This window comes from Frigoribacterium sp. CFBP 8751, assembly GCF_014841545.1.
Classification (GTDB): domain Bacteria; phylum Actinomycetota; class Actinomycetes; order Actinomycetales; family Microbacteriaceae; genus Frigoribacterium.
Genome location: NZ_JACYUB010000001.1, coordinates 1,129,344 through 1,219,736, shown reverse-complemented (window position 1 = coordinate 1,219,736; position 90,393 = coordinate 1,129,344). Strand labels below are relative to the sequence as shown.

Annotated in this window: 77 protein-coding genes, 2 tRNA genes and 1 pseudogene (1 of these 80 cut by a window edge); 27 read left to right on the top strand and 53 right to left on the bottom strand. The window is 71.7% G+C overall.

The window, feature by feature from the left end; all coding sequences use genetic code 11:
- Window positions 1-305 precede the first annotated feature (305 nt).
- Complete coding sequence (locus tag IFT88_RS05815) at window positions 306-566, top strand: hypothetical protein (RefSeq protein ID WP_043594205.1); 261 nt, start codon at window positions 306-308, stop codon at window positions 564-566.
- Between the two features lie 15 nt (window positions 567-581).
- Here IFT88_RS05815 and IFT88_RS05810 read toward each other — a convergent pair whose 3' ends face one another.
- Entirely contained in the window at window positions 582-947 is a 366-nt protein-coding gene (locus IFT88_RS05810) for an ASCH domain-containing protein (protein ID WP_192119342.1), read from the bottom strand.
- A gap of 33 nt (window positions 948-980) precedes the next feature.
- Window positions 981-1,940 carry an NAD-dependent epimerase/dehydratase family protein gene (locus IFT88_RS05805; protein ID WP_192119340.1) on the bottom strand — a complete coding sequence of 320 codons (960 nt, stop codon included), beginning with the start codon at window positions 1,938-1,940 and terminating at the stop codon, window positions 981-983.
- 303 nt (window positions 1,941-2,243) lie between these two features.
- On the opposite strand from IFT88_RS05805, the gene IFT88_RS05800 reads away from it, so the two are divergent.
- The 4 genes from IFT88_RS05800 (at window position 2,244) to treZ (ending at window position 10,443) form a co-directional block, all read left to right on the top strand.
- The gene (locus tag IFT88_RS05800; protein WP_192119339.1) at window positions 2,244-3,812 is read left to right on the top strand and encodes a S8 family serine peptidase; all 1,569 of its coding nucleotides are present in this window, start codon (window positions 2,244-2,246) and stop codon (window positions 3,810-3,812) included.
- A 117-nt stretch (window positions 3,813-3,929) separates the two neighbouring features.
- The gene (glgX, locus tag IFT88_RS05795) at window positions 3,930-6,128 is read left to right on the top strand and encodes a glycogen debranching protein GlgX (RefSeq protein ID WP_192119336.1); all 2,199 of its coding nucleotides are present in this window, start codon (window positions 3,930-3,932) and stop codon (window positions 6,126-6,128) included.
- Between the two features lie 17 nt (window positions 6,129-6,145).
- Window positions 6,146-8,521, top strand: a complete 2,376-nt coding sequence (treY, locus tag IFT88_RS05790) for a malto-oligosyltrehalose synthase (protein ID WP_192119486.1) — start codon at window positions 6,146-6,148, stop codon at window positions 8,519-8,521.
- A gap of 149 nt (window positions 8,522-8,670) precedes the next feature.
- On the top strand, window positions 8,671-10,443 hold the full coding sequence (treZ, locus tag IFT88_RS05785; RefSeq protein WP_056229375.1) for a malto-oligosyltrehalose trehalohydrolase: 1,773 nt from the start codon (window positions 8,671-8,673) through the stop codon (window positions 10,441-10,443).
- 78 nt (window positions 10,444-10,521) lie between these two features.
- On the opposite strand, the gene IFT88_RS05780 is transcribed toward treZ, so the two are convergent.
- The 8 genes from IFT88_RS05780 to IFT88_RS05745 form a co-directional block, all read right to left on the bottom strand.
- Window positions 10,522-11,328, bottom strand: coding sequence for a polyprenol monophosphomannose synthase (locus IFT88_RS05780; RefSeq protein ID WP_056229372.1), 807 nt, complete (start codon window positions 11,326-11,328; stop codon window positions 10,522-10,524).
- Window positions 11,329-11,459: 131 nt separating this feature from the next.
- Window positions 11,460-12,143 carry a class F sortase gene (locus IFT88_RS05775; protein ID WP_192119334.1) on the bottom strand — a complete coding sequence of 228 codons (684 nt, stop codon included), beginning with the start codon at window positions 12,141-12,143 and terminating at the stop codon, window positions 11,460-11,462.
- Window positions 12,140-13,315, bottom strand: coding sequence for a glycosyl hydrolase family 8 (locus IFT88_RS05770; protein WP_192119332.1), 1,176 nt, complete (start codon window positions 13,313-13,315; stop codon window positions 12,140-12,142). The genes IFT88_RS05775 and IFT88_RS05770 overlap by 4 nt, the downstream gene beginning before the upstream one ends.
- 133 nt (window positions 13,316-13,448) lie before the next feature.
- Complete coding sequence (locus IFT88_RS05765; RefSeq protein ID WP_192119331.1) at window positions 13,449-14,321, bottom strand: DUF4397 domain-containing protein; 873 nt, start codon at window positions 14,319-14,321, stop codon at window positions 13,449-13,451.
- A 97-nt stretch (window positions 14,322-14,418) separates the two neighbouring features.
- The gene (locus tag IFT88_RS05760; protein ID WP_137847686.1) at window positions 14,419-16,425 is read right to left on the bottom strand and encodes an ArnT family glycosyltransferase; all 2,007 of its coding nucleotides are present in this window, start codon (window positions 16,423-16,425) and stop codon (window positions 14,419-14,421) included.
- On the bottom strand, window positions 16,422-17,912 hold the full coding sequence (locus IFT88_RS05755; protein ID WP_231567053.1) for a glycosyltransferase: 1,491 nt from the start codon (window positions 17,910-17,912) through the stop codon (window positions 16,422-16,424). The genes IFT88_RS05760 and IFT88_RS05755 overlap by 4 nt, the downstream gene beginning before the upstream one ends.
- Before the next feature lie 15 nt (window positions 17,913-17,927).
- Window positions 17,928-18,539: a GtrA family protein gene (locus IFT88_RS05750; protein ID WP_192119329.1), complete on the bottom strand. Its 612-nt coding sequence runs from the start codon at window positions 18,537-18,539 to the stop codon at window positions 17,928-17,930.
- Between the two features lie 85 nt (window positions 18,540-18,624).
- Window positions 18,625-20,067: a glycosyltransferase gene (locus IFT88_RS05745; protein ID WP_192119327.1), complete on the bottom strand. Its 1,443-nt coding sequence runs from the start codon at window positions 20,065-20,067 to the stop codon at window positions 18,625-18,627.
- Window positions 20,068-20,249: 182 nt separating this feature from the next.
- On the opposite strand from IFT88_RS05745, the gene IFT88_RS05740 reads away from it, so the two are divergent.
- Both IFT88_RS05740 and IFT88_RS05735 read left to right on the top strand, forming a co-directional pair.
- Window positions 20,250-21,254 (top strand): aldo/keto reductase family protein, encoded by a 1,005-nt coding sequence (locus tag IFT88_RS05740; RefSeq protein WP_043594192.1) that lies wholly within the window; start codon window positions 20,250-20,252, stop codon window positions 21,252-21,254.
- Window positions 21,255-21,419: 165 nt separating this feature from the next.
- Window positions 21,420-21,971, top strand: a complete 552-nt coding sequence (locus IFT88_RS05735) for a YceI family protein (RefSeq protein WP_054144994.1) — start codon at window positions 21,420-21,422, stop codon at window positions 21,969-21,971.
- 54 nt (window positions 21,972-22,025) lie between these two features.
- On the opposite strand, the gene yidC is transcribed toward IFT88_RS05735, so the two are convergent.
- Window positions 22,026-22,769: a membrane protein insertase YidC gene (gene yidC, locus IFT88_RS05730; RefSeq protein ID WP_192119325.1), complete on the bottom strand. Its 744-nt coding sequence runs from the start codon at window positions 22,767-22,769 to the stop codon at window positions 22,026-22,028.
- 94 nt (window positions 22,770-22,863) lie between these two features.
- Window positions 22,864-23,160: a DUF6412 domain-containing protein gene (locus IFT88_RS05725; protein ID WP_192119323.1), complete on the bottom strand. Its 297-nt coding sequence runs from the start codon at window positions 23,158-23,160 to the stop codon at window positions 22,864-22,866.
- A gap of 111 nt (window positions 23,161-23,271) precedes the next feature.
- On the opposite strand from IFT88_RS05725, the gene IFT88_RS05720 reads away from it, so the two are divergent.
- Both IFT88_RS05720 and IFT88_RS05715 read left to right on the top strand, forming a co-directional pair.
- Window positions 23,272-23,829 carry a TIGR03086 family metal-binding protein gene (locus IFT88_RS05720; protein WP_043594186.1) on the top strand — a complete coding sequence of 186 codons (558 nt, stop codon included), beginning with the start codon at window positions 23,272-23,274 and terminating at the stop codon, window positions 23,827-23,829.
- Window positions 23,830-23,935: 106 nt separating this feature from the next.
- Window positions 23,936-25,630 (top strand): long-chain-fatty-acid--CoA ligase, encoded by a 1,695-nt coding sequence (locus IFT88_RS05715; RefSeq protein WP_043594185.1) that lies wholly within the window; start codon window positions 23,936-23,938, stop codon window positions 25,628-25,630.
- A 78-nt stretch (window positions 25,631-25,708) separates the two neighbouring features.
- Here the strand turns inward: IFT88_RS05715 and lepB are convergent, their stop codons facing one another.
- From lepB to IFT88_RS05700, 3 genes are all read right to left on the bottom strand, one after another.
- Complete coding sequence (lepB, locus tag IFT88_RS05710) at window positions 25,709-26,350, bottom strand: signal peptidase I (RefSeq protein ID WP_043594183.1); 642 nt, start codon at window positions 26,348-26,350, stop codon at window positions 25,709-25,711.
- Window positions 26,351-26,460: 110 nt separating this feature from the next.
- On the bottom strand, window positions 26,461-27,378 hold the full coding sequence (locus IFT88_RS05705) for an oxygenase MpaB family protein (protein WP_043594181.1): 918 nt from the start codon (window positions 27,376-27,378) through the stop codon (window positions 26,461-26,463).
- A 130-nt stretch (window positions 27,379-27,508) separates the two neighbouring features.
- Entirely contained in the window at window positions 27,509-28,327 is an 819-nt protein-coding gene (locus tag IFT88_RS05700; RefSeq protein WP_200925478.1) for an SDR family oxidoreductase, read from the bottom strand.
- A gap of 123 nt (window positions 28,328-28,450) precedes the next feature.
- Between IFT88_RS05700 and IFT88_RS05695 the strand changes: the two genes are divergently transcribed.
- Window positions 28,451-30,133 (top strand): long-chain-fatty-acid--CoA ligase, encoded by a 1,683-nt coding sequence (locus IFT88_RS05695; protein WP_192119321.1) that lies wholly within the window; start codon window positions 28,451-28,453, stop codon window positions 30,131-30,133.
- A 97-nt stretch (window positions 30,134-30,230) separates the two neighbouring features.
- Here IFT88_RS05695 and IFT88_RS05690 read toward each other — a convergent pair whose 3' ends face one another.
- The 5 genes from IFT88_RS05690 to IFT88_RS05670 form a co-directional block, all read right to left on the bottom strand.
- On the bottom strand, window positions 30,231-30,686 hold the full coding sequence (locus IFT88_RS05690; RefSeq protein WP_192119319.1) for an SRPBCC family protein: 456 nt from the start codon (window positions 30,684-30,686) through the stop codon (window positions 30,231-30,233).
- A 109-nt stretch (window positions 30,687-30,795) separates the two neighbouring features.
- Complete coding sequence (locus IFT88_RS05685) at window positions 30,796-32,259, bottom strand: phytoene desaturase family protein (RefSeq protein WP_192119317.1); 1,464 nt, start codon at window positions 32,257-32,259, stop codon at window positions 30,796-30,798.
- The gene (locus IFT88_RS05680) at window positions 32,256-33,266 is read right to left on the bottom strand and encodes an SDR family oxidoreductase (protein WP_043594173.1); all 1,011 of its coding nucleotides are present in this window, start codon (window positions 33,264-33,266) and stop codon (window positions 32,256-32,258) included. Before IFT88_RS05680 ends, IFT88_RS05685 begins: the two co-directional genes overlap by 4 nt.
- 90 nt (window positions 33,267-33,356) lie before the next feature.
- Window positions 33,357-34,241: a hypothetical protein gene (locus IFT88_RS05675; RefSeq protein ID WP_342212075.1), complete on the bottom strand. Its 885-nt coding sequence runs from the start codon at window positions 34,239-34,241 to the stop codon at window positions 33,357-33,359.
- Window positions 34,242-34,284: 43 nt separating this feature from the next.
- Window positions 34,285-35,001, bottom strand: a complete 717-nt coding sequence (locus tag IFT88_RS05670) for a DedA family protein (RefSeq protein ID WP_192119315.1) — start codon at window positions 34,999-35,001, stop codon at window positions 34,285-34,287.
- A 191-nt stretch (window positions 35,002-35,192) separates the two neighbouring features.
- On the opposite strand from IFT88_RS05670, the gene IFT88_RS05665 reads away from it, so the two are divergent.
- Entirely contained in the window at window positions 35,193-35,519 is a 327-nt protein-coding gene (locus IFT88_RS05665; RefSeq protein WP_043594170.1) for a DUF7882 family protein, read from the top strand.
- A 24-nt stretch (window positions 35,520-35,543) separates the two neighbouring features.
- Here the strand turns inward: IFT88_RS05665 and IFT88_RS05660 are convergent, their stop codons facing one another.
- The 10 genes from IFT88_RS05660 to mnmA all read right to left on the bottom strand — a co-directional run bounded on the left by IFT88_RS05660 (window position 35,544) and on the right by mnmA (window position 47,226).
- Window positions 35,544-35,960, bottom strand: a complete 417-nt coding sequence (locus IFT88_RS05660) for a DUF3054 domain-containing protein (protein ID WP_192119313.1) — start codon at window positions 35,958-35,960, stop codon at window positions 35,544-35,546.
- A gap of 52 nt (window positions 35,961-36,012) precedes the next feature.
- Window positions 36,013-36,867: a spermidine/putrescine ABC transporter substrate-binding protein gene (locus tag IFT88_RS05655; RefSeq protein ID WP_192119311.1), complete on the bottom strand. Its 855-nt coding sequence runs from the start codon at window positions 36,865-36,867 to the stop codon at window positions 36,013-36,015.
- A gap of 101 nt (window positions 36,868-36,968) precedes the next feature.
- Complete coding sequence (locus tag IFT88_RS05650) at window positions 36,969-37,805, bottom strand: DUF3097 family protein (protein ID WP_192119309.1); 837 nt, start codon at window positions 37,803-37,805, stop codon at window positions 36,969-36,971.
- Complete coding sequence (locus tag IFT88_RS05645; protein ID WP_192119307.1) at window positions 37,798-38,595, bottom strand: hypothetical protein; 798 nt, start codon at window positions 38,593-38,595, stop codon at window positions 37,798-37,800. Before IFT88_RS05645 ends, IFT88_RS05650 begins: the two co-directional genes overlap by 8 nt.
- 37 nt (window positions 38,596-38,632) lie before the next feature.
- On the bottom strand, window positions 38,633-40,132 hold the full coding sequence (gene gatB, locus IFT88_RS05640; RefSeq protein ID WP_192119305.1) for an Asp-tRNA(Asn)/Glu-tRNA(Gln) amidotransferase subunit GatB: 1,500 nt from the start codon (window positions 40,130-40,132) through the stop codon (window positions 38,633-38,635).
- Window positions 40,132-41,682 (bottom strand): Asp-tRNA(Asn)/Glu-tRNA(Gln) amidotransferase subunit GatA, encoded by a 1,551-nt coding sequence (gene gatA / locus IFT88_RS05635; RefSeq protein WP_137847147.1) that lies wholly within the window; start codon window positions 41,680-41,682, stop codon window positions 40,132-40,134. The genes gatB and gatA overlap by 1 nt, the downstream gene beginning before the upstream one ends.
- A 2-nt stretch (window positions 41,683-41,684) precedes the next feature.
- Window positions 41,685-41,984: an Asp-tRNA(Asn)/Glu-tRNA(Gln) amidotransferase subunit GatC gene (gene gatC, locus IFT88_RS05630; RefSeq protein WP_056229330.1), complete on the bottom strand. Its 300-nt coding sequence runs from the start codon at window positions 41,982-41,984 to the stop codon at window positions 41,685-41,687.
- A 189-nt stretch (window positions 41,985-42,173) separates the two neighbouring features.
- Entirely contained in the window at window positions 42,174-43,562 is a 1,389-nt protein-coding gene (locus tag IFT88_RS17600; RefSeq protein ID WP_192119303.1) for an alpha/beta hydrolase, read from the bottom strand.
- A 173-nt stretch (window positions 43,563-43,735) separates the two neighbouring features.
- Entirely contained in the window at window positions 43,736-46,084 is a 2,349-nt protein-coding gene (gene ligA, locus IFT88_RS05620) for an NAD-dependent DNA ligase LigA (protein WP_192119301.1), read from the bottom strand.
- Window positions 46,085-46,095: 11 nt separating this feature from the next.
- Complete coding sequence (gene mnmA / locus IFT88_RS05615; RefSeq protein ID WP_192119299.1) at window positions 46,096-47,226, bottom strand: tRNA 2-thiouridine(34) synthase MnmA; 1,131 nt, start codon at window positions 47,224-47,226, stop codon at window positions 46,096-46,098.
- Window positions 47,227-47,265: 39 nt separating this feature from the next.
- Between mnmA and IFT88_RS05610 the strand changes: the two genes are divergently transcribed.
- The 3 genes from IFT88_RS05610 (at window position 47,266) to IFT88_RS05600 (ending at window position 49,413) form a co-directional block, all read left to right on the top strand.
- Window positions 47,266-48,516, top strand: a complete 1,251-nt coding sequence (locus IFT88_RS05610) for an MFS transporter (RefSeq protein WP_192119291.1) — start codon at window positions 47,266-47,268, stop codon at window positions 48,514-48,516.
- Between the two features lie 55 nt (window positions 48,517-48,571).
- Window positions 48,572-48,653: transfer RNA gene (locus IFT88_RS05605), tRNA-Leu, on the top strand.
- Window positions 48,654-48,705: 52 nt separating this feature from the next.
- Window positions 48,706-49,413, top strand: coding sequence for a DedA family protein (locus IFT88_RS05600; RefSeq protein ID WP_043595409.1), 708 nt, complete (start codon window positions 48,706-48,708; stop codon window positions 49,411-49,413).
- 57 nt (window positions 49,414-49,470) lie between these two features.
- Here the strand turns inward: IFT88_RS05600 and IFT88_RS05595 are convergent, their stop codons facing one another.
- The 3 genes from IFT88_RS05595 to murI all read right to left on the bottom strand — a co-directional run bounded on the left by IFT88_RS05595 (window position 49,471) and on the right by murI (window position 51,766).
- Complete coding sequence (locus IFT88_RS05595) at window positions 49,471-50,097, bottom strand: non-canonical purine NTP pyrophosphatase (RefSeq protein ID WP_192119288.1); 627 nt, start codon at window positions 50,095-50,097, stop codon at window positions 49,471-49,473.
- Entirely contained in the window at window positions 50,094-50,840 is a 747-nt protein-coding gene (gene rph / locus IFT88_RS05590; RefSeq protein ID WP_043595412.1) for a ribonuclease PH, read from the bottom strand. Before rph ends, IFT88_RS05595 begins: the two co-directional genes overlap by 4 nt.
- A 71-nt stretch (window positions 50,841-50,911) precedes the next feature.
- On the bottom strand, window positions 50,912-51,766 hold the full coding sequence (gene murI / locus IFT88_RS05585) for a glutamate racemase (RefSeq protein ID WP_056229732.1): 855 nt from the start codon (window positions 51,764-51,766) through the stop codon (window positions 50,912-50,914).
- 105 nt (window positions 51,767-51,871) lie between these two features.
- Between murI and IFT88_RS05580 the strand changes: the two genes are divergently transcribed.
- Window positions 51,872-53,122, top strand: a complete 1,251-nt coding sequence (locus IFT88_RS05580; RefSeq protein ID WP_056229730.1) for a nicotinate phosphoribosyltransferase — start codon at window positions 51,872-51,874, stop codon at window positions 53,120-53,122.
- A 13-nt stretch (window positions 53,123-53,135) separates the two neighbouring features.
- Here the strand turns inward: IFT88_RS05580 and IFT88_RS05575 are convergent, their stop codons facing one another.
- The 3 genes from IFT88_RS05575 to IFT88_RS17050 are packed head-to-tail and all read right to left on the bottom strand — an operon-like array spanning window position 53,136 to window position 56,381.
- Entirely contained in the window at window positions 53,136-53,396 is a 261-nt protein-coding gene (locus tag IFT88_RS05575) for a DUF3039 domain-containing protein (protein ID WP_043595414.1), read from the bottom strand.
- Window positions 53,397-53,421: 25 nt separating this feature from the next.
- Entirely contained in the window at window positions 53,422-54,987 is a 1,566-nt protein-coding gene (locus IFT88_RS05570) for an ABC transporter permease (protein ID WP_192119286.1), read from the bottom strand.
- Window positions 54,963-56,381 (bottom strand): ABC transporter ATP-binding protein, encoded by a 1,419-nt coding sequence (locus IFT88_RS17050; RefSeq protein ID WP_249408747.1) that lies wholly within the window; start codon window positions 56,379-56,381, stop codon window positions 54,963-54,965. Before IFT88_RS17050 ends, IFT88_RS05570 begins: the two co-directional genes overlap by 25 nt.
- Before the next feature lie 264 nt (window positions 56,382-56,645).
- Between IFT88_RS17050 and IFT88_RS05560 the strand changes: the two genes are divergently transcribed.
- From IFT88_RS05560 to IFT88_RS05540, 5 genes are all read left to right on the top strand, one after another.
- The gene (locus tag IFT88_RS05560) at window positions 56,646-57,359 is read left to right on the top strand and encodes a phosphocholine cytidylyltransferase family protein (RefSeq protein WP_043595417.1); all 714 of its coding nucleotides are present in this window, start codon (window positions 56,646-56,648) and stop codon (window positions 57,357-57,359) included.
- 61 nt (window positions 57,360-57,420) lie between these two features.
- Complete coding sequence (locus IFT88_RS05555; protein WP_192119284.1) at window positions 57,421-58,218, top strand: ABC transporter permease; 798 nt, start codon at window positions 57,421-57,423, stop codon at window positions 58,216-58,218.
- Window positions 58,218-58,979: an ABC transporter ATP-binding protein gene (locus tag IFT88_RS05550; RefSeq protein ID WP_056229320.1), complete on the top strand. Its 762-nt coding sequence runs from the start codon at window positions 58,218-58,220 to the stop codon at window positions 58,977-58,979. Before IFT88_RS05555 ends, IFT88_RS05550 begins: the two co-directional genes overlap by 1 nt.
- Before the next feature lie 9 nt (window positions 58,980-58,988).
- Window positions 58,989-59,792, top strand: a complete 804-nt coding sequence (locus IFT88_RS05545) for an EcsC family protein (protein WP_231567101.1) — start codon at window positions 58,989-58,991, stop codon at window positions 59,790-59,792.
- A 120-nt stretch (window positions 59,793-59,912) separates the two neighbouring features.
- Window positions 59,913-60,194 carry a hypothetical protein gene (locus IFT88_RS05540; protein WP_052505283.1) on the top strand — a complete coding sequence of 94 codons (282 nt, stop codon included), beginning with the start codon at window positions 59,913-59,915 and terminating at the stop codon, window positions 60,192-60,194.
- A 39-nt stretch (window positions 60,195-60,233) separates the two neighbouring features.
- Here the strand turns inward: IFT88_RS05540 and IFT88_RS05535 are convergent, their stop codons facing one another.
- From IFT88_RS05535 to IFT88_RS05510, 6 genes are all read right to left on the bottom strand, one after another.
- Window positions 60,234-60,539 carry a helix-turn-helix domain-containing protein gene (locus tag IFT88_RS05535; RefSeq protein ID WP_043595421.1) on the bottom strand — a complete coding sequence of 102 codons (306 nt, stop codon included), beginning with the start codon at window positions 60,537-60,539 and terminating at the stop codon, window positions 60,234-60,236.
- A gap of 100 nt (window positions 60,540-60,639) precedes the next feature.
- Window positions 60,640-61,944, bottom strand: a complete 1,305-nt coding sequence (locus IFT88_RS05530) for a CDP-glycerol glycerophosphotransferase family protein (protein ID WP_192119282.1) — start codon at window positions 61,942-61,944, stop codon at window positions 60,640-60,642.
- Window positions 61,945-61,997: 53 nt separating this feature from the next.
- Window positions 61,998-62,885 (bottom strand): glycosyltransferase family 2 protein, encoded by an 888-nt coding sequence (locus tag IFT88_RS05525; RefSeq protein ID WP_043595423.1) that lies wholly within the window; start codon window positions 62,883-62,885, stop codon window positions 61,998-62,000.
- Window positions 62,882-63,688: a CDP-alcohol phosphatidyltransferase family protein gene (locus IFT88_RS05520; RefSeq protein WP_192119280.1), complete on the bottom strand. Its 807-nt coding sequence runs from the start codon at window positions 63,686-63,688 to the stop codon at window positions 62,882-62,884. Before IFT88_RS05520 ends, IFT88_RS05525 begins: the two co-directional genes overlap by 4 nt.
- 6 nt (window positions 63,689-63,694) lie before the next feature.
- Window positions 63,695-64,738: a glycosyltransferase family 2 protein gene (locus IFT88_RS05515; protein ID WP_043595427.1), complete on the bottom strand. Its 1,044-nt coding sequence runs from the start codon at window positions 64,736-64,738 to the stop codon at window positions 63,695-63,697.
- Window positions 64,739-64,886: 148 nt separating this feature from the next.
- Complete coding sequence (locus IFT88_RS05510; protein ID WP_192119278.1) at window positions 64,887-66,578, bottom strand: S1C family serine protease; 1,692 nt, start codon at window positions 66,576-66,578, stop codon at window positions 64,887-64,889.
- Between the two features lie 144 nt (window positions 66,579-66,722).
- Between IFT88_RS05510 and IFT88_RS05505 the strand changes: the two genes are divergently transcribed.
- A complete protein-coding gene (locus IFT88_RS05505) occupies window positions 66,723-67,922 on the top strand; it encodes an aminotransferase class I/II-fold pyridoxal phosphate-dependent enzyme (RefSeq protein WP_192119276.1) in 1,200 nt (399 codons plus the stop codon).
- Here IFT88_RS05505 and IFT88_RS05500 read toward each other — a convergent pair.
- The 5 genes from IFT88_RS05500 to IFT88_RS05480 all read right to left on the bottom strand — a co-directional run bounded on the left by IFT88_RS05500 (window position 67,908) and on the right by IFT88_RS05480 (window position 74,389).
- Window positions 67,908-68,828, bottom strand: a complete 921-nt coding sequence (locus IFT88_RS05500) for a carbon-nitrogen hydrolase family protein (RefSeq protein ID WP_192119274.1) — start codon at window positions 68,826-68,828, stop codon at window positions 67,908-67,910. The two genes, IFT88_RS05505 and IFT88_RS05500, sit on opposite strands and share 15 nt — an antisense overlap.
- On the bottom strand, window positions 68,825-69,919 hold the full coding sequence (locus IFT88_RS05495) for a glycerate kinase (protein ID WP_043595430.1): 1,095 nt from the start codon (window positions 69,917-69,919) through the stop codon (window positions 68,825-68,827). Before IFT88_RS05495 ends, IFT88_RS05500 begins: the two co-directional genes overlap by 4 nt.
- 101 nt (window positions 69,920-70,020) lie before the next feature.
- Window positions 70,021-70,094, bottom strand: a tRNA-Met gene (locus tag IFT88_RS05490).
- A gap of 139 nt (window positions 70,095-70,233) precedes the next feature.
- Window positions 70,234-73,176, bottom strand: coding sequence for a UPF0182 family membrane protein (locus IFT88_RS05485; protein WP_192119272.1), 2,943 nt, complete (start codon window positions 73,174-73,176; stop codon window positions 70,234-70,236).
- Between the two features lie 100 nt (window positions 73,177-73,276).
- The gene (locus IFT88_RS05480) at window positions 73,277-74,389 is read right to left on the bottom strand and encodes a S16 family serine protease (protein ID WP_192119270.1); all 1,113 of its coding nucleotides are present in this window, start codon (window positions 74,387-74,389) and stop codon (window positions 73,277-73,279) included.
- A gap of 122 nt (window positions 74,390-74,511) precedes the next feature.
- On the opposite strand from IFT88_RS05480, the gene IFT88_RS05475 reads away from it, so the two are divergent.
- Both IFT88_RS05475 and IFT88_RS17045 read left to right on the top strand, forming a co-directional pair.
- Window positions 74,512-75,906, top strand: a complete 1,395-nt coding sequence (locus tag IFT88_RS05475) for a zinc-dependent metalloprotease (protein ID WP_043595433.1) — start codon at window positions 74,512-74,514, stop codon at window positions 75,904-75,906.
- Window positions 75,907-75,982: 76 nt separating this feature from the next.
- A pseudogene (locus IFT88_RS17045) lies at window positions 75,983-76,735 on the top strand (hypothetical protein); the annotation flags it as partial.
- Here IFT88_RS17045 and IFT88_RS05470 read toward each other — a convergent pair.
- Together IFT88_RS05470 and nudC are read right to left on the bottom strand one after the other, a co-directional pair.
- Window positions 76,719-78,431, bottom strand: coding sequence for a UvrD-helicase domain-containing protein (locus IFT88_RS05470; protein WP_192119269.1), 1,713 nt, complete (start codon window positions 78,429-78,431; stop codon window positions 76,719-76,721). The pseudogene IFT88_RS17045 and the gene IFT88_RS05470 overlap by 17 nt on opposite strands.
- Window positions 78,428-79,360 (bottom strand): NAD(+) diphosphatase, encoded by a 933-nt coding sequence (gene nudC, locus IFT88_RS05465; protein WP_192119267.1) that lies wholly within the window; start codon window positions 79,358-79,360, stop codon window positions 78,428-78,430. Before nudC ends, IFT88_RS05470 begins: the two co-directional genes overlap by 4 nt.
- A gap of 74 nt (window positions 79,361-79,434) precedes the next feature.
- Here nudC and IFT88_RS05460 point away from each other — a divergent pair, with 74 nt between their 5' ends.
- Window positions 79,435-80,436 carry a phosphotransferase gene (locus IFT88_RS05460; protein ID WP_043595438.1) on the top strand — a complete coding sequence of 334 codons (1,002 nt, stop codon included), beginning with the start codon at window positions 79,435-79,437 and terminating at the stop codon, window positions 80,434-80,436.
- Here IFT88_RS05460 and IFT88_RS05455 read toward each other — a convergent pair.
- Window positions 80,427-83,708: an ATP-dependent DNA helicase gene (locus IFT88_RS05455; RefSeq protein ID WP_342212074.1), complete on the bottom strand. Its 3,282-nt coding sequence runs from the start codon at window positions 83,706-83,708 to the stop codon at window positions 80,427-80,429. The two genes, IFT88_RS05460 and IFT88_RS05455, sit on opposite strands and share 10 nt — an antisense overlap.
- 59 nt (window positions 83,709-83,767) lie before the next feature.
- Window positions 83,768-86,959, bottom strand: coding sequence for an ATP-dependent helicase (locus tag IFT88_RS16780; RefSeq protein ID WP_199858882.1), 3,192 nt, complete (start codon window positions 86,957-86,959; stop codon window positions 83,768-83,770).
- Window positions 86,960-87,090: 131 nt separating this feature from the next.
- Here IFT88_RS16780 and IFT88_RS17040 point away from each other — a divergent pair, with 131 nt between their 5' ends.
- Window positions 87,091-87,315, top strand: a complete 225-nt coding sequence (locus IFT88_RS17040) for a DUF3107 domain-containing protein (protein ID WP_043595511.1) — start codon at window positions 87,091-87,093, stop codon at window positions 87,313-87,315.
- A 2-nt stretch (window positions 87,316-87,317) separates the two neighbouring features.
- Window positions 87,318-87,614: a hypothetical protein gene (locus tag IFT88_RS05445; RefSeq protein ID WP_056229288.1), complete on the top strand. Its 297-nt coding sequence runs from the start codon at window positions 87,318-87,320 to the stop codon at window positions 87,612-87,614.
- Between the two features lie 103 nt (window positions 87,615-87,717).
- Here the strand turns inward: IFT88_RS05445 and IFT88_RS05440 are convergent, their stop codons facing one another.
- Window positions 87,718-88,437, bottom strand: coding sequence for a ferritin-like fold-containing protein (locus IFT88_RS05440; RefSeq protein ID WP_235472309.1), 720 nt, complete (start codon window positions 88,435-88,437; stop codon window positions 87,718-87,720).
- 84 nt (window positions 88,438-88,521) lie between these two features.
- Between IFT88_RS05440 and IFT88_RS05435 the strand changes: the two genes are divergently transcribed.
- The gene (locus IFT88_RS05435) at window positions 88,522-89,973 is read left to right on the top strand and encodes a DEAD/DEAH box helicase (protein ID WP_043595514.1); all 1,452 of its coding nucleotides are present in this window, start codon (window positions 88,522-88,524) and stop codon (window positions 89,971-89,973) included.
- A gap of 96 nt (window positions 89,974-90,069) precedes the next feature.
- Here the strand turns inward: IFT88_RS05435 and IFT88_RS05430 are convergent, their stop codons facing one another.
- Window positions 90,070-90,393, bottom strand: partial view of a PHP domain-containing protein gene (locus IFT88_RS05430; protein ID WP_192119263.1) — the final stretch only. The gene runs 531 nt beyond the window's last position; only the last 324 of its 855 coding nucleotides appear in the window; its start codon lies beyond the right edge, outside the window — the gene reads right to left on this strand; its stop codon occupies window positions 90,070-90,072.

Genomic DNA, 90,393 nt, shown 5'->3' with positions numbered 1-90,393 from the left:
AAGACCGACGCCGTCCAGGACGAGATGCTCGTCGGCGTCGCGAAGATCACCGCCGCCACGGAGTAACACCCGTCTGGCCGGCTACCCGCCGGCCCGGCCCCAGGGTCGCACCCCGCCTGGCGAGGTGCGGCCCGGAACCCGGGTCGTCTCCGTGACGACGCATCGGCCCTCGCACGTCGAGGGCCGGTCATCCCGGTGGTCCCCCTTCCGCCTCCGGGCGGGAGGGGGTTTCCTCTGCCCTTGCCCAGCCGCCGACCGACGAACGGAACCCCGTGGTGCACCCCGCCTCAGCTCCGACTCCCCCGATGCTCCTCGGGCGTCTCCCGACCCATGCCGGAGCAGCGCCGGTCGAGGTGCGCCTGCCACGCTCACGATTCCCCGTCGCGATCAGCTTCGAGTCGTCGGACACCTGGTCGATCGCCGAGCGCTTCGGCGAGCAACTCGTCAGCCACGGGCGGCTCGCCTACCGGGCCGGCGCGTTCGTCGTCCGTACCGCGGCCGGCACGACCCGCTACGGCCCCTCGTGGCAGGCCGCCGTCACGGCCCACCTCCTCCGCCGCGGCTGACGACGACCGGTCCGGTCATCTTCGGTCTCGACGACCCGGCTGAAGGGATGGCGTCTCAACGACGAGTTCGGCGACCTCGACGATCGCGTCGTCCGGCATGTCGGGGTAGTAGTTCTCCCGCAGCTGCTCCCCGAAGCGCATCATGTCCGTGCCTTCGGGCTGCCGAGCCTGTCGTGCGGTGAGTTCGTCGAGTCGGTGCCTCCGCACGGCGGTGACGTGCCCCGCGAGGGGAACGGCCGTGGGATGGCCGTCGAACACGAACGTGGACGGGCCGACCCGCATCGACTCGCCCCACCGGACCGTGGTCACCTTCTCACCACGGACCATCGCGTCGTGGTGCTTCCGGTGGAAATGCACGAGCTGTCGAGCGTCATCAGTCACTCGACCAGCCTGCCCGAGCCACGCGCACCCGGGTCAACCCAGCGTCAGCTGCCCGTCGGCCTCGAGCCACTCGAGGCCCTCGACGACGGCCTGCACCGAGGTGTACCGCGGAGCGTAGCCGAGCAGTCGGCGGGCCTTCTCGATGCTCATCGAGTGGCTGCGCGAGGCGTGCTGCCACGACGCGTCGCCGTGCTCGTCGGACGTCTGGTCTCGGAACTCGGCCCACGAGACGAACCGCAGCCGCGCCTCCTGACCGTGGTGCCGCGCGATCGCCTCGGCGAGCCCGCGCAGCGTGATCGCCCGCTCGCTGACGACGTGGAACGCCTCGCCGACCACCTGCGAGTGCCGCTCGGCCGCGAGCTGGAAGGCCTGTGCGACGTCGTCGGCGTGCACGTGGTGGACGGTCTCGAGTCCGAGGCCCGGCATGGCGATCTCGCGTCCGGCGGCCAGGGCCTCCCAGACGGAGAGGTCGAGGTTGCCCACCGCGTTGATCATCGGCCAGCCCGGACCCGTGATGTGCCCGGGGTGCAGCACGATGCTCTGCACTCCGCCAGGGCGCCGCGACTCGCGGAGCAGCAGCTCTTCGATCGCGGCCTTCTGCGTGCCGTACTCGCCGAACGGGGTGCGCTCGGCCTCTTCGGTGATCGGCACCTCACGCGACGGGCCGTGCACCCACACCGTGCCGCAGTGCACCAGCACGGTGCCCGTCCCCTGCAACGCGTCGACCATCTGACGCGCCGACGCGACCGTGAAGCAGATCATGTCGATCACGACGTCGGCCCCGAGCCCGGCGATCGCGCCCGCGAAGGTGCCGTCGGCGTCGCCCGCCTCGCGGTCGAGCAGGAGGCGCGTCACGCGTGACCACGCCGCGTGCGGCCGGTACGGCTCGGAGGCCCCGCGGCTGACGGCGACCACCTCGTGGCCGGCCTCGACGAGTCGCGGGACGAGGAAACCGCCCACGTGGCCGGTGGACCCGATGACGACGATCTTCACGACGCCACCCCCGACACGATCGAGAGTGCCCGGAGCGGAGGGCGGGGGCGAGGAGTGGCGGCGCTGCGCACGGCATCGGAGGACATGGCCCGACGCTACCCGGCGCCCCCGACACCCCCGACACCGGTGTACCCCGCCTGGGGGTCATGCAGCGTCCCCTCAAGTGCCCACTGCGCCGTGGCCACGGATTCTTCAGACTTCCCATGAGGAGCACGGCGGCTCGTCGGATCACCGGGCACGGCCCGCGACGAGCCTCCCGCTCCGCGCGTCCCATCCGGCACGCGCGACCCGACGAGGAGAACCATGACCTTCACCGACCCCCGCACCCGCGGCATCCGCCGCCGCGTGACGACCGCCTGCCTCGCGGCGTCCCTGACCCTGGGACTCGTCGCCGTGGGCTCCGGAGCCGCGGTCGCCGCGCCTCCCACGTCCGCACCCGGTGCCCCCGCGGCCCCGGGCAAGCCCGGCCCCGCCCCGACCCTGCCGGTCGTCGAGGGCCCGGTGATGAACTACGTCGTGAACGCGACGAAGGCGAACCCGGGCGCGACCAAGCAGGTCGAGCGGGCGGTCGCCGCGGCCGGCGGCAGCGTCATCGCCGCGTACGCCGAGCTCGGCGTGGTCGTCGCGCAGTCGAGCAACACGAACTTCGCCGCGTCGGTGCGCGGTGACAAGGCCGTGACGTCGGCCGGTGCCACCCGCACGGCCGCGGTCGCCGAGACCGACCCGACGTTCGGCGTCGGCACGACAACCCCGGGCCCGGGGAAGCCGGTCAAGCCGGGCAAGCCCGGTGGCCCCGGACACCCCGGCAAGCCGAAGGCCGCGACCTCGCCCGAGCAGCGACTCGAAGAGGCCACGACCGTCGTCGCCGACCCCCTCGAGGCCCAGCAGTGGGATCTCACGGCCATCGGGGCCGACCGGGCGCACCAGGTCACCGACGGCAGCCGCGACGTGCTCGTCGCCGTGCTTGACTCGGGCATCGAGGGCGACCACCCCGACCTGCAGCCGAACATCGACGTGGCCGCCTCGGCGAGCTGCCTGACCGGGACGCCCGATGCGAGCTACGACGCCTGGCAGCCCACGACGAGCGACCACGGCACCCACGTGGCCGGCACGATCGCGGCGGCCCGCAACGGCGTCGGCATCGTGGGCGTCGCCCCGGGCGTGACGATGTCGGCCGTCAAGGTCGTCAGCGACGACGGCTTCATCTACCCCGAGGCCGCGATCTGCGGCTTCATGCAGGCCGCCGCGACCGGTGCCGACATCACGAACAACAGCTACTACGTCGACCCGTGGCAGTTCTGGTGCGGCTCGGACGTCGACCAGGCGGCCGTGTTGACCGCCGTCGACCGCGCGGTGCAGTTCACGCAGAAGAAGGGCATCGTCAACGTGGCGGCGGCCGGCAACTCGTCGATCGACCTCGCGAACAAGACGGTCGACACCGCCAGCCCCAACGACACCACCCCGGTCTCCCGACCGATCGACTCGCGTTGCCTCGACATCCCGACCGAGCTCGACGGCGTGGTCACCGTGTCGTCGACCACCTCGGCGGGGGCGAAGTCGAGCTTCTCGAACTACGGCGACGGGGTCGTCGACGTCGCGGCCCCCGGTTCGGCGATCCTGTCGACCGTGACCGGAGGCGGCTACGGCACCAAGTCGGGCACGTCGATGGCCTCGCCCCACGTCGCGGGCGTGCTGGCCCTGCTGAAGTCGACCCACCCGCGTCTGAAGGGTGCGGCCCTGACCGGACTGCTCGAGCAGCAGGCGACCGACACCCCCTGCCCGTCCGCCACCACGACGTGCACGGGCACGCCGGCGGACAACGGGTGGTTCGGCGAGGGGATCGTCGACGCCCTGGCGGCCGTCACGAAGTAGCTGTCGTCGCCCCGACGGGGCGCCCACCCGGCCCGAGCGGCCCGGCGGGCGCCCCGTCCTCGCGCGGACGGGGCGCTCGTTCGCCCCTAGGCTGAGCGAGTCCCAATCGGAGGTTCGATGCACACCTGGCCCGGCAACCCCTACCCCCTCGGCGCGACCTACGACGGCAGCGGCACCAACTTCGCGATCTTCAGCGAAGCCGCCAGCAAGGTCGAGTTGTGTCTGTTCGACGACGACGGCACCGAGACGAGGGTCGAGTTCACCGAGGTCGACGCCTACGTCTGGCACGCCTACCTGCCCACGGTGCAGCCCGGCCAACGCTACGGCTACCGCGTGCACGGCGAGTACGACCCCTCGAACGGCTCGCGTGCCAACCCGAACAAGCTGCTCCTCGACCCGTACGCCAAGGCCACCTGCGGCGAGATCGACTGGGACGAGGCGCTGTTCGCCTACACGTTCGGCGACCCCGACTCGCGCAACGACAAAGACTCCGGCCCGCACATGATGCTGGGCGTCGTCATCAACCCGTTCTTCGACTGGCAGGGCGACCGCGCACCGAAGTACAGCTACGACGAGACCGTCATCTACGAGGCGCACGTCAAGGGCCTGACCGAGACGCACCCCGACATCCCCGAGGAAGAACGCGGCACCTACGCCGGCGTCGCGAACCCGGCGATCATCGACCACCTGAAGAAGCTCGGCATCACCACGCTCGAGCTGATGCCCGTGCACCAGTTCGTGCAGGACAACACGCTGCTCGAGAAGGGCCTCAGCAACTACTGGGGCTACAACACCATCGGGTTCTTCGCCCCGCACGCCGCCTACTCGGCCACCGGCGACATCGGCCAGCAGGTGCAGGAGTTCAAGACGATGGTGAGGGTGCTGCACGACGCCGGCATCGAGGTCATCATCGACGTCGTCTACAACCATACGGCCGAAGGCAACCACCTGGGTCCGACGCTGTCCTTCAAGGGCATCGACAACGCCGCGTACTACCGGCTGATGGACGGCGACCAACAGCACTACATGGACTACACGGGCACCGGCAACAGCCTGAACGTCCGTCACCCGCACTCGCTGCAGCTCATCATGGACAGCCTGCGCTACTGGGTCACCGAGATGCACGTCGACGGCTTCCGGTTCGACCTCGCGGCGTCGCTCGCCCGGGAGTTCTACGAGGTCGACCGCCTCTCGACCTTCTTCGAGCTCGTGCAGCAGGACCCCATCGTCTCGCAGGTCAAGCTGATCGCCGAGCCCTGGGACGTCGGCCCCGGCGGCTACCAGGTGGGCAACTTCCCGCCCCAGTGGACCGAGTGGAACGGCAAGTACCGCGACACCGTCCGCGACTTCTGGCGCGGTGAGCCCTCGACGCTCGGCGAGTTCGCCAGCCGGATCACCGGCTCGGCCGACCTGTACGAACGCGACGGACGCCGCCCGGTCGCGAGCATCAACTTCGTCACCGCGCACGACGGCTTCACGATGCGCGACCTCGTCAGCTACAACGACAAGCGCAACGACGCCAACGGCGAGGACGGCAACGACGGCGAGAGCCACAACCGTTCGTGGAACTCCGGCGTCGAGGGCGAGACCGAGGACGGCGAGATCCGCGCCCTGCGCGAGCAACGACAGCGCAGCTTCCTGGCGACGCTGCTGCTCAGCCAGGGCGTGCCCATGCTGCTGCACGGCGACGAGCTCGGCCGCACCCAGGGCGGAAACAACAACACGTACGCACAGGACAACCAGATCAGCTGGATCGACTGGCCGAACGCCGACCGCGAGCTGATCGAGTTCGTCGCCGAGGTCATCAAGCTGCGCCACGACCACCCGACCTTCCGCCGACAGCGTTACTTCAACGGCCGTCCCGTCACCCGCGGCGAGGGCGAACCCCTGCCCGACATCGTCTGGTTGACGACCGAGGGCGACGCCATGCAAGAGGGCGAGTGGAACGAGTCCTACGCCAAGGCGATCGGCATGTTCCTCAACGGCAACGGCATCCGTGGCCGTGACGCCCGCGGCGGTCGCATCACCGACGTCAACTTCGTCCTGTACTTCAACGCCAGCGCCGAGACGGTCACCTTCGTCCTCCCGCCCGACGAGTACGCCCAGGGCTGGGAGGTCGTCGTCGACAGCACCGTGACGGCGCCCCCGCCCCCGGCGAGCGCCGCTCCCCGCACCCCGACGGCCACCCGCGCCGCCACCACCACCCAACCGCCCTCGACCCCGCAGGCCCCCGCGGCCCTGCGGGCCGGCGACCGACTCCCCGTGGCGGGTCGCTCGCTCGTCGTCCTGCGTGCCACGGCCGAGGAAGAACTGTGACCCGACACGAACCGACCATGCACCCGCGCTCGACGTACCGCCTGCAGGTGCGCGCCTCCTTCGACCTCGACGCGGCCGCCGACCTGGTGCCGTACCTGCGGGACCTCGGTGCCGACTGGGTCTACCTGTCGCCGATCCTCGCCGCCGAGCCGGGCAGCGACCACGGCTACGACGTCGTCGACCACAGCCAGGTCGACCCCGAGCGCGGTGGTGCCGAGGGTCTCGACGAGCTCTCGACGCGCGCGCACGCCGAGGGCCTCGGCGTGCTGGTCGACATCGTGCCGAACCACGTCGGCGTGGCGACCCCGAAGGCGAGCGTCTGGTGGTGGGACCTCCTGACCCACGGCCGCGCGTCCCGCTACGCCGACGCGTTCGACGTCGACTGGGCCGCGGGCGATGACAAGGTGCTGCTGCCCGTGCTCGGCGAGCCCGCCTCGGCGGACGGCGCGATCGAGGGCCTCACGGTCGAGGGCGACGAGCTGCACTACTACGACAACGTCTACCCGATCGCCCCGGGCACGAGCTCGCCCGGCGACGACGCCGCCACCGTGCACTCGCGTCAGCACTACGAGCTGGTTCACTGGAAGAAAGCCGACACCGACCTCAACTACCGTCGCTTCTTCGCGGTCAACACCCTCGCGGGCATCCGCGTCGAAGACCCGGGTGTCTTCGCCGAGTCGCACGCCGAGATCGGCCGCTGGTTCTCGGAGGGTCTCGTCGACGGCCTGCGGGTCGACCACCCGGACGGCCTCGCCGATCCCAAGGGCTACCTCGACCTGCTCGCCGCCCTGACCGGCGACGCGCACGTGCTCGTCGAGAAGATCCTCGAGGGGGACGAGCGCCTGCCCGAGGACTGGGCGACGGCCGGCACGACGGGTTACGACGCCCTGGCCGACCTCGACCGCCTCTTCGTCGACCCGAGCGGAGCACCCGCCCTCGACGCCCTCGACGCGCGCCTGCGCCGGGCCCGCGGGGTCGACGCCGACGAGCAGGCCGCCGGGGCCGACGAGACGACCGGTGACGCGCCCGTCGACTGGCACGAGATGATCCTCGGCACGAAGCGCGGCATCGCCGACGGCATCCTGGGCAGCGAGATCAACCGTCTCGCCCGCCTGATCGCCGAGGGCAGCGCCGTCGACCCGTCCGTGGTGGACGCGCTGGCCGAGCTGGCCGCGGCCTTCCCCGTGTACCGCAGCTACCTGCCGCAGGGCGCCGAGTGGCTGACCGAGGCCGCCGAGGTCGCCACGAGCCACCGTCCCGACCTCGCCGACGCCGTCGGACGCGTCGTCGCCGTGCTGCGCGACGAGTCGCACCCCGCCTCCGTGCGCTTCCAGCAGACGACCGGCATGGTCATGGCCAAGGGCGTGGAGGACACCGCCTTCTACCGCTACAGCCGCCTGGCGACGCTGACCGAGGTGGGTGCCGACCCGAGCGAGTTCTCGCTGACGCCCGACGAGTTCCACGCGCGTCAGCAGGTGCGCCTGGCCGAGCGTCCGTTCGGCATGACGACGCTGTCCACGCACGACACGAAGCGCAGTGCCGACGTGCGCGCCCGCGTCTCGGTGCTGGCCGAGGTCGCCACCGAGTGGGCGGCGACCCTCGAGCGCCTGCGCGAGCTCGCCCCGGTCGGCGACGGACCGTTCGAGAACATCCTCTGGCAGACGATCGTCGGCTCCTGGCCCGCGTCGCGCGAGCGCCTGCACGCCTACGCCGAGAAGGCCTCCCGCGAGGCGAGCACGTCGACCACGTGGACCGACCGCACCGACGAGGCCGAGGCCTTCGAGGGGCGGATGCACGCCGCGGTCGACGCCGCCTTCGACGACGACGAGGTGCGTCACGAGGTCGAGCGCATCGTCGACGTCCTCCGCGCACCCGGCTACAGCAACTCGCTGGGCGTGGCGCTGATGCAGCTCACCGGCCCCGGCAGTCCCGACGTGTACCAGGGCGGCGAGCTGTGGGACTTCTCGCTCGTCGACCCCGACAACCGACGCGAGGTCGACTTCGGGCTGCGCCGGCGCCTCCTGGACGAGATCCGCGGCGGGGCGACGCCGGCGATCGACGACACCGGTGCCGCCAAGCTCGTCGTGACGCACCACGCCCTGACGCTGCGCCGTGACCGACCCGACCTGTTCACGCGCTACGCCGCGTTGCCCGTCTTCGGTGAGCAGGCCGCGTCGGCCGTCGCCGTCGACCGCGGCGGGGCGCTCGCGATCGCGACCCGCCTGCCCGTCGCACTCGAGCAGGCCGGCGGCTGGGACGACACCGTGGTCCTGACCGCAGGAGGCGCGTACCGCGACGTGCTCACCGGCCGTCGGCACGAGGGCGGTCGCCTCCGCCTGGCCGACGTGCTCGACACGTACCCCGTCGCCCTGCTGATCCCCGCAGAGGACTGACCCCGTCGGGTCGCGCCGCGTCGCGCCCGACTACCGTCGCCCCCGGGCGACACGTCACGACATGCCGCTCACCTCCGGTGGTGAGCGGCATGTCGTGCCTTCTCGACCTCCCCTCCCCTCCCCCGACCCTTCCGAACCCGAGGAGACCGATGAGCGTCTACGACGTCTGGGCCCCGAAAGCGACCACCGTGCACCTGCACCTCGACGGCGATCTGCTGCCGCTGACGGCCGAGGCCGACACCGGCTGGTGGCGCGCCCCCGCCGACCTCGACCGGGGCCCGGGCCACCGCTACGGCTTCGTGCTCGACGGCGGCGACTCCCCCGAGGGCGGGACGCCGCTGCCCGACCCGCGGTCGCGTCGCCAACCCGACGGCGTGCACGGCCTGAGCGAGACCTACGACCCGGGTGCCTTCTCCTGGACGGACGACGCGTGGACCGGCCGCCAGCTGGCCGGCTCGGTCGTCTACGAGCTGCACGTCGGCACCTTCACGCCCGGGGGCACGCTCGACTCGGCGATCGAGAAGCTGCCGTACCTCGTCGACCTCGGCGTCGACCTGGTGGAACTGCTGCCGGTCAACGGCGTCAACGGCCGCTGGAACTGGGGCTACGACGGCGTCGACTGGTTCACGGTGACCGACAACTACGGCGGCCCCGAGGCGTACCAGCGCTTCGTCGACGCCGCGCACGCGGCTGGCCTCGGCGTCGTGCAGGACGTCGTCTACAACCACCTCGGCCCCTCGGGCAACTACCTGCCGCTGTTCGGGCCGTACCTGTCGAGCAAGCACGCCAACACCTGGGGCGACAACGTCAACCTCGACGACGACGGAGCCCACGAGGTGCGCGAGTTCATCCTCGACAACACGGCGATGTGGCTCGACGACTACCACGTCGACGGTCTGCGCCTCGACGCCGTGCACGCCCTCAAGGACGACAGCGAGGTCCACCTGCTGCAGGAGCTCGCCGAGCGGACCGCCGCCCTCAGCAGCCATCTGCGCCGACCGCTCTCGCTGATCGCCGAGAGCGACCTGAACGACCCGCGCCTGGTCACCCCGCGCGACGGCGGCGGCTTCGGCCCCGACCACCGCCAGGGCTACGGCCTCGACGCGCAGTGGAGCGACGACTTCCACCACGCGGTGCACGTCGCGCTGACCGGCGAGACGACGGGTTACTACGCCGACTTCGAGCCGCTCGGCGCCCTCGCGAAGGTGCTGACCAAGGGCTTCTTCCACGACGGCACCTGGTCGTCGTTCCGCGAGGCGACGCACGGGCACCCGGTCGACACCGAGCACATGCCGACCTGGCGCCTCGTCGTGGCCAACCAGAACCACGACCAGATCGGCAACCGGGCGATCGGCGACCGCCTGGCGGCGACCCTCGACGACGGGCAGCTGATCATCGCCGCGACGCTGACCCTGGCCGGCCCCTACACGCCGATGCTCTTCATGGGCGAGGAGTGGGGCGCCTCGACCCCGTGGCAGTTCTTCACCTCGCATCCCGAACACGACCTCGGCGAGGCGACGGCGAAGGGCCGCATCGAGGAGTTCGCGAAGATGGGCTGGGACGAGTCGTCCGTGCCCGACCCGCAGGAGCCCTCGACCTTCGAGAACAGCAAGCTCGACTGGTCCGAACTCGAGACCGGCCGCCACGCGGTGCTGCTCGACGCGTACCGCCGCCTCGGCGCCCTGCGCCGCAGCGAGCCCGCGCTCACCGACCCCCGCTTCGGCGAGACCGGCGTCGAGTACGACGGCGACGCCCGCTGGCTCGTGCTGACCCGTGGCGACCTGAAGATCGCGGTCAACTTCGCCGACCAGGAGGCACGGGTCGCGGTGAGCGCCGAGACCGTCCTGTTCGCCAGCGACGGGTCGATCGTCCCGGGTGCGAGCCTGCTGCTCCCGGCGCACTCGGTCGCGATCGTCCGCTGACCCCGGCGCGGACCAGGCGGTCACGAACGACGGGCGCCCGGGGCTGACCACCCCGGGCGCCCGCGTGTCGCGTCGCGGCTAGCGCGTCGACACGCCGCCGCGCACGGGTCCGACCCGGTGCGAGGTGGCGCGGACGCTCGGCAGCCGACGGTGTCGCACGACCAGCTCGACGACGGCGCGGGACCGTCGCCGCAGACCCCAGAGGGTCACCTTGGTCAGCGACTCCCGGACGATCGAACCGCTCATCTTCGAGGCACCGTGGATGCGCTCGGTGAACGTGATCGGAGTCTCGACGACCCGCAGACCCGCCTGGAGCGCGCGCCACAGCAGGTCGACCTGGAAGCAGTAGCCGCGCGACTCGACCCGGTCGAGGTCGATCCGGCGCAGCGCCGACGAGCGGAACACCCGGAACCCTCCGGTCGTGTCGGCCACGCGGATGCCCAGGGCACCCCGGGTGTACCAGCTGCCGCCGCGGCTGAGCAGCTCGCGACGCAGCGGCCAGTTCTCGACGGCGCCGCCGGGCACCCAGCGCGAACCGAGCACGAGGTCGTTCTCGCGCAGCAGCTCGAGCATGCCGGGCAGGTACTCGGGGTGGTGCGAACCGTCGGCGTCCATCTCGACGAGGGCGTCGTACCCGCGCTCGAGCCCCCAGGCGAAGCCGGCGAGGTAGGCGGCACCGAGGCCGGCCTTCTCGGTGCGGTGCATCACGTGCACGCGGGGGTCGCGGTCGGCGTAGGCGTCGGCCAGCTCGCCGGTGCCGTCGGGCGAGCCGTCGTCGACGACGAGCACGTCGACCGAGGCACCGGAGGCGAGGGTGCGCCCCACGATCCAGTCGAGGTTCTCGCGCTCGTTGAAGGTCGGGATGATGACGAGGGCGTCGTTCATGGTGGGTCCTTTCCCGTCGGGTGGGAGTCGGAGGTGTCGGGTGTCGGGTGTCGGGTGTCGGGTGTCGGGTGTCGGGTGTCGGGGGCCCGGGGCTCAGGAGGCGCGGCGCCGGCCGACCGGGTGGCCTCCGGTCACGAGGTCACGAGGTCGGCGAACACGATGAGGTTGTCCACGTAGTGACCGGTGGACCGGTCGAACGTGCCGTCGCAGGTGATGAGCCGGAGGCCGGGGGTCGGACTGGCCCCGTAGACGTCGCTCGTCGGGAACGTCGCCTTCGGGGTGCGCTCGCTGCCCGTGACGCGGAAGGTCTCGACCGAGCCGGTCGAGAGCGTCACCTGCACCTCGTCGCCGGGCACGAGCTTCGCGAGGTCGACGAAGACCGCGGGGGCGTCACCCGAGTCGACGTGTCCGGCGATCACGGCCGGGCCGACCGCGCCGGGCACGACGCCGTCCTCGTACCACCCGGCCGACAGCCACTCCTTCGGCGGGTCGAGCTCGCCCTGGGCGCCGAGGCCGAGGTCTTCGAGGCCGGAGTCGACCCCGATCGAGGGGATCTGCAGGCGGACCGGCGTCGCGTCGGCCGGGGGCGGGGTGTACGACGGGGCCGCCGGGTCCTGGAAGGCGCCGGCCGCTCCGCTCGCCGCATCCGGCGTCGCACCGGTGGTGGCGGAGGCCGTGGCGACGGAGCCGGGTGCGTCCGCGTCGGACCGGGCGGCGACGGCGGCCACCGTCACGCCGCCGGCCACGAGCACGACGACGGCGGCCGCGGCGAGGACCGCCGCGCGGTGACCGGCGACGAAGGTCGAGAGGCTCATCGGGCCACCGCCAGGGGCGAGCAGGCGCCGAGGCTCGTGCCCTCGAGCTGCAGGGCGGCGAGAGCCGCCCAGGCGCTGCCGTAGTAGGTCGGAGTCGACTGTGACAGCGAGTCGGCGGTCCGCAGGTCGGCCGTCGCCCGGTCGTGCTGGCCGTCGCTGGCCTCGGCGGCCGCGCGGGCGGCGTAGGCGAGCGGGCTCTGGTCCGAACCGACCGACTGCCCGCCGAGGTCGAGCTGCATGGGCAGCTCGTCGTAGCGCTGCAGCACGGAGGCCATCGACGCCGAGACCGCCACGTCCTCGGGCTGGCACGACTCGGCGTAGCGCAGGGCGAGCCGACCGGCGTCGTAGCTGTACTGCACGGTGCCCGACGACCCGTCGGCGCTCGGCAGAGGGACCGTCGTGCCGTCCTGCCGCACCTGGGCCCAGTCGCTCGGGAGGGCCGTCGAGGCGAGGATGTTCGTGGTCACGGCTCGCGAGCCGGTCTCGAGCTCGGCCCATCGGGGGTCGCCGCTGGCCTCGCCGAGCTGCGCGAAGGTGGCGGGCGACGCGTACGAGGGGTTGTACGACCACGGGCCGGAGCCCATCGCCCACGGTCCGGGCAAGAGGATGCGGCCGACGTCGGTCGAGACCGTCATCTCGTCGAGCACGTCGGTGCCGAGGTCGACGCCCGCGGTGGTGAGGTCGGGTCGGTCGAAGGTCGAACCGGCGAGCACCAGGGCCCGGGCGGCGTCCACGTCGGCGTCGCTGGCGGGCATGTCGTCGACGACCGCGCCGTCCTTCCACTGCCAGGCGAGCAGCCCGTCGGGTCGGACGAGTTCGTCCTCGGTCCAGCGCCAGATGGCGTCGAACCGCTTCTCGTCGCCCACGGCGACCGCGACGAGCAGCCCGTAGGCCTGCCCCTCGCTGACGCTGTCGTCGCCCTGGTCGCGCCGGACGACGCGGCCGTCGTCGTCGACGTAGTCCGCGAGGAAGTCCTCGCCGATCTCGGTGGCCGTCCGGGGCTGGGGGGTCGCGGTGCCCGCGCCGGGGGTGCCGGTCGCGCCCGCGCCGCCGCCTGCCTGGTCCGTCGACGGGCCGCCGGCCCCTCCGACGACGAGGGAGGCGATGCCGGCGGTGATGGCGAGGGCCACCACGACGGCCGCTGCGAGCAGCGCCTTCGTCTTCTTCGTCATGTCGTCCTCTTCTCCTGCCCGGTGGTGCCGGGCGTCGGTCGTGCGGTGGGGCAGGGAGCCGGGGAGGCGCGGTGCGGTGTGTCGCTCACCGCGCCTCCTCGTCCTGCCGGGCCGTGCTCGCCGGGCCGGGTCGTCAGACCCCGAACCAGCCGAGCACGGTGGCCCAGAGGCCCTTCGACTCGCTCTTCTGCGGGTGCTCGGCGAGGTAGCCGCCACCGGTCTGGACGCCACCGACGGGCGCCTGCGCCGTGGCCGCACTGTCGACGACCGGGACGACGGTCAGACCGCCGGTCGAGTTGTCGAGCACGAACAGCGTGTTGATGCTGCCCGCCGCGAGGTCGACGTCGCTCGTGCCGGTCACCTTCTTGCCGGTCAGGTCGAGGGTCCAGGGGCCGGCCGCGACCTGCGCGTAGCCGCTGGCGCTGCCGAAGGGCGCGTCCTCGGCGATGGTGGTGCCCGTGCTGGTCGCGACGGTGACGGTCTTGCTGACGTTCGCGGCCTGCACGAGGCGGACCTTGGCCTGGCCGTCGGCCGGGGCCGTGAGGTCGTCCTTGAAGACCTGGGTCTTGAGGGCGTCGTTCGGACCGTAGGCGACGGCCGTGATCGGCTGGCCGCTGTCGACCGTGATGTTGGCCGTGATGACGGGTTTCGCGCTGGTGGGGGCATCGGCTGCGGTCATCGCGACCACGTACGTGCCGGCGGCCAGCGCCTGGTACGGGCTGACCTGGCCGTAGGTGACGTCGTCGAGGTCCATGACGACCTGCCCGCCCTTGAGCGAGGTCAGCGTGACGTCGACGGCCTTCGTGTCGGGCGAGAGGTGGCCGACGCGCACCCACCCGTCGCCGTCGGCGGCGTGGGCGGGCGACGTGCCCACGAGGGCGCCGGCGAGGGCGACCCCGGTGGCGGCGGTGAGGGCGAGCACCGTCAGGAGACGGCGGCGCCGGGTCGGGACGGCGGTGACGGCGGCGGGGGCGGGGGCGCCGATGGTGCGTGAGAGGGAAGCCACGGGGGCTGGTCCTTTCCGGTCGGGTGTCCCACCCGGGACGGGTGGGACGCGGTGAGGAGGTGCCGGTGCCGCCCGAGGACGGGCACCGGCGTGGCGATCAGTTCGAGAGGACGCCGGTCGGGGCGACGGCCGAGAAGGTGACGCGCAGTCCGTCACCCGAGGGGACGACGGACTCGGGGACGTAGACGCTGCCCAGGCCCTCGAGCGTCGTCCGCACCTCGTCGACCGACTGGCCGCCCTGCGGGGTGACGTCGAACTGCCGGAACAGGGCGTCCTGTTCGCCGGGAAGGGCCTCGGGATCGGCGACCGAGATCGGACCCAGGGCGGCGAGTTGGCCGAGCACGATGATGGCGCGCGGGTCGACGCGGCCGTCCGAGAGCGCGGTCGACAGCGTCGACGAGATCTGCAGGTTCGGGTTCTGGGCCAGCTCGGCACCGGCCTGCGCGCGGGCCGACGCGGCGTCGTCCGCCTCGGTCTGCGCCTGTGCGGCGCCCTGGCTGTCGATCTGCCGGACGTTGACCTGCTGGTCGCCGTCGCCGAACGAGGCGATGACGGTCGAGTTCGCGAGGGCCTCGCGGATCTCGGGTGAGGTGGGGCCCGAGGTGCGGACGGACTCGGTCTCGAACAGGTAGTCCGAGTCGCGCCAGCCGTTCGGCGACTGCGCCTGGACGGCACCGTCGGTGTCGATCTTGTAGAACCAGATCACGTTGTCGCGGGCGAAGCCGGCCTTGACCAGGTCGACCCACACGGCGTCGTCCACCAGCAGGCGGCTGTCCTTCGGCACGTTGGTCTCGACCCAGCTCTCGGCGTTGCGCATGGGCGCGTCGAGGTCGCTGTCCAGGAAGCCGCGCAGCTGCACGGCCCAGAGCGGGACGATCGCCACGACGGCCGCGAGGGTCAGGGCGAGCCAGGCGACCGAGCCGGTGCGGGACGCCGCGGTCGAGAGCGCGCCGGCCCGGCGGGCACGGAACGCCCGGACCGCGTGGTCGGTGACGGCCGCGACGAGCAGCGCCGCGAACGGCAGCAGCATGATCACGTAGGGCACCGGCAGGTAGCCGCCGGGGCGGAACATGAAGGCGATCAGGAACACCATCATCACGCCGAGCGGACGCAGCTTCTTGACGAAGACCGCGACGACCGAGGCCAGCGTGCCGAGCACGATGAGCACCTGGTCGAGCTGCCACCACTGCGACACGGTCGCGAAGAACAGGCTGCCGGTGTCGAACACCGAACCGCTGGCCTCACGGGTCGCGAGCTGGAACTGGATGCCCTCGAGCAGGCTCACCCGGCCGGCGCCGGGCAGCAGTTCGCCCTTGACGGCGGCGAGCGCGACGTAGCCGAGGCCGACGAGCACGAGCAGGCTGCCCGCGATCGACAACGTGTAGCGACGGGTCGACTTGTCGGCGCCGCGCCACATCATCCAGGCCAGGAACGGCAGCGCCAGCAGGTAGGTCTCCTTCGAGAGCACCGCGATGCCGAACGACAGGGACGCCGCGGCGAAGCCGGCGAGCTGGTACCGCTTGCTCAGGGCGAAGACGAACGCGGCGAGCAGCCACGGGGTGGCGACGTTGTCGAGGTAGACCGTGCGGTGGAACTGCAGGGCCAGCGGCGAGACGGCGAACACGAGGCCCGCCACGGCGGCCGCGGGACGGCTGAGGCCGAGCTTGCGGCCGAGCAGCCAGACGAGGGCGACCGAGACGACCGTGAAGAACAGCATGGCTTCCCGCGCGGCGAGCACGGCGACGTCGTAGCGCGAGAAGGCACCGGTCACGGCCGTGTAGGCCGAGATCTGCAGCCAGCCGACGGGCGGGTGGTCGTACCAGTAGGTGTAGTGGGTGATCTCGCCGAGGTTCTGGATCGCCCAGGCCTGGGCGGCGTAGGTGCCCTCGTCGTCGATGCGCTGCGGTGAGCCGTCCATGTTGAACGCCATGACGACGGCGGCGATCGCGAGGACGGGCAACAGCCAGGCGAGGCTCGCGCCGTGCCGACGCAACCACGAGGCGGGCTCGGAGCGCCGCGGGTCCTTGGTGGGGACCACGGGGGTGCCCGGGCCGTTCGACACGGTGGTGTCGGCGGCGCGGGGGCGGTTCAGCGTGCTGGTCATCGGTCACCTCCGGTCATGGCCAGGGCGGGCTCCGGCTGGGAGGCGCGGGGCGCCTCCTGCGGTTCGGTCGCGACCTCGTCGCGGTGGGCTCCGGTGTGCTCGGTCTTCTCCCACGCGTTGAGGCCCTTCAGCTGGCGGAAGACCGCCCGGACCGCGGCCAGCGCGAGGAAGATCTGGTAGGGCAGCAGTCCCCAGACGAGACGGAAGTAGTCCCGGGCGCGGACCTTCTGCCCGTAGACGCGGCCGAACTCGCGCAGGCCGGTGAACTCGACGGCCAGCAGCACGAGCGTCGGTGCCAGGGGCACGAACGAGACGAGCGCGATGGCGGTCGGCACCTTGGTGGTCAGGATCAGGATGATCGAGACCGGGATCAGCAGACCGGTGGCGGCCTGGATGAACGGCATGGTCAGCAGGTAGCGGGCCATCAGGCGCTGGCGCAGACGGGGCAGCTTCTTCCACTCGCCCTTGCCGTAGACCTGCATGAAGCCCTGGTTCCAGCGGGTGCGCTGCTTGAGCAGCGAGACGAAGGTGCCGGGGGTCTCCTCCCGGGTGACGACCTCGGGGCTGTAGGCCACGACGACCTTGGCACCGGCGCTCGAGAGGCGGACCCCGAGCTCGCAGTCCTCGGCGAGGCACTCGGCGTCCCAGCCCTCGGACCAGTCGAGCCAGTCCTTGCGCACGAAGACGGTGTTGCCGCCGAGCGGGATGAACTTCTCCTTGGCGTGGAAGTGCAGGCGCGACCGGAACCAGAAGTAGTACTCGAGCACGTTGCGGAGGCTCCACCAGCTGCTCTGGAAGTTCATCAGCTGGACGCCGCCCTGCACCACGTCGGCGTCGGTCTCGGTGAACCGCGAGTCGACGAGCGTCAGGAGGCGAGGGTGCACCTCGTCCTCGGCGTCGAACACGCCGACGATCTCGCCGCGCGACGACTGCAGCGCCAGGTTCAACGCCTTGGGCTTGTTCTTCGGCACGCTCGAGTCGACGACCACGCGGATCAGCTCGGGGTGGCGGGCCGCGGCCTCACGGGCGACCCGCTCGGTGCCGGGGTCGTCGTGGCCCACGATGGCGATGATCTCGAAGTCGGGGTGGTCCTGCTGGGCGAGACGGTCGAGGGTCTGGCCCATGACCTCCTCCTCGTGCCGGCCGGGCACGAGCAGCGTGAACGAGTGGGCGGCCTCGAGCGGGTTCTCGCTGAACTGGCTGTCGTCGAGGTTGTCCTTCGACCGCCAGGCGTGCAGCATCCACCAGAGGGTCGACACGGCGACCGCGGTCAGCAGGATGGTGACGACGATCAGGGACGAGTAGCCGATCCACTCGAGCGGCGACCAGTCGGGCAACTGGAAGCCGATCATCGACTCGGTGGCACCGGTCGAGCCACGGTTCGGGACGAACTGCGACGGGTCGGCGGGGGCTTGCGGGGTGAGCAGCGGGGCGGGTTCGCCCGCTGCGAGACGTGATGTCGGGATCTGGGTCGGGTCAGTCGACACAGGATCACTCTCCAGTCAGTGGGTCGGGTGCAGGTGGGGCTGCGCGGTGTTCTGTCGGGTGGGGTCGTCGGTCGGCCCGGGGCCGATGACGGTGGCGAGCGCGGCCGACGCGTCGGGGGTGTCGACCGTGGTGGGGACCGCGGACGAGCCGCGGAAGACGACGTGGCGATAGGACACGTACCGGAAGGCCGTCCCGAGCACGAGGCCGACGCCGTTGGCCGCGACGTTGTCGGCGAGCTGACTCGTGAAGCCCAGCAGGTAGTGCGACACGAACAGGCAGGCCGAGGCGATGAGCAGGCCGCCCACGTTGACGAGGCCGAAGGTGACGGCCTCGCGGACGACGGCCTGGTTGCGGCCCTGCCGGAAGGTCAGGTAACGGTTGCCGAGCCAGGCGACGGCCGTCGCGACGATCACCGAGATGACCTTGGCGCCGATCGGCTTGTCGTCGAGGACGGTCGAACGGAGCAGGTTGTACACGCCGACGTCGACGACGAAGGCGATCCCGCCCACGGCGCCGAACGTCGCGAGCTCCTTCACCCGGGCGACGAGGCGCAGGGGTGGCGTCGGGTTCGTCGTGGCGGCACGGTCGGGACGTGCCCCCTGGACGGGGGACTCTGGTTCGGGCATGACACCGGTTCGGGGGACGTCGCCGGATCGGTTTGGTCGGGGTACGCAGATCTGGGCCAACTGCCAGACAGGCGACATCTGCCGTTCATCCGGTGGCGGGTTCGTCGACCCCGACGGGTCGTCCGGCGCGGATCGGGTCGCTCGACGCGGACGGACCCTCGATCCTCGACCGCACGGTCGCGAGCTCCGCCCCGACCGCCGCCGCGACGGCGACGAGGGTGACCAGCCGGTCGGGCACCGAACCGACGACGACCAGGAGGCGCTCCCGACCCGTCGCCCGGCGCCCCTGTTCCGCGGCCGCCTCCGTCGCGCCCCCGACGTCCAGGAGCTGCGAGAGCAGCCAGGGCAGCACCGGCACCGCCGCGAGTGCGATCACGAGGCCGGGCGCGCCGACGAGGACCGTCGACACGAGCGCCGCGGCCGTCACGATGGTGACGCCGGCGTCCAGCAGTGGCTCGGTGAGCACACCGAGGGCACGGCGCCGTGCCCCCGGCCGGAGCCGACGCCAGTCCCCGTGGCCGAGCACCTGCAGGCACCCCCGGACCCAGGACGACCGGGCGCGGGCCAGGTCGCGCAGCCCGCCCGGCGAACGCTCGACGGTGGTCGTCTCGGGTGAGGTGGCGATGACGACGCGAGCCCCGGCCACCGTCATGCGGACCCCGAGGTCCAGGCCCGCCTCGGCACAGCTCGCATCCCAGCCGCCCGACCAGGCGAGCCACGAATGACGGACGAAGAGCGTGCCGTCCGACAGCGGCACGAAGCCGGCCCGGCCGTGGGAGCGGACCACCGACCGGGACCACCACCACCGGTCGAGGGCCGTTCGGGGCGCCCACCAGGGAGCCGCCTCGAGTGCCGGCCGACTCGCGTGCTGGACGGCGTCGGCGTCCGTGCGGGTCAGGACCGAGTCGACGAGGGCGAAGAGCCGCGGGTGGGGACGGTCGCCCGCCGCGAAGATCCCGACCACGCCGTCGCCGACCTCGGCGAGCGCGTCGACGAGCGACGCGGCGACCGCGGACGGACGCCCGGCGGAGGACCCGGCTCGGACGACCCGGACGCGACCGGGGTGACGCCGCGCGGCGGAGGTCGCGACGTCGAGCGTCAGGGTGTCGACCGGGTCCACGGCGACGAGGACGCGCACGTCGGGGTGCTGCTGCCTCGCCAGCAGGTCGAGGGTGACGGCCAGGCCGGCCGGACCACGCGCCGGCACCAGCGCGGTGAAGACGTGAGCCGGGGGCAGCACCGGGCCGTCGAGGTCGCGGTGGCCCAGCTCCTCCTGCTCGCGGACCAGGTGGAGCCTGTGCACGATGCGACGGATCGAGACCAGCAGGACCAGGGCGACGACCACGGCGAGGAGCAGGAAGCCGGCCCACTGCAGGCTCGACCAGTCGGCCCACGGCAGGGCGGCCGCGGCGTTCTCCACCGGGCCGGTGGGCAGGCCGTCACGGTTCGGCGCGAACGGCGTGGGCGTCGCGGGCAGCGTCGGGGTGAGGACGGGGCCGGGCGCCGCGAGGGGCGGTGCGGAGGTCACGGTGGTGCTCCAGTCGGGTCGGGTCAGCAGGAGCCTCGGACGCCCGCCCCGGGTGGGACCGCGGTGTCCGACGGATCGTGTCCCCCAGGTGGGGGACACGATCTGATGAATCGTCACTGTACGCCTTCCGAGTCGGCCGCACACCCCTTCGCCCCGTCCGTCGCGACGCGTAGCGTGGGGTCATGGAATTCAGACACCTCGGCGACAGCGGACTCAAGATCTCGGAGATCACCTACGGCAACTGGCTGACGCACGCGTCCCAGGTCGAGAACGACGTGGCGACGCAGTGCGTCCGCGCGGCCCTCGATGCCGGCATCTCGACCTTCGACACCGCGGACGCCTACGCGAACACCGCGGCCGAACAGGTCCTCGGCGACGCCCTCAAGGGCGAGCGTCGCGAGAGCCTCGAGATCTTCACGAAGGTCTACTGGCCCACCGGCCCCCGCGGGCACAACGACGTCGGCCTCAGCCGCAAGCACGTGCTCGAGTCGATCGACGGGTCGCTCCGCCGCCTCGGCACGGACTACGTCGACCTCTACCAGGCCCACCGCTACGACCACGAGACCCCGCTCGAAGAGACCATGCAGGCCTTCGCCGACGTGGTCCGAGCCGGCAAGGCGCTCTACATCGGCGTCAGCGAGTGGACCGCCGAGCAGATCCGCGCGGGCCACGAGCTCGCCGTGAAGCACGGCGTGCAGCTGATCTCGAACCAGCCGCAGTACTCGATGCTCTGGCGCGTCATCGAGTCCGACGTCGTGCCGGCGAGCAAGCAGCACGGCCTCGGCCAGATCGTCTGGTCGCCCGTCGCCCAGGGCGTCCTGACCGGCAAGTACAAGCCGGGCGCCGAGCTGCCCGCGGGCAGCCGCGCGACGGACGACAAGGGAGGCGCGGACACGATCAAGCGCTTCCTCACCGACGAGGTGCTCACCGGTGTCGCGAAGCTCGAGCCGATCGCCGCCGACCTCGGCCTCTCGATGGCCCAGCTGGCCATCGCGTGGGTGCTGCAGAACGACAACGTGGCGTCCGCGATCATCGGGGCCTCGCGCCCCGAGCAGGTCGCCGACAACGTCAAGGCGGCGGGTGTGGTGCTTCCCGCCGACGTCATGGCCCGCATCGACGAGGCGCTCGGCGACCTCGCCGAGAAGGACCCCGCCAAGACGGTCTCGCCCGAGCGTCGCCCCGCCTGACCCGCCCGACCCGAGGCCGGCCCGACCCGGGCCGGCCCGTCGGACACCCCCTCGACATCTTCCGGACACCCCGGGAATGTTGTCCGGCTGGATGCGCTTGCATATACTCGTACCAGCTTCGATGACACGTCATCGACCTCGACCTCACAGATTCAGGAGAACACCATGACCATCACCGCAGAGAAGATCCCCGCCGGCACCTGGAACCTCGACCCCACGCACAGCGAGGTCTCGTTCAGCGTCCGCCACCTGGCCATCAGCAAGGTCAAGGGCTCGTTCGAGTCCTTCGACGCCTCGCTCGTCACGGCCGAGGACCACACCGCCTCGAAGGTCACCGCCTCGATCGACGTGGCCTCGGTCAACACCAACCAGAAGGACCGCGACGGTCACCTGCAGACCGGCGACTTCTTCCTCGCCGAAGAGCACCCCAAGATGACCTTCGTGTCGACCAGCATCGAGGAGAAGGGCGACGACGCGTTCCTCGTGCACGGCGACCTCACCCTCCGCGGCGTCACCAAGCCCGTCACCCTGAAGAGCGAGTTCGGCGGCCTCGTCGTCGACGGCTACGGCCAGACCAAGCTCGGCTTCTCGGCGACCACCAAGATCGACCGCACCGAGTTCGGCGTCACCTGGAACGCCGCCCTCGAGGCCGGCGGCTTCACGCTCGGCAACGACGTCACCGTCACGCTCGAGATCCAGTTCACGCTCGCCGCGTAGGCAGCAGCACACCGAAGGGCCCGCTCTCGCACGGCGAGGGCGGGCCCTTCCGCGTCACCGGGCGAGCACCCGGCGCAGCACCGCGCGCTCCCCCAGCGTCCAGGCCGCGCTCGTCACGAGGTAGAGAGCGGCGGCGAGCGGCGCGAACGCCGCGAACAGCACGCTGACGAACGGCAACCACCGCAGCACGCCCGCCGTGCCGGGGAGCGCCTCCTGCCCGGGCCCCGCCGTCGCGACGGTCGCCGGTCCGGTGAAACGCAGCGTGGCGCGCCGGCTCAGCTCGACGACGATCGCCAGCAGCACGAGCAGCACCAGATAGGGCCAGACCGCGGCGAACCCGGTCCCGAGCGTGACGACGAGGTTCGCCCCGAGCGCCGCACCGCCGAGCGTGTGCGTCAACAGGGTGCTGGCGTGACCGGCGATCTCGGCATGCGCGAACAGCGAGTAGACGGCGGTGAGCACGGGGGCCTGCGCGAGCGTCGGCAGGCAGCCGGCCAGCGGAGACACCTTCTCGGAGGCGTACAGCGCCATCAGTGCCTTGCTCCGGGCCTCGGGGTCGGTGATCCGGCGGGTGAGGTCGGCGATCGCCGGGGCGAGTCGACGGCGGGCGATCTCGGCGCGCACCTGGGACACACCCACCGGCACGAGCACGAGGCGGACGAGCAGCGTGAACAGCACGACGCCGAGGGCGGCGGCGGACGCCCCGGCGACCGGTTCGACGAGCACGCCGAGGGTGGTGACGAGCGACTGCAGACCGCCGAGGACGACGGCGATCGGGGGAAAGGTGGACAGGTCCATGAGGACTCCTCGGTCAGAGAGACGGTGGGTGTCTTCTGGCCGCCGAGGGTCGTCGGATCGACGCGACGTCGGATCGACGCGGGCGCGGGTGCGCTCAGGCGGCCGGGACGGCCCGCCCGGGAGCCCGGGACCGCACGTGCCCGCGGGCGTCGGGGTCGCGTCGCCAGACGAGGAGGCGCGTGCCGGCTTCTTCACGGAGCGTCACCTCGGGCACCGCCCCCGCCAGCCCGCAGAGCGTAGGCACGACCCGGGCCACGCCGAGCGCGACCACCGCGGTGGCGGCGCCGAGCAGGCCGACGAGCACGACCGCGGACAGCGGCGCCCCGCCGGACGAGAGCACGGCCTCGACGAACGCCGCGAGGGGCGCCAGCATCGAGAGGCCGAGGGTCATGCCGACGACCCTAGCCGACGGTCCTACCATCGGGGCAGTGTTCTCGGGAACACCAAGCTGTCCCGGGCGGTTGACGCCGAGAGCCACCGCCCCACCCCGAGAGGACTCCCGATGACCGTCGACTGGATCACCCTGCAGAAGACCGCCCACGACGAGTTCGCCCGCCGCGTCGAGGCCGTGGCCGACTGGGACGCCCCGACGCCCGACACCGAGTGGAAGGTGCGCGACCTCGTGCGACACGTCACGCGCGAGCAGCAGTGGGTGCCGCTCCTGCTCGAGGGCGGCGACCCCGCCGAGGCCGAGAACTCGATCGAGCCGCTCGGCGACGACCTCGTCGAGGCCTGGCACCGGTGGTCGAGCGCGGCCACCGCCGCCTGGAGCGAGGCCGACCCCCACGCCGAGGTGCGGCTGAGCGCCGATGTCGTGCCCGTGCACGAGTACCTCGCCGAGCAGGTCGCCGACGTCACGATCCACACCTGGGACCTCGCCCGCGCCGTGGGCACCGACGAAGAACTCGACGACGCGCTGGTCGAGGCCGTCTGGGGCGTGTTCGCACCGCAGAAGGACGCCCTCGAGGCCTCGGGCCTGTTCGCTTCGCCGGTACCGGTCGACGACGACGCCCCGCTGCGCATCCGCCTGCTCGCCCTCACCGGGCGCGACGCCCGCTGAGGCGGCGCGGGCCCGGCGTCCCCGCGCGGGCCCGACCGGGGGCGTCCTCGGCGAGGCGACCCGCGCCTCCCGGGGGTTCATCACCCGGCCCTGCCAAGGTGGTGGCATGACCGCCCCGTTCGACCGCCCGTGGCTGCACAGCTACGCCCCCGACGTCCCCGACGACATCGAGCCCGTGACGGGCAGCCTCGTCGACCTCATCGACGACGCCGTGTCGACGTACCGGCACAAACCGGCCCTCGAGTTCTTCGGCCGTGAGACCAGCTACCGCGACCTCGGCGACCAGGTCGCGCGCGCGGCCGAGGGCCTCAGGAGGCTCGGCGTGGGTCGCGGCGACCGGGTCGCGTTGATCCTGCCGAACAGCCCGCAGCACGTGGTGGCGTTCTACGCCGTGCTGCGCCTGGGCGCCGTCGTGGTCGAGCACAACCCGCTCTACACCGACCGCGAGCTGCGGCACCTCTTCGAGGACCACGGCGCCACGATCGCCGTCGCGTGGGACAAGCTGGTCGACCGGCTGCGCGCCCTGCCCGCCGACATCGGCTTCTCGACCGTCGTCTCGGTCGACGTGACGAAGGGCATGCCGCTCGGCACGCGCCTCGCCCTCAAGCTGCCGGTGCCCGCCGCCAAGAAGAGCCGGGCGGCCCTGACCGACGGGGCCGAGGGCGACGTCACCTGGCAGGGCCTGCTGGCGAACCGTCCGCTGCGGAAGAAGCACCCCCGCCCCGACGTCGACGACATCGCCCTGCTGCAGTACACCAGCGGCACCACGGGGTCGCCGAAGGGCGCGATCCTGACGCACCGCAACCTCCGCAGCAACGCCGCGCAGGGCCGCGCCTGGGTGCCCGGCCTGGTCGACGGCGACGAGACGGTCTACGGCGTGCTGCCGTTCTTCCACGCCTACGGCCTCACGCTCTGCCTCACCTTCGCGATGAGCATCGGGGCACGCCTCGTCCTGTTCCCGAAGTTCGACGTCGACCTCGTGCTCAAGGCCGCGAAGAAGCACCCGCCGACCTTCCTGCCGGCCGTTCCCCCGATCTACCAGCGTCTGGCCGACGCGGCCCGCGAGCGCGGCGTCGACCTGTCGTCGGCTCGCTTCGCCATCTCGGGCGCCATGAACCTGCCGACCGCGGTCGTCCAGGCCTGGGAGGGCGTCACGGGCGGCATGCTCGTCGAGGGCTTCGGCCTGACCGAGACCTCGCCCGTCGCGCTCGGCAACCCGATCGGACCGACCCGCCGCGTCGGCACCGTCGGCGTGCCGTTCCCGTCGACCGAGGCGATGGTCGTCGACCGTGACGACCCCGACCCGAGCCGTCCGGTCGTGGCCGGGGCCGCGGGTGAACTGCTGCTGCGCGGGCCGCAGGTCTTCCGCGGTTACTGGAACCGCCCCGACGAGACCGCCGAGGCGTTCCTCGAGGGCGGTTGGTTCCGCACCGGCGACATCGTGACCATGAGTGCCGACGGGTACGTCACGATCGTCGACCGCATCAAGGAGCTCATCGTCACGGGCGGCTTCAACGTCGCCCCCTCCGAGGTCGAGGAGGCCGTGCGCAACGCGCCCGGCGTGGCCGAGGTCGCCGTGGTCGGCCTGCCCCGGTCGGGCGGCGGCGAGGACGTCGTGGCGGCCGTCGTGCTCGAGCCCGGCGCCTCGTTCGACGCCGAGGCCATCCGCGACGCCTCACGCGGCCAACTGGCGGCCTACAAGGTGCCGCGCCGGGTCGTGCAGCTCGACGAGTTGCCGAAGTCGCTGATCGGCAAGGTGCTCCGGCGCGAGGTGCGCGACCGGCTCATCGCCGCGGGCTGAGCGCCGAGGCAGGGTGGCGGGCGGGTCACGGCCGGCCGAACCGGCCGGCCGGGATGTCGGCAGGCCCGGTCGCCGAGATCAGAGCCGCTGCCACCGGTCCGTCGGCCAGCTGATCACGAAGACCCGCCCGATCACGTCGTCGACGGGCACGAAGCCCGCGTAGGGCCCGGTCTGGTGGGCGCGCGAGTCCGCCGAGCGATCGCGGTTGTCGCCGAGCACCCAGAGCGCCCCCTCGGGCACGGTCACGTCGAAGTCGGTGGCCGAGGCCCGGGGGCCGCCGTCGGCGAGCGTGAGGTACGGCTCGTCCAGGGGCCGGCCGTTGACGAGCACGTGGCCGTCCGCGTCGCAACAGCTGACGTGGTCCCCCGGCAGCCCGATGACGCGCTTGACGAGATCCTGCCCGGCGTCGTCACCGTAGCCGAGCCACCCGCCCGGGTCCTCGAAGACGACGATGTCGCCCCGGTGCAGCGGCATCACGCGGGGGGCGAGTTCGTTCACCATGATGCGGTCGCCGATCATGAGCGTCTGCTCCATCGACCCCGACGGGATCGAGAAGCTGCGCACGAGGAACGTCCTGACGCCCCACGACAGCACCAGCCCGACCAGCACGATGGCCAGCAACTCGAGCAGCCACCGTCCCGTCGGGCCCCGCCGAGTCGAGGAGGCGCGGGTCGCCCCGGCCTCGTCGGTCGCGTCGGCGAGGGGGCTGGTGTCGGTCACCGGCTCATCCTGTCAGCGGACGCCCGGCCCCGCCCTCCCCGGTCAGGGGGCCGTCCGGTCGCGGGCGCACGGCTTCGGGCGGACGATCGCGCTGCGCGTCAGGCGCCGCGTCAGGCCGCCGTCCACCCGATGCGGTCGAGACGCGCGAGGGCGTGTTCCTCGGCGACGGGTCGCTTGCCGAGCACTCCCCCGACGCCGGCGAGCATGGCCTGGGCCGGTGCCCGGGTCGGCAGGTCGATCGGCCCGACGTGCGGCGCGCGCAGCCCGAGCAGCTCGCGGAAACGCGGCTGCAGCGTGCCGACCGCACCGTTGAAGAGCACGGGGTAGCCGACCTTCAGTGCGGGGAAGAGCGGCGGCCGCTTGATGAACTTCACGACGTCGTCGGTCCGGGCCGTCCGTTCGAGCACGCCCCGACGGTCGAAGTCCATCAGCTGCTGCTGCATCTCGGCGACGCTGCGCGGCGGGTTCGGCACGCCCATCAGCTCGCCGGCCGTGGCCCACTCGCGGACGTAGGCATCGGGCCCACCCGGGACCGGCTCGCGACCCCATTCGAGGTAGGCGGCGAGGAACGAGTCGGCGAAGGCCATGTGCACCCAGCTGAGCAGGTCGGGGTCGTTGGCGGCGTAGTCGTGGGTGACGCCGTTCCGGTCGTCGTACGTGCCGACGACCTTCGTGTGCAGGCGTGACACCCAGTTCGACGCGTGCGTCGCGGCCTCGCGGCTCCCGTACGAGACCGTGTAGATCCAGCGGATGGTCCCGGCCAGGCGACCGAGCGGGTCCTCGCGGAAGCGCGAGTGGTCGTGCACGCCGGCGAGCGCTCCCGGGTGAAGCGCCTGGACGAGCAGGGCCCGCACGCCGGCCGGGATGGTCGACATGGCACCGTGCACGGCCCACACCGCCGAGCCCGGCAGGAAGAACCCCTCGTCGTCGCCCTTCTCGAGGTCGGTGACCCACTCGGGCGTGCCCGTGTACTGCCCGTTGAAGGTGTACTGCAGGCGGGCGCGGAGCGGTTCGGTCAGTGCGGGCATGCCTCGATCATGCGCCGCGGTGGCTGGACGCTCACGGCGGACGTCGTTCGCGGTCCCGGCGGACGTGCGCCGCGCCTCCTGCGTCCCGGGGAGGAGAGCAGGAGGCGCGGCGGGCGGGACGGCGCAGGCGTCAGTTCCCGTGCGCCTCGACCGAGACGGGCTGCCACTCGTTCCACGTCTTCAGACGCGACTCGTAGTCCTTCGTGGCGATCTCGAGCGGTGCCTTGCCGAAGAAGATGCGCAGCGGCGGCTCGTCGGCGTCGACGACGGTGAGGATCGCCGAGCGGGTGGCCGTGGGGTCGCCGGGGTCGGCGGCCGAGGGACGCTTCGACGCGGCCTCGCGCACCTCGGCGTAGGCCTCGAGCTCGTCGCTGCGCGAGGCGGACGGACCGGACCAGTCGGTCGAGAAGCCGCCGGGCTCGACGAGGGTGACCTTGATGCCGAAGCCCGCGACCTCCTGGGCCAGCGACTGGCTGAAGCCCTCGAGTGCCCACTTCGAGGCGTGGTAGATGCCGACGGTCGGGAAGGCACTGATGCCGCCGATGCTCGACACCTGGACGATGTGCCCGGAGCCCTGCTCGCGCATGATCGGCAGCGCGGCCTGCGACACCCAGAGGGCACCGAACAGGTTGGTCTCGAGCTGGGCGCGGGCCTCGTCTTCGGTGATCTCCTCGATCATGCCGAAGTGGCCGAAGCCGGCGTTGTTCACGACGACGTCCAGGCGGCCGAAGTGCTCGGCGGCCTTCTTCACCGCAGCGACGTCGGCCGCACGGTCGTTCACGTCGAGCTGGATGGGCAGGAAGGAGTCGCCGTACGCGTCCACGAGGGGCGCGACGTCGTCGATCCTGCGTGCGGTGCCCGCGACCTGGTCGCCGCGTTCGAGGGCCGCCTCGGCCCACTCGCGGCCGAAGCCCTTGGATGCACCGGTGATGAACCAGACCTTGCTCACGATGTGTCGTTCCTCTCTTCGTGATGTCATGGACCATGCTGCGCCGCGCCTCCTCGTCCGCGGTCAGGTTGCCAGGCGGCCCGGAGCCGACGGGGTACGCCCGGCGGTCGATAGAGTGGCCCGGTGACCACCGACAGCGCTCGTCCCTGGCTCGACTCCTACGCACCCGGCGTGCCGCACGACCTCGAACCGGTCGACGGCTCGCTGCTCGACCTCGTCGAGGCCTCCGCCGCGCGGTACCCGAGGGCGGTGGCGCTCGAGTTCTTCGGGGCGACGACCACCTATTCCGAGCTCGTCGACCAGATCGCGCGGGCGGCCGAGGGGCTGCGCAAGCTCGGGGTCGGCCACGGCGACACCGTCGCGATCGTGTTGCCGAACGGTCCGCAACACGTCGTCGCGTTCTACGCCGTGCTGCGTCTCGGCGCGATCGTCGTCGAGCACAACCCGCTCTACACGCCGCGCGAGCTGCGTCACCAGTTCGAGGACCACGGCGCCAAGGTGGCCATCGCCTGGAACAAGGTGGTCGAGACCATCCAGGCCTTCCCCGACGACGTGGCCGTCGAGCACCTCGTCTCGGTCGACGTCACCCGGGCGATGCCGTTCACCACGCGGGCCGCCCTGGCCCTGCCGATCAAGAAGGCCCGCCAGTCCCGTGAGCGCCTCACGACGACCGTGACGGGCACCACGCCGTGGGAGAAGGTCGTCGGCTCGTCCCGCATCAAGGCGAAGCACCCGCGACCGACCACCGACGACCTCGCGGTCATCCAGTACACGAGCGGCACCACGGGCGCGCCCAAGGGTGCCCAGCTGACGCACCACAACCTCCTGTCGAACGCCGCGCAGGCCCAGGCCTGGGTGCCGACGATCGAACGCGGCACCTGCGTCGTCTACGCGGTGCTCCCGATGTTCCACGCGTACGGCCTGACGCTCTGCCTCACCTTCGCGATGAGCATGGAGGCCCGACTCGTGCTCTTCCCGGCCTTCGACCCGGCGCTGGTGCTCAAGGTCATGAAGAAGCACCCGCCGACCTTCCTCCCCGCGGTCCCCCCGATCTACGCCCGCCTGCAGAAGGCCGCCGACGACGCCGGCGTCTCGTTGAAGGGCGTCGACGTGGCGATCTCGGGTGCCATGCCTCTCTCGGCCGACGTCGTCGAGCCGTGGGAGGCCGAGTCCGGCGGTTGGTTGGTCGAGGGCTACGGGCTCTCCGAGTGCTCGCCCGTCCTCATGGCCAACCCGGTGGGGCCGACGCGCCGGGCCGGCACGGTCGGCCTGCCCCTGCCGGGCACCGAGGTACGCGTCGTCGACCCCGAGAACCCCACGGTCGACGTGGCGGCCGGCGAACGCGGCGAGCTGATCGTCCGCGGACCGCAGGTGTTCAGCGGGTACTACCGCAAGCCAAAAGAATCGGGCGAGGTCTTCGTCGACGGCGACTGGTTCCGCACCGGCGACATCGTCACCATCGACGACGACGGGTTCGTCCGCATCGTCGACCGCATCAAAGAGCTGATCATCACGGGCGGGTTCAACGTCTCGCCGTCCGAGGTCGAAGAGGTCCTGACCCGGTTCGAGGGCGTCGCCGAAGCCGCGGTGGTGGGTCTGCCCACCCCCGGCGGCGAACAGGTGGCCGCCGCGATCGTCGTGAAGCCGGGCGCCCACGTCGACGTCGCGGCCCTGCGCTCGTTCGCACGGAAGCACCTCACGCCGTACAAGGTGCCGCGGCGCATCGTCGTCGTCGACGACCTGCCCCGGTCGCTGATCGGCAAGGTCCTGCGCCGCAAGGTGCGCGACTCGCTCGCTGAGCGCTGAGACCGCACCCGCGCCTCCTCGACCGGACGCCGGTCAGGAGGCGCGGGTCGCTCGCCTTCGATGCGGTCGGTCGGTCGGTCGGCCCGGGAGGCGCGGGTCAGCTGGGCGAGACGCGATCGTTGACGCGTCCCTCGGCCAACCAGGCGAGACGCTGCAGCGCCTCTTTGTTGCGCCAGTGCAGCGGAGGGTCCATCAGGGGCTTCGGCACCAGCCGACCGGGGCCCGCGACGGCGTACTCGGTCATCGTGACGAAGCAGCCGCCCATGCGGTTGCGCACGTCGATCTCGACCCGGGCCTCGCCCATCGGCCAGCCCCTGGCGTGGAACACGGCCCGGACCGGAGGGTCCCACTCGAGGATGGTCGTCACGTCGTCGATGACCAACGGCCAGACTCCGAACGAGTGGTGGACCCTGGCCTCGACGCTCGGCCAGGTCAGGTCGACCTCGCGGATGCGCGCCGACCCGACGACCCAGCTCGTGAAGAGCCACCCGTCGCTCAGCACGTCGAAGACGTCGTGGGGCGAGGCCTCGATGAAGCGGTGCGTGGTGCTCATCCGTCGATCCTGGCACGGTCCCCGCGCGCCGCGCACCCCCTCTGACGCGCTCCTGCCGCCGTGGATCAGATCGGGCGTCGGGCGCCTCCCCCGTCGGGAGTCGACCCGATCAGGAGTCGACGCCGAGGTACGGCAGCCGGTCGATGCCGAACTCGTGCTTCAGGGCGCTGCGCGCGGCGTAGGCGCCACCCAGCCCGTGCACGGAGGGGCCCGGCGGGGTCGAGGACGAGCACAGGTAGAGGCCCGGCGTCGGCGTGCGCCACGGTTCGGTCGACAGCGTCGGCCGTGCCGCCAGCTGCCAGACGCTCGGGGCCCCGGCGGCGATGTCGCCGCCGATGTAGTTGGGGTCGTGCGCCTCGAGGTCGACCGCCGTCCGGCTGTTCGTGGCGAGGATCGTGTCGCGAAATCCCGGTGCGAAGCGCTCGATGCCGGCGATGACGGTCTCGGTCTGGTCGACCGTGGACCCTCGCGGAACGTGCGTGTACGCCCACAGGGCTTGCTGACCGTCGGGGGCGCGCGTGCCGTCGACCACGCCCGCCTGGGCCACCAGGACGTACGGCGTGCGGGCGTGTCGACCCGAGGCGACGTCGTGCTCGCCGGAGGCGATCTCGGCCCGCGTCCCCCCGAGGTGCAGCGTGGGGCTGCGCCGGGCCTCGTCGTTCGCCCAGGGCACCGGCCCCGACAGCGCGAAGTCGACCTTGGCCGCCGCGTTCCCGTAGCGGAAGCGCCGCAGGGCGCGCTCGTACCGGTCGGGCAGACGACTGCCCGCGATGTCGGCCAGGGCCCGGGCGCTCGTGTCGAAGATCGTGGCCCTCGCCCTCGGCAGCTCGTCGATCGACGTGACGTCCACGCCCGTCGTGATGGTGCCTCCGTGGGCCAGGACGTCGTCGGCCATGGCGTCGACGATCGACTGGCTGCCACCGGTCGGCACCGGCCAGCCCCGGGCGTGCGCGTGGACGGCCAGGACGAGCCCGGCGGCCGAGGTCGACAGGCTCGGCATCGGGCGGATCGCGTGGGCCATCACCCCGGCGAGCATGGCCGGGGCCTCGTCACCCGAGAACCCGGCGTTCCACCAGGGGCCGCTCTGTGACAGGGCGGCCAGACCGAAGCGCGCGAGGGTCACCGGGTCGTCCGGCACCCGGACGAGCTCGCGCATCGTGAACTTCGCCATGCGGGGCTCGGTCTCGACGAGGCCCCGGAGGAGGCGCGCCCAGGCGGCCCCGTCGGCTCCGAGCCCGTCCGCCGTCCGGTCGAGGTCACGGTAGGCGATGCCCGCGCGCCCGCCGTCGAGCGGGTGGGCGTACGAGATCTCGGGGACCGTGAGTTCGATCCGGCGGTCGAGTTGGAATCGCCGGAAGAACCCCGAGGCGAGGGCCATGGGGTGCACGGCCGAACAGATGTCGTGACGGAAGCCCGGCAGGGTCGCCTCCTGGGTGCGCGCTCCCCCACCGATCGTGTCGGCCCGTTCGACGACCTCGACGCGGAGACCGGCCCGAGCGAGCACCACGGCCGCCGCGAGACCGTTGGGCCCCGCGCCGACGACGACCGCGTCCACCTCGGGCGCGGCGCTCATGCCCGACGCCCGCGGGTCACCCGACCCACCACGGCGGCGGTGGCGGCCGCGGACGCTCCCACCACGGCCCCCACGGTCAGGGCGCGGTTCCGGGTGTACCAGACCTGCGGACTCGTGGTGCGCGCGCGGTCGCTGAAGATGCCGCGAGCCCCGTGGTCGCCGGCCGTGGGCTCGTAGAGGTTGTCGGGCAGCATGGGTTCGCTCTTGTCGGGAGCCTGCTGGCCGGAGTACCCGCTCTTGGCGAGGTAGACGTCGAGGAAGTTCGCGACGAACCGGTTGCCGAGCACCGTCATGACGGTGGGCTCGCCGAGCCAGGTCCGGCGACGCGGCTTGTCGGCGACGTCGGCGATCGCCCGCGCCCCGACCTCGGGTTCGAAGATGGGCGGCACGGGCTGGGGGTGCTCGGGCAGGGTCGAGCGCACCCAGTTGAACTGGATGGTGTTGAGGGCCGGCATGTCGACCGTGCTGATCCGCACCGAGCTCTTGTTGTGGATCAACTCGGTGGTCACCGACTCGGTGAACCCCTGGACGGCGTGCTTCGCGCCGCAGTACGAGGCCTGGAGCGGGATGCCCCGGTGGGCGAGCGCCGACCCCACCTGGATGACCTGACCGCGGTCACGGGGCACCATGCGCGACAGGGCCGCACGAGTGCCGTTGACGAAGCCGAAGTAGTTGACGGCCGTGGCCCGCTCGAAGTCGTCGGGGTCCGTCTCGAGGAACTCGCCGAACACACCGACCATCGCGTCGTTGACCCAGAGGTCGATCGGGCCGAGCTCGGCCTCGACGCGATCGGCGGCCGACTCGACCTGGGCGCGATCGGCCACGTCGGTCGAGATGCCCAGCGCGCGGCGACCGGCGGCCTCGACGTCGCGGACGGCCCCGTCGAGGCCGTCCTGTCCCCGAGCGAGGATCGCGACGTCCCATCCGCGCGCGGCGAGCTCTCGGACGGTGGCCCGGCCGAGTCCCGCGGACCCCCCGGTGACGACGGCGGTTCTCGTGCTGGTCATGGTGCTCCCTCGGGCCTCTCGGCGTGTCATGGATTGATCCCCGACGCTAGTCCGCGACCGGGGGTCCGTCCCGGGGGAGATGCCCAGGTGTCAGATGTCGAAGCCTCCGCCGAAGTCGCCTCCGCCGAAGTCCCCACCCCCGAAGTCGCCGAAGCCCCCGCCGGAGTCGCCACCCCCGTCGGCACCGAAGTCGCCGCCGCCGTCGCTCGCCGTCTCGGTGCCGGAGTCGGCACCGCCGTCCGCTCCGCCGTCGCCCTCGGAGCCCTGGTCGCCGCCGGCGTCGTCACCCGAGCCTCCGTCCGCCGTCACCCCGGCGTCGGGCAGGAACGCGCTCATCAGCGTCGATCCGATGACGTACCCGGCGACCGTGCCCAGGATCGAGCCCCCGATGATCGAACCCATGCCCGGGCCCTGACGGAGGGGCTGGCCGTTCGGCCCGACCTGCTGCCGCCCGTCCGCGCCGCCGCCGAGGGTGCGCTCGAGGGTTCCGGGTCGTCGGAGCTCGGACCGGGTGGCGGCCTGGGCGAGCGAGCCGGCGTCGTCGCCGCGCGGTGCCTCGCCGGGGCTCGACTCGGTCGTCAGCTGGTCGAAGACGAGACGGCGTTGTTCGGGGCTGAGCTTCGCGAACGCCTCGGCGTGCACCTGCTCGATGGTCTCGGGCGGGGCGGTCTTCAGCAGGTAGCGGTACCGCTCGACGGCGATCTCGTCGTCGCTGCGGGCCGGGCCGGCACCGACCGACGCGGACGGGACCGGGGGCTGCTGGCCGTGGCCCTGCTGCGCGTACCCCTGCTGCGGGGCGGCGGGCTGCTCGTAGCTCTGCTGCCCGTACCGGTAGCCCTGCGGAGCGGAGGGCTGCTGCGGCTGGCCCTGCTGCGGCTCGCGGCCGAGGAGGCGGTCGAGGAATCCCATGGTGGTGTCCTGTCGGATCGTGTGCTCGGTGCCGCGCGCGGGGCGCGACGTCGGTCTGCCCACCACGGTACGGATCGTCCCGGCCCGCCGCCTGGACGGCGACGGAACGTCAGCCGCGAACGTCCTGATCGACGGCGTCACGCGACGCGTCGTCGACGCCGGCTCGACGGCGGCGCACCGACCGGACGATGAGGAACACCACGACGCCCGCGATGGCGGCGTACACGACGTAGTCCAGGTACTTCGCGTACCGGTCGATGAGCTCGTACTGGGTGCCGAGGGCGGCGCCCAACCCGATCAACAGCCCGTTCCAGAGGCCGCTGCCCACGATCGTGAAGACCGAGAAGACCAGCAGGGGCATGCGCTCGGCACCGGCGGGAAGCGAGATGAGGCTGCGCACGCCCGGGATGAACCGGCCGAAGAACACCGCGGACCGCCCGTGGCGCTCGAACCAGCCGGCCGCCTTCTCGAAGTCGTGGCGGTCGACCAGCGGCAGCTTGGCCAGCCACCGGATGCTGCGGTCGAGACCGAGACCGGCCCCGAGCCCGTAGAGGACCAGGGCTCCCAGGTAGGCGCCGAGGGTGCTCAGCGCGATCAACAACACGATGTTCATCGACCCGGCGCCGGCCAGGAACCCGGCCAGCGGCAGGATGACCTCGCTGGGGATCGGCGGGAACACGGTCTCGACGAAGGTCAGCAGGGCGACGCCCCATTCACCGAGGGCGTCGATGACGCGCGCGGCGAACCCGACCAGGCCGTCGAGGTCGGCGACGACGTCCTGGCTCGAGGACGAGGAGGCGCGGAGGACGGGGGCTGTCGAGGTCATGGGTCCCAGGTGGTCGGTCGGGCGCTCGGGGGCGCAACGGATCGGCAGCCCCGAGTATGGCGGGGCAGCCTGCACGTCCGCCCACAACGCCCGGGTGGACTGCGCCTGACGAGGAACACCGGATCGCTTGCTAGATTGACCTGTGTCGGCTTGGTTTCCGACGTCGGACACACTGGAGAAACAGGACCCCCATGGGATCGCTCATCTACGGAACCTCGGGCATCGAGGTCGAGTTCGAGGACCGCGTGCTCGAACACCTCCAGATCGTCATCGCCACCAAGCTGCGTCGCCGCGAGTCGTTCTTCTTCTCGTGGCGCGACACACAGAAGGTCGGTGACGGTCGGAGCAGCATCTGGCTGGACGCCGGCATCCCCCTGTACTTCAAGTACTCCGGCGGCCGGGTGCCGTCGATCAACCGCGACTGGCTCACCGAGCTGACGGCCTCGTCGAACAGTTCGTCCGGCCTCGTGCTGACCGACGAACCGAGTCTCGACAACAGCACCAAGCGCCGCAGCTGACCAGGGTCGGGTGGCCGTCGAGCCTCAGCTCCGGCTGCCGCGCACCCGCCGCACCAGGGCGATGACGGCCCGCCAGCCCACGAGGAACACGCCGAGCACCACGATCGTCACGACCACGAAGCTGAGCTGCACGCCCTGACCGGCGACCACCCGCAGCAGCACCCCGATCACGGTGGTCGAGACCCAGACGACCGCGCCCGACCGGACGACCGACAGCGGCCAGCGGACCCCCGCCACGCTCACCCAGCCGACGACCGCGCCGACGACGAACGGCCACAGGGTGCCGAGCAGCCCGGGGAGGTCGAGGCCCTCGGCGTGACTGCGGCGCCCGATCGCGACGAAGGCCAGGACGGCGACGAGGTCGACGACGATCGGCCACCTGGCCTGGCCTGCGTCGCGTCGCCGGGTCGTGGTGGTCGCGGTCGGGGTGGGGCGCGTCATCTCAGGGTCCTCTCGTGGCATCGGCACCCGCAGTGGGTCGAACGGTGCCGGTTCAGCGGGACCGCGGCTGCTCGAGTGCGCGCGACAACTCTGCCAGGAGTTCGTCGACCTGCGGGGCCACGAGGCGGTCGATCGCCTCGGCGATGCGAGGGCGGTGCTGCACGAGGGCCAGGCACAGGCTCGTGCCCACGGCCTCCGCGTGGTCGCCGGCCAGGGTGATCTCGTGTCGCAGCGCGGCCTTGGCCTCGTCCGAGTACTCGGGTTCAGGCTCGGACTCGGCTCGCGGGGTGGGCTCGGGCTCGGGCTGGTGTTCCGATCGCGTCACGGGGTCAGGCGCGTCCGGCGGGAGCGCGTCGACCGGCGTCGCCGAGTCGGGCGGCAACAACCAGCCGTCGAGATCGTCGATGTCGAACGAGGCGGCACCGACGTCGGGCTCGGTGATCGGCCCTGCGGGCTCGCCACCCGCGACGGAGGGGTCGGGCGGGACGAGACCGTCGTCCGGGGGCATCCCCGCGAGACCGGCGAGCGTGAAGAGGAACGGCTGCCCCGGTTCGGGCTCGGGGTCGAGGTCGAGGCCCTGGAACTCGGGGTCGAGACCCTGCTCGGGTCGGTAGCCCCGCGCCTCCTGGGCTTCGGCGAGTCGCAGCTCGCGCGTCACGAGAGGCAGGTTGCGGGCCGTGTACTCGTCGACGTCGTCGTCGACGATCTGCCGCATCCGGTTCAACAGCGCGTGCTGCACGGCGTGCGGCACGTCGTGGTCGAAACCGGCCGCCGTGGCCACGGGCGAGCCGAGGCACACCCGACAGGGTCGCGTGCGACCCCGGGCGGTGCCGATGTGCCACCGTGGCAGCCAGCGCAGCCAGGCGTCGACGGCCGAGCTGACGCGTCCCTCGATCTGCTCGGCCATGCCCTCGAATCTAGGGCGAAAAGCCACCCGAGAGCCGACACGCCCGGGCGATTCCCGGGGATCGTGGTCCCGAACCGGCCTCGCGAGGCCGATGCGTGAGCTCAGCCCGACGTGACGAAGTCGATCAGCTCTTCGACCCGGCCGAGCACCGACGGTTCGAGGTCGGCGTAGCTGCGCACGCGCGACAGGATGTGCTGCCAGGCCCGGGCGATGTCGGCCTGGTCGTCGTGCGGCCAGCCCATCGCCTCGCAGACGCCGTGCTTCCACTCGACCGAGCGGGGCACGACGGGCCAGGCGTCGATGCCGAGGCGGCCCGGCTTCACGGCCTGCCACACGTCGACGAACGGGTGCCCGACGACGAGCACGTGGCGGCCCAGCGGACTGCGGGCGATGCCCCCGGCGACGCGGCTCTCTTTCGAGCCCGGGACGAGGTGGTCGACGAGCACGCCGACGCGTCGCTCGGGCCCCGGCCGGAAATCGCGCAGCACGTCGGCCAGGTGGTCGACGCCCTCGAGGTACTCGACGACGACGCCCTCGACCCGCAGGTCGGAGCCCCAGACCTTCTCGACCAACTCGGCGTCGTGTCGCCCCTCGACGAAGATGCGGCTCTGACGGGCGACCCGGGCCTTCGCCCCCTCGACGGCGAACGAGCCGGAGGCCGTGCGTGCTCGGCCCTGAGGTGCCGTTCGCGGTACCCGCAACGCGACGGGGGCGCCGTCGATGAGGAACGAACCGGCCAGGGGGAAGGCCCGCACCCGGCCCTTCCAGTCCTCGAGTTCGACGGTGCCGGCCTCGACGCGCACGATCGCCCCGGTGAAACCCGTCCGGACCTCTTCGACCACGAGGTCGCGGACGGCGTCGGTCGGCGTCGGCGCGGGCCTCGACGATCGCTTCCAGTCGCCGGCGAGCACGTCGGCACCGTACCGGTCGTCATTCACGGGGGCCTCCAGAGCGGGGTCGGGGTTGATAGGGGCGGGGCGGACCCTTGCGTGGACCGTCTCCGGTCGGTGTCGCGGGCCGTCCGGGTGCACGGCCCGGCCGGGGTGACGCAGCAGGAGGCGCGGTGCCGATCCGCGGGGTCTCGGACGGCGGACGGGCGCTCGCGCGCGGTGGACGTGCCGCCGACGGGCCGGACCGGAGGGTCTCGACGACCGGGGTCGACGGTCTGGACGCGACCCGCGCCTCCGGGTCGGACGCGGCCGCACGGGCCGCGACGCCCGGCGGGATCGGCGTGAACCCGGCGGCGAAGACCCAGACCAGACCGCCCAGGACGAAGAGCACGAACGCGGCCGACACGGCCGCCGGCAACCACCAGACGGTGAGAGGGCCGCTCTGCGAGACCGTCGCGACGACGAACAACGCGGCGACGAACCACAAGGAGGCGCTGGTCGCCACGGCGAGGTACCGCGCGTACCGGCGCCTCATCTCGGCCCGGTTCGGCGGTTGCTTCCAGAACGCGGCATGCGGGACGAGCACGTGGCGGACGGGCGTCACCGCGAGGAACAGCACCGAGACCAGCCAGGTCACGACGATGCCGACCACGAGGACGGCGCCGAGCAGGACGAGGTCGCTGCGGCTGGCCGCGAACGCCGACCCGCCGGTCTCGCTGAGGTGGACCATCACGACCCGGCCGGGCAGGACGCGCGAGGCGACGGCCAGTGTCACGAGGACGCCGACGAGGGCGACCGCCACGGGCACGGCGGGGCGCAGACGCGCGACGAGGTTCATCGTGCGCCGCACCCTGCCGCGGCCGTGGTCACGTCGATCAGGCCTGCGCCCGCTCGAGCACCAGCTCGCGGACGCGCGCGGCGTCCGCCTGACCCTTCATGGCCTTCATGACGGCGCCGATGACGGCACCGGCCGCCTGCACCTTCCCGTCACGGATCTTCGCGAGCACGTCGGGCTGGCTGGCCAGGGCCTCGTCGATCGCCGCGATCAAGGCGCCGTCGTCGGAGACGACCTTGAGCCCGCGAGCCTCGACGACCTCGGACGGGCTGCCCTCGCCGGCGACGACGCCCTCGAGCACCTGGCGGGCCAGTCGGTCGGTCAGCTCGCCGCTCTCGACGAGCGCGATGAGCTCGCTGACGTGCATCGGCGACACGAGGCTCGAGGCCTCGACACCCTGGGCGTTGGCGAGGCGGGCGATCTCGCCGGTCCACCACTTGCGTGCGGCCTGGGGCGAGGCACCGGCGGCGACGGTCTCGACGAGTTCGGTGAGCAGCCCCGAGTTCACGACGTCCTGGAACTCGAGGTCGGCGAAGCCCCACTCGGACTTGAGCCGGCGACGCTGGGCCACCGGCGCCTCGGGCAGGGCGAGGCGAAGTTCTTCGACGAGCTCGCGCGGAGGGACGACGGGCAGCAGGTCGGGCTCGGGGAAGTAGCGGTAGTCGTCGGCGTCGCTCTTCGGGCGGCCAGCCGAGGTGCGACCGGTGTCTTCGTGCCAGTGGCGCGTCTCTTGCGTGATGGTGCCGCCTGCGGCGAGAATCGCGGCCTGGCGCTGGATCTCGTGGCGGACCGCGCGCTCGACCGAGCGGAACGAGTTGACGTTCTTGGTCTCGGTGCGGGTGCCGAGCTTCTCTTGCCCGTGCGGACGGAGGGACACGTTCGCGTCGCAGCGCAGGTTGCCGCGCTCCATGCGGGCCTCGCTGACGCCCAGGGCCCGGACGATGTCGCGGATGGTCGAGACGTAGGCCGCTCCCAGCTCGGGGCCCTTGGCGCCCGCACCGATGATCGGCTTGGTGACGATCTCGACGAGCGGGATGCCCGCACGGTTGTAGTCGACGAGCGAGTACTCGGCGCCCTGGATGCGACCGGTCGACCCACCGACGTGCGTCAGCTTGCCGGCGTCTTCTTCCATGTGGGCGCGCTCGATCGGGATGGCGAAGATCGTCCCGTCGGGCAGTTCGACCTCGACCTCGCCCTCGAACGCGATCGGTTCGTCGAATTGACTGACCTGGTAGTTCTTGGGGTTGTCGGGGTAGAAGTAGTTCTTCCGGGCGAAGCGCGAACTCTCGGCGATCGAGCAGCCCAGGGCCAGGCCGAGGCTGATCGAGTAGCGCACGGCCTGCTCGTTGACCACCGGCAGCGAGCCGGGCAGGCCCAGGTCGACCGGGGTGACGTTGGTGTTGGGCTCGCCGCCGAAGAAGTTCGGGGCGTCCGAGAACATCTTGGTCTTGGTCGCGAGCTCGACGTGCACCTCGAAGCCGAGGACGACCTCGAACTGCTCGAGAGCCTTCTCGTAGTCCATCAGGTCTGCCTTGGCCATCAGATGACTCCCTCGGTGGCGGCGGTCTGCTCGGTCGCGCTCAGGTCGGGCGCGCGCGAGATGAGCGTGTGGCCCCAGCCCTGCTCGAGCAACTGCTCGAGGGCGGCGCCGTAGGTGTAGAGGCGGGCGTCGCCGCGCGCGGGGGCCATGAACTGCAACCCCGTCGGCAGACCGTCTTCTTCGGCCAGGCCCATCGGGACCGTGATGCCGGGGATGCCGGCCAGGTTGGCGGGGATGGTCGTGATGTCGTTGAGGTACATCGCCAGCGGGTCGTCGATCTTCTCGCCGAGTCGGAACGCCGTGGTGGGCGCCGAGGGCGAGACGAGCACGTCGACCTGGTCGAACGCGGCCGCGAAGTCACGCTGCACGAGGGTACGCACCTTCTGTGCGCTGCCGTAGTAGGCGTCGTAGTAGCCGGCGCTCAGGGCGTAGGTGCCGAGGATGATGCGACGCTTCACCTCGGGGCCGAAGCCGGCCTCGCGCGTGGCGGCCATGACGTCCTCGACGGTGCCGCCGCCCGCGGGGACGACCCGCAGGCCGAAGCGCACCGAGTCGAACTTGGCGAGGTTGCTCGACGCCTCGGCCGGAAGGATCAGGTAGTAGGCGCTGATCGCGTGCTCGAAGCTGGGGGCCGAGATCTCGACGATCTCGGCACCGGCCGCGCTCATGAGCTCGAGGGCCTCGGCGAAGCGGGCCTTGACGCCGGCCTGGAAGCCCTCGCCGTTCAGTTCGCGGACGACGCCGACGCGGACGCCCGCCAGGGCGCCGCCGGCGAGACCGGTTCGGGCCGCCTCGGTGAACGACGGCCAGGCGTCGCGCAGCGAGGTGGAGTCGCGAGGGTCGTGCCCGGTGATGACGTCGTGCAGCATGGCGCTGTCGAGCACGGTGCGGCTGACGGGACCGACCTGGTCGAGCGAGCTGGCCAGGGCGATCGCGCCGTAGCGGCTGACCGACCCGTAGGTCGGCTTGACCCCGACGGTGCCGGTGACGGCGCCCGGCTGGCGGATGGACCCGCCGGTGTCGCTGCCGAGGGCGAGGGGCGCCTCGAAGGCGGCGACGGCGGCCGCGGAGCCACCGCCCGACCCGCCGGGGATGCGGTCGAGCGACCACGGGTTGTGCGTGGGCCCGTAGGCCGAGAACTCGGTCGACGAGCCCATGGCGAACTCGTCCATGTTGGTCTTGCCGAGCGGGACGAGGTCGGCCGCGCGCAGCTTGGCGACGACGGTCGCGTCGTAGGGCGGCACCCAGCCCTCGAGGATCTTGCTGCCCGAGGTCGACGGCATGTCGATCGTGCACAGGACGTCCTTGATGGCGATCGGGACGCCGGCGAGCGGGCCGAGGGCCTCGCCCGCGGCACGACGACGGTCGACGTCGGCGGCCGTGTCGAGCGCGGCCGAGCTGACGTGCAGGAAGGCGTGGACGTCGCCGTCGACCGCCTCGATGCGGTCGAGGTGGGCGCGCGTGACGTCGACCGACGACACGTCGCCGGCGGCGAGGCGGGTCGACAGCTCGGCGGCCGACAGGTGGACGAGCGAGGTGGTGTCGGTCATGGCTACTGCTCTTCTCCCAGGATCGCGCTCACCCGGAAGCGCGAACCGTCGTGGTCGGGGGCGCCGGACAGCGCCTGCTCGGCCGTGAGCGTCTCGCCCACGACGTCGGGCCGGAACACGTTCTCGAGCGGGATGGGGTGGCTCGTCGCGGGGACGTCGTCGGTGGCGACCTCTCGGACCTTGGCGACGCTGTCGACGATGTGGCCGAGTTCGGTGGTCATCGTGTCGATCTCGGCCTCGGTGAGGGCGATGCGGGCGAGACCGGCGAGGTGCTGCACCTGCTCGCGCGTGATTTCGGACATGCTTCTCTCTCACGTGGTCGTGCGGGGGTACCGCGGCGGGGCTACCGGACGATTCTACGGGGCGGCACCGACGCCGGGGCCCCGGTCCGTCGCAGGGCCCCCGGCCGCCGCGCGGCGGGCCACGAGCCAGAACCCCGTCCCCTCCCGGTGGCGTCACGCCCGTCGCGCCCGACGCGCCCGACGCGCCCGTCAGTCGCGGAAGTACACGTCCTGGGGACGCACGAGCGTGAGCACCGGGGCCTCGGTGCCACCCCGGCCGGGGTCGCCGGCACGACCGTCGACGAGCACGCCGTGGCCCAGCCCGATCAGGGCCAGGCTGCGCATCGACTCGGTGCCGGCACGGAAGTAGTCGTTGTGACCGAGGGCACCGGACAGGGGACGGCCCGTCACCGTGTCGGAGCCGCCGCCCATGTGCAGCACGACGGCACCGAAGGCCGCCGTGGCCGGGTCCGCCCCGAAGAAGCCGCTGCCCGCCACGGGGTCGAAGCTGCCGGCTGCCGCGTAGACGTCGGTTCCGCGGACGGCCAGGTCGCCCGCGTCGGGCACGACGCTGCCGGGCGACCCGAGCAGCACGAGCGAGTCCACCGCGACGCGTCCCGACGACAGGGCGATCGTCGCCGTCGTCGAACCGTACGAGTGCGCCATGACCGACACCCGCGGTTCGTCGTCCGCGCGAGCCGCGTCGAGCCCGGCGAGGGCGCCCTCGAGGTGGGCGGCCCCCCGCTGGGCCAGTCCGAGGTCGTAGAAATTCGTCAGGTCGGGCGTCTGGTAGCCCATCCAGGCCACGACGGCGACGGTCGGCACGGGCCCCGGCCCGCCGCGTCCCAGCAACGTCGCCCAGGTGGCCTGCTCGTCGTGCAGGGCGCCGGCGGTGTTGGTCCAGTCGACGAGCTGGTCCGACACGGTGAAGAGCATGCCGGGCACGAGCAGGCTGACGTCGTCGGCCGTGTCGAGGTCGCCGACGGTGACGGCGGCGCGGCCGGGCAGGACGGTGTCGAGGGCGACGAGGTGCCGGTCGGCGGTCCCGGCGAAGGGCACGTCGTGGGTCGCCCCGTCGAGGGTCGCACGCACCTGCTCGAGCATCGCGAGGCGCCGGAGATCGTCCGGTCGCTCGGCGTCCGAGCCGATCCGACCGGCGACGGCCGTGGTCGCGTAGCGCAGGAACTGGCGGTTGGCGGTGTCGCGCACCGAGTACGGGACGCCCTCGAGGTTGCCCACGACGCCGGGCACGGCGTGCGCTAGCACCGTCCGTCGGTCGTCACCCAGGTCGGACCACCAGGCCGCCGCGTCGTCGGGCGGGACTTGTCCGCCGACCGCCGCCACGAGTGCCGCCGCGTCGTCACCGTCGGCGTCGAGCGACGCGGCGAACCGTTCGACCCCGGCCGAGGAGGCGCGGGTCAACTGGTCGAGGCAGGCCTCGGCCGAGAACGTGCTCGCCTCGACCCCCCGGCAGCCGTCGAGCTCGGGCACGGCCCGACCGTCCCGCACCGGAGCCGGCCCGGGCACGTCCTGGACGGACGCGTCGACGAGCGACACGGCGGCCGGGCGGTCGAGCGCCCGGACCGTCGCGGAGGTCACGGTCGGAGCATCGGCCACCCCGGCGAGGTGCACCGAGGCAGAGAGCATCGCTGTAGCGAGGAACAGCACGTCGGGTCTTCCCCCTCGTCACGTGCCTGTACCCCGGCTCCCTACTGCTGGAGAACGACACGTCCTCACACCTTAGGAAAGAAAAGCACCCCTGACCAGGGAAATCACGAATCAGGCGACCCCTCGTCCCCCACCTGGGGGACAACGAGAGCCGCCGGGCCCTCCTTAAGGAGGACAGCGAATTGCTCTGCGTCGATGATTCGTACCCCGAGCTGTTCGGCCTTGGTCAACTTCGAGCCGGCCCCCGGTCCGGCCGCGACGAAGTCGGTCTTCTTGCTGACGCTGCCGGCGGCCTTGCCCCCCGCCTCGACGATGGCCTCGAGAGCGCCCTCGCGGGTGAAGCCCTCGAGGCTGCCGGTCGCCACGACGGTCACCCCGGCGAGCACTCCCCCTGCTGCCTCGGCCGCTCCCGGGCCGGGGTGACCCGGAGTCGTGAACTGCACACCCGCGGCCGCCCACCGATCGATGATCTCGGTGTGCCAGTCGACGTCGAACCAGGCCAGCAGCGCGTCGGCGATGATGCCGCCCACGCCGTCGACCGCCGCGAGCTCGTCGCGTGAAGCCGCCCGGATGGCGTCGAGCGAGCCAAAGTGGTTCGCGAGGGCGCGAGCTGCGACCGGTCCGACGTGCCGGATGCTGAGACCGACCAGGATGCGCCACAGGGGGCTGGTCTTCGCCTTCTCGAGGTTGGCGAGCATCTCGAGCGCCGTCTTGGACGGCACCGAGGTCTCGTCGCCCGAGAACTCGCCCGCCGTGGGGTCGTACGTGCCGTCGCGCTTGGCGCGCTTGCGCCGGAACGGGGTGACGAGTTTCGGCTGGCCGTCGGCCTCGAGCTTCTGCATGCCGGTCTCGGCATCACGCACGACGACCCGTACGGGGAAGATGTCGGCCATCGTCAGGCTGAACAGGCCCGCCTCGGTTCGGAGCGGCGGCGTGGCCGGCTCGACGGGCTGCGTCAGCGCGGCGGCGGCGACCTCGCCGAGGCCTTCGACGTCGAGCGAGCCACGGGAGGCGATGTGCTCGACGCGACCGCGAACCTGCGCCGGGCAGCTCTCGGCGTTGGGACAGCGGAGGTCGATGTCGCCCTCTTTCGCGGGCTTGAGCGGGGTGCCGCACTCGGGGCAGTCGACGGGCATGACGAACTCGCGTTCGGTACCGTCGCGCAGTTCGGTGACCGGGCCGAGCACCTCGGGGATGACGTCGCCCGCCTTGCGCAACACGACGGTGTCGCCGATCAGCACGCCCTTGGCCTTGACCACCTGCTGGTTGTGCAGGGTCGCCTGACGGACCTCGCTGCCGGCGACCTCGACCTTTTCCATCACGGCGAACGGCGTGGCCCGCCCCGTGCGTCCGACGCTGACGACGATGTCGAGCAGCCTCGTGTTGACCTCTTCGGGCGGGTACTTGAACGCCGTCGCCCAGCGCGGGGCCCGGCTCGTCGCCCCGAGCTCGTCGTGCAGGGCGAGGTCGTCGACCTTGACGACGATGCCGTCGATCTGGTGCTCGACCGACGAGCGGCGCACGCCGTAGTCGTGGATGAACGCCTCGACCTCGGCGACCGTGTCGAAGACGCGGTAGTGGGTCGAGATGGGCAGCCCCCACCCGCCCAGCAGGTCGTAGACCTCGGACTGCGACCGCACCTCGGTCGCGCGTTCGAGTTCGCGCACCGGCCAGGCACCGATCCCGTGCACGAGCATGCGCAGGCGACGGAGGCGCGCGTGCATCAACTCGCGCTTCTCGGGGCTCTTGCCCTCTTCTTTCTGACGCAGCGAGCCGGCGGCGGCGTTGCGGGGGTTCGCGAAGACGCGTTCGCCGGCCTCACGCTGCTGCGCGTTGAGCTCGTCGAACTCGCTGACCGGGAAGAAGATCTCGCCCCGCACCTCGACGAGCGGGGGGTGGCCGGTGCCCTCGAGGCGCTCGGGGATCGTGCCCATCGCGAGCACGTTGCCGGTCACGTCTTCGCCGACGACGCCGTCGCCGCGCGTGGCGGCGGTGACGAGCACTCCGTCTTCGTAGCGCAGGTTGATCGCCAGGCCGTCGATCTTCAGCTCGGTGAGGAACCGCACGCGCTCGGCGCCGGCGTCGCGCTGCACCTTGCCGGCCCACTCGGCCAACTCGTCGTCGCTGAACACGTTGTCGAGGCTGAGCATGCGCTGGGCGTGTTCGACGGGTGCGAACTGGGTGGTCTCGGCCCGGCCGCCGACCGTCTGCGTTGGACTGTCGGGCTTCTGCAGCTCGGGGTGCACCCGCTCGAGGGCGTCGAGGCGTCGCACGAGCCCGTCGTAGTCGGCATCGGCGACGGTCGAGCCGTTGCCCTCGTAGTACTGGTCCCGCAGCTCGAGGATGCGGGTCGTCAGCCGTTCTGCCTCGTCTCGCGCCTGGGACAGGTCGTCGGGGACGCCGTCCGTCTCGACCGCCGACCCGGAGGCGGCGTCGGTGCCGGTCTCGCTCATCGTCGGTCGCCTCAGGCGGTGGCGGCAGCGGGGACCGGAACGGCGCTGACCGTGCGGTCGATCGTGCACTGCCCGAGGACGCGGGTGCCGACGTAGACGACGGCGGTCTGCCCGGGGGCGACGCCGTTGAGGGGTTCGCGAGGTGTGATCACGAGTTCTTTCTTACCCTCGACCACCGACACCCGCGCGACGGCGGGAACCGGGTCGGCGTGGGCACGGATCTGCACGTCGCAGTCGAACGCGACCGTCGGGTCGACCGGGGCGAGCCCGGCCCACGTGTACGAGCCGCCGGCGATCTCGGCGATGTCGAGAGCCTCTTTCGGTCCGACGACGACCGTGTTGTCGACGGGCCGCACCTCGAGCACGAAGCGAGGTTTGCCGTCGTCCGAGGGGAACCCGATGTTGAGGCCCTTGCGCTGACCGACCGTGAAGGCGTGCGCGCCCTCGTGCGAGCCGACCACGGCGCCGCTGCGGTCGAGGATCTCGCCCGTCTCGGCACCGACGCGCTCGGCGAGCCACCCGCGGGTGTCGCCGTCGGGGATGAAGCAGATGTCGTGGCTGTCGGGCTTCGACGCCACGCTGAAGCCGCGTTCGGCCGCCTCGGCCCGCACCTCGGCCTTGGAGGGCGTCGCCCCGAGCGGGAACATCGAGTGCGCGAGCTGCTCGGCGGTGAGCACGCCCAGGACGTACGACTGGTCCTTCGCCCAGGCGGAGGCGCGGTGCAGCTCGCGATTGCCCCGGTCGTCGGTGAGGATGGTCGCGTAGTGCCCCGTGCAGACCGCGTCGAAGCCGAGCGCGAGCGCCTTCTCGAGCAGGGCGGCGAACTTGATGCGCTCGTTGCAGCGCATGCAGGGGTTGGGAGTGCGACCCGCGGTGTACTCGGCGACGAAGTCGTCGACGACGTCGAGCTTGAAGCGCTCGGAGAAGTCCCACACGTAGTAGGGGATGCCGATCTTGTTGGCGGCGCGCTGGGCGTCCATCGAGTCCTCGATGGTGCAGCAACCCCGGCTGCCCGTCCGCAGCGTGCCCGGCATGCGGCTGAGCGCCAGATGCACCCCCACCACGTCGTGGCCGGCCTCGACCGCCCTCGCCGCGGCGACCGCCGAGTCGACTCCACCACTCATCGCTGCCAAGACCTTCATCCGACAAGTGTACGCAGCGGGCCTAGGGTGGCGGACGACATGTCTTCCTCCTCCCCCGCCTTCAGCATGCGGTCGGTGGCCCTCGCGGCGTTCCTGCCCGCGGCGCTCTTCGCCATCGGCGAGGGGGCCATCATCCCGATCATCCCCGTGGTGGCGAGCGAGCTCGGCGCCTCGCTCCCCTTCGCCGGCTTCGTCGCCGCGCTCATCCTCGTCGGCGAGCTGATCGGCGACATCCCGAGCGGATGGCTCGTCAGTCGCATCGGCGAGCGCACCTCGATGATCGGCGCCTCGCTCGTCAGCATCGGCGGTCTCGTCACCTGCCTGCTGGCGCCGAACGAGATCGTCCTCGCCGTCGGCGTGCTGGTCATCGGCCTCGCGACCGCGGTCTTCGCCCTCGCTCGGCACGCCTTCATGACGAGCTTCGTGCCCGTCGAGATCCGCGCCCGGGCCCTGTCGAGCCTCGGCGGCGTCTTCCGGCTCGGCTACTTCGTCGGCCCGTTCCTGTCGGCCGGGGTCATCGAGCTGACCGGGTCCGTCCAGTCGGCGTTCGTCGTGCACATCGTCGGCTGCCTCGGTGCGGCCGTCGCGCTGCTCGTCCTGCGTGACCCGTCGGCGGCCTTCGGCGTCCGGCCGGGTCGCGGCACCGAGGACGGCGCCGACCTCGTCGCGAGGGAGGCCCAGGGGCTCTTCGGCACCCTCTGGCGTCACCGCGGCGTGCTGCTGAAGCTCGGCAGCGGCGCGGCCCTGATCGGCGCCATGCGCTCGGGCCGCCAGGTCATGTTGCCGCTCTGGGCCGTCAGCATCGGCCTCGGGGCGTCCGAGACCGCGATCATCATCGGCATCGCCGGCGCCGTGGACTTCGCGTTGTTCTACACGAGCGGCCAGATCATGGACCGCTTCGGGCGCCTGTGGAGCGCCGTCCCCTGCATGGTCGGCCTCGGCCTCTCGTACCTCGCGCTGTCGGTCACGCACGACCTCGACGCGAACGTCGGCTGGTTCGTCACCGTCGCGATCCTGATGTCCCTGGCCAACGGCGTGGGCAGCGGCATCCTCATGACGCTCGGCGCCGACCTGGCCGACAAGGGCGACCCCGCGCCCTTCCTCGGCGCCTGGCGCTTCACCGGGGACGCCGGCAGCGCGGCCGCTCCGCTCCTCATCTCCGGGGTGACCGCCGTCGTGTCGATCTCGCTGGCCAGCGGGGTGATGGGCGTGCTCGGTCTCGTGGGCGCGGCGATCCTCGTGCGCTACGTGCCCCGGTACTCACCGCACGTGCCCCGGTCGAAGCGCTAGCACCTCCTCGTCCGCCGTTCCGGCCCGAGGCCGTCGTCGGTACACTCGGTCTGCCGCGGGAGTGGTGGAATTGGCAGACACGCAGGATTTAGGTTCCTGTGCTTTCGAGCGTGAGGGTTCAAGTCCCTTCTCCCGCACGACCCATCTGAGGCCCCGGGAACGCCGGCGACCACGACCGGAGAACACCCGATGCTGCCCCTCGTCTCCATCCCCTGGCTCAACCCCGAGTACCTGCTCACGTCCTTCGGCCCGTGGGCCGTGCTCGGCGTCTGCCTGCTCGTCTTCGCCGAGACGGGCCTGCTCGTCGGGTTCCTGTTCCCGGGCGACACGTTGCTGATCATCACGGGCATCCTCGCCGCGACCAACCCCGGGGCCCTCGGCCTGCCGATCTGGCTCATCGCGATCTTCATCAGCATCGCCGCGTTCGCCGGTGGCGAGCTCGGCTACCTGATCGGCCACAAGGTCGGCCCGCGCATCTTCGAGCGGAAAGAGAGCGGCCTGTTCAGCGTCGCCAACGTCAACCGCACGAACGCCTTCTTCGAGCGGTTCGGCCCGATGGCCGTCATCATCGCCCGGTTCGTCCCGGTGATCCGGACCTTCGCGCCCATCATGGCCGGCGTCGGCCACATGAGCTACCGGCGCTACTCGCTCTTCAACGCGATCGGCGCCGTCGTCTGGGGCATGGGCATCACGCTGGCGGGCTTCGGCATCGGGCACATCCCACCCGTCGCGGACTTCGTCAGCTCGTACATCGACCTGATCCTGCTCGGGGCCGTGCTGGCCACGGTGATCCCCATCGCCATCCATTACTTCCACGGGGTGCACCAGGCCAAGAAGGCCGAGGCCTCGGGCGAGGTCGAGACGCCTCAGGTGTCGTCCGCGCCGCACGACGCCTGAGCACCGCGGGCACGCAGGCGGCTGCCGGCCGCACCACCCCGAGGAGGCGCGCGCGGCTCAGTCCGCCAGCGCGGCCACCCGGGGTGCGATCGCCCGGAACGCCCGGGCGCGGTGGCTGACGGCGTTCTTCTCGTCCGCGGTGAGCTCGGCCGCGCTGCGGCTCTCGCCCTCGGGGCGGAAGACGGGGTCGTAACCGTGCCCGTTCGAGCCGACCCGCGCCTCCAGCACCTCGCCGTGCCACTCGCCGTACTCGACGTGCTCGACCCACTCGCTCGCCTCGGGCGGCCCGTCGGGGCCCCCGGTACCGGCGGGGCTCGGCACGACGAGGGCGGCGGCGCACGAGAACCACGCCGAGCGGTCGTCGGCACCGTCGAGCTCGGTCAGCAGCTTGTCGACGTTGTCGTCCGCGTCGCGGGTGCCGGCGTAGCGTGCCGAGTGGATGCCGGGAGCCCCGCCGAGGGCCGCCGCCGAGATGCCGCTGTCGTCGGCGAGCGCGGGAAGCCCGGTGTGACGTGCTGCCGCACGCGCCTTGATCAGGGCGTTGGCGGCGAACGTGTCACCGTCCTCGACCGGCTCGGGGCCGTCGTAGGCGACCAGCTCGACGCCCGGCGCCGTCTCGGCGAGCAGCAGCCGCAGCTCGGCCACCTTGCCCTGGTTGTGCGTGGCGATGACGACGCGGGTCATCGGCCGAGGGCCTCGCGTTGGAAGCGGCTCAGGTCGACGGCGCCGGCGACGGCGAGGTCGAGGAGGGAGTCGAGCTCGCGCCGGTCGAACGGCGCTCCCTCGGCCGTGCCCTGCACCTCGACGAACGACCCGCTGCCCGTGACGACGACGTTCATGTCGGTCTCGGCCCGGACGTCCTCGACGTAGGCCAGGTCGAGCATGGGCTCGCCGTCGATGATGCCGACCGAGACCGCCGAGACGCTGTCGGTCAGCGGCGTGGCCTTCTGCCCCACGAACTTCTTCTCGCGGCCCCACTCGATCGCCTGGGCCAGGGCGACGTAGGCGCCCGTGATCGCGGCGGTCCGGGTGCCGCCGTCGGCCTGCAGGACGTCGCAGTCGAGCACGATCGTGTTCTCGCCGAGCGCCTTGGTGTCGACCACGGCCCGGAGGCTGCGGCCGATCAGGCGCGAGATCTCGTGCGTGCGTCCACCGATCTTGCCCTTGACGCTCTCGCGGTCGTTGCGCGAGTTGGTGGCCCGGGGCAGCATCGCGTACTCGGCGGTGACCCAGCCCTTGCCCTTGCCCGTCAGCCAGCGGGGCACGCCGTTCGTGAAGGACGCGGTGCAGAGCACCTTGGTGCCGCCGAACGTGATGAGGGCGCTGCCCTCGGCGTGGGCGCTCCACCCGGTCTCGATGGTGACGGGTCGCAGATCGGTGGTGCTGCGCCCGTCGGCGCGGACGGTCGTGCTCGTGGTGTCGGTCATGATGCCTTCTCTCGGCGGTGGTGGACGGTGGCGTCGGGGTCGTCGACCCCGAGGGACGCAGGAGGCGCGGGTCAGGTCCGCTCGACGGTGCGGAGGTTCGTGGGCAACTCGATCGCCCCCGTCTCGAGGTGACCGACGCGCGAGACCTCGGGCCCCAGGAACCGCCGGGCCAGGCGCAGGAACGCCTTCTCGTCGGGCCCGGTGGCCTCGAATTCGTGGTGTGGCTCGCCGCGGTCGGTGCGCTCGAGCCCGTGCTGGACGAGCGTGCGGTAGACGTCGGCCGCCGTCTCTTCCGCGCTGGACACGAGCCGGACGTCGGGGCCCACGACGTACTGCACGGCCGCCGACATGAGGGGGTAGTGGGTGCAGCCCAGGACGAGGGTGTCGATGCCGGCGTCGCGCAGCGGAGCGAGGTAGCCCTCGGCGACGGCCCGCAGCTCGGGGCTCGACGTGTCGCCCGCCTCGACGAACTCCACGAAGCGCGGGCAGGCCTGCGTGAACAACTCGAGGCCCGCGGCGGCGGCGAAGGCGTCCTCGTAGGCCCGCGAGTTGATCGTGCCCTCGGTCCCGATGACGCCGATGCGGCCGTTGCGCGTCTGCTGCACGGCGGCGCGCACGGCCGGCTGGATCACCTCGACCACGGGGATGCCGGCGCCGATCGTGTACCGCTCGCGGGCGTCGCGCAGCACGGCGGACGACGCGGTGTTGCAGGCGATGACCAGGAGCTTGACGCCCTGGGCGACGAGGTCGTCCATCACGGCGAGGGCGTACTCGCGCACCCGGGCGATGGGCTTCGGTCCGTACGGCGAGTGGGCCGTGTCGCCCACGTACCGGATGGACTCGTGGGGCAGCTGGTCGATGATCGCCCGCGACACGGTCAGGCCGCCGACGCCGCTGTCGAAGACTCCGATGGGTGCGTCCGTCACGACCACGAAGCCTACCCGTCGCGAGCCGCGCCCCCCGGGACGACCGGGCGAGCCTAGGCTGGCGGGGTGACCAGCGCGCTGTTGACCGACCGGTACGAGCTCACCATGGTGGAGGCCGCCCTCAAGGCGGGCACGGCCCACCGGGACAGCGTCTTCGAGGTGTTCGCCCGACGCCTGCCCGAGGGACGGCGCTACGGCATCGTCGCGGGCACCGGTCGGTTCCTCGAACTCCTGGCCGACTTCCGGTTCGGCGACGACGAGGTGGCCTGGCTCCGCGAGGCGGGCGTCGTGGACGCCACGACGGCCGACTGGCTGGCCGACTACCGGTTCTCGGGCGACATCTGGGGCTACGCCGAGGGCGAGGTGTACCTGCCCGGGTCACCGCTGCTGGTCATCGAGTCGACGTTCGCCGAGGCCGTGCTGCTCGAGACCCTGGCGCTGAGCGTCTTCAACTACGACTCGGCGGTGGCCAGCGCGGCGGCGCGCATGGTCTCGGCCGCCGACGGGCGCCCCCTCGCCGAGATGGGTTCACGTCGCACGGGCGAACGCAGCGCCGTGGCCGCGGCCCGGGCCGCGTACATCGCGGGCTTCGGCGCCACGAGCAACCTCGAGGCCGGACGGTCGTGGGGCGTTCCGACGATGGGCACCGCGGCCCACGCGTTCACGCTCCTGCACGACACCGAGGAGGACGCCTTCCGCGCCCAGGTCGACACGCTGGGGCCGGGCACCACCCTGCTCGTCGACACCTACGACATCCCCGAGGCGGTGGCCACGGCCGTCCGGGTGGCCGGGCCGGGGCTCGGAGCGGTGCGCATCGACAGCGGCGACCTGCCGTCACTGGTGGGACAGGTCCGCACCCAGCTCGACGAGCTCGGCGCGACGGGGGCGAAGATCACCGTCACGAACGACCTCGACGAGTACACGATCGCCGCCCTGCGCGCGGCCCCGGTCGACTCCTTCGGCGTGGGCACGTCGGTCGTCTCGGGCTCGGGCCACCCGGCCGCCGGCATGGTCTTCAAGCTGGTCGCGCGTCGCGGGGACGACGGCGCCTGGGTCTCGGTGGCGAAGAAGTCGGCCGACAAAGCCACCGTCGGTGGACGGAAGTCCCCCGTGCGCGTGATCGTCGACGGGGTCGCCACCCGCGAGCTCATCCGCGTCGGATCGTCGGAGGTCGCGGCCGGGGAGCGCCCGCTGCACGTGCCGCTCGTGGTGGCAGGAGAAATCGACACCCGTCACACGGGAGCCGAGGGCGTGGCCCGCGCGCGCCTCCATCGAGCCGCGGCCGTGGCCGAGCTGCCCGACCAGGCGCTGAGGCTGGGCCGTGGCGAGCCGGTCGTCCCGACCGTCTACGCCTGACCCGGCGCCGGCTTCACTCGGACGTCATCTTCTCGTAGATCTCTTTGCAGGTCGGGCACACCGGGAACTTCTCGGGATCGCGACCAGGCGTCCACTTCTTGCCACAGAGCGCCTTGACGGGCTTGCCGCTGAGCGCGGACTCCATGATCTTGTCCTTCTTCACGTAGTGCGAGAAGCGCTCGTGGTCGCCCGGGTCGATCGCCTCGTCGTTCAGGAGCTTCTCGAGCTCGCGGTCCATGACGTCGAGGCCGCCGCCCGTCTGCGTGTCAGTCATGCAGACATCGTACGTCGACCTCGACTCAGCTGCGGAGGGCGAACGCCAGGAGCTCGGGCGCTCGCCGCGAGAAGACCCGGGCGCCGAGGGCCACACCCGCGACCAGCACGACAAGTCCCACGCCGACACCGAGCGCCAGCGCCCAGGTGCCACCCGCCGGGTAGCCCGTGATCAATCCGCGACCGGCGAACCAGAGCGCGGGTGCCGTCGCGAGGACCGCTCCCCCGATCATGACGGTCTGCGCCCAGGCCGCGGTGGCGCCGTTCGACTGCGGCTGCTGGAACGGGTCGTCGTGCGGACGGACCGTGGCGTAGGGCATGAGGGCCGACACCAGGCTCGACAGGCCGAGGCCGCTGAGCAGGAAGCCGGCGCTCACCCCCAGCTCGGACGGCAGCGCCTGCCAGTCGCCGAACAGCCAGGTCGCGACGACCGAGCCCAGCACGACGAGAGGGACGCCGATCAGCAGTGGAGGCGCGAGTCGCCCCACGCGGTCCGCCAGGCCCCGCGTGTCGGACGCCACGTGCATCCAGAGGGCCGTGCTGTCGTAGGCCACGTCGTTGTGCGGCAGGAATCCCAGGATGAGACACATGATCGGCACCGGGACGAGCGCCAGCCAGTTCCAACTGACGCCCGCGATGCCGAGGGGGACGACGAGCAGAGGCAGGAACGGGATGATGACGAGCGACATGCGGTATCGCGCGTCGCGCATCCAGTAGGTGAGGCTGCGGCCGGCGACGGCGCCGGTCGGCGAGGCCCGGACGTACTCGAACCAGCCGAGGCCGTCGCCGTCGTCGACCTCTTCGGGTTCGGGCCGGTCGACGAACGCGCGAGCGACGAGTGCCCGCCAGGCGAGCCAGAGGGCCACGAGCGAGACGACGGCGATGGCGACGTCGGCCACGACGCGACCCGTCTGGCCCGCGGCGACGTGGCCGGGAAGCGCGAGCGCGGCCCCGAAGGGCGTCCAGGCGAGGGCGTCCGCGACGACGCCGGTGCCCGAGCGGCCGGGCAACGAGAGGCGGACGAGGTCGACGATCACGGGCACGGCCAGCAGGACGACGAGCACGGCCCCGACGAGCGCGAGCTCGCGACCGCGACGGGACGTCAGCACGACACTGTTCAGCGTCGAGGCCACGAGGGCCAGCAACAGCGCCGTGACGCCGGCGACGAGGGCGCCGACGACGGCGATCGCCGCGACGCCGGTGCCCTCGCCCCAGGCACGGACGTACCCGGTCGAGAGGACCAGCAGGGCCAGCGTGGGCAGGCCGATCGCGGCACCGAGCGCGAGGCCGACCGCTGCCCCTCCCTCGGACACGCCGAGGACGGCGAGACGGCGGGGGTCGCTCCAGGCGGGACGGACGGTCGCGAAGGGGACGACGGCGAAGCCGACCAGCAGCAGGGAGCCCCCACCGACCGCGAGGGCGCGGACGTCGTCGAGGGGCGCGTCGCGCAGGCCGCTCACGAGGCTCGCGACGGCGATCGTGACGATGAGGACGGCGAGCACGGAAGCCACGGCGACGGTCAGGCGGCGCGGACCGAAGCGGACCGTGTTGCCGATCGTCTGGAGCCTCAGTCGGAGAAGTTCTGCAACCATTCCATGCCCTCCGTGACCGCGCGCCCGCCGGCGAGCTCGACGAACCGCTGCTCGAGAGAGCGTCCGGCCCGGACCTCGTCGACCGTGCCGCTGGCGAGGACGTGACCGTCGACGATCACCGCGACGCTGTCGCAGATGCGCTCGACGAGGTCCATGCTGTGACTCGACAGCAACACCGTCCCACCCCCGGCCACGTAGCGCTGCAGGACGTCCGTCACGGTGGCGGCCGACACGGGGTCGACCGACTCGAACGGCTCGTCGAGCACGAGGACCCGGGGCGAGTGGATGATCGCGGCGGCCAGGGCGATCTTCTTCGTCATGCCCACGGAGTAGTCGCTGACGAGACGGCCGAGCGCGTCGTGCAGGCCGAACGCGGTGGCGAGGTCGGAGGAGCGCTTGCGTGCCGTGACGCCGTCGAGCCCGCGGAGGGTCGCCGAGTAGTAGAGGAGCTGCGCACCGGTCAGCCGGTCGAAGAGTCGCAGACGGTCGGGGAGGACACCGAGCGACCGCTTCGCCGCGGCCGGGTCGCGCCAGACGTCGGCCCCGAGGACGGTCACCGTGCCGGCGTCGGGTCGCAGCAGACCGGTCACGATCGACAAGGTGGTCGTCTTGCCGGCCCCGTTCGGACCGACGATTCCGTAGAACGACCCGGCTCGGACCTCGAGGTCGACGTTCTCCACCGCGACCGTGCCGCCGTAGCGCTTCATGAGCCCTGAGATCGCGAGCACCACGGGGGCCTCGGCGTCGACCTCGCGCGCCGCTCGCACCGAGCCCTCGTCGGCGGAGGTCCGTTCGGTCTCGACGGCGACGCCGTCCTCGGCCTCGGAGAGGTCGCCGACGGTCTCGTCGGTGGTGGTCGTGTCGTCGTCGTCCGGGGCGGTCGACGGAGAGTCGCCGGCGAGCGCGTCGTCGAGGGCGGCGGGCGACTCCTCTTCGGCGGTCACGGCATCACCGAAGTAGTCGTCGGCCGAGACGGGGACGACGACGGTGCCCTCCGTCGTGACTCCTGCGTCGGCCAGTTCGGCGACGACCTCTTCTTCTGCGGCCCTCGCCGCCGCCTCGGCCCGGGCGCGCGCGTTCGCGGCGCGGGTCGCTGCCGCCTTCTTGGCCGCCGCCGACCGATCGGCGGCGGTTCGCTGAGAGGGCTTGCGAGGCGAGGAGGGCTTCCGGGGCGCCGAGGGCTTGCGAGCCGTCGACGGTTTCGTCACCGGCACGCGGGGCGTCGGGGCCTCGGTCGTGGCGGCCGTCCCCTCGGCCACGTCCCCCGCGGTCGTCGCGTCGTCGTCCACTGTGTTCTCCCCCTGGTCGGATGCGCCCACCGCTCCGACCGTGTCGTCACCCGGCGTCGAGTCGGGGGCGATTTCACCCACTTCGTCCTCGCGCCGTCCAGCCATCGCCCCACCGTACCAAGGCCACGACGCCGACCGGACGACGGGAGGCGCATATCACGAAAGGGACACGCTTCGGGGCCGTTCCCTGGCTGCTCCTGGCCTGATCGGGTAGTCTTCAACGGCACGACGACGTGTCCAGATCGATGCTCCGCGGTGAACACCGCTCGAACACGAGGCGAATCGCACCCAGAGACGGGTCCGGTCCGCACCGCCGGGGCCACCGCAGAGCCCGTCCCGCACGGGCTCGCCCCTTGTGAGGAGACCAGCGTGAGCAAGAACGACACGAACCACCGCCAGCAGATCGTCATCCTGGCCGCCGGGCTCGGCAGCCGTCTCGGCCGCTCGCTGCCCAAGGCCTTGACCGAGCTCCACGACGGTCGCACCATCATGCAGCAGCAGTTCGACAACATCCGCGACGCCTTCGGGCCCGACGCCCGGGTGACCGTCGTCGTCGGCTACAAGTTCGAGCACATCGTCGAGGCCTTCCCGTCCGCCTCGTTCGTCTACAACGAGATGTACGACCAGACCAACACGTCGAAGAGCCTGCTCCGCGCCCTGCGGGCCAGCGCCTCCGGCGGCGTGTTGTGGATGAACGGCGACGTCGTCTTCGACCCGACGGCCCTCACCCGTGCGGCCCGCCTCGTTCGCGACGACCAGTCGTTCGTCACCGTCAACACCTCCAAGGTGTCCGACGAAGAGGTGAAGTACACGACCGACGCCGAGGGCTACATCGCCGAGCTGTCGAAGCAGGTCAAGGGCGGGCTGGGCGAGGCCGTGGGCATCAACTACGTGTCGAAGTCCGACAAGGCGACACTCATGCACCAGCTCTCCAAGGTCGACAACCAGGACTACTTCGAGCGTGGCATCGAACTGGCCATCGGCCAGGACGGGCTACGCTTTGAGCCCGTGGACATCTCCGACCTCTACGCCGTCGAGGTCGACTTCGCCGAAGACCTCGAGCGCGCGAACCTGTTCGTCTGAACCGGGCCGTCTCCCGACGGCCGCGTGCCGCTACGCGATGTCCTGAACGAGAAGGACGTCCGTGAGCACTGACCTGGCCGAACGGCCCCGTCGCAGCGGCTTCGCGCGATACCGCCAGACGCTCTGGTTGCTGACGAGTCGCGACCTCAAGGTCCGGTACTCCACTTCGAAGCTCGGCTACTTCTGGTCGATCCTCGACCCGCTCGTGATGTCGGGCATCTACTTCTTCGTCTTCTCGGTCGTGTTCAAGCGCTCGGTCGGCGACGAGCCGTACATCGTCTTCCTCCTCTCCGGCCTCTTGCCCTGGATGTGGTTCAACGGCGCGGTCTCCGACAGCACTCGGGCGTTCATCCGCGAGGCGAAGCTCGTCCGATCGACCAAGATCCCCCGGACGATCTGGGTGTTCCGACTCGTGGGTTCCAAAGGCATCGAATTCGCCCTCAGCCTGCCCGTCCTGGCCTTGTTCGCCGCCGTCGGAGGGGCCCAGTTGCACTGGCAGGTGGTGTTCTTCCCCTTGGCCATGGTCATGCAGACCGTACTCGTCGCCGGGGTGGGGCTCGTCGTCGCACCACTCGTCGTGTTCTTCCGCGACCTCGAGCGCGCCACGAAGCTCGCCCTGCGGTTCGCCTTCTACGCCTCGCCCATCATCTACGGCACCCAAGACCTCCCCGGGAGCCTGCACCTCCTGGCCGCGTTCAACCCGCTGAGCGGCATCTTCGGCCTCTACCGGTCGGCGTTCTTCCCCGAGCAGTTCGACCTCACCGAGGTGCTCGTCGGCGGTTCCGTGTGCGTCGTGGTCCTGGGCGTCGGGCTGCTCGTCTTCCGGGCCAGCGAGCGTGCCGTGCTGAAGGAGATCTGATGTCCACCACCGGACAACGCCCCGTGATCCGCGTCGACGGCGTCGGCATCCGCTTCCGCCGCAACCGGCGCGGGCGGCGATCGTTCAAGGACCTCTTCGCCGACAGCAGCAGACGGTCGCGACCGGGCGAGTTCTGGGCCCTCCGCGACGTCAGCTTCGAGGTCCGACCGGGCGAGGCCATCGGCGTCGTGGGACGCAACGGCCAGGGCAAGTCGACGCTGCTCAAGCTGGTGGCCGAGGTGATCCTGCCCGACACGGGCACCGTCGAGGTGTCGGGCGGCGTCGCCCCCCTCATCGAGATCACCGGTGGCTTCGTCGCCGACCTGACGGTGCGGGAGAACGTGTACCTGACCGCCGGCCTGCACGGCATGACCCGCCCCGAGATCGACCAGCGCTTCGACGAGATCATCGACTTCGCCGAGATCGGCGACTTCGTCGACACCCCGTACAAGCACCTCTCGAGCGGCATGAAGGTCCGCATCGCGTTCGCCGTCATCTCACGGCTCGAAGAGCCCGTCGTGCTGGTCGACGAGGTGCTCGCCGTGGGTGACAAGGCCTTCCGCGAGAAGTGCTACGCCCGGATCGGCGAGATGCTGGCCGACGGTCGCACGCTCTTCCTCGTGTCGCACAACGAACGCGACCTCAAGCGGTTCTGCCGACGGGGCCTCTACCTCGACAAGGGTGCCCTGGTGTTCGACGGCCCCCTCGACGACGCCCTGGCCCGGTACGCCTCCGATCACCCTCCCCGCCCCTCGGCGTAGTGTCGAGGGGTGCCCGAACGCAGTCAGCCCCACAGCCCCGATCACGCCGCCTCGACGACGGACGCACAGCTCGCCGCCCGCGACGCCGCGAACTCGACCGAGTACCACTACCAGACGTCGGCGCCCGACCGGTCGGACGACGCCGCCTGGGTGCGACGTCTCGACAAGCTGTTGGCCGTCCAGCGTCCGGTCGTCGTCAAGCACGTCGCCACGCTGCGGCGGCGTCACAAGAAGGCGACACCACAGAAGCTCATCACCATCCTCGAGCGCGAGTACCTCGCCGCGGTCACGACCGGTGGGGCCGCCGTCGGGGCCAGCGCGGTGATCCCCGGTGTCGGCTGGGGTGTGTCGCTGGCGCTCTCGGGCGTCGAGACCGCCGGATTCCTCGAGGCGAGCGCACTCTTCGCCCAGTCCGTGACCGAGGTCCACGGCATCGCCGTCTCGGACCCCGACCGCGCCCGGGCACTGGTCATGGCGATGCTGCTCGGCGGTCCCGGTGCCAGCCTCGTCCGTCAGTTCGCCGGCGAGGCCATGGGCACGGCTCCGGCCCGGACCGCGTTCTGGGGCGAGCTGGTCACCTCCAAACTGCCGAAGGCGGCCATGAGCGGCCTGACCGACACGATCCGCAAACAGTTCATCCGGCGATTCGCTGCCTCGCAAGGGGCCTCCGTCCTCGGGCGGGCCCTCCCGTTCGGCATCGGGGCCGTCGTGGGAGGGACGGGCAACCACCTGCTCGGACGCAAGGTCGTCACGACGGCCCGCACGGCGTTCGGTGCGGCGCCGGCCGAGTTCCCGGTCGCCCTGTCCCTCTGAGCAGCCGGCCGGGGGCGGCCGGCGTGGTCGGCCACGTCCCCTTCGACGGGTCCTCCCCAAGAGGCCGTCGTCCACAAGGACTCGAGACGACCCTCGGCGGCCGCTCCTAGGGTCGACGACATGACGTCGACGTCCCTCGCCTACACCGTCCCCTTCACCCTCGACCGCTCCCGCGCACCCCGCGTCTACCGATTGCTCAACGACTCCCCCGAGACCGTGACCGGCGTCCGGGTCACCCTCGTCGGCACGGGGCTGCTCGTCCCCGTCGCGACCACCCGGCTCGACCCCGGCGACTCGGTCGACCTCTGTGTGCTGGGTGTCGAACTGGCCCGCAGCGCGATCGCCGTCGTGCGGTGGTTCCGGCCCGACGGCGACGAGTACCTCTGGCGGTTCAGCTTCTGACCTCCGGGGTGGACGAGTCCTGCCGGGTGGGGGGCCGCGTCAGCTGGTGAGCCGAGCCCGTCTCTCAGCGACGTAGTCCGCGGCCGTGAATGCCTCCAGGAGGGGCGGCAGGTGATCGACCCCGAGGCCGGTGACCAGCACGGCCGGGTCGACACCCAGCACCACGGCGAGCCGGACGATCGTGTGCAGCACTGGGTTCCCGATGCCACGCTCGATCTTTCCGTAGTTCGACACGTTCATGCCCGCGAGGTGGGCCACCTCGTCCTGGCTCAGGCCGAGCCGCAGGCGCTCGTCGCGGATGCGTTCTCCGAACTGGCGGGCGGCGGCGGACGTCGGTTCAGGCATGCCTCATGGATACGCTGCTCAGCGTCTGAGATCCAGAGTCCTCAGCACCGGGACATGAATGCCTCAGCGTTGAGAGGCTTTCCGTGCCCCGTCGCCGGGGTCAGAGGTCCGTCGCCTCCGCGTCGCTGGCCTCCTGCTCGGCGTCGTCGGCCGCACCGGCCGAGCGTGGTTCGTCGAACGACGGTCGGCGTGCGGCGTAGTCGTCACGCAGCCGCACGAGGTCCGCCACCGCGTTCTCGAACCGACGCGTGGCCGCCCCGGGCGACGTGTCGCCGAAGTGACGCCGTACCCAGTGATCGAGACGGCTCCGCGCCTCCGGATCGTCGACGACCCTGTCGACGAGAGAAACGATGTCGCCCGCGCCGTCGGCCGTCAACCACTCGGCGTCCCCGAGGTATCCCGACTCGTCGACGTCGGCCTCGACGGCCACCGGACGGGTCACGACGAGGGGTCGGCCCGTCGCGAGGCGGTCGTAGACCATCGCCGAGATGTCGGTCACGGCGACGTCCGCCGCGGCCAGTTGCCAGCCGAGTTCGGGCCCCTCGTCGTGAATGTGATGAGCATCGGGATCACGAGTGTTGGCCTCGGCCAGTGCCCGGATGATCGCCTCGTGGGCTCGCCGGTACCCGGGGTCGAGCACACCGCTGCGCGGGTGTGCCCTGTAGACGACCCGGTGACGCCCCGAGGCCAGCAGGGCCCTGACGAGGGCGAGGCCGTGCGTGGCGATCGACCCGTAGGCGGCCGCAGGACGGTCGCCCTCCCAGGTGGGGGCGTAGAGCACGACCAGACGGTCGTCGTCGGGGTAGGGCACCTCACCCGAGAAGTGGTCGGCCTGGGGCCGACCGATGGGCACGGCGCGCTTGTCGAGGTCGTAGTCCCAGAGCTTGGCGGCGAGTCGGTCCTTCGCGGCGTCGCCCGCGACGAAGGCGTAGTCGTACGCCTTGAACTGGTTCGTCGTCATGTACATCTTGTCGCTCTCGCCGTGGTTGACGAAGACGTGCCACATGCGGCCGTACCGCATCATCTGGAAGTTCTTCGCGTTCTGGTTGACGTACAGCGTCATGGCCAGGGGTTGAGCGGCGACGAAGTCCTCGAGGTCGGCCACCTTGCGGGCGTAGACGAGCGGCACCGGGCTCTCGTCGAGCATGGTGACCATCGTGCCCGGCGAGCGGACGACGACGGCGACGGGGAAGGTCTCGGCCAGGCGGGCGAGCGGGGCGTACCACTGTCGGATCTGGTACATGTTCACGGTCGTGTCGGCGAAGTACACGGCGACGCGGACGGTGCCCGGAGTGGGCGTCGCCGCCGCCCGTGGGTCGCGCTCGAGCCGACGTCGACTGCTGCGCGATCGGATGGCCCGGCGGGCCAGGCTCCAGGCGAGCCCCAGGTCTCGGGTCAGCGGCACATGCCCTCCTCGGGTCGGTCCGTCACCCCGATCGGCGCCGGACCCCGGAAAGCCTAGAGGACCGGAGGTCGACCGGCCCTGGACATGCGGAGGACCGTTACCCAACCGATGGACCGTCGACCGCCCGGCGCCTCTCGCCACCCCTCCGCCCAGCCCGCGAACCACGGCCGCAGGCGCTGCGGGGTGCGTGCCCAGCGCAGCAGCTGGACCGCCGTCCAGGACGCGACGTAGACGGGGACGAGCGGCCACGGGAGGTTGCGCTTGGCCAACCAGACCCGGTTGCGCGCGTTCAGCCGGTAGTACTCGGCGTGACGCGCCGGGTCGATGGCCGGATGGTTCGCCACGAGCGAGCCCTCGTACCAGGTGCGCCTGCCCTGGGCCCAGACCCGCCACGCCAGCTCGATGCCCTCGTGTGCGTAGAAGTACGGCTCGCCCCAGCCGGCACAGGCGTCGAAGACGTCGCGGGGCAGCAGGGTCGCCCCTTCCCAGACCGAGAAGACGTCGCTCGACCGGCGAGGGTCGCCCTTGCGCAGGCGAGGCGTCCATCGCCGCGGATTGGCGGCGCCGTCGGGGTCCACGACCCGTGGCTGAAGGAGCCCGATCTCGGGTCGGGCCCGCAACAACGCGACGGCGTCCGCGAGGAACCGGTCGGAGGGCAGGCTCGCGTCGTCGTCGAGGAAGAAGATCCACTCGCCCGCGACGGCTTCGGCCCCCCGGTTGCGGCCGGCGGGGATGCCCACGTTCTCGGCGAGCTCGAGCAGGCGGACCCCGGTGGGCACCTCGACCTCCGGGCTCGCGGCGTCGCGTCCGTTGACCACGCAGACGACGTCGAGTGCGACGTCGCGCTGGGCCGACAGCGAAGCGAGCCCCCGACGCAGGTCGTCCGGGCGACGCCCCTGGGTCAGGCTCACGACTCCGACCCGGGGCAGGGCCTCGCTCAGGAGCGCACCCGCTTCGACGCCATGATCGCGACGAAGTGGCCGACCAGCGCCAGCACCGACAGCGGGAGCAGGGCGACGAGCAGGACGCGGTCGGCGGTGACGCCTCCGACGACGAGGCCGACGAGCGCCGCGAGGAAGACGAGCATGGTCAGCTCGACCGAGTGGTACAGCCGGTGGAACGGCACGAACCGCGCGGCGCTGCGCAGTCGGGAAAGGAGGCGCCCGCTCGGCTGCGTCGCGCCTCCTCGTTTGTCTTCGAGCCGGTCGAGACCCGCGTTCGCACGGGCGACGTGGACCATGTCGTTGAGGGCCTTGTTGAGCACGATCACGAGGGCGAGGGCGAAGCCCGCGGTCGTCCAGAGGAAGTCACCCGGCGTCTCGAACGGGAATCCGGCGGCGCGGATGCCCATCACGATCGGGATGAGGGCCTCGGTCGAGTAATGGCCGACCTTGTCGAGGAAGACCCCGGCCGGCGAACTGGTGCCCCGCCAGCGGGCGACCTCGCCGTCACAGCAGTCGACGAGCATCTGCAGTTGGCCCAGCACGAGGGCGAGCAACGCGCCGGTGATGCCCGGCACGAGCAGCGACAGGGCGGTGCACCAGCCGACGAGGATCATCAGCCCGGTCACGCCGTTCGCCGAGACGCTCGTCTTGAGCAGCCACCAGGTCAGGTAGGGCGAGACGTCGCGCAGGTACAACGAGGCCGTCCAGTGCTCGGCGTTCGCGCGACTGCGCACCTCGGGCGGCTGGGCGACGCGTCGCAGCTCGGCGATCGAACTCGGTCTCGTGGGCAGCGCGGTCATCGGCGGCTACCTTCCGGTCTGGGCGGTGATGTTCTTCGTGAGGTCGAGGAAGCCGAGCACGAAGCCGACGCCCCACCCGAAGTGGATGGAAGGCAAGACTACGAGAAACCAGAGGCGGGTGCGGAGGTCGTCGCCGCGGGCGGCGAGCAGTGCGGCCGCGAGGACGAAGACGACGTACACGCCGGGCACGACGAGGGCGAGCGTGGCCCACCCGAGCGGGCTGCCGAGTGCGAGTCCGACCACGCCGACCAACCCGACCACGAGGCCGAGAGCCACCCCGAGCACCATGACGGGAGGCACCAGGTACCGCACCGTGTTCGCCTTCGGGAACCGCCGGGCCAGTTCGCCGCGCCACAGCCCGGTGGCCACGAACTGTCGGGCCAGTTTGCGCAGGCTCGGGCGAGGTCGGTAGGTGACCACGAGCCGGGGCGTGAACCAGACCGTCCCGCCCGTGGCCCGGAGCCGCCGGTTGAGCTCCCAGTCCTGGCCGCGCTTGACGCCCTCGTCGAAGAGCCCGACCTCGAGCAGTCGGTGTCGCAGGAAGACGCCCAGGTAGGCCGTGTCGGTCGGGCCCTCGGCACCGCCGACGTGGTGCGGCGTACCCCCGAGGCCGACCCTGCTGCCGTAGGCCCGGGCCACGGCCTTCTCGAAGGGGGTGCGACCGACGGCGGCCATGATGCCGCCCACGTTGTCGGCCCCACTGCGCTCGAGGGTCTCGACCGCGATGCGCGTGTAGTCGCTCGGCAGCACCGAATGGGCGTCGACGCGCACCGTGATCGGGTGGACCGAGGCGCGGATGGCCACGTTGAGGCCGGCCGGGGTCGAGCCGACGGGGTTGGGGATGCTCCGGACCCGGGGGTCGGCCGCCGCCATCTCGGCCACGACCTCGTTCGTGCGGTCGACGCTCGGGCCGAGGGCCAGGATCACCTCGAACGGGCCCTCGTAGTCCTGGACCAGCAGGCTCTCGACCGCCGCCCGGATGTCACGCTCCTCGTTGAGGACGGGCATGACGTACGAGACCCCGGGTCGGGTGGCGTCGCCTGCTTGCATGGATCGCGTTCCTCGGGCTGGTGAGCGCCGGGGAGGCGCGGGTCGGGACTGCGGACGGCCGCAGGGATCGTGGCGAGCTTAGCAACACCCGAACGGGGGCCGGGACGCCGTCGCGTCCCGACCCCCGCCGTGCCGACCGGGGAACCCGTCAGCTGGTCAAGGTGTCGAGGGTGACCTTCGTCGTGTCGGTCGTCCCGTCCCGGACGTAGGTCAGGTCGGCCGTCGCGCCACCGGCCAGGAACCTGACCTGCGCCGTGAGGTCGGTGCGGTCGCTGATCGGCACGCCGTTGAACTCGGTCACGACGTCGCCCTGTCGCAGGCCGGCGTTCTGGGCCGCGCCACCGGGGCTGAGCTGGACGATGAGGGCACCGACCCGGGTGGCCGCCGCGTCGCTCGTGGCGTCGTTCACGCTGGCACCGAGGAGGCCGTGGCTCGCCTTGCCGTTCGCCATGATCTCTTTGGCGACCCGCTGCACGAGGTTCGACGGCACCGAGAACCCGACGCCGATGCTGCCGGACGACTCCCCCGAACTGGCGATGGCGACGTTGAGGCCGATCAGCTCGCCCTGCGAGTTGAGCAGCGCACCACCGGAGTTGCCCGGGTTGATCGACGCGTCGGTCTGGATGACCGGCAGCGAGATGACCGAGCTGGCCTGGTTCTGCGTGGAGCCGTCACCGTTGTTGAACGAGAAGGGCCCCTGGCCGTTGTTGTCGTTCTGCTGGCCCTCGTCGCTGCCGTCGGTCGGCGCTGCCGAGGACTGCACGGTGATGCTGCGGTTGAGGGTCGAGACGATGCCGTCGGTCACCGTGTTCGACAGGCCGAGCGGTGCTCCGATGGCCACGGCCGTGTCACCGACGTTCAGCTTCGACGAGTCGGCGAAGTCGATCGGGGTGAGCCCCGTCGCGTCGACCTTCAGCACGGCGAGGTCGACCGTGGGGTCGAGCCCCACGACCTCGGCCGGCAGGATGCTGCCGTCGCTGAGCGTGACGGTGACGGTGCCCGACGCGCTGGCCCCGTCCAGGGTGACGACGTGCGTGTTCGTGACGATGTACCCGTCGTCGCTCAGGATGACGCCCGAGCCGGTGCCGCCGGACTCGCCCGCCGTCACGTTGATCGTGACGACCGACTTCGTCGCCTTCGCCGCGACCGCCGTGACGACCGTCGCGTCGTCGTAGTCGTTCACCGTCAGGTCGCGGGACTCGCCGGTCGCCGAGACCCCGGCCCCCGAGTCGCGGGAGAGCACCGCGGCGACGCCACCGCCCGCCGCGCCGCCCACGAGGACGCCGACCAGGAGGGCCGCCGCCACGGAGCCCACACCACGTCGGCTCTTCTTCGGCTTCTGGGCGGGCGCCTGCCACCCCGCCGCGGCGTACGAGTTCGTGGTGTCGTAGGCGAACGCCGACGGGTCGGAGGTCGGCTGCTGGTAGGGGTCGCCCTGCTGGTACGACCCTGGCTGTCGGTAGGGGTCGCCCTGCTGGTACGACCCTGGCTGCTGGTAAGAACCCGGCTGCTGGTACGAAGCAGGCTGCTGGTAGGAACCAGGCTGCTGATACGAGGGCGGCTGCTGGTACGAGCCGGGGTGGGGTTGACTCGGGTCGTGGGCCTGGTCGTGCCGCGCCTTCTCGGGCCCGGCCCCGAAGGCCCCGGCCTGCGGGGTGCTGCCGGGGAGCGGCGGAGCACCGTAGGTGACGCCCTGGTCGGCCGGGTACGGCGTCGTGGGCTGGGCCCCGTCGCGTGCGCTCCGGTCCTCACCCGGAACGCTCTGCGAACCGTCGGCGGTGCCCTCGGGCGTGCGCGGGGCGCCGTCGTCGGTGTCGTCGTGGCGGGGGGTGTCGGTCATGGTGCTCCTTCCAAGCCCTGACAGCCTGGTCGCCCAAGCTGGGCGGATCATACGGCGAGCCTGTGAGCGGACTGCACCCAGCTTATGCGGCGGCTGGACAGGGCCACCCCGGCACCCGTCCCGCGGAGATACGGTGACGGGATCATGACTCCTCCAGCACCCTGGCAGCGCGCGGCGAGCGGCGCGATGCTCCTCGACGCCGCGGGCCGACTCGCTCCGACGATCTTCGCCGAGATGTCGGCCCTCGCGACAGCCACCGACAGCATCAACCTCGGGCAGGGCTTCCCGGACGAGGACGGCCCGGTCGAGGTCCTCGAAGCGGCGCACGAGGCCCTGCGCGCCGGCCTCAACCAGTACCCGCCGGGCCGGGGCATGCCCGTCCTGCTCGAGGCGGTCGCCTCCCACCAGCGGCGGTTCTACGGCCTCGACGTCGATCCGCGGCGCGAGGTGCTCGTGACCGCGGGGGCGACCGAGGCGCTCGCGGCGACGATCCTGGCGTTCGTCGACCGGGGCGACGAGGTGGTGACGCTCGAACCGTTCTACGACGCGTACGGGGCCGTCATCGGGCTCGCGGGCGGCGTCCACGTCACCGTGCCGCTCCGCGGGCCGGACTCGACGGTCGACCCGGACGAACTGCGCCGGGCCTTCGGACCGCGCACCCGGCTCGTCGTTCTGAACGATCCGCACAATCCCACGGGCAGCGTCCTCGACGACGCGACCCGGCGCCTCCTGCTCGAGCTCGCCGTCGAGCACGACGCGCTCGTCGTCACCGACGAGGTCTACGAGCACCTGCTCTTCGACGGTGCGGTGCACGTGCCGTTCGCCACCCTGCCCGGCGCGGCGGCCCGGACGATCAGCATCTCGTCGGGCGGCAAGACCTTCAACACGACCGGGTGGAAGATCGGTTGGCTGACCGGTCCGGCGGACCTCGTCGACCGGATCGTGGCCGTCAAGCAGTACCTGACCTTCGTGAACGGCTCGGTCTTCCAGCCCGCGATCGCCGTCGGGCTCGGACTCCCCGACTCCTACTTCGAGGGCGTCGCACGCACACTGGCCCACAAACGCGACGTCCTGTCCGACGGGCTGCGTCGTGCCGGGTTCGCCGTGCGGGCGAGCCACGGGTCGTACTTCGTGGTCGCCGACGCCGCTCCCCTGGGCTTCGACGACGCCTCCGACCTGTGCCGGCGGCTCCCCGAGCTGGCCGGCGTCGTCGGGCTGCCGATCAGCGCCTTCTGCCACCCGGTGCTCGCCGCGGAGCAGTCATCCCTCATTCGGTTCGCCTTCTGCAAGCGCATCGAGGTGCTCGAGCAGGCCTCTGCCCAGCTCGCGTCACTCTCGGTCTGAGCCGCTCCCCGCGGGCGGAACGTCGTCCCGACGGCGCGGGACCACGTCGTACCGACGCAGGGCCAGCGACGGGTTCGTCCGGCGCACGGCAGCGATCCGGTCGGCCGAGACCCTGCCGAGCGCCATGACGTCGACCTCGTCGCCGACCGAGGCGAGAGCCACGCCCGTCGGATCGACGATCGTGCTGCAGCCGACGCCGACGGGGGGTGCGTGGTCCGCCGCGGCGACGTACACGGTGTTCTCGAGTGCCCGGGCCGTCAGCAGGGTCGTCCAGTGGTGCTGCTTGAGCGGTCCGCGCACCCACTCGGCCGGCATGAGGACCACGTCGGCCCCGGCGTCGACGAGCGTCCGGGTGACCTCGGGGAACCGCAGGTCGTAGCAGGTCTGCAGGCCGAAGACGAGCCCGCCGACCTCGAAGGTCGCGGCGACGGCCAACGGGCCCGGCACGATCCACCGGGACTCCTGCCCGCCGAACGCATCGTAGAGGTGCTGCTTCGAATAGGTGGCGACGACGCCCCGATCGGGCGCCACGGCCACGAGCAGGTTCTCGAACCGCGCCGGATCGGGCGAGACGGCGACCAGACCGGCGACGAGCACGAGGCCGAGACGATCCGCCAGTCCGGTCAGATGGCTGACGAACGGCCCGTCCGTGGACTCCGCGGCCTCGAGGTACGACGGCCCCAGTTCGGCCGAGAAGTACGACGAGTACTCGGGGAAGACGGCCACCCGCGCGCCCCGTCGAGCCGCCTCCTCGGCGAGGTCCGTGATCGTCCGCAGGTTGCGCTCCGGGTCGTCACCGGGAGCGGTCTGGACCACTGCGACGACGACGTCGGACGCGCTGCCGGTGCTGCCGGTGCTGCCGGTGCTGCCGGTGCTGCCGGTGCTGCCGGTGCTGCCGGTGCTCATCGTGCCCACCGCCCGGCCGCCAGCGCGGCCGCCTCGCCCAGCCAGAAGGAGGCGCGGGTCGTCGACTCGAGGACGTCGCCCGCCAGTTCCGTGGTCGACACGACGTCGGCGAAACCGTCGTCGGGGGCTTCGACGGAACCGGCGACGAGGACGACCGGGACTCCGGCCGCGTCGGCCATCCGCCGCACGAGCGACACGGTCTTGCCGGCGGCGGTCTGACCGTCGAAACGCCCTTCTCCGGTGACGACGACGTCCCCCAGGGCCAGGGCTTCGGAGAGGCGGACGGCCTCGGCGACGGCGACGGCCCCGAGCTGCAGACGGGCACCCCAGGCGAGCAGACCGAAGCCCGTTCCGCCCGCGGCCCCCGCACCGGCGGTCAGGGGATCGACGTCGACGAGGCTCGCGAAACGCTCGAGACCCCGTTCGAGCGCGAGGACGTCGTCGGCCGAGGCTCCCTTCTGCGGCCCGAACACGGCAGCTGCTCCCCTGGGTCCGAGCAAGGGGCTGTCGACGTCGACCAGCAACACCACGCCGTCCGGTGGGAGGGCGATCAGACCCGAGAGATCGACCCGGGCAGCCGTGGTGAGACCGTGGTTGCCCGGACCGACGGGCTCGCCCAGGGAATCGACGATCCGAGCACCGAGGGCCGTCAGAGCACCTGCTCCCCCGTCCGTCGACCCGCTGCCCCCGAGGCCGACGAGCAACCGCACGGCGCCGGCGTCGACGGCCGCGCGGATGACGTCACCCAGGCCGCGGGTGGTGGCGTCGTGCGGCGCGGGTGACGTCAAGAGGCCGAGTCCACAGGACGAGGCGAGTTCGACGACGGCCGTGCCGTCGGGCAACGCCAGCCAGGGGGCATCGACGGGACGGCCGTCGGGGCCGTCGACGACGACCTCGTGGCGGATGCTTCCGGGGACGGCCCGCTCGAATGCATCGAGGGTGCCTTCTCCGCCGTCGGCGAGGGGCAGCGCGACGATCTCGTCGTCGGGTCGTGACCGGGACCACCCGGCGGCGAGGGCGGCCGCAGCCTCGGACGCGTCCAGGCTGCCTTTGAACGCATCGGGGGCGAGGACCACCCGGAGTCTCGACATGCCTCAACCTTGGCATGATCCGCCCCGGCGGCACAGAGCAGGCCGAGGCGTGACCACACGAAGAAAGCCCCGGTCGATGACCGGGGCTTTCTTCTTTCTTGTTGCGGGGGCAGGATTTGAACCTACGACCTCTGGGTTATGAGCCCAGCGAGCTACCGAACTGCTCCACCCCGCGGCACAAGAAGAAACACTAGCACGGCATTCGGACGCCGTCCAATCGAGCCCCCGGAGGCGACCACCACCTCGCGCCCCCTTGACGACGAACCCCCTCCCGGCGTGCCGGAAGGGGGTTCGTCGTCGTGCCTGTCGCGTGACTACTGACCGCTGGCTGCGACTGCGTCCTCGAGGGCCGTCTGGAGGCGCGTGTCGGCCTCCGCCGCCGCCACCAAGTTGTTCTCGGCGTAGGCCGCGGCGCGGTCCGTCAGAGCCTGCTGTGCGTCGGCCAGGGCCTGGTCGAGCGCCGCGTTGTCGGTGCCCGACCCGGTGTCAGGCGTCGCCGCTCCCCCGTCCGTCGCCCCGTCGCCGGAGTCCGTGCCGGTTCCGGTGCCGTCGGTTCCCTCACCCGTGGTCGGTACGCCGTTGTCTCCGGCCGTCGCACCCGAGTTGCCACCGAAGAGCGAGTCGAGGGCGCCGTCGAGGGTGTCCTCGAAGGCGATCTTGTCGCCGAACGACACCAGGATGCGCTGCAGGACGGGGTACGACGTCTCGGAGTTCGACTTCACGTAGATCGGCTGCACGTAGAGCAGACCGCCACCGACCGGCAGGGTCAGCAGGTTGCCTCGAACGACGCTCGTGTCACCCCGGGTGAGCAGTGCGAGTTGGTTCGCCACGGCGGTGTCGGTGTTGAAGTTGTTCTGCACCTGCCCGGGGCCGGGCAACGTGTCGGTGCGTGGCAGGGCCAGCAACGTGAGCTTGCCGTAGTCCGACGAGATCTCGCCCGGCGTCGACCCGGCATCGGCGTTCGCCGCCAAGTAGCCCGTCAACACGTTGCGGGCGTTCTCACCGGACTGCTGCGGGATGTACGTCGAGTAGATCGAGAACGCCGGGTCTTGGTCGGGCAACTGCAGCGTCAGGTAGTACGGAGGCTGCAACGGCGGGTTCTGCGCGTTGCTCGTCGGTTCGTTCGGCGTGACCCACGCGTCGTCGCTCGAGTAGAACGAGTCGGCGTCCGTCACGTGGTACGTCCCGAGGATCGCCCGCTGCACCTTGAACATGTCCTGCGGGTAGCGCACGTGCTGGAGCAGCTCGGCGGACATGTCGCTCAGGGGTGACAACGTCGACGGGAAGATCTTGTCGTACGTCTGCAGGATCGGGTCGCTGGTGTCCCACGCGTAGAGCTTGACCGAACCGTCGTAGGCGTCGACCGTGGCCTTCACCGAGTTGCGGATGTAGTTGATGTTGTTCGACGCGTACACCGGGCGGTCGTTGTACGTGTCGGCGATCGCGTCCGACAACGCCTGCGGCTTCGAGTACGGGTACTCGTTCGTCGTCGTGTATCCGTCGACGATCCAGACGACCTTGCCGTCGACGACGGAGGGGTACGGCGCGCTGTCGATCGTGAGGTAGGGAGCCACCTTCTGGACGCGTTCGGTGGGGTCGCGGTCGTAGAGGATCTGCGACTGGTCGTTCACGGCGTCCGACAGGAAGATCTGCTCGGACTGGAACTTGATGGCGTAGATGAGCTTCTTGAAGACGTTGTCGAGCTTGGGCCCACCGTTGCCCTCGAAGGTCGTCGTCTCGTTCGTGCCGTTGTCGTTGCTGCCCGACGGGTAGTCGAGCTCGATGTCGTTGCCGCCGTCGCCACCCACGATCGAGTAGGTCGGCGACTCCTGGCCGAAGTAGATCCGCGGCTCGTAGTCCCCGGCGTCGCCGAGGGCGCCCGTCACGGGGATGCCGGACTCGAGGAAGACGGGCTGGCCGTCCGCGGACCGCTGGTTGCCGTACGCCGCCACCACGCCGTAGCCGTGGGTGTAGACGAAGGTCGTGTTGTAGGGGGTCGCCGAGTTGCCGAGCTGCGAGGTGTTCAGCTCGCGCACGGCGATGACCGTGTCTTGCACGTTGCCGTCGATCGTGTACCGGTCGACCGCGAGCTGCTCGGGGAAGCTGTAGTACTGGCGGTACTGCTGGAGCTGGGCGAAGGCGTCGGTCACCAGCGCGGGGTCGATGATGCGGATGTTGGCGGTGGTGACGGCATCGCCGGCCAGGGCCCCGGCCTCGGCGTCGGACTTGGCGTCGTAGGTCTGCTCCTCGACGTCGGCCACGCCGTAGGCCTCACGCGTCGCCTGGATGTTGCGCTCGATGTACGGCGACTCGACCGTCCGTTCGCTGGGCTCCACCGTGAACCGCTGGACGATCCAGGGGTAGATGCCACCGACGATGATGCTGATGATGATGAGCGCGGCCGTGCCGATCACCGGCAGGCGCCAGCGCCCGACGATCGCGGTCACGATGAACAGGATCGCGACGACGACGGCGATCCCGGCGAGGATCTGCTTGCCGGGGATGCCCGCGTTGACGTCGGTGTACGTGGCACCCGTGAGCAACTTGTTGGTGCCGTCGGAGAGCGTCGCGTACTGGTCGAGCCAGAGGCTGACGCCCTGCAGCAGGAGGTAGACGGCGGCGGTGACGGCCAGCTGGATGCGCGCGACCTTGGAGATGCGCACCTCGCGCCCGGTGAAGCGCAGGGCCCCGTAGAGGTAGCTGGTCGCGACGGCGGCGATGCCGGCGATGAGGACGACGGCCGAGGCGAAGCCGACCGCTGCCTGGTAGAGCGGCAGCTCGAAGACGTAGAACCCGATGTCGAGCCCGAACTGCGCGTCGGTCCGGCCGAAGGGGGTGCGGTTGATCCACTCGAGGACGGTCTGCCACTGCGTCGACGTGGCGATGCCGGCGAAGAGGCCGAGCACGGCGGGGACGCCGATGACGACGGCACGTCGAAGGGGCTCGATGACCTGCTGGTAGCGATCGAGCTGCGAGTTCAACTTGGCGTACACGGGGCGGAACCGGAAAGCCACTTCGATGCTGACGTAGACCGGCACCGCCATGGCCACGAAGCCCACCGCGAACATCACGAGGCGTGCGATCCACTGCGTCGTCAGCACCCCCGTGAACCCGAGCTGCTGGTACCAGAGGTAGTCCGTCAGCAGCGACGAGAAGATGAAGAAGGCGATGACCAGGGCGGCGAGGACGGCCACCGTGACCAGGACGGGCAATCGGGGCGAGCGTCGTGCGGTTCGCGACGATGCGGGTGACGTCAAGGGTGTGCTCCTGGCTGACGGGGACGTGGACGGCCATCCTACGTGTCGAGCCTGGCCGCCTCAGCGTCCCCTTCTCAGCTTTGCGTGGGCTGCACGAACCCTATCGACCGGCCGTGCAGGTGGGCAGCGACGACGTGTCGCCCCCGCCCGCGACCGTCTCGAGCGCGGTCACCGCGTCGTCCAGGGTCTCGACGGAGTAGACGTCCAACCCGGAAGGCACGTTCCCGACGACCTCGGAGCAGTTCGTGGAGGGTGCGAGGAAGACGGTCGCCCCGGCGTCACGGGCACCGTAGAGCTTCTGTCGGATGCCCCCGATGGCTCCGACCTCGCCGGACGCCGTGATCGTCCCCGTGCCCGCGACCTTCTCGCCGCCGGTGAGCTCGCCCGGAGTCGTCTTGTCGATGATCCCGAGCGCGAACATCATGCCGGCGCTCGGCCCGCCGACCTGGTCGAGCTTCAGGGTCACGTCGAAGGGATACGTGTAGTCCACGCTGACCCCGACCCCGAGCAGCGGCGTGCCGTCGAGCTCTTGCGGGGTGACCTCCTCGGTCACGCTCGTCCCCGCCCGGTCGACGACGACCTCGGCCGGCGTCGAGGCGCCGTTCGCCGCGACGAGGCCGCGGAGGACGTCCACGTCCGCATCGGTGGCGAGACTCGTCCCGTTGACGCTCACCAGGACGTCGCCCTCGCGCAGGACGCCTTCGGCCGGGCTGCCCTGGGAGACCTGGCTGACCGTCACGGCGCTGGGGATGGCGTACCCCTCGTGGATCAGCGCCGCGGCGATCGCGGACTTCTGCGAGTTCTGCATGTCCACGGCGTTCTGCTCGTCGACCTGGTCGTTCGACACCCCCGACGGGTACACGGCCTCGACCGGGATGACCGAACGGCTGCGATCCGCCCAGGCACGGACGACGTCGACCCACCCCGGCCGGACGTCCTGGTTGCCCTGGACGCTGACGGTCAGCAGGTCGAGCGTGCCGCTGGTGGGATAGGTCTCGTGGCCCGAGACGGTGATGAGCGGCTGGGACGAGCCCTCGTACTCGGCGCTGCCCAGGGTGTCGAACACCGGGCCGGGCTGCTCGATCAGGTACGGCCCCGGCAGCAGGCTCAGGACGACCGCCGAGACGACGGCCACGCCCAGGAGGGGCCAGCCGACCCGACCCGCACGGCGAGCGGACGACGGGGAGGTGCGCGGGGGCGTGAAGAAGGCCACGGAGGGTCCTTTCGGGATCGGCCGGGGAGGCGCGGGTCGCGTTCGCCACGAGCGGAGCGTCGGCCCCGGGGCGGTGGCCGAATCCCAGGATCTTCGTGCGGCCAGCAGCTAGCGTAGTCAGCATGACCGATGATTCGCCGCGCGGGCCTGAGGACGAGTTCCGTGACATGCTGCGGCAGTTCCTTTCCGGCGGTTCCGAGATCGATCCGTCACAGCTCGCCGGGGCCGCGGGGCTGCCCGACGACCCGGCCTTCGTGGCTCGACTCATGAGCCAACTGCAGAACGCCGTCAACAGCAGCGGTGACGGCATCGACTGGTCGATCGCCACCGAGCAGGCGACCGCCGTGGGCACCCAGACCGCCGTCGCACCGACCGCCGCCGAGACCGCCGCTCTCGAGCAGGCCTTCCACGTCGCCGCGCTGTGGCTCGACGACGTCACGTTCGTGGCCGAGCTCACCGCCACGCCTCGCCTGGTGACCCGGGCCGAGTGGGCCCGCCTGACCATGCCCGTGTGGAGCCAGCTCGCCGAGCCCGTGGCCACGTCGATCGCCGACTCGCTCACCGGTGTGCTCAGCGAACAGGCTCCCGAAGAGATGCGCTCGATGCTCGCCGGGGCCAGCAAGGTCATGCGGAGCGTCGGGGGCACGCTCTTCGCCATGCAGCTCGGCCAGGTCGTGGGCCAGCTCTCGACCGAGGTCGTGTCCGGTGGTGACGTCGGCATCCCCCTGCTCGACGAGCAGCAGGCCGCGCTGCTCCCCCAGAACGTCGCCGCCTTCGGCGAGGGTCTCGACATCGAGGCCGACCAGGTGCAGCTCTACCTCGCGGTCCGCGAGCTCGCCCACGCCCGCCTGTTCCGCCACGCGCGATGGCTGCGGCTGCATCTCATCTCGTCCATCCGCGAGTTCGCCCAGGGCATCCGCATCGACACGTCCCGGCTCGAAGAGCTCGCGGTCGACTTCGATCCCTCGAGCCCCGGCGAGTTGCAAGAGGCGATGAAGAGCGGTGCCCTCATCCCCCCGAAGACCGACGAGCAGCTCGCCGCCCTCGCCCGCCTCGAGACGACGCTCGCCCTGATCGAGGGCTGGGTCGACGTCGTGACCGCCCAGGCCACGGCGCGCCTCCCGAAGTCCGCGGCGATCGCCGAGACGGTGCGCCGGCGGCGCGCTGCCGGTGGGCCGGCCGAGTCTGCCTTCTCCACCCTGGTCGGCCTCGAGCTGCGACCGCGACGACTCCGCGAGGCGGCCGTCCTCTGGCAGACCGTGTCCGACGCCGTCGGGGCCGAACGTCGAGACGACCTCTGGTCGCATCCCGACATCGTGCCCACCAGCGCCGACGTCGACGACCCCCAGGCCCTCGTGGCTCGACTGACGTCGAACGAGCCCGCCTTCGACGACGTCGACCAGGCGATCCAGGACCTGCTCGACGACACCACGGACGACCGTCCCCGCGAGGGTGACGACGGATCGGCGACCGAGCCGGGCGAGTCGGGGCCCGACCCGGACGCCCCCCGGTCCTGAGACCTCGCGTCACGTCGATCCACGGTCGCCTGTGGACAACCTCTGATCCACCCCGGCTCCACGGCATGATCGGACGATGCCTCTCGTCCTCGATCCCCGAACACCCGTCGTCTGGCGTGATCCGTCGACCCTCCAGGTCGGCGTCGATCGCCCGACGCTCGTCCTGAGTCCGGTCAGCAGGCTCGACGAGCGCGTGGTCGCCGCCGTCGCCGCGGGCCACGGCGCAGGCGGGCTGCCCACCCTCGTCGCCCATCTCGGTCTCGACCGCGCCGCGGTCGAGGCCTCGGTCGAGCGCTTGCGGCCCGCGCTGGACGGCGACACCCAGCCGATCGTCCCACCGTCCGTCCTCGTCGGTGGGCCGGGCCCCGTGGCCGATGCCGTCGCGCGCCTCCTGGGCTCCTGCGGGGCCGACGTCCGTCGGGCCCACGCCGACCTGCCGCCCCCGAGGAACACCACCGGCGTCCTGGTCGGCGGGCACGTCGTCGACCCCGGAGTGGTCCGAGAGTGGGTGCGGTCCGACCTGACGCACCTCGTCGTGCGACTGGGCGATCGTCATGCGCGGATCGGGCCCGTGACGGTGCCCGGCGCGACGGCCTGCGCCCGGTGTCTCGACCTCCGCGCCGGCGAGGCCGACCGCGCCTGGCCCGCGATCGCCGGTCAGCTGAGCGCTCGTCCCCTCACCGCGCCTCCGCTGCTGTCCGTCCACGAGGTCGCCACGAGAGCCGCCCGTCGTCTGTGGTCGCGTCTGAGCGGTGCGGCCGGCACACCGGACGACTCCGAGGTCGAGTCGATCTCGATCGCCGAAGGTCTCGTCACTCGCGCGAACGTGGCGCCCCACCCGGAGTGCGGGTGCGCAGCTCTTCCACGAACCGGCTCGCGCGCCGTTCGCCGCCGCGTCCCTGCCCCGATCGGCTCCACGACAGCCGCAGCCGCTCACGCGCCCTCGTGACGCCGACGTACAAGAGGCGGCGTTCCTCGTCGATCGCCGCGTCGTCCTTCGCGTAGCTGATCGGGACGAGGCCCTCGCTCAGTCCGATCAGGTACACGCTGCGCCATTCGAGCCCCTTGGCCGAGTGCAACGTCGCCAGGGTGACCGCGGCCATCGTCGGCTCGTGTTGCCCGGCCTGGCGGGCGAAGAGCTCGTCGACGAACTGTCGGAGGGTCGTCCCGGGCGCCGACGCCTCGGCCAGGCCCATGATCGTGTTCAAGGACTCCCACCGGTCGCGGATCGCGCCTCTCTGGTCGGGAGCGTCCTGCGTCCAGCCGAGCGACCGCAGGACGTCACTGACGGTCTTGAAGAGCGGCTCGCCCACGATGCTGACCGCCGCGCCCTTCATCATCATCAGGGCCTCTTTCACCTCGCGCAGCTCGAAGAACCGCGTCGCACCGTGGATGCGGGTCGACACGCCGACGTCGGCGAGTGCGCGCTCGATCGCCGCGGCCTGGACGTTGACCCGGTACAGGACGGCGATCTCTTCCGGGGCGACGCCCGAGCGGATCTCGTCGGCGATCGTCTCGGCGATGCCCCGGGCCTCGGCCGAATCGCCGGCGTACTCGGTCACGGGTGGCACGGGACCCGTCGTCTCGACGGCCGGGTGGAGATGCAACGCCCCCGGCCGACCCCGCATGAGCTGGTTGGCCGTGTCGACGATCTGCCGCGACGATCGGTAGTTCTGCTCGAGACGGACGACCGTGGCGTCGTCGTAGCGCGCGCCGAACCCGAGCAGGTAGTCCGACGACGCGCCCGCGAACGAGTAGATGGTCTGGCTGGCGTCGCCGACGACGCAGAGGTCGTTCCGACCGCCGAGCCAGAGGTCGAGCAGGTCTTGCTGCAGCGGCGAGACGTCCTGGTACTCGTCCACGACGAAGAAGCGGTACTGCTCGTGCACCTGCTGGGCCACGCGCGGCTCGAGTTCGAGCATGCCGACCGTCGCGAGCAGGACGTCCTCGAAGTCGAGCTGGCGCCGTTCGTCCTTGACGGCCTCGTAGGCCCGGTGCAGGTCGACGGCCTTCTCGACGCTGATCGAGGGCGGCAGCGACCTGCCCGGCAAGGCCTTCGCGTAGTCCTCGAGGGTGAGCCGCGAGACCTTGCGCCACTCGATCTCGGCCGCGAGGTCTCGCAAGGCCGCCGTGTCGATCTTGAGACGCAACGACTCGGCGGCGTGGGCGAGGGCCTTGGCCTTGCTGTCGAGGAGGCGCGGCATCTGACCGCCCATCGTCTGCGGCCAGAAATAGGACAGCTGGGACAGCGCCGAGGCGTGGAAGGTGCGAGCCGAGACTCCCCCGGCACCCAGGTGACGCAACCGACCACGCAGTTCGGCGGCCGCCCGTGAGGTGAAGGTCAGCGCCATCACGCGGTTCGGCGCGTAGACACCCGTGGCGACCCCGTAGGCGATGCGGTGCGTGATGGCGCGGGTCTTGCCCGTCCCGGCACCCGCGAGCAGGCACACGGGACCGAGCAGCTTGGACGCCGCCCGGCGCTGCTGCTCGTCGAGCCCCGCGATCAGGTCGGCGGCCTCGCTCACTGGTCGATCTCGCCGCCGAACCAGTCCTCGATGATCGCACGGGCGATGGACGTGCGCCCCGGCAGGACGATCTCACCGAGGCCCGCGGCCAGCTCGTCCCGGCTGAACCAGCGCAGGTCGAGGATCTCGGCCCCGTCGGGGGTGAGCGTGCCGGGATCATCGGTGTCGACCTCGGCCCGGAAACCGAGCATGAGGCTCGCCGGGAACGGCCAGGGCTGCGAGCCCAGGTAGCGGGGCGACACGACGTTGATGCCGGACTCCTCGAAGATCTCACGCTGCACGGCGTGTTCGAGCGATTCGCCGGGCTCGACGAAACCCGCCAGCAACGAGTAACGGTTCTGCTCCCACAGGGCGTTCGACCCGAGCAGGAGGCGGTCGTCGGCATCGGTCACGCCGACGATGATCGCGGGGTCGGTCCGGGGGAAGATCTCGTGGCCGTCGTCCGGGTCGCGGCGCACCCAGCCCGCCTTGTCGGTGACCAGACGCCGACCGGTCCGCGGCGAGAACCGGTGGGAGTCGTGCCAGTTCGCCACGGCGACGGCCTCGACGGCCAGGCCTGCGTCGCGGGCGCTCAACGCCGTGCCCGACACTCGCGGACTGCCCCAGGCCGAGTCGTCGGCCGCGATCGACTTCGCGCGTTCGTCGTCGAGGAGTGCCGCCAGGACGGGCGTGCCCACGGGTTCGGCGGCCGAAGGGTCTTTCGAGACGCCGAGGTAGACGTAGTCGTCGGCCGGCGGCACCGACGAGGCCGGCAGCAGAGCCAGGGAATCCGGCGACGCCATGAGGGTGCGTCCCCGCCAGACCGGCAGCACACGGGTGGCCGCGGAGGCGAGCAGTTCGTCGACGACGCCGGCGCGCTCGCGGGTGAGGTAGTCACGGTCGACCTGGTGGCGGGACAACGGGAGCCGGGACGTGAGTGGCGAGGACATCGGACGACCAATCATCGCGAGTTGACAGCGTGGCGCACGGCAGGGCATCGCGTGCGGCGGCCTACCCTGAGGGCATGGCCAGATCTCATCTCACTCTAGCCGCGCTGGCCACGGCCGCCGTCGCGGACCTGGACGTCACGCGCGCGTCACGCCACGGCAGCGAGACGGGTGGCGACTTCGACTCCGCACTCGTCGACGGCCGTGCCGGAGAGCACTGCATCGTCCGTGTCCCCCGGTCGCAACGAGCCGAGGCCGAGCAGTCGGCCGATCTCGTCGCCCTGCGCGCGCTGAGCGCCGGCGTTCGCGGACGGCTCTCGTTCGACGTGCCCGCCTACCGCGGCCAGGCGCCCATCGGCCGCACGCGCGGCATCGTCTACGACGTCGTCCCCGGCGAGCACCTGTCGATCTCGCGACTGACCGCGACGAGCGACCTGCCCACGGCGCTGGGTCGTGCGGTGGCGGCGATCCACTCGCTGCCGACGAGCTTCGTGACCGACGCCGGTCTGACCAGTCACACCCCGTTCGAGGCGATGAGGTCGTCGGCGGCACTCGTCGACCGCGCGGCTTCGACGCGCCTGCTGCCGGCCGCACTGCTCGAGCGGTGGGAGGCCGCCATCCAGGACTCCGTGCTGTGGCAATTCCAGCCGACGGTCGTCAACGGCTCCCTCGACGCCGGTTCGGTGCTCGTCCTCGGCGACACCGTCAGCGGCGTGCTCGGCTGGCACGAGCTGCAGGTCGGCGACCCCGCCCGCGACCTGGCCTGGTTGCTCGGCGCCCCCAGCCCGACGGCGGTCGACGCGGCGTTCGAGGCCTACAACATCGCCCGCGGCACGAGCGACCACCAGCTGCGGCACCGGGCGACCCTCTACCGCGAACTCGACCTGGCGAAGTGGCTGCTGCACGGCACCGGCACCAAGAACACGTCGGTCGTCGACGACGCCGTCGAGATGATGACGAAGCTCGTCGACTCGTTGCCCGGAGATCGGCGGGCCGGCATCGGCTCGGGCTCGACCGCCGCCCTCGATGTCGACGGCGTCGAGGACCTGCTCGAGGCGACCGAGCGCCGTCACGTCTGAGACGCCGCCTCGACCCGCTGCCAGAGCTCGACCAGTTCACCGCGGTCGGCCACGTGTCGGGGCCGCAGCACCACGTCGTCGGCCACGAAGTAGAACACCGCGTCGATCTTCTCGGCCGGGGTGCCGGTGAACCGGGCGTAGGCCTCGCGGTAGAGCGCCAGTTGCAGCTGCTTGAGCTCGAGATCGGCGTCGTCGGTGGGTGCCTTGCCGGTCTTCCAGTCGACGACCTCTAACCGACCGTCTCGTTCGAACACGGCATCGATCTTGCAGATGATGGTGCGACTGCCGAGGGGGAGGTGGATCTCGAGCTCGACGTCGGTCGGTTCGAGGGACGCCCAGGGCGAGCGCTCGAAGGTCGCGACCAGCTGTTCGAACCGCCTCGCGTCGTCGGGGTCGATCGGCCCGGACCCGGACGAGCCGACCCGTTCGTCGTCCAGATCGCTCTCGTCACCCCAAGCGTCGAGGGTCTCGGCACGACCCGTCGGCCGGAAGCGCTCTTCCACCCACTCGTGGAACAGCGTGCCGAGGCGGGTGGCCCGGTAAGGCCGTTCGGGCAGGGGACGACGGAGGGCGGCTGCGACCGCGGCGGGATCGTCGACGTAGTCCTTGAACCGAGAGGCGGGGATGCGCTGGGGCAGGGGAACCGCCCCGGCGCCTGCTCGCGCGGCATCGCGCTCGAGCAGCAGCAGCTCGATGTCGGACGACCATCTCGATCGGGGTCCTGGTCGCTCCTCGTCGGCGGGCTCGTCACGTGAGCGCCGGTCCAGGGCCGCGGTGACGCGTGACGCGGCGTCCTCGACGACCGCGCGGCGCTGACCCAGGGGGTCGAGCGGCCAGCTGAGCTCGCGGGATGCCGCAGCCAGGGGGTTCTCGTCGTCGTCGGGCCGCTCGGGCAGGTCTTCGATCGGCACGAGTGCTCTCTCGGCCAGCTCGACGACGAACCGGCTCGCCGGGCGAGGGCGCACGGCGCTCGTCCAGAAGGAACCGCTCACGAGCAGGGCGTCACGGGCACGGGTGAGCGCGACGTAGGCCAGCCGCCGCTCTTCGGCCTGGTGCCGGACGACGAGCTCGTCCTTGAACGCCTTCAGCGACTGGTCGAACTCTTTCTGGTCGGCGACGCCCCGCCAGCCGAGCACGGGCAGCTCGGCGGCGTCGCCACGGAACTCGTACGGCAGTTCGCCGAAACCGAGCCACCCCACACCCTCGCGGGACGTGCCGGGCAATTCGCCCTCGACCAAGCGGGGCACGGCCACGACGTCCCATTCGAGCCCCTTGGACCCATGGATGGTCAGCAGTTGGACGGTACCCCGCTCGGCTTGCTCGGATCTCGGCCCCATGTCGTCACGACGCTCGGCTGCCGCCAGCCACGACAGGAAGCCCCCGAGCCCGGCGTTCTCGTCGGTCGCGACGTACCCGGCCAGTTCGTCCTCGAAGGCCTGCAACCAGGCACCGCCCGAGGGCGCCCCGGTGGCCGCCGCCACCTCGACGTCGAGCAGCATCTCGTGCTCGACCAGCGTGACGAGGTCGACGAGGTCGAGCCCGGTGCGGCCCCGGAGGAACGCGAGCTGCGAGCCCAACCGCCGCAGGCGCACGAGGCCCTCGTCGCTGAACTCGGCGAGTTGACGATGGGTCACGGGTGCCGTGGCCAGGAAGTCCAGGGCGTCGACGACGGACCCGTGCTCGCCAGCGGCGACCGACGCCCGGAACCCGGCGGCGACGTCGTCGTCGAGGCGCTGTTGGGCGTGGTCGTGCGAGAAGAGCCACGAGGCGACGTCGCGCAACCGCGCGATGTCTCGCACGCCGATCCGCCATCGGGCCCCGGCCATCAGGCGGATCGCCTCGGAACCGGCCGACGGGTCGTGCAGCACCCGGAGGCAGGACACGAGGTCGACGACCTCGGGACGTTGCAGGAGACCGCCGACACCGAGCACGTGGTACTCGACCCCGCGCGCGGCCAGTGCCTCGACGAAGACGGGCATGGTCTTCTTCGACCGGAAGAGCAACGCCGCCGTCCGGCGGGCCGGTTCGCCGTCGACGACCGTCGGGACGGCCAACTCTTGCTGGAGCCACGCCGCGACCTGGTCGGCCTCACCGGGCAACGTCTGGTCGAAGAGCAGTTCGACGCGACCCTCTGGTGCACCCGGCCGGGGGTTCAGCTCGCCGACGACCGCACCGGCGGACCGCGCGAGCTCGGCCACGACGGTGTTGGCGGCGTCGAGAACGCGCGACGCGTTGCGCCAACTGGTCGAGAGGCTGAAGACGGCGTCGGGACGGGCTCCGAAGTCCTCCGGGAACCGTCCGAGGTTCGCGGCGCTGGCACCCCGGAACCCGTAGATCGACTGGTGGGGGTCGCCGACCGCCATGACCCCGGTGCCCTCGAAGAGGCGGGACAGCAAGGTGGTCTGCACGACGCTGGTGTCCTGGTATTCGTCGAGGAGCACGACGCGGTAGCGGTCGCGCAGTTCGGCCACGACGCTCGGCGCCGTGTCGCAGACCTCGAGGGCCAGGGACACCTGGTCGGAGTACTCGACGAGGCCGCGACGGGCCTTCTCGTCGGCGAAGGCCGCGGCGAGGTCGAGCAGCGGCGGGAGGGCCGACACCGCGCCGACGGCGTCGACGACGGACTTGTAGGCGCTGCCCTTCGTCGACGGCAGACTCGCGAGGTCGAGGAACCGGTCGGCCAGGCGCGCCACGGGCTCGGGCTCGGTGACGTTCTCGCTCAGGGCGTGGCTCAGGCGGAGGACGGCCTCGGTGATGCCGTCGACGCTGCGGCCGAGCCCGGCGAGGCGCTCGTCGTGGCTGGCCACGACGAGTGAGCGCGCCAGCTGCCAGGCCGACGCGTCGCCGAGCACCTGGGACTCGCTCTCGCGCCCCACCCGCAGCGCGTTGTCACGGAAGATCGCGTTGGCGAACGCGTTGTAGGTCGAGACGGTGGGCACGTCGAACGGATCCACCTCGTCGCCGAGCAGTCCGACCGCCCCGAGCTGGGCGATGCGCCGCTCGATGCGCTCACCGAGCTCGCCGGCGGCCTTGCGGGTGAAGGTCAGGCCGAGCACCTGCGAGACGCCGACGAGGCGGTTGGCGAGCAGCCACACCACGCGGTTGGCCATGGTCTCGGTCTTACCGCTGCCGGCGCCCGCCACGACGAGGGCGGGCTCGAGCGGGGCCTCGATGACGGCCTGTTGCTCGGGGGTCGGGGTGGGCAGCCCGAGTGCCTCGGCGATCTCGGCCGCTCCGAGCAGGGACGAGGAGGCGCGGGTCGCGGCGCCCACGCCGCTCCCGTCACCCGCACCCGCCGCATCAGCCGTGCCGGGGGCCCGGCCCACGGCCGTCACGAGCCGCTCACCTCGCCCACCACGTGGATGCGGCACGATCCGCCGTGGCGGCCCTCGCAGTGGTCGTCGAGGCGGGCGACGAACACCCGGCCCGCCATGTGCTCGGCCGCGTCGACGACCCGTGCCCGGAAGGCCGCGAGTCGGTCGTCGTCGAATGCCCCCTGGGCCGGCTCTCGGTAGAGCTTGCCCCGGACGCCCGACGACACGATGACGAGTTTGGCCCCACCGGGGGGCGTGCCCTCGGGCACGGCCTCGACCGCACCATCGGCGAGGGCGACCTGGTAGCTGCCCAGCTGCGGGTGCTCGGCCACGGCCTGGGACGACGTCGGGGCCGACCGCCCCGTCTTGAGGTCGACGATGACGGCGGCGCCCTCGGCGGTCCGCTCGACCCGGTCGATCGACCCCCGCAGACGAGCCGGCCCGATGTCGAGGGTGAAGGTCGACTCGGCTCCGAGCAGACTGCCACCCGACGCCTCGAAGTCCCGCAGGTAGGCAGAGAGGCTCTCGGTCATGTCGCGAGCCCGGCGTTTCTCGGACTCGGCGATCCACGCCGACTCGAACTCGAGCTCGGGCCAGCGCCCCTCGACCGCCCGCCAGAGCGAATCGACGTCCGTGCCGTCGGCGTGCTCCATGACGTCGTGCAGCACCGTGCCGAGACCCATCGCCGCGTTGGGAGGGGAGCCGCCGAACCGGTCGACGAACCAGTGCAGGGGGCATTCTTCGAACGACCCGAGTTGCGACGGCGACACGGGCACGTGGGCCTCGGGGTCGTCGAGGTCGATGAGCGGTTCGACGGTGGTCGGGTCGAGCAGGCCGTACCAGTCGTCCGGCGACGCCCCGGCCACGCCCTCGCCGGCGAGTCGGGCCAACGCCTCGACCGCGTCGTCGGCCCGTGGGCCGTGAGGCGACGAGACGAGCACGTGCCGGAGGTGCCCCACGAGTCCGCGCAGCGACAGGGGGTGCCCGGCGGGGGCTTCCGGGCAGCCGTCCGGCAGCAGCCGGAAGAACGGGGAGGGGCCCTCGTCGTCGTTCGAGGTGCACGAGAGCACGACCTGCCGGGTGGCGCGTGACACCGTGAGGGCGAACATGCGCAACTCGTCGGACAGCACCACGGCCCGCGCGTCGGAGGGGGCGGCCGGCTCGTCGTCGGGGTTCTCGGACGGACCGCCGCGGAGCAGCCCTCGCTCGGCCAGGGCGACGAGTTCGTCCGGCGCGAGCAACCCGCCGCGGATGCGGAGGTTCGGCCACACGCCGTCCTGCAGCCGCGCGGCGACGACCACGTCGACCTCGACTCCCACGGCGTTCGACGGAGAACAGACCAGCACCGTCTCGGCCGTCGCCTGCGGCGAGAGCGTGTCTTCGGGTACCTCGGCCCCGAGCAACGAGTCGAGGAAGGCCCCGGCCGGCGCCTCGGGGGTGCGTTCGACGAAGCGCTTGGCGGCCGTGAACAGCGCGACGACGCCGTCGAGGTGACGGTCGGCCTCGGCGGCGACGATGCCGTGACCGTCGCTCTGCGCCGACCACTCGGCCGCGAGTCCGCTGCGCTCCCACAGACCCCAGAGCACTTCCTCGATGCTCGCACCGGTCGCGGCTGCGCGACGAGCCGCGTCGAGACTGGTCGAGAAACGCCCGGCGCGGGCGGCGAACCTCGAGTCGATCGTGACGAACCGGCCGGCCCCCTCGAGGGCTTCGACGAGGAGGTCGTCGGCCGAGCGGATGCCGCCCGCCCCGAGTTCGTCGGCGCGCAGGGCCAGCTTCAGGCGGCGCAGCGAGAGCGGATCGAAGCCTGCGAGAGGACCCAGCAGCAACTCGGTCGCGAGGTCGACGGTGAGCTCGTCCCGTCCGACGGCCACGGAAGCGGCGAGCAACAGGTGACGTGCCGCGTGCTCGTCGCGCACGGCGCGTCCGGCGACGGAGGTGCGGGTCGGCACCTCGGCGAGCTGGAGCCCCCGCGCGACGCCCGCCACCTGCCCGCCGCTGCGGACGACGACCATCATGCGTGACCATGGCACCCCGCGGACCAGGTGGTGCTCGCGCAGGAGCCGGGCCACCGACGCCACTTCGTGGGTCGGGCTGTCGGCCCGGACGGTGACGATCGGGGGCACCGGCGAGTCGGGCCGGTCGCCGACCTCGGAGGGCTCGGCCACCGGCGCGGCCACGGCGCCGTGCTGCCGACCGGCCCCGGCCGTCCCGATCCGGGAGGTGACGCGCTGGACGAGATCCCGCAGAGGCGGCTGGTGGCGGTGCGCCGTCGAGAGGTAGAGCGTCTCGACGTCGGGCAGGCCGAGCCGGGGGCCGAGACGACCGAGCACGTCGGGCGTGCCGCCCCGGAAGGCGCTGGTCGACAGGTCGGGGTCGCCGAACGCGACCACGGCGACGCCCCGCCGGGTCAGGGCGCGCAGCAGCGCCACCGTCGACTCGGTCGCTTCTTGCGCGTCGTCGACGAGGACGACCCGCAGCCCGTCGACGGCCGGGGAGGTCTCGCCCCGGTCGAGGGCGGCGACGGCGTAGTCGACGAGGTCGGCCGAGTCGAGGTGCCGTCCCCGGGCCGCGTCGAGCACGCCCAGGTACTCGTCGCGGAAGTCGGCCACCGCCGCCCATTCGGGCCGGCCGGCCAGCTCGGCGGCGCGTCGGAGCCCCTCGGACCCGATGCGGTGCTCGGTCGACCGCATGAGGACCTCGCGCAATTCCGTCCGGAACCCGCGGAGCCGACGGACGGTCGGGCCGAGCCCGTCGGGCCAGGACGGGCCCGTGCCGTCGAGCTCGTGCCCTTCGAGGAGGGCTCGGACGATGCTGTCCTGATCGCCGCCGGTCAGCAGGGTCGGTGCGGGGAGGCCGACGAGTCGTGCCGCATGGCCGACCACGTCGAACGCGAGCGACGAGACGGTGCGGGCCAGGGGGCCCGGAGTGGGGACGGTGAGCCTCGACGCGATCACGTCGCGCAGCGTCGTGGCCGTCGACCGCGTCGGCGCGAGTGCCATCACGGCCGTCGGCCCCCACCCGCGCACCTCGACCCGGTCCACCACGAACTCGACGAGCGTGCGGGTCTTGCCCGAGCCCGGGGCCCCCAGGACGGCCGCCGACCACCCGTGAGGGAGGTCGAGCACTGCTCGCTGGGAGTCGTCGAGAGCCGTCGGCGCCACGGCTCGCGTCGGGCCCGGGAGGGGCGGGGAGACGGTCGAGGCCATGTCCCGACGCTACCGGCTCGCACCGACATCGAGGCCGGCCCGACGGGTGGGCGACGGCCCGGGAGGCGACCTCCTGTGCGCCGACAGTGAACGTGCAGAGCCGGGGCGGCGAGGTCGGTTATCGTGACCACGTGGACATTCGCATCGGCATCACCAACAGCCCCCGTGAGATCAGCTTCGAGACGGCGCAGACCGCCGACGAGGTCGAGAAGGTCGTCGGCGACGCGCTCGACGGCGGCAAGTCGTACGTCACCCTCGCCGACTCCAAGGGCAAGACCTACCTGGTCCCCACCGCGTCGCTCGCCTACGTCGAGGTCGGCAGCGAAGAGAGCCGCAAAGTCGGCTTCGTCAGCTAGCCGTGGAACTCCTCTTCGTCGTCCTGGGCGGCGCCGTCCTCGGATTCGTCTTCCACTACGCGCTGCCCGACGCGGACACCCGCGGAGTGCTGCTCGCGCCGGCCTCCGGTGCCGTCGTGGCCGCGATCGTGTGGGAGGCGCTCACCTGGGCGGGGTGGCCGGCCGACGGCGGCTGGATCTGGGTCGTGGGGCTCGTGCTCCCGGCCGTCGTCGCGGTCCTCGTCTGCCGCGTCGCAGCCGTCCGTCGCCGGGCACGCGACAGTGAGCACTTCGCCCGTCTGGTCCGCTCCGCCTCCTGACACGGCACATCCGGTCGAACGCCTCTGCTGAGAGGTCGGTCGGCGACCCCTGACGGATCTGCCCGCAGCCGATCCTCGGAATCGGCCGAGCCTCGGAACCGGCTCAGGCGGTGAGGCCCAGGGCGTCCATGCGGCGGGTGTGCGCGGCGATGAGTTCCGTGAAGACCGGCTCGAGACGCTCGTCGTCCGCCGACACGTGCGACGCCGAGACGGCAGCACGCGCGACCAACAGGGTGTCGCCCACCAGCCTGCGCCCCCAGAGGGCCAGTCGCGACGCGAGGCGCGGGTCGGCCTCGATGGCCGCCGAGAGCTCTCGCACGACGAGCGGTGCGTCGTCGTGCGCCTTGAGAACCGCCACGATGCGCTTGTGGTGGTCGGCCTGCAGCCCGGCCGCCAACCGGACGAACACGTCGTTGAGCAGGCCGGCCGCGACGTAGTTCGCGAGGATCGCCTCGTACCAGTCCGTGCCTTCGGTCCGGGCCCGGAACTCGTCGATCGCGGCGATGTGGGGCTCCATCGACTCGGTGGCGTCGTGCCCCGATCGTTCGATCTCGGCCACCAGGCCACGGTGTCGTGCCAACGTCGACTCGGCGATGCGACCGGTGGTCTCTTTCGCGCGGACGTCGGGGGCGAACGCCGACGAGCGCCCGAGCGTCTCGAACAGCGCGAGCTCGAGGTAGGCCGCGTGCCCCAGGAAGACCAACAGGTCGGGGGTGAACTGGTCGAGCTCGACACGCGCCGCGGGGGTCGGCTTCGCCGCGGGCCGCGGCCACTGCAGGGACGGGACGCCGCGTTTCGCACCTCGACCGGGCCAGGACACCACGCCGACATCTTACGGGGTCCGAGAGGCCGCCCGTCGCGACGGGCTAAACTCCTCGCATCCCCCTATATGAGACAGGGCAACACTTTGACATTCACTGACCTCGCGATCGACCCCGACATGGTCGACGCTCTGGCGTCGAAGGGGATCCTCGAACCTTTCCCCATCCAGACCCAGACCATCCCCCTCGCCCTCGCCGGCCAAGACATCATCGGCCAGGCCAAGACGGGTACCGGCAAGACCTTCGGCTTCGGCCTCCCGATCATCCAGCGGATCGGCCTCGACCCGACTCCCGGCGTCAAGGTGCTCGTCGTCGTCCCCACCCGCGAACTCTGCGTCCAGGTGGCCGACGACCTCGAGGTCGCCACCTCGAACCGTGCCACCAAGATCGTCAGCATCTACGGCGGCAAGGCCTACGAGGGCCAGGTCGAGCAGCTCAAGGCCGGCGCGCAGATCGTCGTGGGCACCCCCGGTCGCCTCCTCGACCTGGCCGGCCAGCGCCTCCTGAACCTCAAAGAGGTGCAAGAGGTCGTGCTCGACGAGGCCGACAAGATGCTCGACCTGGGCTTCCTCAGCGACATCGAGAAGATCTTCCAGCAGGTCCCGGCCACGCGTCACACCATGTTGTTCTCGGCGACGATGCCCGGCCCCATCGTGGCGCTGGCCCGCCGCTTCATGTCGAAGCCGATCCACATCCGCGCGACCGACCCCGACGAGGGCCTCACGCAGGCGAACATCAAGCACGTGGTCTACCGCGCCCACTCGCTCGACAAGGACGAGGTGATCGCGCGCATCCTCCAGGCCGAGGGCCGTGGCAAGACCGTCGTCTTCACCCGCACCAAGCGTGCGGCCGCCAAGCTCGTCGAAGAGCTGAACGATCGCGGCTTCAACGCGGCCGCCGTCCACGGTGACCTCAACCAAGAGCAACGCGAGCGCGCCATGGCCGCCTTCAAGGCGGGCAAGAAGGACATCCTGATCGCGACCGACGTCGCGGCCCGCGGCATCGACGTGAACGACGTCACGCACGTGATCAACCACACCGTGCCCGACGACCACGACACGTACCTGCACCGCGCCGGCCGCACCGGCCGTGCGGGCAAGACCGGCATCGCCGTCACGTTCGTCGACTGGGACGACCTGCACAAGTGGGCCCTGATCAACCGGGCGCTCGACATGGGTCAGCCCGAACCGGTCGAGACCTACTCGTCGAGCCCGCACCTCTTCGCCGACCTCGACATCCCCGCCGGCACCAAGGGGCGTCTGCGCGCGACCTCCCTGTCGGCGGTCAAGGCGGGTTCGGCCGGCTCGCGCGAGCGCACCGGCGGCCCCCAGGGCGACCGGGACAGGGGCCGTGGTCGCGGTCGCGGCGACGCTCCCGTGCGCACCTCGGGTGAGCCCTCGGCCACGGGCCGCGGCGCCGCACAGGCGTCCGACGCGACCGCTCCGGCCGGTGAGGGCTCGGGTGAGGCCCCGCGCAAGCGCAGCCGCAACCGTCGCCGTCGTCCCGCCGGCGACTCGTCGTCACAGCCCCAAGGCTGACGACCGATCCAGCACGAGACCCCCTCGACCGTCCGCGGCGAGGGGGTCTCGTGCATCCGGCACGTCACCGTCCCGGACGAGGAGGCGCGGGTCGACTCAGCCCCGGACGGGCACCCACCCGGTGGCCGCGTCGACGATCCGGTCGAGTTGCTCGGGAGCCGTGGCGTTCTCGCCCAGACGGTTGGGCTTGCCGTCGCCGTGGTAGTCGCTCGAGCCGGTCACGATGAGGTCGTACCGCCGGGCGAGCTCGAGCAGTCGCGCCTTGCCCGCCGTGGTGTTCTCGCGGTGGTCGACCTCGACGCCGAGCAGGCCGGCGTCGACCAGGGCCTCGAAGCCCTCGCTCGAGACGTTGGGCTCGCGCCCCCGGGTCGCGGGGTGGGCGATGACGGGGACTCCCCCGGCCTCGCGGATCAGGCGGAC

What these genes read in the sequence shown, in the direction of transcription:
- IFT88_RS05680 (WP_043594173.1), bottom strand. Translation starts at nt 33,266, where the DNA reads ATGACCAGCACGAGAACCGCCGTCGTCACCGGGGGGTCCGCGGGACTC.
- IFT88_RS05505 (WP_192119276.1), top strand. Translation starts at nt 66,723, where the DNA reads ATGACTCCTCCAGCACCCTGGCAGCGCGCGGCGAGCGGCGCGATGCTC.
- IFT88_RS05670 (WP_192119315.1), bottom strand. Translation starts at nt 35,001, where the DNA reads ATGACCTCGACAGCCCCCGTCCTCCGCGCCTCCTCGTCCTCGAGCCAG.
- IFT88_RS05475 (WP_043595433.1), top strand. Translation starts at nt 74,512, where the DNA reads ATGACCGATGATTCGCCGCGCGGGCCTGAGGACGAGTTCCGTGACATG.
- IFT88_RS05460 (WP_043595438.1), top strand. Translation starts at nt 79,435, where the DNA reads ATGGCCAGATCTCATCTCACTCTAGCCGCGCTGGCCACGGCCGCCGTC.
- IFT88_RS05715 (WP_043594185.1), top strand. Translation starts at nt 23,936, where the DNA reads ATGACCGCCCCGTTCGACCGCCCGTGGCTGCACAGCTACGCCCCCGAC.
- IFT88_RS05575 (WP_043595414.1), bottom strand. Translation starts at nt 53,396, where the DNA reads ATGACTGACACGCAGACGGGCGGCGGCCTCGACGTCATGGACCGCGAG.
- IFT88_RS05500 (WP_192119274.1), bottom strand. Translation starts at nt 68,828, where the DNA reads ATGAGCACCGGCAGCACCGGCAGCACCGGCAGCACCGGCAGCACCGGC.
- nudC (WP_192119267.1), bottom strand. Translation starts at nt 79,360, where the DNA reads ATGTCCTCGCCACTCACGTCCCGGCTCCCGTTGTCCCGCCACCAGGTC.
- IFT88_RS05610 (WP_192119291.1), top strand. Translation starts at nt 47,266, where the DNA reads ATGTCTTCCTCCTCCCCCGCCTTCAGCATGCGGTCGGTGGCCCTCGCG.
- IFT88_RS05655 (WP_192119311.1), bottom strand. Translation starts at nt 36,867, where the DNA reads ATGGCCGAGCAGATCGAGGGACGCGTCAGCTCGGCCGTCGACGCCTGG.
- IFT88_RS17050 (WP_249408747.1), bottom strand. Translation starts at nt 56,381, where the DNA reads ATGGCTGGACGGCGCGAGGACGAAGTGGGTGAAATCGCCCCCGACTCG.
- gatA (WP_137847147.1), bottom strand. Translation starts at nt 41,682, where the DNA reads ATGACCGACACCACCTCGCTCGTCCACCTGTCGGCCGCCGAGCTGTCG.
- gatC (WP_056229330.1), bottom strand. Translation starts at nt 41,984, where the DNA reads ATGTCCGAAATCACGCGCGAGCAGGTGCAGCACCTCGCCGGTCTCGCC.
- IFT88_RS05720 (WP_043594186.1), top strand. Translation starts at nt 23,272, where the DNA reads ATGACCGTCGACTGGATCACCCTGCAGAAGACCGCCCACGACGAGTTC.
- IFT88_RS16780 (WP_199858882.1), bottom strand. Translation starts at nt 86,959, where the DNA reads ATGGCCTCGACCGTCTCCCCGCCCCTCCCGGGCCCGACGCGAGCCGTG.
- ligA (WP_192119301.1), bottom strand. Translation starts at nt 46,084, where the DNA reads ATGAGCGAGACCGGCACCGACGCCGCCTCCGGGTCGGCGGTCGAGACG.
- gatB (WP_192119305.1), bottom strand. Translation starts at nt 40,132, where the DNA reads ATGGCCAAGGCAGACCTGATGGACTACGAGAAGGCTCTCGAGCAGTTC.
- IFT88_RS05800 (WP_192119339.1), top strand. Translation starts at nt 2,244, where the DNA reads ATGACCTTCACCGACCCCCGCACCCGCGGCATCCGCCGCCGCGTGACG.
- IFT88_RS05750 (WP_192119329.1), bottom strand. Translation starts at nt 18,539, where the DNA reads ATGCCCGAACCAGAGTCCCCCGTCCAGGGGGCACGTCCCGACCGTGCC.
- IFT88_RS05770 (WP_192119332.1), bottom strand. Translation starts at nt 13,315, where the DNA reads ATGACGAAGAAGACGAAGGCGCTGCTCGCAGCGGCCGTCGTGGTGGCC.
- IFT88_RS05780 (WP_056229372.1), bottom strand. Translation starts at nt 11,328, where the DNA reads ATGAACGACGCCCTCGTCATCATCCCGACCTTCAACGAGCGCGAGAAC.
- IFT88_RS05690 (WP_192119319.1), bottom strand. Translation starts at nt 30,686, where the DNA reads ATGAGCACCACGCACCGCTTCATCGAGGCCTCGCCCCACGACGTCTTC.
- IFT88_RS05740 (WP_043594192.1), top strand. Translation starts at nt 20,250, where the DNA reads ATGGAATTCAGACACCTCGGCGACAGCGGACTCAAGATCTCGGAGATC.
- IFT88_RS05495 (WP_043595430.1), bottom strand. Translation starts at nt 69,919, where the DNA reads ATGTCGAGACTCCGGGTGGTCCTCGCCCCCGATGCGTTCAAAGGCAGC.
- IFT88_RS05600 (WP_043595409.1), top strand. Translation starts at nt 48,706, where the DNA reads ATGCTGCCCCTCGTCTCCATCCCCTGGCTCAACCCCGAGTACCTGCTC.
- IFT88_RS05550 (WP_056229320.1), top strand. Translation starts at nt 58,218, where the DNA reads ATGTCCACCACCGGACAACGCCCCGTGATCCGCGTCGACGGCGTCGGC.
- IFT88_RS05725 (WP_192119323.1), bottom strand. Translation starts at nt 23,160, where the DNA reads ATGACCCTCGGCCTCTCGATGCTGGCGCCCCTCGCGGCGTTCGTCGAG.
- IFT88_RS05645 (WP_192119307.1), bottom strand. Translation starts at nt 38,595, where the DNA reads ATGAACCTCGTCGCGCGTCTGCGCCCCGCCGTGCCCGTGGCGGTCGCC.
- IFT88_RS05515 (WP_043595427.1), bottom strand. Translation starts at nt 64,738, where the DNA reads ATGCAAGCAGGCGACGCCACCCGACCCGGGGTCTCGTACGTCATGCCC.
- mnmA (WP_192119299.1), bottom strand. Translation starts at nt 47,226, where the DNA reads ATGAAGGTCTTGGCAGCGATGAGTGGTGGAGTCGACTCGGCGGTCGCC.
- IFT88_RS05535 (WP_043595421.1), bottom strand. Translation starts at nt 60,539, where the DNA reads ATGCCTGAACCGACGTCCGCCGCCGCCCGCCAGTTCGGAGAACGCATC.
- IFT88_RS05540 (WP_052505283.1), top strand. Translation starts at nt 59,913, where the DNA reads ATGACGTCGACGTCCCTCGCCTACACCGTCCCCTTCACCCTCGACCGC.
- treY (WP_192119486.1), top strand. Translation starts at nt 6,146, where the DNA reads ATGCACCCGCGCTCGACGTACCGCCTGCAGGTGCGCGCCTCCTTCGAC.
- IFT88_RS05760 (WP_137847686.1), bottom strand. Translation starts at nt 16,425, where the DNA reads ATGACCAGCACGCTGAACCGCCCCCGCGCCGCCGACACCACCGTGTCG.
- treZ (WP_056229375.1), top strand. Translation starts at nt 8,671, where the DNA reads ATGAGCGTCTACGACGTCTGGGCCCCGAAAGCGACCACCGTGCACCTG.
- glgX (WP_192119336.1), top strand. Translation starts at nt 3,930, where the DNA reads ATGCACACCTGGCCCGGCAACCCCTACCCCCTCGGCGCGACCTACGAC.
- IFT88_RS05520 (WP_192119280.1), bottom strand. Translation starts at nt 63,688, where the DNA reads ATGACCGCGCTGCCCACGAGACCGAGTTCGATCGCCGAGCTGCGACGC.
- IFT88_RS05775 (WP_192119334.1), bottom strand. Translation starts at nt 12,143, where the DNA reads ATGAGCCTCTCGACCTTCGTCGCCGGTCACCGCGCGGCGGTCCTCGCC.
- IFT88_RS05665 (WP_043594170.1), top strand. Translation starts at nt 35,193, where the DNA reads ATGGGATCGCTCATCTACGGAACCTCGGGCATCGAGGTCGAGTTCGAG.
- IFT88_RS05660 (WP_192119313.1), bottom strand. Translation starts at nt 35,960, where the DNA reads ATGACGCGCCCCACCCCGACCGCGACCACCACGACCCGGCGACGCGAC.
- IFT88_RS05705 (WP_043594181.1), bottom strand. Translation starts at nt 27,378, where the DNA reads ATGCCCGCACTGACCGAACCGCTCCGCGCCCGCCTGCAGTACACCTTC.
- yidC (WP_192119325.1), bottom strand. Translation starts at nt 22,769, where the DNA reads ATGGACCTGTCCACCTTTCCCCCGATCGCCGTCGTCCTCGGCGGTCTG.
- IFT88_RS05815 (WP_043594205.1), top strand. Translation starts at nt 306, where the DNA reads ATGCTCCTCGGGCGTCTCCCGACCCATGCCGGAGCAGCGCCGGTCGAG.
- IFT88_RS05580 (WP_056229730.1), top strand. Translation starts at nt 51,872, where the DNA reads ATGGTGGAGGCCGCCCTCAAGGCGGGCACGGCCCACCGGGACAGCGTC.
- IFT88_RS05510 (WP_192119278.1), bottom strand. Translation starts at nt 66,578, where the DNA reads ATGACCGACACCCCCCGCCACGACGACACCGACGACGGCGCCCCGCGC.
- IFT88_RS05685 (WP_192119317.1), bottom strand. Translation starts at nt 32,259, where the DNA reads ATGAGCGCCGCGCCCGAGGTGGACGCGGTCGTCGTCGGCGCGGGGCCC.
- IFT88_RS05570 (WP_192119286.1), bottom strand. Translation starts at nt 54,987, where the DNA reads ATGGTTGCAGAACTTCTCCGACTGAGGCTCCAGACGATCGGCAACACG.
- IFT88_RS05595 (WP_192119288.1), bottom strand. Translation starts at nt 50,097, where the DNA reads ATGACCCGCGTCGTCATCGCCACGCACAACCAGGGCAAGGTGGCCGAG.
- rph (WP_043595412.1), bottom strand. Translation starts at nt 50,840, where the DNA reads ATGACCGACACCACGAGCACGACCGTCCGCGCCGACGGGCGCAGCACC.
- IFT88_RS05735 (WP_054144994.1), top strand. Translation starts at nt 21,420, where the DNA reads ATGACCATCACCGCAGAGAAGATCCCCGCCGGCACCTGGAACCTCGAC.